The organism is Thiofaba sp. EF100 (assembly GCF_039822285.1).
In the GTDB taxonomy this organism is placed as follows: Bacteria; Pseudomonadota; Gammaproteobacteria; order Halothiobacillales; family Halothiobacillaceae; genus Thiofaba.
In genome coordinates this window covers 618886-725859 of record NZ_JBAJEY010000001.1, presented here as the reverse complement: position 1 = coordinate 725859, position 106974 = coordinate 618886, and the positions used below count along the sequence as shown (strand labels likewise).

The following is a 106974-nucleotide window of genomic DNA, read 5'->3' as shown; positions in this document are numbered from 1 at the left end:
CATCATCGCGGGTGATCCCGACCACGTCGAAACGGCAGGGGCGGGCGGCGTGCTGGGGGTGTCGGGCCAGGAAGGTCTGGGCAGTCATCAGCAGGCGCCGTCGCTTGGCAGGCGTGATGCTTTCCAGGGCGCCGACCAGGCCACGCGCCGAACGGCTGCGTACCTCGACGAACACCAGGGTGGCGCCGTCGAGCATGACCAGGTCGATCTCTCCCCCGCGGGCATGGACGTTGCGCGCCAGCAGGCGCAGGCCGCGGCGTTCGAGGTGCTCGAGGGCGAGTTGTTCGCCGGCCTCGCCCGCGGCACGCCGCTCACTCAAGGCTGGATGACCTCCAGGGGGTTGGCAAGACCGCCGCGAAACAGGGCCCAGGCGGGGGTGCGCTGGACGCGGTTGTCCGCATTCAGGCGCAGGGTTCCGGTCTGGCCGCGCAAGCCCTCGGGGCGTTTCGCCGCCTCCAGCCGGGTGGCCAGCTGGTAGGCGTCGTAACCGAGGGCGAACAGGCGCGGCTGGCCTGAAAGCGCCGCCTGTTCGAAGCGGCTCGGGCCAGTCTGCCCGGGACGGCGGGCGTAGTTGAGGATGAGCGGCATGTCGCAGAACTGCAGCCCATCCTTGTCGCGGTCATTCGCCGGGCGCGGGGCGCCGTCGTAGACATGCGAGGTGGCGAGGATGGGGAGGTTGCCGCCGCCGTTGGCACGCAGCAGAGGCACCCAGCCCTGGGCGTCCTTGGCGCGGGCGATCAGGAACAGGGCATCGGCATCCTCGCGCATGCGCTGGCTGCCGTCGATGGGGTCGGGCGCGGGGCGCAGGAGCTGGCGGGCCTGCTGTTCCCACAGTGGCGAGCGCGGGGCATAGCGCTGGCTGTCCACCACTTGCCCGCCCCCTGCGGTGTAGCGGGTGGTGAAGGCGCGGACCATCCGCTCACCCAGAGCGTCGTTCGGGGCGAGGATGAGGGCGCGCAGCTGGCCCTGGGCCAGCATGCGCTCGGCCACGGCCTGCGCCTCGTCCTCCGGCGGCAGGCCGAACTGGATCAGGTTGGGGCTGGTCGCGGTCCCGCTCTCCAGCGTGTTCAGGGCGATCACCGGCACTTTAGGCTGGAAGCGCGTCAGCTGCTGGAGGGTCTCGCGGTCGAGCGGGCCGATCACGGCAGTGGCTCCTGCGGCAACGGCCTCCTCGACGCCGCGCCGGAAGCCTTCGGGGGTAGGGGCGTCGGGGTATTCGCGTACCTCGGGGGCCTTCTCACCGGCCTCCTCGCGGGCGAGCATGACCCCGGCCGTGATGGCGCGGGCCGCTTCGGCGAGGCGCGGCTCCTGCGAGAGGATGAGGGCGATGTGCGCCACGGTCTGCGGCACGCGTGCCACCGCCTCACGCTGCAGACGCTCGTACAGGGCGGGCAGCAGTGGATGGGAGGGATGGGCCTGGCGCCAGCGCTCCAGGGCATCTTTGCCTTCGCGTTGGGCATGCACCAGCTGGAGCCAGCCGCCAAGCTGCGGCTCCACGGTCTCGATCAGGGCCCTGTCGAAGGCGGGTTTGTCGAGGGCGCCCAGCAGGCGAAGGATGGCCTCCTGGTTGGCGAGACGGCGCTCGTCACTCAGCAGGCCGTCGAGCGCGATGCGCTGGCGGGCGGCCTCAAGCCCATGCTGGTCAGCCTCCAGGGCACGGGCCAGCCATTCGAGCCGGCGGGTGGCCTCGGCCCTGCCGAGTGGGGCGGGGATGTCCTGCAGGGTGCGGATGGCCTCGGCGGTGCGGCCCTGTTGCAGGGCTTCAAAGCCCAGGATGATCTGGGTGCGGCGCGGCTCGAAGGCCAACCATCCCTGGCGCTGGGCCAGGGGGTCGCGCAGATAGGCCAGGGCATTCTGCGGCTTGTCCGCATCGATCAAGGTCTCGATGGCGCGCAGCTGCATGCTGGCCTGCTCGGCTCCGTGCAGCACGGACGCTTTGCGCCACAGCGCGCTGGACAGTTGCAGCGGGTCCTGGCCGCGTTCAGCTTCGGCCAGTGCCCGGTCGAGCGCGGTGGTATCGGAGCGCGGAGGCTGCTGCGGGGCGCAGGCACTCAGAAGGCCGGCGAGGAGGGCGAGGATGACGGCGATGGAGTACCCGCGGATCAGTCCTGTCACGGCAGTTTCCCTTGGTAAACCCTGAATAAAGACCCTCCTTGGCTTTTTTCAGCTCGGTTCGTCGCAAACGGAATTCGCGACGGCCTCCGCAATTCAGTGACTGACGTCGTTGATTGCGCGGGGGCCTCCATGCCCCCGACAGTAAGGTCTGAAGGGTTCAGACCTTACCTAAGTCTGAGACGGCGGGCTAGAGTATAGCCCAGCCCGTTTTGCGCATTAGGACCAACGTATGTCTTTCGGCACCTTGTATGTCGTCGCCACGCCCATTGGCAATCTCACGGACTGGAGCCCACGGGCGCGGGAGGTGCTGGCCAGTGTCGACCTCATCGCCGCCGAGGACACCCGCCATAGCCGCAAGCTGCTGCAGCACTTCGGTATTGCCACGCCGCTCACTGCCATGCACGCGCACAACGAGCAGCAGCGGGTGGAGGATCTGCTCGGGCGCCTGCGCGGCGGGCAGTCTCTGGCCTTGATCTCGGACGCGGGCACACCGCTCTTGAGCGACCCGGGCTTCCCGCTGGTGCGCGCCGCGCTGCGGGCGGGGGTGCGTGTCTCACCCATCCCCGGTCCGAGCGCGGCCATGGCCGCCTTGTCGGTCTGCGGCCTACCGAGCGATCGGTTCACCTTCGAGGGGTTCCTGCCGGCCAAGGGTTCGGCACGCAAGGCGCGTCTGGCCGAGCTTTTGGATGAGACACGTACCCTGATCTTCTTCGAGGCCCCGCACCGCCTGCTCGATGCCCTGCGCGACATGGTCGCGGTCCTCGGCGCGGAGCGTGAGGCGACCCTGGCGCGCGAGCTCACCAAGACCTTCGAGACCGTACGCCTGGGCACCCTTGGGGCGCTGGCAGATTGGGTGGCGGGGGATGAGGACCAGCAGCGTGGCGAGTGTGTGATTCTGGTGCGGGGGGCATCGCCCCTCGTGGCAGAGGAGACGGCCGGGATCGGTCAGGAGGCCCTCCTGCGCAGCCTGCTGGCGCATGGCGTGCCGGTGAAGGGGGCAGCGGCGATTGCGGCCGACCTTCTAGGGGGAAGCAAAAAGACGTATTACCAGATCTGTCTGGAAATGCAGAAGCCGGCATGAAAAAGGCCCCGCTCACAGGCCGTGTCAAGAGCTTTTGACACGGCCTGGAAAGGCGAGCCATGGACGGCTCGCGCGTGAATCAATCACGATAAGTGATTGATTCACAGAGCTCGTCGCGGGCGTGTACTGCGACGAGGCGAGTTTCAAAAGGGCAGGACAGCCCTTTTGAAACAGTCTGGCTGAGCGGGGCCTTGAAATATTCAGCGATCAGAGGATCAGGAAATCCTCCAGGCGTGCCCCCTGTTCCAGACGTTCGCGCAGCCAGACAGGCTTCTGACCGCGGCCGGTCCAAGTCAGTTCGGGATGGGCGGGATCGCGGTATTTCGGGGCGATCTTCGAGGTGGTCGTGCGCGCAGGTTTGCGAGAAGACTTTTCCAGACCCACCAGTTCGGCGACGGAAATACCCAGTTGTTCGGCAGTCAGTTCGACCTGGCGGCGCAGCTCGCTGGCCTTTTTGGCTTTGGCCTGGCGAATGGTGGCCTCGGCACGCTTGATCAGGGTTTCCAGCTCTTCGATGCTGAACTGGCTAAGGTCGATGGAATCAATATTCATGGTATGGGTCCTTGGGTGGTGGAGGTCGGGATAACCATGCTTGATTCTAGTGAAATGGACGCGGTTATCAAGAGGGTTTCGCGGTAAGGAAAGCCGCGCGGTCGAAAAGCCACGCTCCGGTTTCATCGTGGGCCTCGATCATTTTCATGGTCGCGGCGATGATTCCATCCTCCGAACGCATCCTTTCCTTTTCCATCCACTCTGTGACTTCAGTTTCATGGATCCCCTGTAGTCGTGCACAGCCGAGGAAGGTGGTGATGGCCATGCGATGAATCTCGGCGTGGCGGGGCAGTGAGGAGGGCAGTTTCTCGATCACGGCGATGACCGCGGCGGCGACCTGGGCTGCTTCGGGCTTGGCTTTCTGGTCCTCTCGCATGAACAGCCAGGCTTGTGCGTTGATCAGGCCCTCCATGGGGCCCTCCTGCGCCAGCATCAGCCACAGCGCCTGCCAGACGGCGTTGCGTCGCGAACGTGCGCGTCCAAGCTGGAAGAGGGCGCGGGCGAGCTCCGGCCACAGCCTGGCCCGCACGAGCGCTTCGATGGCCTCCTGGCGCAGCGATTCCTCGGCCTCGGCATGCCCCTCGTCGCGGGCGATCTCGGCCAGCTCCAGCAGGGCGCGGGCCTCGTCCTCCGCACGCCCCGCCCGACGCGCGATTTCGATCACCGTCAGCCACTTGTCGGCCGACTGGGTGTTGTCGCCCAGCTCGCGTGCCAGGCGGGCGAGGGCGATTTCGCAACGCAGCCAACCGGCATGATCGCCCAGGGATTCCAGCAGGCTGGCGGCCTGCTCCAGTGCCTGCCAGGCGCGCAGTCCCTTGCCCTGTTGCCGGCAGAGGGTGGCGAGGTGTTCGAGCATGTCCGCGCGGAGGACGCGCAGCGCGTCCTCCTGCGGTTCGCCAAGCTGCTTCAGTGCCTGCTCGAGATGGCCAATGGCTTGGGCTGAATCGCCCATGGCATGTTCGGCGAGGGCCAGGGTGTGCAGCAGGGCGAAGTCCGGCCCGGCGGCCAGGGCCCGTTCCGCCACCTCGCGCGCCTCAGAAGGCCGCCCCGCGTCGAGCAGGGCATAGGCCAGGTGATCGGCGGTCTCGCAGGCGATGGAGTGCGCCTCTTCGGCGAGGGCATCTTCGAGCAACTGGCGCTGGCCTGCCTCGTCGAGACGGCCGGTACGCAGGGCCTGCAAACGGGAGTGGAGTGTGGGGGTGGGCATGGTACGGGAACCCTTGTCGCAGCGGGGTTGGATCGGGAGAAGAAAAGGCGCATGGTATCATCCAGTCACTTTTCCTTGTCGAACCGCCGCGTCCCGCACGACCGAGAAAATCAAGACATGCATGCATCCATGAATACCCATCCCTCCTTCGCCTTCAAGCGCCGCCAGTGGATCGAGGCGCTGCAGCTGCACGTCGACGAGTATGAGCACATCGCCACCGGCGCGCGCCATTTCCATCTGGCGGCCGAGGACAATAACAATGTGTTTCTGGTCGGCCTGCGCACTGTGCCGCAGGATTCGACCGGGGTGGCGCATATTCTCGAGCACACCGCCCTGTGCGGTAGCGAGCGCTTCCCGGTGCGCGATCCCTTCTTCATGATGACGCGCCGCTCGCTCAATACGTTCATGAATGCCTTTACCTCGAGCGACTGGACGGCCTATCCCTTTGCCAGCCAGAATCGCAAGGATTTCATGAACCTGCTGGATGTATACCTCGATGCGGTGTTTTTCGCCCGCCTGGATGCGCTGGATTTCGCCCAGGAAGGCCACCGGGTCGAATTCGCCAAGGTGGACGATCCCGAAAGCGAGCTGGTCTTCAAGGGCGTGGTTTACAACGAAATGAAGGGGGCGATGAGCAACCCCGTCAGCGTGCTGTGGCAGTCGCTCACCAAACATGTTTACCCGACCGTGACCTATCACCACAACAGCGGTGGTGATCCGGAAGCGATTCCTGATTTGACCTATGAGCAGCTGGTGGCGTTTTACAAGCGCCATTACCATCCTTCCAATGCCGTCTTCCTGACCTATGGCGATATCCCCGCGGCCGATCTGCAGGCGATGTTCCAGGACAAGGCGCTGAAGCACTTCACCCGCATCGACCCGAATACCGCCGTTCCGCCGGAGCAGCGCTATGCCGAGCCGAAGGCGGTGAGCGAGCCTTATGCGGTGGAGGGCGAGACGGCGGATAAGACTCACGTCGTGGTCGGCTGGCTTTTGGGCGAGAACGCCGACCTTGAGGGGCTGCTGGAGGCCCAGCTCTTGTCTGGCGTGCTGCTCGACAACAGCGCTTCCCCGCTGATGCAGGCGCTGGAGACCACCAAGCTCGGCAGCGCGCCCTCGCCGCTGTGCGGGTTGGAGGACTCCCCCCGCGAGATGCTGTTCGCCGCCGGGGTGGAGGGCTCCAATCCGGAACACGCCGGGGCCATCGAGCGGCTGATCCTCGATGTGCTGGAGAAGGTGGCGACCGAGGGTGTGCCGCAGGAAGCGGTCGAGGCCGTGCTGCACCAGCTTGAACTCTCGCAGCGCGAGATCACCGGTGACTCCTACCCCTATGGCCTGCAGCTGATCCTGCACGCCCTCCCGGCGGCCATCCACGAAGGGGACCCGGTCGCCCTGCTCGACCTCGAGCCGGTGCTGGCGACCTTGCGCGAACGCATCAAGGATCCGGAATACATCAAGGGCCTGACGCGCCGCCTGCTGCTCGACAATCCCCACCGGGTGCGCCTCGCCCTGGTGCCGGATACCGGGCTGGCCGCGCGGAAGGTCGAGGCCGAGAAGGCCCGACTGGCCGAACTCAAGGCCAGGATGAGCGAGGAGGACAAGCAGCGGGTGATCGAGCAGGCGCAGGCCCTGCTGGCGCGCCAGGCACGGCAGGACGATCCGGAGATCCTGCCCAAGGTCACCCGCGAGGACATTCCTGGGAGGCTCGACATCCCCGTGCCCGTGCGCGTCGATGCCGCCCCGCGCCGCACCACCTGGTTCGATTCCAGCACCAACGGGCTGGTCTACAGCCAGGTCGTCATGCCCATGCCGCAGCTCGATGACGACGAGCTGGCCCTCCTGCCTTACCTCACCAGCATGCTGAGCGAGGTTGGGGCGGGGGGGCATGACTATCTCGCCATGCAGCAGCGGATGGCGGCGGTCACCGGCGGTATCCATGCCTATGCCTCGGTGCGCGCCGAACTCGACGACGAGCAGCGCACCCGCGGCTATGTGGTGCTGTCCGGCAAGGCGCTGGCACGCAATGGCGCGGCCCTGCAGGGGCTGATGAGCGAGGTGCTGGAGAGCGCGCGTTTCGACGAACTGCCGCGTCTGCGTGAGCTGGTGGCCCAGACCCGCTTCGCCCGCGAGCAGGGCGTGACCTCCGCCGGCCACAGCCACGCGATGGCCATCGCCGCCTCGCGCCTGTCGCCTTCTGCCCGCCTCGCGCACCGCTGGAGCGGCTTGGCCGGGCTGCAGGAGCTCAAGGCGCTGGATGATGGGTTGGACGAGGCCGAGCGCCTGGAAGCCTTCGCCGGACGTCTGGCCGCGCTGCACCGCAAACTGGTCGAGGCGCCGCGCGAGTGGCTGATGGTGGCCGAGGGGCGCAGCTTCGAGTTGCTCGAGAAGGCGCAGGCGAGCCATTGGGGTGAGCGCCCGGCGGGCGCGTCCGTGCTCGCCCTGCCGGGGACGCGCGCGGCCACCCGCGAGGCTTGGCTGACCAACACCCAGGTGCATTTCTGCGCCAAGGCCTACGCGGCCGTGCCGATCGACCATGCCGATGCCGGCCCGCTGGCCCTGCTTGGGGCCTATCTGCGCAACGGCTTCCTGCACCGCGCCATCCGCGAGCAGGGCGGTGCCTACGGCGGCGGGGCGAGTTACGATCCGGAATCCGCGAGCTTCCGCTTCTATTCCTACCGCGATCCCCGTCTGTCCGACACGCTGGCCGATTTCGACCGTGCCGTCGACTGGTTGCACGGTGAGGGCCACACCGCCCAGGCGTTGGAGGAGGCCCTGCTGTCGGTCATCTCCAGCATCGACAAGCCGGGCTCGCCCGCAGGCGAGGCGAAGAAGGCCTTCCACAATGCCCTGCATGGCCTGACCCCGGAGCGCCGCATGGCCTACCGCAATCGCCTTCTGGACGTCACCCTGGATGACCTGCGCCGTGTTGCCGAACGCTACCTTGCTCCTGCGCAGGCTAGCATCGGTGTGCTGACCCACAGCGGGGCACGCGCCGAGGTCGAGGGTCTGGAGCTTGCCATCGAGCAGCTCTGAGGCCGGCATGAGGGGCAGTCAAGGGGGCGGCAGGGCGTGTCAGAACCAGTCTGATGAGCCCTCGAGAAGGACCATGCCCGCAGCGAGCGATGCGGGCATGGGTTTCTTCGTCTCGTTCAGGTCAGGCAGGCGTTGTTCCAAAGCCTGAGGGGGCTTGGGGGGGCTGTACGGCAGCCCGTTAGGCTTGCACAAATTATTTGCGACGCAGGATCACATTCCATGCGACATGCTCACATTACATGCGACAAACAACGTCTCATGGAATGCGAGCACGGTAGCCGTCAGGAAGCTGTGATCCGGCCATCTCGGATTCGTAGCTCAAGCGGCAGTGGTCGCGCTCCAGCGGCGCGAAGATTGCGTCGAGCAGCGGACGCAACACGCGCCCGGCTCTCTTGCCCTGGCGCTCCATGCGGTACGCTGCCGCCGAGATCGTCTCGTCCGGGCTGCCGTTGCCCAGCGTCAGCAGTACCCACAATAGCTGATCAATAGCGATCAGGATGTTGAGCAACCGCCGTTTCATGCCGCCTCGACCTCCTCAAGCGTTGTTGCGGCGTCCACAGCGGCTTTACGCATCCACGACGTAGCGTAAGCTGCCTGCGTCTGCGCGGCGATAGCGCCGGAAATAGCGAGCAGTTCAGCAATGCCTGTAACGGGCATGTCATTGTTGTGGCAGTCGCGCCATACAGGGGGCAGCGGCGCGCCAGCTTGCGCCAATGTCACAGCCGTAGCCAACAGCTCTTGGCTGCGTTTATCCGCATCCCACGCGCGCCCAAGAGCCGACACGGGCTGCTCGCACTGCGCGTCCCGATCGGCTTCGATCTGGCGCTTCTTGGCGGCCTTGGCTTCAGCGAGCACAGCGTCAGGATGCGGTGGGAGCGTCTCGGTCATGGCCTTGGCGCACTGCGCCGGGTCGCATGCGGGCACCTCCTCCGGCTCGCCGGGCCGCTGTACGGCGATAAAAAGCCCATCCGAGCGGTACTCGGTCGGCACCGTCCAGACATGAACCGTGGCAGGAATAGACAAACGCGGCAGGTCAATTGCTGTCGTATCTGTGATCAGTTGATGGTTTTCGATTCGCATATCAAACTCCTTTAAGAACGAGGCGTTGCAGGATGGATTGCGTGGTTCGGCGCGCATTGGCCCAGCGCATGACGGCCAACATGGACATGACGGCGCTGCGGCATGCATCCATCGTCGTCATGCCAAGGCGCCACTTGGCCGAGAGCGCGCGAAACCGCGCTTTCCAGGTGCGAATGGCGCGGCGACGCGGCCGTATGTGGGTGGTGAAGATGCGGTAGCCGCAGAAATCCACGCCGCGCTTGATCGGCCAGTAGCCACTCTTGGGGTTCAAGCGCAGGCCAAGCGCTGCGAGTTCGTCGGCAATGGCATCGAGCAGCTGTGCAGCGGTCGCCTTGTCTTCGGTAATCAGCACGAAGTCATCCATGTACCGAACATACTCGCGCACGCCCCAATCGTCCTTGATGCGGTGATCGAGCGCGTCGAGCAAGATATTGGCAGCCAGTTGGCTGGTGAGGGCTCCGACTGGCAGCCAGGCACCATCAAAGCCGTAGCCGTCGAAGACGCGGCGCAGTAGCGCGAGCGTCCGTCGGCACTCGACTACGCGCTCGATCTGGCGCATCAGGATGTCGTGCTGGATACTGGCGAAATAGCTTTTGACGTCGCACTTGACCACGTAGGCACCGTCGCCCCAGCGACGCTTGGCGCGCCGCAGGAAGGCTTGCGCACGCATCACGGCGGCGTGGGTGCCACGGCCCTTGCGACAAGCGTAGCTGTCGCTGATGAACCGCCGCTCGAAAAGAGGCTCGATCACGCGCACGATGGCGTGGTGCACGATGCGATCCGTAAATGGTGGCGCAGTGATCTCGCGCCACTTTGGGTCGCGTACCCAGAACCGTCGCGGCTCTCCCGGCTGCCATGTGCCGCGCAGCAGATGCTCATGCAGGCTAACCAGGTTTGCCTCGAGGTCGAGTTCGAGGCGGCGCACCTCCTCCGATCCTCGCTTGCCTTTGCGAGCATCATGCCAAGCGGCAAGAATGTTTTCCCAGGCAGTGATGCGCTCGAATAAGGTGGGCGCGGCCAGCTTGCCGCCCGCCGCGCCCTGTTGATGTTCGCCCGGCACTGCCGAGCAGGAGAGCGACCCCGAAGGATGCAGCGCTGTCGGCGCAGCCGTGGCCGCGCCGCTTCTGGCCGCGATATCCATCGCCAGGCGGGCACCGATGTTGCTGTTCGCGTTCGACGGGTCGTTGTTCACGTTCAGGTAGAACAGCCCGGCGTTCGCGCCGTTGCTCCAGTTGCCGCCGTTCACAGGCCACTCCCCTTCGCCTTGGCCGACTCATGGCGCAGCCATGCGCCGACACGACGACCGAGTTCCGCTGCGTGCCGACTCCACACCTCCAGCCTATTGGCGTTGATGTAGCCCAGCCGGTACGCCTTGCGGATCAATGTCTTGAGCACGTGCACCTCGATGTCGAGATCGAACAGCGCGCCCGCCTTGCTGCGCCGCTTCCACGCAACAGCCGTCAGCCGGTGCAGCACGGTCATCTGCGCACGCACATCGGCGGCCAGACCGTGACGCTCGACTTTGGGCCAGTGCTGCGTGATCTGGTGCACGTACACGTCCATATCTTCCAGCAGTGTTAAAAGCTCTACATACGCCTGCGGCAGACGGTCTTCGTAAGCCTCTGACGCGACGCGCTTCGGCGCGTCGCTTGCGTCGTAACCCGTCATGCCGTGACCCATCACACCTTCGCCAGGCGGGCACCGATGACGCTGCCCGCGCCCGACGGGGCGGCGTACACGTGCAGGCAGAACAGCCCGGCGCTCGCGCCGTCGCCCCAGTCGCCGCCGTGATAAGCGATGTAGTCGCCAGAAGTGCTGTATTGCCAGGTATAGTCGCCCGCCGAGCCATTGGTCAGCGTGCCATCGCGGCTCGATGCCCAGAAGATGCCATTGGCCAGCATGCCCGCGTCGAAGTTGACGATATACCCGCCAGCGTTCGGCGCAGACAGACTAGGTATGGTCGTATAGCCCGTCGCGAAATCGGTGGTCGTGCTGTTGCCAGGCACGTTATACGTCCAGCGCTGAACCGTCGAGCCGTTGGTTTTGAGGCCATCGGTCATCTGCCAGACGTTGCCCCACAGGCCGACGATGCCGCGCCAGGTGGCCTGCGCCACGTCGCTGGCGTCCACATTGGCCGCCGAAGACTGGTTGACGCGCCCCTGACCGATGAGGGACTGCATGTCTGCGCCGCCCATCTCGATACTGGCGAGCATCTGAATGGCGGAGAGGTCATAGACCGACCACAGACGGAAGCCAGACACGCCGCCGGTGTTGCGGGCATAAGCACGCGCGCGCGCGGTTGGGAAGTCCATCGACACCATCGGCAGCACGCCTGCGATGGACTGCGCCTTGCTCGACCCGTCGTAGCTGGCCTGGTATTTTCCAACCCAGATTTGATCGACTTCGGTCGATGCGCCGGTCTTGAACGCAGGATGAACAGCAAACCCGCTGACCGGCTGGTCGGAGATTTGCCAGTAGGTCTTGCCCGCGTTCGGGCCGCTGGGCACCGTGCCTGCGCGGAAGTAGAACTTGGGGATTTTGACCATCTGCTGGCCGTCGATGGTTTGCGTGACGATGCCCGCGTAGGTCGGATGATTGTTGAACCAGGCCGCGCCGGGGTTGCTGATGGCGTTGAAGTTTTCGTCGATGCGCGTCCAGGTGCCCGCGCCGCCTCCGGGCGTCGCCAGCATCAGGCCGATGATGGAGGCGAACTGCTGCTTGGTCGTGAAGCCGACATCTGCGCTCCACTCCGACCAGCCCAGTGTCTCACCCTTGTGCCGCACGCGCGCGACGTACTGCGTCTGCCCGGCCTGAAGCACGCCAGCGGGCACCTGGTAGCTGGTCTTGGCCGTGGTGGTCTCGCCCGAGTCGTGCACTGGAGAGGCCCATGTGCCCGATGCCAGCCGGATCTGCCACCGGCTCGATGCGTGGGTGTCCGATCCACCCGTCGCGCCGAAGGCGCTGCTGTAGAGCGTCGGCGTCTGGGGGATGTCGGTTGCGCCGTTGGACGGGCTGGTGACCAGAGGCGTGTTGACGTAAGCGAAGCTCGTCTTGGTGGTGAGACTCGACGCTGCGCCGAAGGCGGACAGCAGCCCAGCCGAATCCTTGACGCGCGCGCGCACGTAGTAGGTGGTGTTGGTTGAAAGCAGCCCGGCTGGCAGGGTGTAGCTCATAGCGCTCACCCAGCCGCTGGCGTGCAGCACCGTGGCGAACGTGTTGCTGGTCGAGACCTGGAACTCGGCCTGCGCGAAGGCATTGCCGGCTGGCGACGAGAAGGCGGCGATGGCCAGGGTCGGCGTCTCGCCAACATTGGTCGCGCCATTGGCAGGGCTCGAAATCGACGGCGCAGCCGGGGCAAGCCCTGGATTCATGAGGCCGGAGAGACCCGTGACCGCGCCAAGGCCGACGATGTGCAGGATGTCGCACGGCTCGTCTTCCACGACGATGCGCAGGAAGCCTTCACCCTTCATCGGCAGCGTGTATTCGTAGTCGGCGAAGCCATCCGGGATCGGCGTATCCGGCGCGCCGACGCGCTTGTAAATCCAGGGCCGCTCCGTCCAGGCAGTGGTGTAGGCGTCCCGGAAGTAGAGCCGCACCGTCGCTGCGTTGTGGCTGCGGCGGATGACTACCGCGCGCGTCTCGTTGTCTTCGCCAAGGTTCAGCACCTTGCTGATCCAGCGGTCGCCAGGCTGCGCGCTGATGCCGCCGCCATCGCGAGCGGGCGCGGTCTGGCCGACGATGCGCGCGGTGGCGCCGTAATTGCGCGTGAGGTTGCTGGTGAGCCGCAGGCGCGTGGGCGAGAGGATGGCGGCGATGCGCACCGTCTCGATGCTGGCGCCGTCCTTGAGCAGATAGTCCCATCCGACGCGAAAGCCGCTGGCGTCGGCCACGTCGATCGAATCATCGCCCATGACGCCGTTGGTTACCGCCACCTCGCCGATGTTGCGCAGCCGATATCCATCGGCGAAGAGCTCGAAGGCGATCTTGCGATTGCGGTAGAGCCAGTCGAGGCTCACCGCCTGCTGCACGGAGGCCGGGCTGGCCAGTCCAGTGACCGTGCCGGAGAGGATGCCCAGACTCGTCATGATGTCGGAGATGGCCGCGCCGAGATTCGGACGGCCTGCGCGCGCGCCGGAGACCTCGCCCTCGAGCGCGGTCGCGCGCCCGTCGAGGTTGGCGAAATTGGCGTCGATCTCGGCGTAGCGCGTGTTCCACAGGCTGGGCACAGCCTCCGGTTCGTTGTTCGGGATGGGGGTGATGGTCGGATTGGGCAGGGTCATGTCGGGCTCCTTGTTCAGAATCGCAGGGTCAGCGTGATTTCGATGCGCTCGTCAGATTCCTTGACCTTCGGCGCGAAGGTTTTCATGGCGATGAGCTGGCCGGAGGCATCCACCAGGGCGGCCTCGGAGATGGTCTCGCCGTTGAGCTCGGCCTCGGTGATGACGCCTTTGACGCGCACCTCGGTTGGGCTGGGGCGGTCGATGCTGGCCGCGGTCTTGCGCAGCCGCTCATCGAACAATGTGGTGCGGCTGGCGGCGACTGGCCTGGCCGTGCCGTCATGGTTGTGACCGCCGCGGCCAAAGGCCATGTGCGTCACCACCGGGCAGGCGGATTCGCCTGCGACAGCAGCGGCCAGCCGGGCGCGGAAGGTGTCGAGGGTGATGGCTTCAGACATGGACGATCCTCATCTCGAAATCGGGTTGCACGGGGCCGCTTAACCGCCAGCGGCCAGAGACGGTCAGGCCGTTGCTGGCTGCAGCGAATCGGGCATGCGAGAGCGCGCGGCCATCGAGCGTAAAGCGCCCGACATGGCAGGCCGCGCCGATGCGCCAGCGACCATCGAGGCGACGCGCGCGCACGGCGGGAAGGCGCGCGCGCGACCAGGCCGGCGCCACGGCCTCTTTGTGGAGCACCGCGCCCGATGCGCAGCGCCGGGCGCGGATGCGCTCGGTCGGCGTGGTCGACGCCCCCAGCCGAAAGCCGAAAGCCCGCCCGTCGAGCACGGCGGCGCGCCCGATGCGCCAGGCCGCGCCTGGGCAGCCGTGCAGCGTCGCGCCCGGCCAGCGGTATGGCTGGCAGATGCGCTTGTCCAGCAGCAGATGATGGTCGGCGGCCAGCGGCTGGCGATAGTCCTGCGCCAGCCAGTAAAAGAGCACCGGATGGCGCGAAACCGGCGCCCACTCGCGGATGGCATCGCGCACGGCGGCCATGTCGTAGCCGCGCGCGATGTCGAGGTTGATGCGCACGAGGAAGGTGGCCCAGTGCTCGATGTAGGGCAGCCCGGTGGCGATCTCCACCGCCTTGAGCGGATGGCCGCTGCCGTCCAGTCGCCACGATCCATCGAGCAACAGCGGGTTCAGCGCGGCATAGGCGCGACGCACGTCGCGCGGCTCGATCAGTTCGGCATCGACGCCGATCTGCGCCAGCGCGCGGCGGATGCTCCACGGCGTGCCCTTCTTGCGGTGCAGCGCGATGGCATCGCGGATCAGGCGGCGGCGCTCATCGTCCGTGGCGGCGAACAGGCCGCCCTCGATGCCGCCGATGTGGAACTGGCGCACCAGCTCGGGCAGGGTGTGCGCCGGCACGGTATCGACGAGATAGGTCAACAACCCATCGAGCGGCAGCTGCTCGATGCGCCGTGTCAGGTCGGCCAAGGGGCCGAAGCGCGGATCGAGCGCGATCAGGTCGGGGGCGATCGGGTCAGCCATCGACGGCTCCGGTCACGGTCACGGCAATCGTGGTCGCATGCGTCCAGGCGGTGGGCGCGGCGAGGATGTCCGCATTCGGCGCGACGAGCTGCACGGCGTGCACGCCATCGACATGCAGCGCGGCGATGATCGCCGAGCGGGTGACGTCCGCCCCAAGACGGCGGCGGATCGTCTCGCAGCGAGCGGTGACGCTCTCCAGCGCGGACTGGCGCACGGTTTCGGCGTCATACGCTTGCAGCACGGTGATGCGCGCATCGACGGCGAATGGCGTGTCCTGCGGATCGGCGACTTCCACCGTGTCGCAGATCGGGCGCGCGTCTTCCGCCGAGCAGGCAGAGAGCACCAGCGCGCGGATTTCTGCCGACGGCAGGCCGGAATCGGTGAGCGGATAGAGCCGCACCACGCCCGGCTCGGGGCTTTCCACCGCGACATCGACGATGGTGGCATGCGCGCCCATCGCGTGGTGCCGGTAGGCCAGGCGCGGCCCGGCCACCGAGAAAGCCTCCGGCGCTTCGAGGATGCGCGCGCGCAGCCGCGCATCGTCCTCACCCGGCAGGCGGGTGACGCCCACCAGCTCGCCCAGGTAGTCGAGCATCGGCGCGCGGGCGAAGCGCACCAGGTTCTGCCGTGCCGTGTCGTTGATCGCGGCGCGCAGGAGCGTTTCGCGGTAGGCGATGATGTCGATCAGCAGCCGCTCGACCTGCGCCGGGTAGAGCGTCTTGCCGGTGGCCGTCTCGTAGGCGGCGACCATCTCGGCGGTGATGGCCTGCGGGTCGTTGGGGATGACATCAAAGATATTCACGGACGCACCTCGGCTGAGACCTCGACGCCATCGGCGGCGATGAAGTGCACGGCCACCACCAGCTGCGCCGGATTGTCCTCGGCAGGCGCGACGCGCACGCGCTTGACGGCCAGGCGCGGCTCCCACTTGCGGATGGCCGCCACCGTCTCGCGCACGATGTGCGGGCGCGCGCGGTCGATCGGCCAGTCGAGATAGTCCGGCACGCGCGAGCCGAAGTCCGGGCGCAGCGGATCAGACCCGACGCGGGTCGAGAGGATGGTGCGGATCGCCTGCCTGAGATCATCGTAAGCCACGGCGAAGCCATCGCCGCCGTAGGCCGGCTGCCAGTGCAAGCTGGTGGGGTGCGCGCTCATGCCGGGCAGTGTCGCGCGCGCGCGATCGGCGCGACAGGACGAACCGGTTCAGGGACGCACGGCATCAGTGCGTGTGGTGATTGCTGTTGCCACCGGCATCCATGATGCTGCCGGACGCCTGGATGCTGCCATCGACCGTGACGTTGCCGGAAATCACCGTCGAGGTGCCGCCGCCGGCGCCCTGCACCGCGATGGACTGCGCCACGGTAAGCTTGCCGGTGCAGGTCACATGCGGCGCGTCCAGCGTGACGGATGGCGCATGCACCGTCACCTGGCCGCCTGCCGTCACCTCCACCGGCCCGGTGGCGACGACGGTGAGCTTGCCGCTGGCGCGGTCGTACTCGGCCATGCCGCCATCGGCGAAGCGCGCATGATGCTTGTCCACTGTACTCACCGGCGGCGTATCGCGCTGGCTGAAGATCGCCCCCAGCACCACGCCAACCTCGCCGCGCGCATCGAGCAGCAGGGCCACGTGCTCGCCCACGTCGGGCAGATGCCAGTGCTGGTCGCGGTGCGTCTTGGCGACGAGCACCGGCAGCCACCAGGTCTCCAGATCGTCCATGTCTGGCACGCGGCAGCGCACCAGCCCCAGCGCCTCGTCCAGCGCGGCCACGAAGCCGAACTTGAGGGTTACGGCGGACTCCAGGAAGGTTTCAGGCAGCATCATTGATCCTCTTGAGTTGCAGCCGGGTGGTGTAGCCCGCGCCGCGGTCGATGGCGTGCTCGGCCACCACGATCACATAGCGCCCGGACACGCGGCCCAGGTCGATCACGTCCACGGCCAACCCAGCGGCCAGCATCGGATCGCCGGGCAGGTCGATGTCGAGGCTGGTCTTGTCGAGCGCGTGGCGTTCCATCTCGGCACGGGCGCGGGCTTCGGCGTCCTGCGCGTTCGCGGCGCGGCTCACCTTGACGCGGGTGTCGCTGCTCACCTTGTCCACCGGCACGGCTTGGCCTCGCGCATCGACCTCGTAGATCACCAGCGCGCCGGTCTGCTCGTCATGGCGGCGCACGGTGGTCTTGGCGGGCACGTCCGTGATCTGGTCGCGGTAGGCGAAGCGCGTCATGTCGGATGGCTTGAGCACCCGCATCGGCGGCTGGTCGTCGGCCAGTCGCGCGACCGCCAGCGTCTTGTTGTTGTCGGCGAGCTTCACCGTATAGCCGTACTCGCGGGCGAGACGCACCGCGAACTGCCAAGGCGTCTCTCCGTATTGCGTCGCGCGCTCGATGGCCGGGTCAGGATCGATCCTGCCCTTGAGCTTGGCGCCCAGGCGCTTGGCCACGTCGGCGAGGATGCCCTTGAGCGTGGTGTGCTCGTACTTGTGACCGATGCGGCTGCGCACCGCGCGCGAAACCCCCGCTGACTGGGCGCGGATACGGATAGTCATGGGCGGGCTTTCCACCTCGATCTCGTCCACGTCGAACGATCCGGCGGGCACCAGGTCTCGATGAGACCAGCCGAAGCGCGTGACGATTTCCATCCCCTTGTCCGGATACCAGTCGGAGAGCCACCGGGTCGCATCGGCCTTGACCTCGCCCAGCTCGATGTCGAGCGTGTCGGCCTCGCCCGTCATGCGGTCGGTGAAGCACCAGCGGGTGAGATAGGGCGCGAGGTCGGCGGTGATATCGCGCCCGTTATAGGTGATCTCCACCACCGGCGCGATGGCGCGGACTCTGGCCTCAGGCATCGCCACGCCTCCACGGCGGCAGCGCCTGTGTGACACTGGCGCGCGAAATCAGCGGCACCCGCAGGCGCAGACCAGATGGCAGCACCGGCGCATTCGGCGCATGCGGATTGGCGGCGATGAGCTGCGGCACCTGGCGCACGTCGCGGTAATAGCGCCATGAGATCAAGTCCCAGCGCTCGCCCTCGATGGTGGTGTGGATCAGATGTGCCATAGCTGCGGCTCCTTCAGGATCGCGGCCTGCCCGATGCGGGAGAGCGCGTCGCGCGCTCCATCGAGCGTCGTGGCGGCGGCATTGACGTTCCACAGCGCGACGGAGATGCCAGACAGCCCGGCATCGAGCGCGCCGTAGGCGCCGTCGAGCATGGCGCGTGCTGACTGCATCGCGCCAGCCACCTGCCCGGCGTCGGCGGCGATGGCGGCGAACTGCTGCAAGCCCTGCATGGCATCGACAGGCAGGCTCGATGCCGCCTGCGCCACACCGGCAGAGACGCCCGGCAGCGCCAGCAGCGCCGCCGATGGATCGGCGCTGGCGATGCGCGCGAGTGTGGCCACACTGGTCGCTGCCTGCGTCACCCGCCCGATGGCCGACACCGCGCCGCAGACGGCATCTGTGATGTCGGAAAGAATCGAGCCGCCGCCGTCGCCGGGCCAGCGCATGGCCATGTCGCCCACGTCCCAGTCCGCCGAGCCCTCGGCGGCGATGGGGATGCGGTATCCTTCGCGGATAACGCCCGGCGGCAAGGGTTCTGCCGGATCGCCGATGTATTCCTTGAGGCTGATGCGGCATTCGAAACTGATCACCGCGCCGTAGCCGTCGGTCTGGCGGGTGGTCACTTCCAGCCGCTCGATCACGAACACGCCGCGGTACTCGCCGGTGCCGAGCACGAAGGCGAGCGGCCGGGCCTCATCCATCGCCGCCTTGAGCCGCGCCACCTCGTCAGCCGGGTTGCACCATGATGCGTGCAAGAGCGCGTCGATGGTCACCTCGTCCGGCTGGTAGCCGGTGTGCTGGATCAGGCTCTTGCGCCCGATCAGACCTTGAGTGGCGTAGTCGGCGGCAAAGCGCATCTCCAGGCCATCGAGCCAGGCGATGATCTCCAGCTCGATGTCGTCGAGCACGGCGTAGAGGCTCATGCGCTCCTCCGCTTGATCTCGTGCTCATAGCGGCGCATGAGCTTTTCAAACTCGGCAAAGCTCATCTGCACCACCTGCTGCACCTGCTCGCGCGCCGCCTCGGGGCTGGCCGCGCCGGTCACTGTGATCTGCGGCGCGAAGGTGATCTGCATGGCCCCCGCGCTGCCAGCGCCGGATTTCGTCGCATGCAATGCGGGCACGGAAGGCAGCGCCACCAGCGCGGCGGCGGACATGGCCCCCGCTGCGCGCTTGACGCCATCGATCCCGGCGCCGATGCCGCCCGCGAAGCCTTGCGCGACGAAGCCGCCCAGCCCCTCGAAGACGCGCGAGGGCGAGCGAATGCCGAGCCGGTTTTTAAGGCCAGACACCACGGATGCGCCCAGGCCCTTGATTGCCTCGCCCGCAGCGGCAAGGCGGCTTTGGATGCCTCCGATCAGGCCGTTGACGATCTCTGCGCCGATTTTCAGCATCTCGCCTGGCAGCGCCAGCAGCTTGCCAGGCAGCGACAGGAACATCTTGATGGCGGAGGCGATGGCATTCCCCACGCGCACGCCGAAGGCTTGCGCTGCGCCCCCCGTGTCCTCGATTGGCTTGAGCAGCGCACCGATGAGGTCGCCGACCCACGACAGCGCGCGCCCCACCGGCGCGAGCATGGGCGCAATGGGCGCGAAGGCCGCGCGTGCAGTGCTGGCGATGGGCGCAAGCCCGTCCGTCAAGCCCTGCCACACGCCTTTGAAAAACCCAGAGATCGGACCCCAGAACTTGTAGACCAGCAGCGAGGCGGCAGAGAGGGCAAGACCGATGGGGTTGAGCAGCACCGCGCGCCCCAGCCACATGACCGCCTGACCGGCGATGCGCAGCGCGCCAGTGAGCGTGCCGCCGATGCTGGCGGCACCCGCGAGCGCCTGTGTGCCCAGGCTGCGCAGATGCCAGCCGATGGCCTTGAGTGGCGCGCCGGAGTTGGCGATCTCGCGCAGCTTGAGCAACAGGCCACCAGATGCGGCAGCTCCAGCCATCAGGTCGCCCACGGCCATGATGCGTCCAGCGGACAGCATCGACATGGCCAGCCGTGCAGACGCCAGCGCGCTGCGCAACTGCGTTGCGCGCAGGATGCCGCCTTGCAGCACGTAGCCCAGCCCGTGGAAGGCAAAGCGCGCGGCGAGGCTGCCTGCCTTGAAGAGCAGCAGCGCGCCAGCCGCCTTGCCGAGCACCTCGACCAACCCCTTGTTCTGCCGCGCCCACTCGGTCACCGACTCGACGACCGGACGCACGCTGCCGATCACGCCATTGACGGCGGGCAGCAGAACTGATCCGATCTCGATACCCAGCTCCGAAATGTTGTTTTTGAGCAGCTGCCAGTTGTTGGCCGTGGTCGCCGCCCGTGCGGCGAACTCCTTACCCATCGACCCTTCGGCGCGACGCGCGGCGTCGATCTGCGCCACGTAGACATCGAGCGATCCGGCCAGCGCGGCGATGTCATCGGCGTACTCCAGGCCGAACAGGTCTACCAGCACGCCCATGCGCTGCTCCTTGGGCAGCTTTTCCAGCGACTTGAGCAGGCCCAGGATCGCGCCCTGCGCATCCTGCTGGATGGCTTTCTTCATCACCTCGGCCGATGTGCCGATGGCCGCCAGCCCGGCCTGGAACTGCTTGCCTTGCTTGTCGGCGGTCATCAGCTTGGTGAGCATGGCATTGATGCCGGTGGCCGCCACCTCCGGCGGCTTGCCCATCGCGATCAGCGCGCCGGAAAGTGACGCCGCCTGCTCGGCAGACAGTCCGAATGTCTTGGCTACGCCGCCGACGCGTGATAGTGCGTTAACGATCTCTCTGGCCTTGGCCGGGGACTCATTGGACATCTGGTTGATGGCGTCGCCCAGCCGCCCGATTTCCTTGATCGGGATGCCATAGACGTTGGCCACCTTGGCCATTGCATCGCCAGCCTCGTCGGCGGCCATGTCGAAGGCCACCGACATCTTGGCGACGGTCTTGGTGAAGTCAGGGATGTCGCCAAGCTTGACGCCCAGCTGCCCGGCAGAAGCGGCCAGCGCCGCCAGCCCATCGGCGGACAGCGGAATCTCTCGCGTCATCCGCTTGAGGGTATCGCCAAGCTGCGCGATCTCGGCATCCGTGCCATCGACCACCTTGCGCACATCGGCCATCGCGCTCTCGAAGCCGACTGCCGCCTTGACCGGCGCGCCGAGCGTCGCACCCAATCCGATCACGCCAAGCGCATCGCCCTTGAGCTTGGCCATCGCCTGCGCGTGCGATTCCATCCTGGCCTGAGCATCGGCCATGCGACCGGCGGCGCGCGATGCGGCATCGATGGCCGCGCCCAGTCGCTGGTATTCGTCGGACAGGTCCGCCACCACGCGGCCTTTCGCGCCGATGGCCTGCATCGTCTGCCCAAGGCGGTCGTGCATGAGCTGCGCGCGGTCGGTCTGCGCGCGCAGCTTGTCCATGCTGCCGCCGATCTGCGAGATGGCGCCATAGACGGCGCCCGCGCCGACGGTCTTGAGCAGGATGCCAAGCTCTATCGTGCTGCCCGCCATGCTATAGTGACTCCATGATCGCTGTCGCCATCCTCATCCCCGCCGCGCTGGCCTGGCTCACCGGCGCAAGTCTTGCCGCCGGGCTCGTCATCGGCCTGGCGCTCTCGCCGCTGGCAGCGCTGCTGCTGGGCTGGATCACTGGCCTTGCTCGGCCTTGATCTGCCGCTCGGCTTCCGTCAGCCAGCGCAGGTAGTCGTCCATCTCCAGCGCGTCGATCTCCGACGGCTGGAAGCGAAACCAGCGCGCGAGCAGCGCATCCGCCGCCCACAGATCGTCGTCACGCATCCACCATGCCGCGAAAGGCATCGGTGAGCGCCTTGCTGTCGGTGGCGTCCAGCGCGTCGAGGTCTTCGATGGTCAACCCCGTGAGCGCGGCGAGCAGAAAATCCTCCTGGTCGATCGGGTCGGACGACGCCTTCTGCGCGCGCTTGATGTCGCCGCGCGTCGGGCGGCGCAGGGCGATATTCTCCAGCGTCTTTCCGGTCGCCAGCTTGACGGGGTATTTCAGGGTGATGACCACGGCTTAGCCCCCGATGTTGGCGTTATACTGCGCCAGCAAGTCCACCCCGCCGGCCTTGTAGATGTTTTCCAGCACGTCGATCTCGGTGACGTCCCGACCGTCCACGGTGAGCTTCATGTAATAGGCGGTGAAGTCGGTCTCCAGCTCCACGTTCTCGTGCTGCTTGAAGTTGCCGCCGGGCAGGCTCTTGAACACCACCGAGAGCAGGGCCACCACGGGCGCCTCGCGGTTGACCGAGCCGCCGACGATGATCGGCATCGAGCCGCGCACCTGCAGCTGCGCGGACTTGAAGGGGTTGGCGGCTTTCTTCAGCACGTCGGCGTAGAAACTCGCCCACTTGATCTTGCCTTCGAGCTTCTCGAACCCGGCGAACGCCTCGATGGTGCCGACCATGCCGAGCGCCTTGTGCTCGACCATCTTGGCCTTGATGCTGGGCAGCTGCACCTCCTCGGCGCGGCCCAGCAGCGACTGCCCGTCCAGATAGACGTTGGCGTTGGCGATGCGATGGATTTCGATTTTTGCCATGACTCACTCCTTACTGGCCGCCCAGGTTCTTGAGCAGGTTGATGTCGATGAAGCTCTCGAAGCTGATGCGCTCGGCAGGCGTGGGCGGCATGAAGCTGATGTCGAAGGTCAGATGCCCCAGCGCCAGTTCCGTCGGCGGGTTCTTCGCCGGGTCGTAAATACATCCGCCATCGATGAGCGCTCCGCGCCCGATGAGCGTGCGGATGAAGGCATTGACGCTGCCCTTGATGTCGTCGATCAGCGCGTCGTTGATCGGCCGGTCGATGAATTGCAGCATCGAGTACTCCACCGACTCGTGCAGCACATCCGCCGTGCGGCGCACGTTGATGAAGTTCTTCGGGTGCGTCACGCTCGGCCAGGCCGCCGAGCGGTTGCCCCAGGCGCGAATGCCGGAGCCGAAGCTGTTGAAGTAGGTGACGATGCCCGCCTCGTTCAGAAGGTTCGCCTCGGACTGTGGGTCGTTGATGCGCGCGGTGATCGCGCGCTCGGCGCCGACGACGCCCTTGAACTCCTGGTTCGATGGGCTCCACCAGTAGCCGCGCTCGGTATCGGTCGCGCACATGAGACCAGCCAGGCGCGGACTCATCGGCTCCAGGCGCTCGGCGTTCGTGCGCGGGTCGTATACCTTGAGGTGCGGGTAGCACAGGATCGCCCGCTCGGAACTGGTGTTGAAGTTGATGCTGCCCGACGAACCGCGCCCTTCGATGGCCTGCTGCACGGCGATGCCGGCAGGCGCGTCGATGATCGCCATCGCCCGGAGTTTTCCGGCGAGCGCGATCATCTCGGTGGTGACCGAGGTGAGGGTGGCATAGCCCGGCGCGATCAGCAGCTTGGCGTTGAAGCCGAACAGGTTGTAGGTGTCCTCCAGCGCCTTCATGCCGGTGCGCTTGCCCGCGCCATCGACCGTGCCGATGATGTGGCTGGCGGCGATCGGCGTCTTGCCGGATTCGCCGGTGACGGTGTGGAGGGCCGGGTCGAAGACGTTGACCACGACGACCGTGCCAGCGCCGTGATCGAAGATGGCATCCAGCGCCTGCGGGATGCTGTGGCCCGCCGTATTGGCCGCCGTGATGTCGCCGAAGGCGGCGGCATCCTTGATGCTGGTGACGATGGTCGGGGTATTGATGGGGCCGGTCGGCGCGGTGCCGATCAGGCCGACCACGGCGGTCTTGACCGCGCGGATCGGGCGCGGCCCCTTGTCGATCTCGATGGTCTCGACGCCGTGCAGAAAATTCGCTGGCATGGCTTACTCCTTATTAGATTGATCCTTGATCTTCTTGGGCGCGGGCTCGGCGGCCAGCCGACCCAGTGCGGCGAACGTCGCCACCACCGGGTTATCCTCCGGCAGATCGACGGCGCAGCCAGGCGCAAGCACCACATCTCGCCCATCGGGCAGGGTCATGGCCGTCAGCGGCCCGGTGTATCGATAGAGCATGGTCAAACCTCCTCAAAAGTGACGCGGGTCAGTAGCGGACCGCCGTCGTAGTCCAGATCAGGGGCGAGCGGGATCAGCGTCTGCCAGCGGGTGGATAGCGCCCAGTGATCGTCCGCTGGCTGCTCCAGCCGCGCCACCTTGAGCGCCAGCGGCGAGCATCCCGGTGCAGGCTTGAAGGACAGCAGCGCCCGGCGCGCGGCCTCGAACATGTCCCACACGCCCGCGCCGTCGCGCAGAGAGCGCGCGAGCAGCACGACTTCGACGGAGAGCGTCGCGCCCTGCGCGGCTGCGCCCACATCCTCGATGCCGCCTGCGGCGAGGTCGGAGGCCAGCACCAGCGCCGCGCCCCTGGCGTGGGTGAAGCGGTAGCCGCGCGCGGGCAGCGCCTCCACCGGCAAGGGAGCGAGCGCCGTCTTGAGCCGCTCGACGATGGCCGATTCGATCGCCAGGATCATCAGTACCCCACCATCTGGTCATGGCCGAACACCGACGCCGGGCCGCTCTTGGCGGCAGCCAGACTCAGCGCAGGCTGACTGGCGGGCGGCAGATCGGCCGGCAGCCCCAGGCTCACCGCCCCCTTGCCGATCGCCTCCAGCAGCCGCCGGGCATCCTCATAGCGACGACGGGCATCCTCGATGTCGCCCATCGAGCGCAGGGACAGCAGCCGGTAGATGGCGATGTCGCAGGCGATGCGCGCGAGCAGCGCCGGGACGGTCGGCAGCGGCAGGCGGTAGCGGGCGGCCAGATACCCGTCGATCTCGGCTTCGGCATCGGAGAGCGCCTGGGCGATCATCGGGTCATCCCCGATCCCGTCGCCGTCGCGGTCGGTGAGATGCACCAGCCGATCCGCGCCGTAGCGCGTGGCAAGCTCTGCCGCCGTCGCGTAGGCCATGCCTTACTCCTGCCCCACCTCGGCCACGGCCAGCGCCGGGTCGGCCTTGAGCTGCTCGGCCTGCGCGGGCGTGACTTCGACCACCTGCGGCTCGCGGGTGAAGGGGCCCAGCCCTGCGCGGTAGCGCGTCATCTGGCCGTGGCTGGCGGCGGTGCGCACCGAAAGGCGCACCGTGCCGGGCTGGGTGTCAGCGGGTTTTTTCGCCATCACGCGCACCTATCAGGCCACCCACGGCGAGACGATCAGATCGACCACGCCGAAGTTGGGGTTCGAAGCGCCGTTGGCCAGCCGCTCGTTCTTGACGATCTCGATCGCGGCGGCGCGAAGCTCAGGCGGCACCACCAGCACCGTGGGCCGGATGCCCAGCGGGCGGCCGCCGTCGGCCTTGAGGTTCATCATCGCCGCCATCGCCGCGTTGAAGCTCACCGCATCGAGCGTGGCCTTGGACTTATAGGCCATCTGCCAGAAGCCGAAGCCCGCGTTGCAGCGGTAGCGGATGCCGTAGCGGTACTCGTCGCGCACGAACACGCCTTCGTCGGTGGTGGCGGTCATCGCTTCCAGCTCGGGCGTGGTGCGCTCCTGGAAGATCAGGGGTTTGAGCGCCCGGCTGGTGTCGAGCAGATACCAGGCAGGGCCGATGCCAGCTTGCAGGTTGGAAACAGTGGTCGCCGTGCCGGTGCCGTCCACGTTGGGGTAGACCGGGTGGTCGGTGTCGAAGAAGTTCTGGCCGTCGTAGCACAGGGTCGATTCGCCCGCGGCGAGCAGCCCGAAGACAAGTTCGTCGCCGTGCGCTTTCGCCGCGCGGCCCATCTCGGCGAACAGCGGGGTGTAGATGCCCACGTTGTCGTCCTCGATGTCGGTGCGCTTCACACCCACCGTGCCCTCGTAGAGCTTGTTGGTGATGGTGTAGCCCTGCGCGGCCATGTCCTTGACCACGCGGTCGCCCACCCACTCGCGCAGCTTCGGGAACTGGTTGAGCCAGCCGTAGGTGTTGCTGGCGTTGCTGGAGGGCACGCGGGTGGCGACTTTTTCCCAGTCGGTCGGGGTCTGGGCGAGCGCGTCCTGGAAGGCTTTGGAAAAGCCCGTGCGCAGCGAGGTGATCAGTGCGGGGGTGATGATGGCCATGTCTTACTCCTTGATGAGTGTTTTCTTGTGGGCGGCGAAGTCCGCCTCACGCATGCCCAGAAGCTGGCAGGCGATGCGGTCTTCCTCGGTGAGCGTGTCCGCATTCGATGCGACGCGCTGCGCGGCGCGGTCGGTTTCGGGCGGCAGGATGGCCGGGGCTTTTTCCGCCCAGGAGGCGAAGCCCTCCGGGTCTTTGCTGGCATAGGAGATAGCCCAGTCCTTCATGGCCGGGGCGAGCTTGCCGGCGCGCATGGCGGCGGTCACGGCGGCCTCGGCCTTCTCGGCGGCAATCTGCGCCTGCATGGCGGCGAGCTGCTCGGCCACCGCGCGGTGCTGGCTCATCGGCACCCACTCGGCGGGGTCGATCTGGCGGCTTTGCGCGGCGGCTTCTGCGGTATTGAGCCGGTCGATGATCTTCTGCAGCTCGGCCACCACGTCCTCGGGCGTGCTGGCGGTGGGCAGGTTGAGCATCAGGATGAGGCGTTCGATCAGGTCTTCCACGGCATGGGTCTCCTTTCGGCTGGCGGCGGCTTTGAGATAGAGGTTGGGGTTGTGCGTGAGCCCCGCGCCTTCGAGCAACACGACGCGGCCTGAGCGGTCGTGCCGGAAGACCGGGGAGAGGTAGCGGTACTCTTTATTGGCGAGATGCTGCGCGGCAGCAGGCGTCCACTCCACCCGCGCCCAGATGCCGTCCTCGCGCGCCTGCAGCTCCTTGATCCACCCGGCGGCGGGCACCGGCCCAGCCTTCTCCTCGGCAGAGAGGCTTTGGTGCTCGTAGTCCACCGGCAAATCCGCCCCGTACGCGGCGAAGGCTTTGATCACGGCCTCGGCATCCAGCCGGAACGGCCCGCGCCCGTCGCGCCCGGAAAAGACCCCCGCCGGGATGAGGTGCACCCACTCCGGCGGGGCGAAGGCCGCGTCGGAAGCGGCTACGGCAGGCGAGAGGAGATCGATGGAAAAGGCATCGCACGCCAGGCGATGCGCATCGGCGTGCACGGAAGAAGATATGGCGGGATGGCTATGCGTCATGGCCGCCATGATGGCGGCATGCGGGCGGCGGTCATAGTAAGAACCTGTTCAGCCCTGCTGCTGATGCAGACCGACACGAGGCTGATTGCAGTATCCCCCTTTTATCCCCGAGATAAAGGCCCGCCCAATCTGCGCTACCAGCATGGGTGATACTGGGGTAGCGGGTATCGTAAAAAACCGCTCTAAACGCCTAAAAACGGCTTGGCGTCGATTTTGCCCCAGAGGATCTGGTTTGACGGTCTGTTTTACAGCGGTCGCCCCTCGATCCAGCGGGAGAGGATGTCGAGGATGGCGGCGCGGTCGTCCTCGCCCAGCGTGCGCGCCTGCGGGTCGGCCATGAGCAGCCCACGGCGCGGCATCTTGCGCGTGCCGTATTCATGAAACGCGCCATAGGGCTTGCCGAATCCCACCACGGCCTCGTCACGGCTGGCGCGGCTGGTGAGCGAATCGAGCAGGTCGCCGCTGTGGTAGAGGATGCGCCCGCGCCCCTTCTTGCGCGCCAGCGTCTTGCCAGACAGCGGCGCCCACGCGCGGCCTTGCGGGTCGCGCTGGGCGTCGAAGCGGTCGGAGATGCGCGTCTCTAGCTCCGTGGCGATCGCGCGCATGGCCGGGGTGGTGTCCTCCACCCGGCGGGCGAGGCGATCGAGCGCGTCGCGCAGCTCGCGGTCGTCGATGGTGATCGAGATCATGCTATCCTCAAAGTGCGACGACGCGGTGCGCCCTGACAGGTAACGGGACCGCGCCAGCGGAGAATGTGCGGGTTCGATTCCCGCCCCGCGTCGCCGCCTCTCATTCCAGCGATCCCCACAGCACGCGAACCTCACCGGCGGCCACGCGCCGCCTGACAGTGGCCATGTCCTGGAGGTAGGCCGACTTGACGGCATTGGTCACGCCGCGCCGGTTTTTCTTGTCCACGAAATCCACCTCCACCGCCAACTGCGGCGCGCGGCCATCCGCGCCCGGCAAAAGCCACAGTGGCTTGCCGCTCTTGAGATCGAGCAGCAGCGCCGCGGCCTTGCGCCACAGCGCGGGCAGCGCGCGCCAGGCGTCTTGCGCGATGGCGTTGCCCGCATCCTCGTGCCGATCTGCCTTGGGGCCGCGCACCAGGCCGGGCCGCACCATCACCTCGGCGGTCTGCGGCGCGATGCCAGCAGCAGCCAGATGCGCCAGATCGCGCGCGCTGATCATGCCCAGCCAGCCGAGCCGGTTGCGCTCGCGCCCAGCCAGCGCGTCGTCGATCCACCCGCCCCAGTCGCGCTCGACGAGCGCGGCCAGGTCGTCCCCCAGCCGCGCGCCGATGGCGGCGGCATAGCCTGCCACCTTGTCGCGCGCGGCATCGATCAACCCGCGCCAGCGGGATGCCGCCTCGCCCACGTTGTAGCCAAAGCCCGGATCGATGGCCCAGGGTACGCGGCGGACTTCGCCGGTCTTGGGATTCGTCCATTCCACCTCCGGCTCGTCGGGCGGCGTGGTCTTGAGGCTGCCGCCGCGCGCCTCGACCTCGGAGGCGCGCATGGAGACGGCCCGGCAGCGGCAGCGCCAGCCGTTGGGCGGGTAGTGCGTCCGCCACCAGGGATGATCGACCGGCAGCGTCACGCCATCCCAGGCGCGGTGCGACTGGCGCACGCGCTCATCATGCATGGTGACGTAGCGCAGGTACGGATGGCTTTCCTTGGCCGCCTGAATGCGCTCCCAGCGCCCCGCCGCGTGCGCCATGCGGCTGTTGACGTCATAGATGAGCTTGAGCCGCGCCGGGTTAAAGCGCGTGGTGCGCGCCTTGCCATCGGGGCCGACGACCTGCTTTTCGCCCCACCAGTTGGCCTCTTGCAGCAGCGCGCGCGCATCACTCATCCAGTCGCGCCGCGACAGGTCACCCGCTACCGAGCGGCTGAGCATCTCGTGCAGCCCTTGCAGCAGGTCGGCGCGGGCGAGACGGCTCACGGTGAAGGCGCGGGCGTGCTCGTCGTGCCAGAGCTCATGCCAGTCGTAGCTGATGCGCACCGCGTCGCGCGCGGCCATGTAGCGCGCCGCCTCCTCGGGCGGCAGGGCAAAGGCGCGGGCGAACTCCTGCGGGCTGGCCGCCGCCTGCAGCGGCGCATCGCCAGGATCAGCGGCGAGTCTGACGGGCATGCTCACCCTCCCAGTCGTCGCGGCACTCCACCGAGCACCAGCGCAGATGCCCGGCCACCGGCTCGCCGCACCACAGGCACTCACCCGTGGGCTGCGGGCCGGATGCGCGGCGCACGGCGAGCAGGCGTTCCATCTCGCGCTCCAGCCGGTCGGCAGTGATGTCGGCCTCGTCCATCACGCGCTCTCCCTGCCGTGCACGCCCGCCAGCCGCGCGGCGAACTGCGCGCGCGCCAGCCGCTCGGCCAGCGCGTCGATGGGCAGGTCGGGCAGGTGCGCGGCGAGGATGTCGAGGATTTCGGCGGCCGTCGCGCCGCGCGCGGCGGCCTCGTCGAGCAGCGTCTGCACCGCGTCCGCCGCTGGCGCGAGCTGCGCATCCCAGTCGCCTGTCGCTTCTTCCACCAGCGCGTCGAGGGCGTCCGATGCGCCCTGCGCGTGCGCCGAGCGCCCGTAGGGGCGCCCCTTGTGGGCGCCCAGGGCAGGCACAAGGCCTGCCCCCAGCACCGGCTCGCCGTCCTTGGCCTCGGGGATGCCGAACTTCTCGCGCACCCACCACTGCGGAATCGGCATGCCGACTTGCGTGAGCTTGACCACGTGGTCGGCCAGCGCCGTCAAGTCTTCCGGGTCTTCGACGATCAGCCGCAGGATGGGCAGCGGCGCGTATTCGCCCAGGTTCAGCCGCACGATGGGGGCGATGAGGTCGCGCGTGAGCGTGGCGGCCAGCGCGCGCGCGTCGGCTTCGAGCAGCTCGCGGCGCACTTCCTGATGGACTTTCGCTTGCGCGAGGCTGCCAGACGCGCCGGAATCGGTCGTCATGGTCTGCCCCAGCACCGCCTTGCTCACCTGCCGGTCGAGGTAGTCGATCAGCTGGTGATACAGGTCGGCAGACGCGCTCTTGCTGCCAGACTCGATGAGGTCGAGCACCATCTCCTGCGGGATCACCGCCGCGGCGTCCGAGCCGAGCGAGAAGGCGGCCTGCTTGAGCACGGCCACATCCTCAGGCGATGCCCCCTGGTGGTACTTGCCCACCCGGATCGGCTGGCCAAAAAGCTCACAGAACCGCGCCCAGTCGCGCATCGCGAAGCTCTTGAAGACCCACGCCCACAGGGCCGATCGCGCCACCCCGCCCAGGAGCGGAATGCCAGCGGCCACCGGCGGGGCGTGCACAATCATGCGGTAGGACGGGATTTCCGCGCCATCCATCGTGCCGTCCACCAGCCGCAGCAGCTGCCCGGTGTCGCGGTCGAAGGTGAACCAGTGCGCCTCGCGCGGCAGAATCTGGCGCGGGTACCACACGTCCCCGGACGTCTCCCACACGATCTCGGCCACGGCGTAGCCCTTGGCCACCGCGTCCATCAGATGCGTGATCAGCACCGAGAGGTCGCTTTCGCGCACGGCATCTTGCACCAGATCGGCGGCCTTTTTCGCCGCGGGCGAGTCGTCCCAGGGCTGGATGTCGATCGGCAGCCCGGCCACGGCCAGCGTGCGGGTTTGCAGCACCGCGCGATAGTGCATGTCTTTCTCGCGGATGTCATCCGCCGCGAGCAAAAAGTCGTGCGCATCGCCCTGTGCTGCCCGGCGCAGCACATCGGCCACCATCGCCGGGGTCATCGACGCCAGCGGGCGCCACTGCCACACGCTGCGCAGGCCCGTCTGCGACGGACGGGCGATCTCGGTCGTAAGGTCTTGCTTTTTCGGGGTCACCATCCTGCCCACTCCCGGGCGCGGCCGCGCCCTTCACCATCCCAGCGCGGCGCAAAGCTGCGGCGCGCGACGCTCTCGTACCCATACACCGGCACGCCTTCGCCTGCGGCCGCGCAGGAAAGCGCCAGCGCCCAGAAGCGGTCGGCGTGGCCTGATGCGTCACGGTCGGCGAGCAGCTTGGGCACGCCGCCTGCGCCAGGCTCCATGCGCACGGCTCTGAGGTCGTCGATCAGCGCCTCTTTCGGCTCGGCAAGCGCGGCCTGCGGCAGCAGCAGCCGCCGCGCCTGGAGGCGGTCTTTCAGCGCCACGGCCATCTCCAGCTTGGTTGCGGCATTGAACAGCACGCCAGAGACGCGATATTGCCCATGCCGCCGCTGCGCCTCCTGCACCGGCATTTCGCCCATGCCGGTCTGGTCGATGGCGCAGCGCGCCACCCGGTAGGTGCGAAACACCGCATCCAGCCGGGCGAGCTGCGCGGCGAAGCTCTCTCCGCGCATCACCTGCATCTCACGCAAGGCGAGCACGCCCGCGCCCACGTCTTCGAGCACGGCGATCACCGACAGGTCGCCCCGCGCGGCGATGTCCATGCCCACGTACACCGGCCGCCCGTCGTAAGGCGGCAGCGGCGCGGCCTCCAGCGCGGCCAGGATTTCCTCGAAGGTCAACCACTCGCGCCCGGCGCGATCCAGAAACGCGCACTCGAACTCCTGCGCCCAGGTGTCCGGGTCGCGCGCGGCGCGGCGCAGCTCGGCGATGTCGCGCGGCAGGCCGTCGGCCACCGCGTCGTGAATGGTGACCACGTGCCGAGACCACAATCCATCATCGGCGGTCATGATCTCGTGGAACATGTCGCCCACGCCGTTGGGGGTGGAGATCACCCGAATCTTGAGGCTTGGCTTGGACACCACCGGCACCAGCGCCCGCCACAGCGCGCGGTTGTCCTTGTGGTGGGCGAACTCGTCCAGGATCAGGTTGTCGCTCATGCCCCGCGCCGTCTCGGGCCGCGCGGCGATCGCGCGCACGTAGGAGCCGCCGGGAAAGCGCACCATCGCCGCCTGCTCATCCGCCCCCAGGCTCTCGTCCGTCAGCTCTTCGTAAGCCGCCCCGATGGCGCGGGCGTGCAGCTTGACGCCGTTGTTCATCGCGTCCAGCGCCCGGTCGCGCGAAATCGACAGGATCGTCCAGCGGGCGATGCGCCCATCGACCTCGGCATCCAGGCAGTCCAGCACCGCCTCCAGCGTGGTGGTGAAGGTCTTGCCGGTCTGGCGGCTCCACATCGCCGCCTTCCACCGGCTGCTGTCTGCAAGGTAGCGGCGCTGGTAGGGGTAGAGGATGGGGGCGGTACTCATTTCTTCCACTCGACCGGCCCACCTAACAGGCACCACGCGACCGCCGCCTGGATTGGTACTTGGCCGTTTCCGAGGGCGGCCAAAGAACGTCGGTATAACCCAGGGGCCAGCCCATCAACCACTCGACCCACTGCGGGTTCAACATCCCACCAATCGCGGAAGGATGTCGCTTTGCAATATCGCCCACGAGACTGTTCCGGTCTCGCTGACAGGCAAGTATCTTGTGGCGAGAGTCGTTGACCGTTGGCGTTGTCCACCTGGCAAACCCAAGCAAGGATGTTCCACCAGTCTGTTTTTGCGTCTTTTTCCACGCCACCTGCGCGCCGGTCGTCACGGTTGGCGTCGGCACGCCTTGCAAGGCACCACCACCTATCGCGCTGATGCGGGGCACCAACATCGGATGCGCGAAGAGTGCACCATTTCGCGTCGTACCCCATCGCGGCCAAGTCCCCGACGACAACTTCAATGCCTTTGCTAAGGATGGCTGCGACGTTTTCCAGGAAGATGTATTCCGGTCGTAGCGCATCACCGATGCGAATGACCTCTCTGTACAGCCCGCTGCGAGTGCCATAACCAACGCCGGCTCTTTTGCCAGCCGAGCTAATGTCCTGACAAGGGAAGCCCGCATGGATGCAGTCCACTCTGCCGGCGTATTCGGATGGGTCGAACATGCGGACATCGCACTCGTGCACTGACAAGCCAGGGAACCATCCTGACTCGACTCTTGCACGGAGCAGCTCGCAGCAATAGGCGTCCCACTCCACGGCCGCGATGGGCTCGTGTCCAAGAATGAGATCGGCGAGCATCCCGCCGCCACCTCCGGCGAACAAGTGCAGTGATTGCATTTATCATCCATACAGTTAAAGCACGGCGCGTCCACCGGCCAGCACCCGGCGCTCACCCGCCATACAGCCCCTCACGGATCGTCTTGAGCGTCTCGGCATCGAGCGTCTTGCCCGCATTGCGTGCGACGCGCTCCACCTCGTCGATCTTCGCTCGCACCTCATCCGCCCACTTCTTCTGCCCGATGCTGGCGCGGCTGGCTTCGGCAATGGCCCGCGCGGCCTGCGAGAGCACCTTGACCTGCTCGGCGGGGTCGGCTTCTTCCGCCGCCTCGGTCACCCGGCTCAGGGCGTCGAACAGCGCGCTCTGCACCATGCGCAGCACGGCGGCGGAATGCTCGTCGGCCTCGTCTGGAGAGGCTTGCGCGATCACCCGCGCGGCCTCGGCGCTGGCCTTGATGCGCAGCATCACCGCCTGCACCCGCTGGTCGTAGCGGTGCAGGCTGCTCTTGCTGATCTCGTAGCCCTGATCGCGCAGCCACGCGGCCAGCGCCTCATACCCGCCATGCGCGCGGTCGGCCAGCAGGCGCTCTAGCTTGGCCTTGAGCGCGGGCGGCAGGGCGTCGATCTTGCTGCGGCGGGCCATGCTCACCACCTCGGCGGGCGGGCGATGCCGTCCGGGCAGGCGGCGCGATAATCCACCACATCCTCGCCGGCGGCGGTCAGCTCGGCCCACCAGATCGGGCCGTCGCGCCCGACGCTGACCAGCCCGCGCTTTTCCAGCGCCGCCATCTCGGCGCGCACCTGGTCGGCGGTGACCCGCAGCGGGATGTCGTGCGCGGTCATGAGCAGCACGTGCTCATTGACGCCGTAGGGCCGACCATGCCAGAGCGCCGAGAGGATGATCCAGCGCAGCGTCTCGCGCTCGGCGCGCGCGATGTCGATGGCCGCGTCAATTCGCTTTTCCACGCAATTCCCCCTTGATGTCGATCAAGACCTCGGTGAGCCGGTCGATCTTGGCGTTGATGGACGTGTATTCGCGGATCGCGTCGTCGCGCCGCTGGTAGTAGAGCGGAAGCTCCGCCATCAGCCGCTCGAAACGGCTCTCCAGATCGTCGATGCGCTTCAGGCGCGATTCGATCTCCTCTAGCATCCGCCCGGCGAACCACTTGAGCAGCGCGAACACGCCGCCCATGATGGCGCCGCCAACGGCCAGCATCGCCGGCCAGTTGAAGGCGCCGATGATCACATCACCTTCCATGCGTCACCTCGTCCCACGCTCTGATGGCGTCGATGCGGGCGCGGCATGTGTCGTAGGCGCTGATGGCGCCGGCGATCCAGCCGCCGAGGTCGGCCTCATGGACGGGCTCGCCGGAATCGGCGGCAGCGCTGGCAGCGGCGCGGTCAGGCTCGCTGGCACGCGCGGGCAGGCTGTCAGCGGCGGCGAGGCGCTCGTTGAGCAGCCCGCGAGCAGCGCCAGACAGGCCGCAAGACTGGGCAGTGGGTAGCGCATACAGAGACTCCTTGAGGCGTTTTTCGGTGGCGGCGAGACGGTTTTTCGTCGCATGCAATGCGGTCACGGCCTGCCGCTCGGCATCCTGCGCAGCGGAGAGCCGGGCGGATGCTTCTTCGGCAGCGCGGCGCATCGATTCTTCGCTGGCGAGACGGCACTGTGCGGTGGCGGCTTCGGCGCGGGCGATGCTGGCGTCGTCCAGGCGGCCCTTGATGGCGTAGCCGCCTGCCGCGCCGATGGCGGCGGCGATGGCGGCGGCGATGGCGGCGGCAAGCAGCGTTGGCGGTGGCAGCGGGATCATGGCGCATCTCCCATGCACATCCGGTATTCGGCCTCGCGCCGTTTGACCAGGCCGGGCAGCACGCGCCCGCCGGCCTGGTTCCACATCTTGATCGCCTCACACGCCCCGGCGTAGTCCGGCGTCGTCTGGCGCAGCCGCTTGACGATGGTGGAGCGGCAGAAGGCGGCCGGGCCGATGTTGTAGGCAAGCGACACGTAAGCGTCGAATTCGTGTTGATGGAGCGGCGTATCGCCGATGCAGGCGGCGATCTGCCGCCCGATGCGGTCGGCGTCTTGAGCGAGCCGCAGCACCGCGCGCTCAGGACTGATGGTGTCGCCCTTTTGCACCGGGCTGCCGTCCTCGCGCTGGGTGGTGCCAAAGCCAATCGTCTGCACGCCAACGCCATCGTCGTAGGCGCGGGATCGATACCCCTCGTGCACGGCCATGCCCGCCGCGGCGACGGCGGAGACGACTATCATGGCTGGTAGGACGCGCCGCTTCATGCAGCGATGATCGGATTTCCTGCGCCGCGCCGCCAGCCTGATCGGGTTCAGGGGAGCTAGAACAGCGTGCCTTGCGCCGCTTCCGGCGCGTCCACGCGGCCCAGGATTTCGTAAACCCAGCGCTCGGTCATCCGCCATCGCCGGGCGATGGACTGCACGCTCTCGCCCGCGTCGTAGGCGGCGCGGATGGCCGCGTCGCGCGCGGCGCGCGCCGCGCCGTCGCACTTGGGCACATAGAGCGTGGTGCCGCCATAGCGCCAGGCAAGCGCCTGCTGTGCGCGCTCGGGCAAGTCCATCAGCGGCCCCCTGAGCGGCGGCCGCTTGGGGATGGGGATGGCGAGCCCGCCGCAGGTGGAGACGAGGGTGGAGAGCGCTTCGCGCCCGATCAGGCGCTCGAGCTCGGCGGTGTCAGCCAGCGCCATGCGCCTCTCCGACGTCGGCGCGGCGGTACTCAAAGCGATCTTTGCCCACCCGACGGCAGTCCACCGGGATGCCGTTGGCGCGCAGCTCGGCCACGCAGGAGTTGACGGCGCACACGCCCGCGCCGACGATGATGTCGAGCGTGGAGTACCAGCGTCCATCGGCGAGCAGTTCGGCCACGCGCTGCAGGCGCGGCGAGTTATCCATTTTTGCGGCGTGAATCGAGGCCATGCGGCCCTCCGGATTTCCGGCGCGCCCGGCCATGCACGCCTTCCGCCCTCTGGATGCAGTTATGGCATGGCGCGCGGCCATGCCATAACTGCATCATCATATAATTTTTTGACGCACCTGTTGCAGCATGTTCCGGATGCGCTCGCGCTGCTCTGGCGTTGGGTCAGGCGGCGAAAGGCGCGGCGGCTCGGGCCGCGATGGCATGTGCGTCCAGATGTCAGCCGGTGCTGGCCAGCGCACGGCATGCGCCGCGAGCGCGCGAAACGCCCGGCGGATGCGCGACGCGTCCAGCGCTTCGCTCCACCGCCCGCCGCGCAGCATCAGCGCATCGGCCCAGGCCAGCGCCACGGCTTCCACCGCGTCGGCCGGTGGACAGCCCTCCAGCCGCAACACCAGCAGCCGCTGGATGCCTTCGGCCACTTCGGCCACCAGCCATCCGGGGGCGGCCTCATCCCGCATCTCCCGCCTCCCCGCGCGCGCGGCGCTTGAGCGCCTCGAGCCGCAGCACGCCATCAACCGTGGCCGACGGCGCCCGGGCCGCGCCGCCGCGCTGCGGCTGCGGCTGCACTTGACCGACGGCGATGGCGCCGCTTGCCTGCGGCGGCGTGCCCTCGAGCACGCGCTTGAGGTAGTTGTGCCCGGTCAGGGGCCGCACGTCGCCCGCGTCGCGCTTGAGCCGCAGCTGCTCCACCGTCTGAGAGAGCGCCGCGGCCAGCCGCTGCGCGTCGGCCTCCAGCGCCAGCACCTCGCGCGCGATGCGCACCGCGCGATCCCAGGAGAGCGCCCGGCTGGCCGATCGCCACAGCCCCAGATACGCCACCAGCGGCCTGCCGAGCGTCGCATCCAATCCTGACAATATGGCCATCATCTCGCGCGCCGCGTCGTCTTCGGCCCAGGCTTCGAGCGCGGCCTCCGCATGGCACACCGGGCAGCGCAGCCGCATCAGGCCACCTCCTGACCGGCGTGGCGCTGGCGATGCGCCAGCCAGCGGCGCAGGCCGTTGATGACGGCAGTGGCCTGCCCGCGGGTGATGAAGCGCACGTCATCCGCGCCACAGGTGCGGCGGATGAAGCCGCGCAGCGCGCCATCATCCAGCCCGGCCCAGCCCATGGCGAGCGCCAGCCGCTCGATCTCGCCCAGCTGCGGCTCGGTGGGCCGCCCCCAGCCGCCGCCCCTGGGCGGCGGCGCGGGGATGCCGATCTCCGCGCCCCGGCGCTTGAGCTCCCAGCACCAGGCGATGAGCTGGCTGTCGCTGTAGTCGCGCAGGCTCTCCTTGCCGCAAAACGCCCTCTGCGCGGCGCGGCGCGTGTCCTCGTCCATGCCAAGCTGCTGCGCGGCCTTGTGCGCCAGCCCCAGCAGCACTCGGCGGCGGGTTTTGCTGTACATCGTCTGTCTCCCGTGGGATGACCCCGTGCATGCCCACGCCGCGCGGCATGGGCATGGGCTGGGTCACTCGGTCTCGTCCGCGCGCAGCGCCAGCGCGTCGGCCAGCGCCTGCTGGGCCAGTCTGTAAGAGGTCGTCTCACGCGCGCCGGAAGGCCACGCGCTCATCATCTGCGCCAGCGCCGCGATAAGCCTCTGGACGATGAGAGCATCTTCACAGTCAGCGATGCCGCGCTCGATCCGTGTCACCAGCGTCATTTCTCCGCCCTCCAGGTCACGGAGGCCGACTTGCCCACCGTCAGGCACTCGCGGATCGACGGCGCCAGCGGCTCGTCGCCGTCAGAGGCCATCTCCGCCAGCCGCGCCTCGGGCTTGTAGGCGATCTCAGTCTTCACCAAATCGGTAAACCGGAACCCAAGCACCGCCTTCAGCCGCTCGGCATCGCGGATCTTCACCGCCTCGCGCTCGGCGATGCTCGCGCGGCATACCCCATGCACGATCAGGCTCGCGCCCGCGCCGTGCGCATCGATCAGCTCGGCGTTGATCGCCTTGAGCTCAGCTTCGAGCTCTTCAATTTTTTTCTTGATCTCCCATCCATGCACCACGCGCCGGATGCTCGCCGCATCGAGCTGCGTCACCTCGCCGCCGTCGCGCTCGATCTTCTCGCCCGCAGGCAAGCGCACAGCCTTCTCAACCGCATTTACATTCGCTTTTGCCATGTCAATCTCTCCTGTTGCAGCCGCCCGGCCAGGCGGCCATGCCCTCAACCAATCAACTCCCAATCAACTCCGCAATCCTGCACCCTGCGCAGTCCTCGCGCGGGCAGGCGCGGCAGATCGCCGTCGCCTCCGAGCTTCTCGCCGCCCGCTCGACCACCAACACCAGCAGCCGGTAGCGCTCCGTCAGCTCCCCTTCCGGGTAGCTCCCGGCGCGGATGCGCCCCACCGCCGCGTCTGACACGCCCAGGATGCGCGCGGCTTCCGCGCGACTCACTAGATACGCAGCCATCAAGCCTCCACCGCGTACCGGTTGGCCATCCACTTGCCCGCCAGTTCCAGCACCGCCGGCGTGAGGCTCTGGATGCCGTTGCTCGCCATGATGCGCTGGCACTCGCCAGCCAGCTCCACCGCCTCGCGGTAGTTGCCGCGTCGGCACAGCGTCCAGAACTGCGTCACCACGTCCTTGTCGCCCACGTCGCCGAAGATCGGGCGGATCACGTGCGCATAGGTCTCGGCGCGGTCGAGATGGCGCGTGCCCACGCGCTTGGCGCCAATACGGCTGCCCAGCTGCAAGAGCAGCGGGCGGGTGCGAGCGTCACTGAACTTTTGGGAATAAAGCTCCGTTCCGATTAGGATCACCGCGATGGCGCACTCATCGGCCAGATACCGCAGCGTCTCCAGTACCCGCCAGCTGCACTTGTTGGCCTCGTCCACCACCAGCAGCAGCCGCTCGGCGTCATCACCGCGGCGCAGGAGCTTGTCCGCCGCGCCCGCGCCCTCGATGCCCGCCAGCAGCGCCACCTCGCGCAGCAGCTGATGCCGCGTCATGCCGTCCCAGGCGGCGATCCTGAGCGCCCCGTGCTTGTCCACGATGGCTCGCCCGGCCATCGTCTTGCCCGTGCCCGCCGCGCCGGTGATTTCCCCGATCGGGTTATCCTCGGTGAGCACCAGCGCCGCTAGCGCCAGCGCTTCCCGCACGACTTTTGTGTCGCGAATTTCTCGATTTTTTGCCATAATGCGATCTGCTCCTTGTCGTCAGTCGTCAAACCAGCCGCCCGGCTCCACCCAGGCGGCGCCTCTCAAAGCCCCATCGCCCGCGCCAGGCGCGTCTCTTCGTCGTCCTCGACGCCCAGGCGATTGAGCTTGTCCGCCGTCAGGCGCACTGCCATGCGCCGGTTGATCTCCTCGATCTGCCGCGCCCGCGCGGACTTGATGCCTTCGTGCAGCTGCAGCACCTCGGCAGAGGGCTGCACCCACTGCGCCGCCGCTTCCACCTCGGCGAGCGTCGCATCCAATCCGAGCAGCTCGGCGCGCGTGCCCGCAAGCTGAGCCTCGTCCAGTGGCCCGCCCGCCTGCTCGATGCGCTCGGCCAGCAGCACCTTGAGCGCCTGCCGCCGCCGCCCGGCCTCCTTCGCGCCCGCTTGGTCGGTGATGTCGTACACCCGCTCGGGCTCCACCCAGCCCAGGATGCGATGCGCCCTGGTATCCAAGATGTAGGCCCCTTCTTCCCCCAGGATGCGCGGCACCGCCACCGTCACCCGCCCTTCGAGCGCCATCAGGCAGTCGCCGCTGTAGGTCACGCCATCCACCGAGACCGTGCCCCGGTTGACGCGCCTCACTTCATAGTCGGCAAACGCCAGCGCCAGCGTGATCCGGTCGACCTTCCAGGGCCGCCAGCCCGCCTCCATCGCTTGCGTGAGCTTCTGCTGCGGCGAGAGTCCGCCCATGTGCTCGGCCCCGGCCTGCGGCGTGACGTGATAGTCCGAGAGCGTCCGGTTCAGCCAATCCTTCACCTCCCCGAACGCTGCGGGCTGCGCGCCCTTGCCCAGCGTCGCCACCTTCTTGGTGATGCGGTTGCCGCCAACATAGCCAAACCACCAGCCCAGCCAGTCGGTCAGGTTCCCGAACAGCCCCTCGATGCGCTTCCCGCGCGGGCGGAAGGGGATGGAGCGCACCACCTGCCGCTCCGCCGCCGTCGTCGCCGCCTCCTCGAAGGCGAACTGCTGGCCGGTCAGCTCAGACAGCCGCTTGCAGGCCACCAGCATCTCGTCCCACTGATATTCGCTGCCGTTGTCGAGATACAGCCTGCGCGGCGCGCCAAACGGCGCCCTCTCGCACATGCGCGCGTAGCTCGCCGCCACGTGCTCGCGCCGGATGCCCTGGCCCTTGTCCAGCAGCACCGCATCCAGCCACAACCAGTTGGTGGCCACGTCGTGCCAGCTGATCAGCCGCGCGTAGGCCGTGCTGCCGTCCTCGCGCAGCACCGGGATGTCCAGCGGCGTGATGTCCCCGCACACCAGCTCGCCCGGCATCAGCCCCGCCGCCGTGCGCTTGACCGGCGTCAGATGCCGGTCGTAGATCGCCTTGCCATCGCGCAGGCTCTTGCCTGCCACCCGGAAATGCTGCCCCTCCGCGCCCACGTACCGTCGCGGGCATGGCACCGACAAGAGCCCTGCGCACACCGCGCGCGGCGCGCCCAGCTCCATCAAGTCGCGCGCCACCTTCGCCGTCGCCTTGAGCCAGCACTGCCGGTCAGATGGCGCCCCACCCACCCAGGCCATGCGCACCGCATCGCGCATGCGCGCCGCCAGCCCCGGCAAATCCTCCCCCGGCAGGGCGGCAAGCGCCTCCTGCGCCCACGCCAGCCACGGCCCGGAAATCAACACACGCGCCTGCCCCCGGTCTCGACGCTGCCCCAGCCGCGCGAGCGCCGCGACACCGCCATCGCGGGCGATCTCGGCCAGCCGGTACACCTGCGCCACGCTCCTGTTGAGCGACTGCGCGATCTCGGTAGCCATCGCCAGCCGCCCGCGGTTCCGCTCCGGCAGGTCGATCAATGGCTTGAGCAGCGCAAACAGCACGCGCGCCCGCTCCACGCGGGAAAAATCGTCATCACGCACGCCAGCACCAACGATCTGGCCGATCAGGAGCGCGTCCGCGTCGGAATCAGCCTGTTTTGGCAAGGATTGGCATGTTTTGGCAAGGATTGGCATGTTTTGCCCACCCACACCGGCGAGCCCACCCGCGCCGGTGGCCGCCGGGCTGGAGTCAGCGGGGAGAGGGCACCGCCCCGCCGGGATGAGCTCACCGCTGGGGGCGGGCAGTGCGGCAGACGTCACGACGCCCCCCGGCACGGCACACCGAGGCTGGCGCAATGCGCCTGCATCCGATCGAGCGCCTCGCGTTTGGTCTTGTGCCACTGCGTGGCCCGAAACCAGCCCTGGCCGTCCCAGAGCATCACCATCCAGCGCCGCCCGCAGCGCGTGAGCGTCGCCACCATCAGCTCGGTGTCCGGGTGCGTGATCATGTCCATCGAGTCCTCCTGTTGATGGATCCCGCGCCATCCGCGCGTAGTAATCCCGCTGCGCCTGCACCGGCAGGCTCTCCAGCAAGATCTCGATGCCTTTGCCGCGCAACCTGTTGCGAATCGTGGCTAAATTTTTTTCGGCCCATGTGCGCACGCGACGATCCGTCGTCGGCATGCCAGCCAGCCGCATTTCGGCAATCTGCTGCGGGGTGAGCCAGACCGTAGCGCCGTGATAGACTTTCATCATGGCCGTCCATCTCCTTCAGCAGCTGAACGATCTTCATGCGCGCGCACGCGAGCTTGAAACGGCATGGCTGCGCCAGCTTCTGACGCTTGCAGCAGGCGCTCTAGCCGTGCTCGTAGGGCTTGCCCCTCCCGCAACGGGCATTGGCAAGTGGTTTCTGGCTGCGGCATGGCTGAGTCTTGGAGCAGCAATATGCTCTGGTGCTCTTGCCATAGGGCAGCAAGCTGTGCTGGAGAAAGCGCGCGCCAATGCGTTTCAGGAAGAATTAATGCGGTCACTGGACGAGGGGAGATCGCCGCGGCCAGTCGTCTCCACGCTGCCTCCGCTCTATCGCATAGCACGCTCCACCATGCTGGTCTCATTGCTCGCCTCCGTCGCGTTCCTGGTCGTCTACGCCGTCTTGCGCACGCTGTCCTGACCTTCTAGCGTCTGGCGCAGCATCTTCATCACCTCGCGCGCGATGCCGCCGTGCGGCTCACGGTCGGCGCGGTGTCCCCAGTCATAGATCACCCGCCGCGCCGTCACCGGCTTGATGCCGTGCTTGATGGCCCACTCCGCCACCGACCGGTACCCAGCCAGCGCCAGCTTGCCGCGCACCGTGGTGGCGTCGCCCAAAGGTTCGCGCTCTCGTTTCATGGTGCTATCCTCGTAACCGTTTGCGAGAGTATAGCGCGAGAGGTTGCGATGTCAACAACACGTTGCGAATTTTTCCTACGTCCCATTCGTGTCCGATTCGTGTCCGATTCGTGTCCGATTCGCGCGTCCGATGTCCGATTCGTGCGTCCGATTCGTCAGTGAGGACAGAATGGAATCGGACACGCTCGCTAAGCGCCTGCGCGAATGCATCGGAGACGAGACGGTCTCCTCGTTTGCGCGCAAGGTCGGACTGCCAGAGGCAACCATCCGCTCTTATTTAGACGGGAAAAAGCCCGTCTACGATAAGCTCGCCCGCATCGCCGACGCCGCTGGCGTATCGCTGGAGTGGCTAGCCACCGGGCGCGGCCAGAAAGAGCGTAAACCCGCGCCAGAACAAGACTTTTCCGCCGTCCCCTACGCCCGCCGCCTCGAAAAAATCGGCCTCCTGCTGGCCGACATGCCAGACCAGGAGGCCGCCGCCTTCCTCGATGATGTTTTCGCGCGCGCTCGCTCGGCGGCAGAAGCGGCCGAGCTGCGCCGGGCGCTAGCCGACCTCCGCGCCGAGGTCGAGCGCCTCAAAAACCGCGCCTGACCGCCCCATCAACCCGCGTTTTTCGTCGCACGCAATGCGTGCATGCACCACAATCTGTGGATAACACGCATAACCTATTGATTTCCCGCCATTTCCCGCTACTTCCCGCCCCTTCCCGCGACCTTTCGTCTCATCAACCTTGTCGCATCCAATCTTTTCATCCCTACCGTCGCGGACATGCGCCGCGACGAGGCGAGTTGAAAAAGGGCACGATGCCCTTTTTCAACATCCTGTCAGAGCGTTTCCGAGGCGAATTCCGCCAGGCGCGAGCGTTCGCCGCGCAGGAGGGTGATGTGGCCGCCGTGTGGCCAGCCCTTGAAGCGGTCGACCACGTAGGTGAGGCCGGAGGTGGTTTCGGTCAGGTAGGGGGTGTCGATCTGGGCGATGTTGCCCAGGCAGACGACCTTGGTGCCCGGGCCGGCGCGGGTGATGAGGGTTTTCATCTGTTTCGAGGTCAGGTTCTGCGCCTCGTCGATGATGAGGAACTTGTTCTGGAAGGTGCGCCCGCGCATGAAATTGAGCGAGCGGATCTTGATCCGCGCGCGAACCAGGTCCTGGGTGGCCTGACGCTCCCAGCTGCCGCCGCCCTCGGTGCGGGTGAGGACCTCGAGGTTGTCCATCAGGGCCCCCATCCACGGGGTCATTTTTTCCTCCTCGGTGCCGGGCAAGAAGCCGATGTCCTCGCCGACCGGGACCGTCACCCGGGTCATGATGATCTCGGAGAACAGGTTCTTCTCCAGCGTCTGCGCCAGCGCGGCGGCCAGGGTGAGCAGGGTCTTGCCCGTGCCCGCCTGCCCGAGCAGGGTGACGAAGTCGATCTCCGGGTTCATCAAGAGGTTGAGGGCAAAGCTCTGCTCGCGGTTGCGCGCGTTGATGCCCCATACCGTGTTCTTTGGCAGGGTGTAGTTGATGGCGGTCTCGACAATGGCGGCGCCATCCGGCTCGAAGCCGCGCACGATCCCCTCGAACGGCGCATTACCCTCCAGATAAAGGAACTGGTTCACCTGCCATTCGCCGGTCAGCGGGCCGTGGATGCGGTAGAAGCTGCGGCCCTCCTCCTGCCAGGCGTGCAGGTCCTTGCTGTGCGTGCCCCAGAAGTCCTCCGGCAGGGCGGCGACGCCGGTGTAGAGCAGGTCAGCATCGTCCAGCACCTGGTCGTTTTCGTAGTCCTCTGCGCGGATGCCGAGCGCAGTCGCCTTGATGCGCAGGTTGATGTCCTTGGATACCAGCACCACCTGGCGCTCGGGCATCTGCTGCATGAGGGCGAGGGTGACGGCGAGGATGGCGTTGTCCGCCTTGGCGCCGGCGAGCATCTGCGGCAGCGGCGCGTCGAGCGTGCGGGTCTGGAAGTACAGCCGCCCGGTGCAGCCGCGCAGATGGGCGTCCTGGAAAGGGGGGGTGATGGGCAGTCCGGCCTCGATCTCGGCGACATCGGCATCGGCCATCAGGTCGGCGAAAAAGCGGCTGGCCTGACGGACATTGCGCGCGATCTCGGAGGTGCCCTTCTTGATGCCATCCAGCTCTTCCAGCACGACCATGGGCAGGTAGATGTCATGCTCGTGGAAGCGGAACAGGGCGGTGGGGTCGTGGATCAGGACGTTGGTGTCGAGGACGAACAGGCAGGGACGGGGGCGTTCGTGATGGATCATGATCCGTGGTTTCCGTGGGGGTTCAACGTGCGGCCTGGAGGGCGGCCAGCACGGCTTCGGCGTGTCCGGCTACCTTCACTCCGCGCCACTCCAGGCGCACGACGCCCTGCGGGTCGATGAGGAAAGTGCTCCGGTCGATGCCCAGGTACTCCTTGCCATACAGCTTTTTCGGCTTGATGACATCGAAGGCCCGGCACAAGGCCTCGTTCTGGTCGCTGATAAGATCGAAGGGCAGGCCGTGCTTGGCACGAAAGCCCGCGTGGCTCTTGAGACCATCGCGCGAGACGCCGATGATGCGGGCCCCAAGTGCGGCAAACGCGGGGCTCAGGCGGGCGAAGTCCTGGCCCTCTGTGGTGCAGCCAGGGGTGTTGTCCTTGGGGTAGAAGTAGAGCACCAGCCACTGGCCGAGCAGATCGTGGGGGAGGTGCAGGGGGCCTGCCGTGCTTTCGACATCAAGGCGGGGCAGGGTGCGTTCGGTCATGCGGTCCTCCTTGGCGGGGGCTCAGCGTACGGGGTCGAGGGTGGCGTCCAGGTTGTATTCGTCACACAGGTCGAAAAAGGCGTCCTTGAACAGGGCAAGGCGGCGGTCGGCGGGGATGTCGACCTGCATGCGCAGGGAGAGCATGGCGGTGCGCTGGCCCGATGCCTGGTAGGGGATGGTCGAGAGGTCGCGGATGTTGACCCCTTGTGCGGCGAAGAACTGGGCCAGGACGTGGGTGATGTCCGGGTCGTTGATGCCGACGATGTCCACCACGTAGGGCAGCTGCGCGCCCTGCGCGGCGGGTGGCTCGGTGCGTGTCATCGTAAGCTCCATCTCGTACTGCGAGGCGAGCTGGCGCAGGGCGGTTTCGAGGCGGGAAAGGCGGTCCCAGCTGCCGCCGACCAGCATGGTGGCGGCAAAGCGGTCACCGAGGGTGAACATGCGGGAGTCGAGGAGCACACATTTGTGCTGGGCGATGGGGCGGGTGATCCGCTCGACCAGTCCGATGGCGTCCTTGGCGAGCAGATTGACGGCCAGATGGGTCTGCATGGTGTCCGTGGCGATGGCTTTTCGATCGAGTGTACACGCCCGCCTGGACGCGCGAAACATCGCCTGGGAAAGGCGTTCCGGCGCCTTGCAAGGCGCGCCTTGCGGCGGGTAGTATGGATCTATTTTCCTGACGTGGGTGATGCAATGTTTCACGGGAGTATGGTGGCCCTGGTGACTCCAATGCGGGCGGACGGGGCGCTGGACTTCGGGGCCCTGCGCCGATTGGTCGACTGGCACGTGGTGGAAGGCACCGATGCCATCGTTGCGGTCGGCACCACCGGGGAGTCGGCGACGCTGGATGTCGCCGAGCACATCGAGGTCGTGCGCCGCACGGTCGAGTACGCCGCGGGCAGGGTGCCGGTCATCGCCGGCACCGGCGCTAACAGCACGCGCGAGGCCATTGAGCTTTCGAAGGCCGCGGTGGAAGTCGGCGCGGATGGCTGCCTGCTGGTCACGCCCTATTACAACAAGCCGACCCAGGAAGGCCTGTACCGCCACTACATGACGATTGCCGAGGCGGTGCCCGCGCCGCTGGTCCTCTACAACGTGCCGGGCCGCACGGCCTGCGACATGCTGCCGGCCACGGTGGAGCGGCTGGCTGATGTGCCGAACATCGTCGGCATCAAGGAGGCCTCCGGCTCGCTGGAGCGTACCCGCGAACTGATTGAGCGGCTGGCCGGGCGCGTGGATGTCTTCAGTGGTGACGACGACCTGGCGCGCGAGGTCATCCTGCAGGGCGGCAGGGGCGTGATCTCGGTGACCGCCAACGTCGCCCCCCGCGCCATGCACCTGATGTGTGAGGCCGCGCTGGCTGGGGATGCCGCCCGTGCCGCAGAGCTCGATACGCCGCTGCGCGGCCTGCACAAGGCCCTGTTCCTGGAGTCCAACCCCATTCCGGTCAAGTTCGCCCTGCATGCCATGGGGCTGATCGAGGATGGGATTCGCCTGCCGCTGACCTGGCTGTCTGCGGCGCACCATGAACCGCTGCGTCAGGCCATGCGTGCCGCTGGCGTGTTGAACTAAGGAAACGCTGAAAAATTCAGCGTTTCCCGTTTGGGGCAGGACGCCCCAACGCGAACAACGACGCAAGTCTTTGATTCGCGCAGGCCGTCGCGGACATGCGCCGCGACGAGACGAGCTGAAAAAATCCATGGATGGATTTTTTCAGCATTTCCCTAAGAGAGGTTGATATGCAATTGAAGGCGCTTGCGCGGATCGCCATGCCGGCCGCCGGCCTCGTATTCCTGGCGGGGTGTTCATCCATCCCGGGGTTGGGCAAGGATGAGGCCCGCGAGGCGCGCCGCACCGGCAGCCTGCCCAGTCTCGAGGTGCCTCCTGCCTTCACTGCTCCCGATCCCGCCCTGGTCACCAGCGTGCCGCGTGCCGCCACCGCCTCCGGTGAGGCGGCGAAGAGTAGCGGTGCAGGTGGTGGCGTCCTGCTCAAGTCGGCCACCGTCAGCGTGGAGGGCTCGCCCGACACGCGCTGGCTGAAGGTCGAGGCTGCGCCGGAGGCGGTGTGGCCGCGCCTGGCCAGTTTCCTGGAGGAAGAGGGTTACAGCGTCAGCCGCCAGGATCCCAAGCTTGGCATCCTCGAATCCGACTGGACCGGCGGCAGCGCTGGCAATCCGGAGGTGGGCGGTTTGCAGGGCCTGCTCAAGGGGATCACCCGGCTGTTCTTCGTGCCGGACCACATGAACCGCGTGCGCCTGCGCATGGAGCGCGGCGAGACCGATGCCGAGACCCGCGTCTTCCTCACCAGCCAGCGTATGGAGCGGGTCGAGGATGCCTCGCTGGTGCCGGGCGGCTCATCCGATACCTTCAAGTGGCAGATGGGGCAGGCCAGCGCCGACTTCGAGGCGGAGATGCTCAAGCGCCTGGTGGTCTACCTGTCCGGCGATGATGCACAGGCTCGCGCGCAGCTTGCCGCTTCCTTGCAGCCGCGCGCGCGCATGGTGTTCGATGCCAACAAGGATGCGCGCTACCTCATCGTGCAGCAGGCCTATCCGGTGGTCCTCAACCGTACTACGGTCAGCCTCGAGCGGCTCGGCTTCGACGTGGTCAAGAAGGATGCTGACAATGGCGTGCTGCAGGTTCGCCATGCCCGTCCGCGCACCCTGTATGAGGGGGTGATCCTGCGCGGCGCCGAGCTCAAGCAGGGCAGCGGCGAGAGTCCCGTCGCCCTGACTCTCAGGCTCAAGCCTCAGAAGGATGGCACCACCCGCATCGACCTGGAGGACGTGGTGGGCGACAAGGACCTGCCGAAGTTCACCGCGGTGCTCGGGGAGCGTCTGACGCAGTCGCTGCGCTGAAGATCCTCGCGCCTTGCGAGGGCTGAACAAAGAAAAACCCGGCGTGGTGTCCCACGCCGGGTTTTTTCATATCCCCCTTGCCGCGTCAACGGCTCAGGCGGGCATACGCCGAATGGTTGTGGATGGATTCGAAGTTCTCCACCTCGACCGAGAAGCCGTGGATGCGTGGTTCCTCGCCCAGGGCGTGAGCGACGTCGCGGATCATGTCCTCGACGAACTTCGGGTTCTCGTAGGCGCGCTCGGTGATGTACTTCTCGTCGGCGCGCTTGAGCAGGCCGAACAGCTCGCACGAGGCCTGGGCCTCGAGCAGTTGGATCAGCTCGGTCAGGCCCAGGGTGGGCTCGCACTCCACCTCGGCGCGGATGTGGGAGCGCTGGTTGTGCGCGCCGTACTGCGAGATCTCCTTCGAGCAGGGGCAGAGGCTGGTGACCGGCACCTCCACGCCCATGGTGACGTGCGTGGTGCAGCGATCGCCCGTGGCGGTGAGGCGCGCGCCATAGTCCATCAGACTGGAGACCCCGGACTTGGGCGCGACCTTGCGCACGAAGTAGGGGAAGTTCATCTCGATGGTGCCGAAGTCAGCATCCAGCAGCTCGAGCATCTCGCGGTGCAGCGCGGCAAGGGCGGCGGTCGAGATGACCCGCGGTGCATCGCCCAGCAGGGCGACAAAGCGCGACATGTGGGTGCCCTTGCGGTCGTGCGGCAGGTTGACGGTGAAGGTGCAGGTGGCGATGGTGGACTGGGTGGTGCCGTCCGCCTCCTGGATCACCACCGGATGGCGCAGGCCCTTGATCCCGACCGCGTCGATGGCGATGCGGCGGGTGTCGACCAGGCCCTGGATATCCGGAATCGTTTCGCTCGTCACGGCGCTCATGCTTCGATCTCGCGATAGGTCACGCAGGCGCGGTCGGTCTCCCACAGGGTGACGGCGGACACCCGCGCGTGTTCGCCATTCAGGCGCTTGCCCACCTCCTGGTAGAACCAGGCGGCGATGTTCTCGGCGGTGGGATTGATGGTATCGAACGGCGGGATGTCGTTCAGGTAGAAGTGGTCCAGCATCTCCGCCACCTCGCGTGCGGCACGCTTCATGGTCTTGAAATCCACCACCATGCCGACCGCGTCCAGGCGGGTGCCGGTGACCTCCACCTCGACCTTCCAGTTATGCCCGTGCATGCGGGCGCAGTTGCCGGCGTAGCCGTGCAACTGGTGCGCGGCAGCGAATTCGGTATGGACCTTGAGGGTGTATTGAGCGGCCATGGCGGATCAAGAAGGGCAAAGCGGGGATGGTACGGGCGAGCCTGACGTTAGGCAAGGAAAGCCCTGATCTGTCTCAGGATACCGTCGGCATCCAGGCCGTAATGGCGGTACAGTTCGGCCTGAGTGCCCTGCACGGTAACGACGTCCGGCAGGCCAAGGCGCAGCACGGGGAGGGTGATGGCCTCGTCGGCCAGGGACTCCAGCACGGCGCTGCCCGCCCCGCCCATCAGGGCGTGGTCCTCGAGGGTGACGAGGTGGGTATGTTGGGTTGCGGCCTCGCGCAGGGCGTCGACATCGAGCGGCTTGACGAAGCGCATGTCGAGCACGCTGGCGTCGATGGTTTCGGCGGCCTTGAGCGCCTCGTGCAGCAGGGGGCCGAAGGCGAGGATGGCGACCTTCCTGCCGCGGCGGCGCCAGACGGCCTGGCCGAGGGGCAGGGGCTCGGCCTGCTGTGGCACGCTCACGCCGCAGCCTGCGCCGCGCGGGTAGCGCACCGCGCTTGGCCCCTCGAGGGTGAGGCCCAGTTCCAGCATGCGGTGGCATTCTGCCTCATCCGAAGGGGTCATGATGACCATGTTCGGCACGCAGCGCAGGAACGCAATGTCGTACAGCCCGGCATGGGTCGCCCCGTCCGCGCCGACGAGGCCCGCACGGTCGATGGCGAACAGCACCGGCAGGTTCTGCAGGGCGATGTCGTGCACCGCCTGGTCGTAGCCGCGCTGCAGGAAGGTGGAGTAGATGGCGAGCACCGGCCGCAGGCCCGCCGCGGCCAAGCCCCCGGCGAAGGTCACGGCATGCTGCTCGGCGATGCCGACATCGAAGTACCGCTCGGGGAAACGCAGGGAGAAGTCGGTGAGTCCGGAGCCTTCGCACATGGCGGGGGTGATGCCCACCACGCGTGCATCCCGCTCGGCCGCGCCGCACAGCCAGTCGCCGAACACCTGGGTGAAGGTCACCGCCGGCTTGCCGGGGGCGGGCTCGAGCTTGTAGGGGTTGAACCGGCCCACCCCGTGGAAGCGCACCGGGTCGGCCTCGGCCGGGGCGTAGCCGCGCCCCTTCTGGGTGACCACGTGCAGAAGGCGCGGGCCGCTCTGGGTGCTGAGGTTGGCGAGCACCTCGAGCAGGGTGGGAAGATCGTGGCCGTCCACCGGGCCGACGTAGCGGAAGCCCAGTTCCTCGAACAGGGCGCTGTGGGTGAGCATGCCCTTGACCTGCTCGCGCGCGCGGCGGACCAGTTCGCCACCGGGTAGGAGCTCCAACAAGTGCTTGCCGCCCTCGCGCACGCGGTTGTAGGTGCGGCTGGTGATGAGCCTTGCGAGGTGCCTGTTGAGCGCGCCCACGTTGGGCGAGATGGACATGGCGTTGTCGTTGAGCACCACCAAAAGGTTGGCCTTGCCGGCACCGGCATGGTTGAGGGCCTCGAAGGCCTGACCTGCGGTCAGCGCGCCATCGCCGATCACCGCCACCGCCTGATGCGGCAGCCCCTGGAGCTTGAAGGCCTTGGCAAAGCCCAGGGCGGCGCTGATCGAGGTGCTGGAGTGGCCGGCGCCGAAGGGATCGTAGGGGCTTTCCTCGCGCTTGGTGAAGCCCGAAAGGCCGCCGAACTGGCGCAGGCTCGCCATCGCCTCGCGTCGGCCGGTGAGGATCTTGTGCGCGTAGGCCTGGTGGCCTACATCCCACACCAGCACATCGCGCGGCAGGTCGAGCACCCGGTGCAGGGCGAGGGTCAGCTCGATGGTGCCAAGGTTGGCGGCCAGATGCCCGCCGGTGGCGGAGACGCTGTCGATGATGAAGCGGCGCAGCTCCCCGGCCAGTTGGTTGAGCTGATCGGTGGAGAAGCCCTTCAGATCGGCCGGCGAGTGGATGGTCTCAAGCAGGCTCATGCCGGGCGCTCGACGATGTAGCGGGCGAGCAGGCGCAGAGGCTCCGCACGTGGCAGGCCATCGAGGGCGGCGAGCGCCTCGTCGCGCAGCTCCCCGGCCAGCGCCTGGGCGGCATCGAGGCCGAGCAGGCTGACGTAGGTGGGTTTGTCCCTCGCCGCATCCTTGCCCTGTGTCTTGCCCAGGGTCTGGCTGTCGGCGGTCACGTCAAGAATATCGTCGCGCACCTGGAAGGCCAGGCCGATGGCGCGGGCGTAGCGGCCAAGCGCGTCCAGCATGGCCTCGTTCGCCTGCCCGGCCAGGGCGCCGAGGATGACGCTGGCCTCGATCAGTGCCCCGGTCTTCATGCGGTGCATGCGCTCCAGGGCGGCAAGCTCTGGCTGCTGGCCGATGGCCGCAAGATCGATGGCCTGTCCGCCGACCATGCCCCGGTGGCCTGCAGCGCGGGCGAGGGTGGCGATCATGGCGAGCCGGGTTTCGGCGGGGAGCCCCGGCGCCTCGGCCAGAAGCTCGAAGGCGCGGGTCTGCAGGGCATCGCCGACCAGGATGGCGGTCGCCTCGTCAAAGGCGCGGTGGCAGGTCGGCCGCCCACGGCGCAGGTCGTCGTCGTCCATCGCTGGCAGGTCGTCGTGCACCAGCGAATAGGCGTGGATCAGCTCCAGCGCGCAGGCGGGGGCATCGAGGACCGCCGCATCGGCACCGGTCAGCTCGCCCGCGGCGTAGACCAGGAAGGGGCGCACGCGCTTGCCGGGGCCGAGCACGGCATAGCGCATGGCCTCGACCAGTCGCGCCAGTGGGGAGGGGGTCGGCTCGGCGGGGAGGGCGCGCTCCAGGGCGGCCTCGACCCGGCTTGCTGCGGCCTTGAGCGCCAACAGCAGGGTGTCAGCGGGCATCGTCGTCGGGCAGGAAGGGTTCGGGCTGGTCGGTGCGGTTGCTGAGCATGTCGACCCTGGCCTTCGCACTGGCCAGCATGGTCTGACACTGGCGGGTCAACTGCACGCCGCGCTCAAAGTCGCGCATGGCCTCGATCAGCGGCTGCTCGCCCTGCTCCATGCGCTGCACCAGGGCCTCCAGCTCCTTGAGCGAGGCCTCGAAGGCGGCGATGTCGGGGGTGTCTGTTGTCTTGCTCGGTCTGGCGGCCATGCGGGGTGCCCGGTCGATGGGCTGGTGATTTTACCACGCGGGCGCGGTTCGCCGCAGGCTCACCAGATCAGTGAGAAATCGAAATGGATCGCGCAAGGACCGAGGTCGAAATCGACGGTTTCGTTGCCGACGTCCGCCAGCTTCGCGTAGCGGCCATCGAGGAGGTGAAAGACCTTCGCCGTGCGATCCTCGGGCGCGACCAGGACGTAGTACTTCACCCCCTCGCGCTGGTAGATCTCGTACTTGGCGTTCTGGTCCTTGAGCGCGGTGGATTTGGCGAGCACCTCAAAGATCAGCACGGGGGCGCGGGTGAGGTAGGCCCCTTCGGCCGGATGGCAGATGACCAGGTTGTCTGGCTGGAGGATGGTGTCCTCGGTGATGCGCCAGTCCACCGGCAACAGGGCCCGGCAGGCTGGGCATTCGCGCAATTGCTCCTTGAGCACCCAGGCAATGTTGTTGCTGACCTCCTGATGGGTGAGGGAGGGGGCGGGCGACATGGCATAGGGGATACCGTCGATCAGCTCCCAGCGTCCTTCCCACTGCACGTAGTCGTCGTAGGTGTAATGCGGCAGGTCAAAACGGTGTGCATGGCTCATGGTGGTCTTCCTGCATGGAGCGGCCGATGAACCGATTGTACGCCAAGCCCGGGATGGGGCTTACAGAAGCCCCAGCGCCTCGGTCAGGCGGGTCACCCCATGCAGTTCCATGTCCTTGGGTGGATGGCCCTGCAGATTGGCCTTGGGGACAATAGCGCGCTTGAAGCCGTGCTTGGCCGCCTCCCGCAGCCGCTCCAGGCCATGCGGCACCGGGCGCAGCTCCCCCGCGAGCCCCACCTCGCCGAAGATCACGGTGTCGGCCGGCAGGGGGCGGTTGCGCAGGCTGGAGAGGGCGGCGCAGAGCAGCGGCAGGTCGGCGGCGGTCTCGCTGATCTTCACCCCGCCCACCACGTTGATGAATACGTCCTGGTCGAACATGGCGACCCCGGCGTGGCGGTGCATCACCGCCAGCAGCATGGCCAGGCGGTTCTGCTCCAGCCCCAGGGTGACGCGCCGCGGCTGGCCGAAGGGGCTCTCCGCCACCAGGGCCTGCACCTCGACCAGCAGCGGGCGGCTGCCCTCGCGGGTGACCATGATCACGCTGCCGGGGACCGGTTCCTCGTGGCGGGAGAGGAAGATGGCAGACGGGTTGCTCACCGGCTTGAGCCCGTGCTCGGTCATGGCGAACACGCCGAGTTCGTTGGCTGCGCCGAAGCGGTTCTTGACCGCGCGGATGACCCGGTATCGGCTGCCGGCCTCGCCTTCGAAGTAGAGCACGGTATCGACGATGTGTTCGAGCAGGCGCGGTCCGGCGATCGCCCCTTCTTTGGTGACGTGGCCGATGAGAAAGACGCAGATGCCGCGCTGCTTGGCGAGGCGGGTGAGCAGGGCGGCCGCCTCGCGCACCTGCGAGACCGAGCCGGGGGCGGCGGTGAGGTTCTCGGAGAACAGGGTCTGGATCGAGTCCACCACCATCACCTTGGGCAGCAGGGCCTCCGCCTGCTGGATGATGCGCTCGACCGAGGTCTCGGCCAGCAGCTGCAGGTCGAAGGCGGCGAGGCCGAGCCGCTGGGCGCGCAGGGCGACCTGGTCGAGCGACTCCTCGCCGGTGACGTACAGACCGGGCAGGGTGGGCTGGAGGGCGACCAGGGTTTGCAACAGCAGGGTGGACTTGCCGATGCCGGGGTCGCCGCCGAGCAGGATCACCGAGCCGGGCACCAGGCCGCCGCCGAGCACGCGATCGAGTTCGTCCAGCCCGGTGGCCTGGCGTGGGGTCTTTTCCAGCTTCACCTCGCCCAGGCGGCGGGCCCCCTCGGCCCCGGCGTACTGGCCCCCACGGCGCAAGGCGGCGACCGGCAGGGCCTGCTCGGTCAGGCTGTTCCACGCCCCGCACTCGCCGCACTGGCCGGCCCATTTGGGGCTGGTGGCGCCGCATTCAGAGCAGACGTACTGGGTTTTGGGCTTCTGGGCCACGTTAAGGCTCAAGCTCGGTGGCGTGCTCGAGCGACGGCCACAGCCGGGCCTGCTCGACCACCTTGCGCGCGATGCGGGTGACTTCTACCGTGCAGCCGGCCATCTCCAGGCGCATACCTGCCTCGGGCAGGCTTTGCAGGTGCTCGAGGATCAGACCGCTGAGGGTGTTGGCGGTGTCGGTGGGCAGGTCGGTGCCGAGGCGTTTGTTGATCTCGCGCAGCGGGGTGGCGCCGTCGATCAGGAAACTGCCATCCTCCTGCGGCTGGATCTCCGGGCTCTCCGCCGCCGGCTGCGAGGTGAACTCGCCGACGATTTCCTCGAGGATGTCCTCCAGGGTGATCAGGCCGAGGATGTCCCCGTACTCGTCCACCACCAGGCCCATGCGTTTCTTCTCGCGCTGGAAGTTGAGCAGTTGGGTGTGCAGCGAGGAGCCTTCAGGCACGTAGTAGGGTTCCTCGACCGAGCGCATGAAGGTCTTGAGGGTGAGTTCGCCTTTCTGGGCAATCGGCAAAAGGTGGCGCAGGTTGACGGTGCCGACGATATGGTCGAGCGTTCCGCGGTAGACCGGCAGGCGGCTGAAGGGGGTGGAGCCGATGGTGCGCAGGATCTCGTCCCAGTCGGCCTCGAGGTCGATGCCGCCCATCTCCTGGCGCGGGACCATGATGTCCTCGACCTTGGCCTCCTCCAGGTCGAGGATGCCGATCAGCATGGTCTGGTAGCGTTCGGACACCAGTCCGCCGGTCTCACCGAGCAGGGTGCGCAGCTCGTCGCGGGAAAGATTGTGTCCGCCGGCGGCGGTGACATGCACGCCGAACAGGCGCAAAAGTCCATTCGACAGCAGGCTGACGGCCCACACCAGGGGGCCGGCGACCTTCTGCAGCCCGGTGTAGACATAGGCTGCGGGCCAGGCGATGCGTTCGGGATGCAGGGCGCCCAGGGTCTTGGGTGCAACCTCGCCGAAGATGAGCAGGGCGAGGGTGAGGGCGCCCGCCGCAATGGCGATCCCGGCCTCGCCAAACAGGCGCATGAAGATCACGGTGGCCAGGGTGGAGGCCATCACGTTGACGAAATTGTTGCCGAGCAGGATCAGGCCGATCAGCTTGTCCGGGCGTTCAAGCAGGCGCTGGGCCAGCCGCGCGCCGCGATGGCCTTCCTGCGCCAGGTGCCTCAGCCGGTAGCGGTTGAGGGTCATGAGCGCCGTCTCGGAGCCCGAGAAGAAGGCGGACAGGAGAATCAAGGTGATGAGTGTGCCGATCAGCACACTGAGGGATAGTTCGTCCAAGAAGGATGTGGTGGTTGTGGAACCAAGTCTGGATGATAAGGGAGATGCTGAAAAAATCCATCCGTGGACTTATTCAGCGTGACTTGTTGTGGCAGATCCCCCTCCGCGGATTAGAAGCGGAGGGTCAGCCCTTCTCCGGAAGCGGGTTCGATGTACACCGGCGGTCCGGCGCGGGTTTGCAGCTCGATCGAGTTCAGCGTTCCCAGGTCACAGAGGTGCGCAAGCTGGGTGGCGTTCCTGCCGATGGCGATGCCCAGGCCCGACAGGACCTCGGGGCATCCGCAGGCGGTCCCAGCCCCGTCGGTGGCCAGGCATTTTCCCATGCCGTCGATGACGAGGCTGGCTGCGGGATGGCGGTCGTTCACAATGATTCTCCCTTCAATTGTGGGTGCATCATTGTTGTAGACCATGATGACGGGGGTGTGAAGTGCGCAGGGGGCGGTAGGGCCCAAGAACCCTGATTCCGCTATTGGGGCTTATCCCACTCTCCGGATGCACTCCAGGTAAGCCCGCTCGTCGGGGCCTTGCGGGCCCGCCTCGTTGAGGGCCTGCAGCAGGCAGGCGATGATGCGGTGCTCGGCCTCGTGGGCATCCCGCAGCTTCGCCGCCAGCCGCTCAAAGGCGGCCCGGATGCCTGCCGGCCGGTCGGTGCTCACCTGCTCGCGCAGGCCGAGGTGCATGCCCATGTGCAGGAAGGGATTGCTCATCCCCTGTTCGGGCGACTCCTCCCACGCCAGGGTCTTTTCCTCATCCTCGAGCAGGGCATGGTATTCGGGGTGCAGGGCGACGACGTCGGCGATCATCAGGTCGAGCGCCTCCATCGGCAGGCCCAGGCGGCGTTTGCGCCAGGCCTCGACATACATCAGGCGCAGCTTGTTGCGGTCAGGACTGAACAACATCGGGGAGTCTCGAAGGGTCAGGGCAGGGGGCGGTCTTGGCCTTGTAGTCGCACAGATCGCACACCGGGCAGATGCCGCATTGGGGCTTACGCGCGGTGCAAATGTAGCGGCCGTGCAGGATCAGCCAGTGGTGGGCGTCCTGTATGAACTCCTTCGGAATGACCTTGACCAGCCGGTCTTCCACCGCGCGCACGGTCTTGCCGGGGGCGAGGCCCGTGCGGTTGGCGACGCGGAAGATGTGCGTGTCCACCGCCATGGTCGGCTGGCCGAAGGCGGTGTTAAGAATGACGTTGGCGGTCTTGCGCCCCACGCCGGGTAAGGCCTCGAGGGCCTCGCGGCTGGCCGGCACTTCGCCGCCGTGCCGCTCCAGCAGCAGTCGGCACAGGCCGATCACGTTCTTGGCCTTGGTCTGATACAGGCCGATGGTTTTGATGTACTCGCGCAGCCCCTCCTCACCGAGCGCGAGGATGGCCTCGGGGGTGTTGGCGACGGGGAACAGACGGTCGGTGGCGAGGTTCACGCCCTTGTCGGTAGCCTGCGCGGACAGCACCACGGCGACGAGCAGCTCGAAGGGGGTCGAGTACTTCAGTTCGGTGGTCGGGTGGGGGTTGAGCGCACGCAGGCGCTCGAAGAATTGGCGGCGGGTGTGGGCGTTCATTCGAAAAATTATAGCCCGGCCTTTATTCGCAAAAGGCACTCAAGCCTTGTGGGGTGCCTGCCGATTAACTGTTAGCATACGTCCAAGCTTCGTGGCCGGACTCCGGTCACAGATCAGAGTTCAGGGGACCAGTCAGGCATGTTCACAATCATCGGATGGGTGGTCGTCGCCGGTGTGATTCTCGGCGGCTTCCTCATGGCGGGCGGACATTTGGCGGTCCTTGTCCAGCCCGTCGAGGTGCTCATCATCTTCGGCGCTGCGATCGGGGCCCTGGTCGCCGGCAATACCGTCAAGGATCTGAAGGCCTTTGGTGGCGGGCTTGGCGCGGCCTTCAAGGGCTCCAAGTATGACAAGGACATGTACATGCAGACCCTCGGCCTGCTGTTCAATCTGTTCGCCCGGGCGCGCAAGGACGGTCTGATGTCGATCGAGGGCGATATCGAGGAGCCGCACACCAGCGAGATCTTCAACAAGGCGCCCAAGGTGGCGGCGGATCACCACGCCACCGACTTCATCGCCGACTACATGCGTCTGATGATCAGCTCGAGCCTGGACGTGCACCAGATCGACAACCTGATGGACATCGAGATCGAAACCCACCACCACGAAGCGGAAGTGCCAGGCAATATGATGGCCAAGCTGGCGGACGGTCTGCCGGCCTTCGGTATCGTGGCGGCGGTGCTTGGTGTGGTGCATACCATGGAATCGGTGGGCATCCCGCCCGCCGAACTCGGCAAGCTGATCGCCGCGGCGCTGGTGGGGACCTTCCTCGGGATTCTCGCCTCCTATGGCTTCGCGGCCCCGCTGGCGAACGTGATGGGCAAGCAGGCCGAGGCCTCGACCCAGTATTTCAACTGCCTGAAGACCACCCTGATCGCCTTTATGAACGGCTATCCGCCGCAGGTGGCGGTGGAGTTCGGGCGCAAGACCCTGCCCTCGCACGTGCGGCCGAGCTTCCGCGAGCTGGAAGAGTTCGTGAAGAACAACAAGTAAGCGAATCTCGCGGTTACCGTCGCCATGCAGACCGAACACCAGCGCCCGATCATCATCAAGAAGGTCAAGAAGGGCGGCCATGGCCACCATGGCGGGGCGTGGAAGATCGCCTACGCCGACTTCGTGACCGCGATGATGGCCTTCTTCCTCTTGATGTGGCTGCTTGGCTCCACCAGCAAGGAGGATCTGCAGGGCATCGCCCAGTATTTCCAGAACCCGCTGATGGTGTCGCTCTCGGGCGGTTCCTCGACCGGGGATCGCACCAGCATCATCCCGGGCGGAGGCCAGGACCTTACCCGTGTGGACGGGCAGGTGAAGAAGGCGGAGGTGGTCGATCCGGAAGAGGCCAAGAAGCGCCTGCGTGAGCAGGAGGCCAAGCGCATGCAGGAGACCAAGGAAAAGCTCGAGAAGATGATCGAGCAGGACAATGTGCTCAAGGAATTCAAGAACCAGCTCAAGATCGATATCACACCCGAGGGCCTGCGAATCCAGATCGTCGACCAGGACAAGCGGCCGATGTTCGATCTCGCCTCCGCGCGCATGGCGCCCTATGCCGAGGCCATCCTGCGCAAGGTGGCGCCGATCGTGAACGAGCTGCCGAACAAGATCACCGTGCTCGGACATACCGATTCGCGCCCCTTCGGCAGCGGCCGTGGGGACTACTCCAACTGGGAGCTGTCCGCCGATCGTGCCAACGCCGCGCGGCGTATGCTCAATGCCAGTGGCATTGCCGAGGGCAAGGTCATGCGCGTCTCCGGTCTGGCCGACTCCGTGCCCTTCAATCCGGGCGATCCCGCTGATCCCATCAACCGTCGCATCTCCATCATCCTGCTGAAGAAGGAGGTGGAGGAACAATACGTCGCCAATACGGGAGCCGTGGTGCCCCCGGCGGACGCCGGTGCCGCCTCGCCATCCCAGGATCACTGAACACCATGAGCCTGACCTACGATCTCGCCCGCCGGGCGCTGTTCCTGTTGCCTCCGGAGACGGCCCATGAGGTGGCGCTGGAGGGGATGCGCCTTCTCCTGCGCGGGCCGTTGGCTTCCTGGATGCGCTCGCGCGTGCCCAACAGCCCGCGCGAGGTGATGGGACTGACCTTCCCCAACCCGGTCGGGCTGGCCGCGGGGCTGGACAAGAACGCCCGTTACATCGATGCCCTCGGCAGCCTGGGCTTTGGCTTCGTCGAGGTCGGTACGGTCACCCCACGGCCCCAGCCCGGCAACCCCAAGCCGCGCCTGTTCCGCCTGCCGAAGGCGCAGGCCATCATCAACCGCATGGGGTTCAACAACCTCGGTGTCGAGCAGTTCATCGCCAACGTCGAAGAGAGCCGCTTCGCCCGCGAGGGCGGCATCCTGGGCCTGAACATCGGCAAGAACTTCGACACTCCGGTCGAGAAGGCGGCGGACGACTACCTGTTCTGCCTGCGGCGCGTCTATCCGCATGCCTCCTACGTGGCGGTCAACATCTCCTCGCCGAACACGGCCGGCCTGCGCACCCTGCAGCACGGCGATGCCTTCGACGATCTGCTGGCCCGGCTCAAGGCCGAGCAGGCCCGCCTGGCCGACCAGGACGGCCGCTACGTCCCGCTTGCGGTCAAGGTGGCGCCCGACCTGACGCCTGAGGAGGTCACCACCATCGCTGACGCCCTGCGCCGGCACCGCATCGACGGCCTGATCGCGACCAACACCACTCTCAGTCGCGAGGGCGTCGAGGGCCTGCCGCACGCCGACGAGAAAGGTGGATTGTCCGGCGCGCCCGTGTTTGCGCGTTCCACCGCCATCGTGCGCCAGTTCAGCCAGGCCCTTGCCGGGGAGCTGCCGATCATCGCTGCCGGCGGCATCCTGAGCGGCGCGGATGCCCAGGCCAAGATCGATGCGGGCGCGAGCTTGGTGCAGATCTACACCGGCTTCATCTACCGCGGGCCGGAGCTGGTGCGCGAGATTGCCGCCACCCTGGCGGCCTCGGCGCCGGCTCGCAGCGATGGCGTCGCGCTGTAGGAGGCCCGCCCCCGGGCCGATGACCGCCCCGCTTTTCCCCGCCCCGGGTTTATCGCAGCCCCGCTCCAACCTACAATACGCGCCTTCCCTTGCAGCCCCCGGAGCCTTCCCATGTCCGCCCAACTGATTGACGGCAAACGCGTTTCCGAGGAGGTCCTGGCCTCCGTGCGTGCCGGTGTCGAGCAACTTTTGGCCCAGGGCCGCCGCGTGCCGGGGCTGGCGGTGATCCAGGTGGGCGATGATCCGGCCTCCAAGGTGTATGTCGGCAACAAGCGCCGGGCCTGTGAGCGCACCGGGATTCGCTCCGTGGCCCACGACCTGCCCGCCGCGACGAGCCAGGAGGCGCTGCTCGCCCTGATTGATGCGCTCAACGCGGACCCCCTCATCGATGGCATCCTCGTTCAGCTCCCCCTGCCCAAGCACATCGATGCCGAGGCGGTGATCGAGCGCATCCACCCGGACAAGGACGTGGATGGTTTCCACCCGTACAACGTCGGCCGCCTGGCGCAGCGCATTCCGCGCCTGCGCCCCTGCACCCCCTACGGGGTGATGCGCCTGCTGCAGTCGGCGGGGGTGAATCCAAAAGGCATGGAGGCGGTTATCGTCGGCGCGTCCAACATCGTCGGCCGGCCGATGGCGCTGGAGCTGCTCCTCGCCGGCGCGACCGTCACCGTGACCCACCGCTTCACCCGCGACCTGGCCGCCCATGTCGGCCGCGCCGAGCTGCTGGTGGTGGCCGCCGGCAAACCGGGGCTGGTGAAGGGCGAGTGGATCAGGCCCGGCGCGGTGGTGATCGACGTCGGCATCAACCGCCTGGCGGACGGCCGCCTGGTGGGGGACGTCGAGTTTGACGCCGCGGCCGAACGGGCCGCTCACATCACCCCCGTGCCGGGCGGTGTGGGCCCGATGACCGTGGCCATGCTGATGCAGAACACGCTGGAAGCGCGCCTGCTGCGGGACTGATCCCGCGCATGGAAAGTCCGCCGGGCAGGGGCTACGCTCGTAAGCCCGGCTGAAAGGCGTCTCATGCTGGCAGACTTCGCCATCGTTCTCGGCGGTACCCTCGTCATTCTCCTGCTGGCGGAGGTGGTCATCCGCCAGTCGGTCCTCATCCGCCACCACTATGGCCTGTCGGGCAGTTTTCTCGGTTTGACCCTGCTGTCGATCGGAACGAGCCTGTTCGAGATCATGAACCACGTGATCGGCAGCATTCACATCCTGCGCGATCCGGGGTCGATGGTGACCCTTTCCGCCCTGCTGCTGGGCAGCAATGTCGGCTCGGACATCTTCCAGCAGAACGTCGTGCTGGCCCTGGTCGGCCTGTTTGCGACGGTGGTGGTCGTGCGCCGCAATCTGCCGATCGAGATGGGTGGACTGATTGCCGCTTCCCTCCTGCTGTGGCTGGTCTGTCTTGGCGGGATGATCAGCCGCATGGAGGGGGCGCTGCTGGTCGCTGCCTATCTGGCTTATCTCGCCTACCTGCATCGGCACGGTGAGCACGAGCCCTCTTCCCGGCAGCGCCATCCCCGCTCATCCCGTCGTCTCGTGACGGCGTTCGGAGTCATCCTGGCGGGCTTTGCCGGCATGGCCTGGCTGGCGGACCCGGTGCTGGTGGCGGCGGGGCATCTCGTGGAACGGCTGCCCGTGAGCGCCTCGCTGTTTGGGGTGGTCGTGCTCGGCATCTGTGCCGCCCTGCCCGAGCTTGCGACGGCGATGGTGTCCGCCCTCAAGGGCGAGCGGGGGATTGCGGCGGCGGTCCTCATCGGCAGCAACATCACCAACCCCCTGCTCGGGGTGGGGCTTGGGGCCATGATCTCGGGCTATGTGGTGCCGGGGGTCACGGTTGCCTACGACCTCCCGGTCAAGATCGCGACCGGCGTGTTGCTCTACTTCCTGCTCGCGCAGGGGTATCTGCGCCGCGCGGGAGCCGTGCTCCTGCTGGTCATTTACGCAGTCTACCTGGCGCTGCGCAGCCTCCTGTTCCCGTATGACCTTTATGCTTGAGGCCGATGCCTCCAGCATGGATCACAGGCGCTTGACCTCATCCACATGGCGGATGGCCTTGAGCTTGTCCAGCAGTCGGGCGATGCTCTCCACATCGGGCAGCTCCAGCGCGAGCCTGAGCCGGTTCTGGCCGGTGCGTCGGTCCAGCTGGCTTTCGCTGCTGACCAGGCGGGCCTTGAACTGGGCGAGGACGTTGCCGACGTCGCGCAAAAGTTCCGGACGATCCTCCCCCAGCACCTCGACATTCGCCCGCACCGGTACGCCGGCCAGGCGGGGCCAGGCGACCTCCATGATCCTCTCCGGGTGCTCCTCGCGCAGGTGGGCGAGGTTGCGGCAGTCCGCGCGGTGCAGGCGCAGACCCTGTCCGCGGGTGATGAAGCCGACCACCGCATCGCCGGGGGCGGGATTGCAGCAGCGGGCCGGTTCGGCCTGCAGGCCTTCGAGGGTGATGCGGCGCGCGGGCACATCCGGGGCGAGCGGACGGGGCAGGGCGGGGGTGTCTTCGACCGGAGGCGTCCCCAGCACGGCACGGGCAGCGTCGAGAAAGGCGGCGCGGGAGAGCTTGCCCTCCCCCAGGGCCTCCCAGGCCGCCTCTTCGCTCTTGAGGTGGAGGCGCTGCAACAGCTGCTCCCTCTGCTCACGCGAGAGCCCCAGGCGGCGCACCGTCTTGTCCCAGTGCTGCCGTCCTTCTTCACGTGCGGATTCGCGCTCGCGGCTGACGAACCAGGCCCGCACCTTGGCGCGGGCGCTCTTGGAGACGAGGTAGCCGGCCTTGGGGTCGGCCCATTCGCGGCTCGGGCTGCCCTGCGGGGCGCGCAGCAGCTCCACCCGGTCGGCATTGGCGAGCGGGGTGTTGAGCGGCACCAGCCGGCCGTTGACCTTGGCCCCCCGGCAGGCATGCCCAAGCTCGGTGTGGATGGCGTAGGCGAGATCCAGCGGCGTGGCGCCGCGCGGCAGCTCCATCACGTGCCCCTTGGGGGTGAAGACGTAGACGGTGCTGGCGGCCAGCGCGGTGCCTTCGCCTTCCTCCAGGGCCAGCCTTAAGCGCTCCATCTCCTCCTGGAAGGGATCGGTCGCGCCCTTGCCGCCTTCCTTGTAGCGCCAGTGCGCGGCCACCCCGAGTTCGGCCTGCTCGTGCATGGCGCGGGTGCGGATCTGCACCTCCAGGGTCTTGCCGTCCAGCGCATGCACGGCGGTGTGCAGGGACTGGTAGCCGTTCGGCTTGGGGTGGGCGATGTAGTCGTCGTATTCGCCCGGGATCGGGTCCCACAGGGTGTGCACCACGCCGAGCGCGGCATAGCAGTCGGCGATGTCCTCCACCTGCACGCGCAGGGCGCGCACGTCGAACAGCTGCTCGAAGGACAGCCGCTTGCGCTGCATCTTGCCGAAGATGCTGTAGATGTGTTTCGGGCGGCCGTAGACGCGGGCCTCGATGCCCTCGGCCGCCAGCGCCCGCTGGAGCTGCTCGCGCACGCGGACGATGTAGTCCTCCCGTTCCGCCCGGCGCTCGTCGAGGAAACGGGCGATGCGCTTGTAGGTCTCAGGCTCCAGGTGGCGGAAGGCCAGATCTTCCAGTTCCCACTTGAGCTGGCCGAGCCCCAGACGGTGGGCGAGAGGGGCGTACAGATCCAGAGTCTCGCGCGCGATTCGGCGGCGCTGTTCGAGGTCCTCAAGGAAGGGCAGGGCGCGCAGGCGCTCCAGCCGGTAGGCCAGCTTGATCAGCAGGCTACGGGCATCACTCACCATGGCCAGCAGCAGGCGGCGCAAGTTCTCGGCCTGGCCCTTGCTCTCGGTGGCGGCCCGGGGCTCGCTGAACGTGTTCAGGCGGTGCACGTCCGCCACCAGGCGCGCCACGTGCGTGCCAAAGCGGCGGCCGAGGCCCTCCTCGTCGAACGCCGGGCGCAGGCGCGGGTCGGCCAGGCAGGCGGCGAGCAGGGTGTCCGTGTCGGCCTTCATCTCGACCAGCAGCAGGGCGGCCCGGGGGCCGCGCGGCCGGGTGACATCGCCATCCCAGGCGGCACTCGCATCTTCGCAGGCCTCACGCAGCAAGGGGCTGTCGCCGGCCTGGTCACACAGGTCGGTGCAGAGTTTTTCCGGCGCTTCGTCGAGTGGGTGCTGCATGGCCCATAGGATGTCACAATGCCGGTCCTATGAGTGAGACTTCCCCCCCTCCTTCCGGGCAGCGCTGGGGCGGTGGCGCGGTGCGCGCCCTGCTCGCCCACCTGCCTGCCGTGCTGCTGACGCTGCTGCTCTGGCGCTTCCTGCCCATGCTGGTCGAGCCGCCGTATCCGGTCTGGGCCTTCTGGGCGGCCGAGGGCGTCCTCGCGGCCCTGTTCGCCATGCTCTTGCGCTGCGCGCCGTGGTGGTGGGGTATCAATGCCCTCTTTCCACCGCTTCTGGTGCTGGCCCTGGGGCTGAATGTCGCCCCGGTGTGGATGGGGGCGCTGTTTCTGGCCTTGCTTTTGGTGTTCTGGAATGCGCACGGCGAGCGGGTGCCCCTTTACCTGAGCAACTCGACGACCCACGCCGCCCTGCAGGCGATTCTTGCGCGGGAGGCGGGCGAGGCGCGGCGGGTGGCCGACCTGGGCTCGGGCCTTGGGGGGGCGCTGCGCGCCATGGCGGAGGCGCCGCGCGTGGCCGAGGCCGTGGGTTTCGAGACGGCCCCGCTGCCCTGGCTGATCAGCCGTTTGCGCCTTGGCCGCCATCCGCGCATCCGGCTCCGGCGCGCCAGCTTCTGGTCGGAACGCCTGAGCGATTTCGACGTGGTCTATGCCTTTCTCTCGCCCGCCCCCATGCCCAGGCTGTGGGCCAAGCTGGTGCGTGAGGCGCGTCGGCCCATGCTGCTGATCTCCAACAGTTTCGCCGTGCCGGGGGTCGAGCCCGATGCAGTCATCGAGCTGGACGATGCCCGGGGCACCGAACTTTTCCTCTACCGGTTGCCACTCCCATGAGCCTTCCTTATGCCTTCGGCGAACCGCCCGTGACCGGCCGCCTGCGTGCCAGCCCTGAGGACTTCGTCGTCGACGAGGTGCTCGGCCTCGTACCCGAGGGGCGGGGTGAGCACCTGTGGCTTGCCGTGCGCAAGCGCGGGGAGAACACCGCCTGGGTGGCGAAGCAGCTGGCCCGCATCGCCGGCTGTGCCGAGCGCGAGGTGGGCTACTCGGGCCTCAAGGACCGTCACGCCGTCACCACCCAGTGGTTCAGCCTGCCCGCACCGCGCCAGCCGGTGGATTGGTCGCGGCTTGCGGTACGCACGGCCGCGGAAATCCTCGTCATCACCCGCCATCCGCGCAAGCTGCGCACGGGGACGCATCGGGCCAACCGCTTTCTCTTGACCGTGCGTGAGCTGGAGGGCGATCTGGAGGGGCTCGAGGCCAGGCTGACGCGCATTGCCCGTGAAGGTGTGCCCAACTTTTTCGGCGAGCAGCGCTTCGGCCATGAGGGGGGCAACCTCACGGCGGTGCGGGCCTGGTTCGCCGGTGGCAAGCCGCCGCATCGTGGTCAGCAGGGGATGTTGCTCTCCACGGCGCGAAGCACCCTGTTCAACGCCGTGCTGGGGCGCCGCATCGAGGCCGGCAACTGGCTCACGGTCTTGCCGGGCGAGCCCCTGCTGCTGGACGGCAGACACAGCTTCTTCATCGCCGGGGAGGTGGACGAGGCGATCACCCGCCGCCTGCGCGAGGGCGATGTGCACCCCAGCGGCCCCCTGTGGGGCAAGGGTGGCACGCAGGCACAGGCGGCCTGTGCTGCGCTCGAACAGGCCGTGGTGGCCGCCGAGCCGTTGTTGGCCGAGGGGCTTGAGCGGGAGGGGCTGGAACCGGCCCGTCGCCCGCTGCGGGTCATCCCGCGCCAGATGCACTGGCGCCAGGATGCCGCGGCCAAGGTCCTGACCGTGGGCTTTGTCCTGCCCGCTGGCAGCTACGCCACGGCAGTCATGCGGGAGATCGTCCGCTCCGATTGAAGGGCGCCCGATCCAGGCATTGCGGAATCAAAGGTTGTGTACTTTGCTCGGGTACACGACCCGCGCCACGTACGCGCTGGGGCGTGACTTCTGTCTCCGCTTCATCTCCTTCCCCGATGCTGGAGACGCTTCATCCACCCTCACCTTGGGGGACTCCATCATGAGCAAGTTCGGATATGGTGCGGCGGCCATCGTGCTGGCCGTCCTGTCGCTGCAGGCGGGGGCGGACAGTAGCCCCGGCAAGGACAAGGCGAGCTACGGCAAGGCCGCAAGCATCGAGCAGGGGCGTTACCTGACCCGGATCGCCGGCTGCAACGACTGCCACACCGCAGGCTACATGGCCTCCGCGGGCAATGTGCCCGAGGCCCAGTGGCTGCTCGGTGACAGCCTGGGCTGGCAGGGCGACTGGGGGACGACCTACGCGGTCAACCTGCGTCTGTATGTGAAGGACATGAGTGAGGAGCAGTGGGTGTCCATGGCACGCACGAAGCAGTCCCGTCCGCCTATGCCGTGGTTCAGCCTGCGCGAGATGAAGGACGCGGACCTGCGGGCGATCTACCGCTTCCTGCGCTTCCTCGGCCCCGCTGGGGAGCCTGCGCCGGCCTATCTGCCCCCCGGGCAACAGGCGACCGGTCCGGTGGCCCGCTTTCCATCTCCGCCGCCGCGGTAGACGCAAAAGAAAAGGCGCCCGGGCGGGCGCCTTGTCGATCGCGAGGCGGATGGGCCTTACTTGGCCAGACGCTCGATGCCGATCGCCTTGAGCACGTACTTCTCGTAGATCGGCTCGGAAGTACCGGACTTCATCTTGCGGATGAAGTACTTCTCGAACGCGATCTTGGCCAGGTGCACCCATTTGCCTTTGGCGAACCAGTTGACGTTGCGCGGCGGGATCTGCGGCAGGGCGATGAAGGCGGCGCCACGGTCGCCCATGTCAGCGAGGCAGATGGCCTGCCAGGTGCCCTTGTGGGTGGGCTGTTCACCCTTCAGTTCCTGCTCGATGTTGTGCACGATCGCGGTCACCATGGACTCGATCATGTAGCCGGTCTTGGGCGCGCCCACCGGGACGGGGGTGGCCTCGACCGGCGGGATGGCGACACACACGCCGGCGGAGTAGATGTTCTTGTACTTCGGGTTGCGCTGATGCTGGTCGATCAGCACGAAGCCCCCGGGGTTGACGGTGCCTTCGCCCAGCGCGGCTACGGCGTCCACGCCGCGGAACGGCGGCAGCATCATCGAGTGGTTGAAGGGCAGCTCGTGGGTCTTGACCACGTTACCCTGCATGTCGAGTTCCTCGACGTGCATCTTGCCGGCCTCGACCTTGGTGGTGCGGGCGTTGCAGATCCACTTGATGTCATGCATCCGCAGCTCGGACTCAAGCATGCCCTTGGAGTCGCCCACGCCGCCCAGCCCCAGGTGGCCGATATACGGCTCGGCGGTGACGAAGGTGATGGGCACCTTGTTGCGCAGCTTCTTCTTGCGCAGGGCAGCATCGAGGATGAACACGTACTCGTAGGCCGGACCGTAGCAGCTCGCCCCCTGGAAGGCACCGATGATGACCGGGCCGGGGTTTTCGCACAGCTTCTGGAAGTCCTGATAGGCCAGCTCGGCGTGGTCCACAGTGCAGACGGAGTGGGTGTGCCCACCGTGCGGGCCGGCGCCCTCGATGGCGGCGAAGTTGAGCTTCGGGCCGGTGGTGATGATCAGGTAGTCGTACTTGACCGTGTTGCCGTTGTCGAGGTGCAGGGTGTTCTGGTCGGCGTCGATCTTGTTCACGCTGCTCGCGATGAAGTCGATACCCTTGCGCTTGAGGTACGGCTCGATCGGGAAGGTGATCTCGTCGCGGGTGCGCCAGCCTACGGCGACCCAGGGGTTGGAGGGCACGAACTGGAAGTAGTCCACCGCATTGATGACGGTGATCTGGTGTTCCTTGCCCAGCAGTTCGCGTGCCTCATAGGCTGCCGGCATGCCGCCGATGCCCGCGCCAAGGATGACGATGTGCGCCATGGATCGAAGCCTCCTGATTGTGTGCCCTTGGTCGCGCCAGGGCTGAAATGCTTGTCTTTTGTCCCTGCTTATGCAAGGTGCAGCGATCCTAGCATGGCGCTGATCGGGAGGCTCATTCTGTCATCTTATGTCTTATAAGCGTATCTATAAGTCATAAATATCCTACCTTTAAGCTCAGGAAATGGCTCGACATGCCCTCGTTCAGGCAGGAACGCGCCCCTTGAGCATCTGTTCGTACAGCGGTTTGATCGCGTACAGGTCCAGCGCCCACCAGGCCCAACTCGGGTCGGCCTGGTCGACCAGCGGAAAGGTCTGGATCAGCTTGAGGTCATAGCCGAACTCGACCAGCGCGGCCTTGCCCACTTCCGTGACCAGCGGACAGGAGGTGTAGCCGTCGTACTTGCGCTCCATCGGCTTGCCTTCGATCAGGCTGACCAGGTTCTCGGCCGCGATCGGGGCCTGGAACTTGACGCTCGCGGCAGTCTTGCCGATCGGCGTGCCGTTCACATCGCCCACGCCGAACACGTTCGGGAAGCGCAGGTGTTGCAGGGTGTGTTTGTCCACCTCCAGCCAGCCGCCGGCGGCGAAGGGACCCTCCTTCCAGGCCAGCGCGCTGTGCTTGACTACGTCCGGCGCGGTCATCGGCGGGACGATGTGCAGGAAGTCGTAGCGCATGGTCTTGTCACCGTCCGGTGTGCTGAACACCGCCTCCTTGCGGTTGGCATCGACAGCCTTCAGGCGGTGCTGATAGTTCATGGCAAAGCCGCGCTCGCGGAACAGGCGATCCGCCAGGTCGTTGATCGGCTTGACGCTGAATAGCTTGTCGATGGAGGAGTTGAAGGTCAGATTGAGGGCCTCGCGGCGCTTGGCGTTGCGTGCGTGCGACTCGGTCAGAAAGCCCATCTTCAGCGGCGCGCCCGCGCACTTGAGCGGGGTGTGTGGCAGGGTAAACAGGCCATCGCCGCCCTTCTGGATGAAGGCCTGCATCTCGGTCCACATGGCCGCCGCCTGATCGGGGCTTGCGTATACGCTGACCAGGCCGTCGCGGCCGAGCATGTCGCGGGTGAGGCCCTCAATGGCGGCATAGTCGAGCTTGAGGCCGGTGGCGACGATCAGGTAGTCGTATTCCAGGGTCTCACCGCCCAGGGTCAGGACCTTGTTCGCCTCCGGCTCGAAGCTTGCGACGCTGTCCTTCACCCAGCGCACGCCCTTGGGGATGTAGTCGGCGTTCGGGGTGGCCGTGGTCCAGGCGGCGTCGTGCACGCCGGCGGCGACGAAGACCCAGCCGGGCTGGTACCAGTGGATTTCGCGCGGCTCGACGATGGTGATCTGGGCTCCATCCAGCCATTTGTTGAGTTTGGCCGCGGCGGTGATCCCGCCCGCCCCGCCGCCGACGATGACGATGCGGGCACGGGTCTTCACCGCGGCCCGTGCATCGCGCGGATGAGCCATGGCTGTGGTGCCGACGGCCGTGGTGGCGCCGACCAGGCCGAGGGATTTGAGAAAGTCGCGACGTTCGATGTTCATCCGCTGCCCCATGATTGATTCAGTTGATTAATGGGCGCATAAATTACCAGTGAATCCATGGGGGACCAAACCGACCAACCCTTCAGGGCGCTGGGTTAACAGGCTGTTGAAAAACGCTTTCAACAGCCTGTTAAGGCAAGCCATGGACGGCTTGCACGAAGATCAGTCACGATAAGTGATTGATCTTCGGAGTCCGTCGCGGACATGTGCCGCGACGAGACGAATTGAAAAAGGGCACGATGCCCTTTTTCAACATCATCCTGTTAAGGACGCGAGTGCTGATCGAGTAGGGCAAGGAACTCGGCGCGCGGGATCGGGACAGCGCCGAGGCTTTCCAGATGGGCGGTGGAGAACTGGCAGTCGATGATGGCCGGGATGAAGCCGAGGAGGCCCTGGCAGAGGGCGACCAGAGCGACCTTGGAGGCATCTGACACCCGGCTGAACATGGATTCGCCGAAGAACACCCGGCCCAGACGCACCCCGTACAGGCCGCCGACCAGCCGTCCGTCCTGCCAGCATTCGATGCTGTGGGCGTAGCCCATCGTGTGCAGGGCAAGGTAGGCCTGTTGCATCTCCTGGCTGATCCAGGTGCCGTCCTGCCCCGGGCGCGGGGCGGCGCAGCCTTGCAGCACACCGGAGAAAGCACTGTCCACGCGCAGCTCGAAAGGCAGGCGCTTGAGGGTCTTGCGCAGGCTGCGGTGGATCTTGAGGCGCTCCGGGAACAGCACGGTGCGCGGATCGGGCGACCACCAGAGGATCGGCTCGCCCGGTGAGAACCAGGGAAAGATGCCGTGCCGGTAGCCTTCCAGCAGGCGGGCGGGGGACAGGTCGCCGCCGATCGCGAGCAGGCCGTTGGGCTCGCTCAGGGCATGCCGGGGATCGGGGAAGCGGATGTCGCTGGGGTCAAGGCCGTAGAGCGGCATGACCTCATCCGGGATCAGCGCGGCAGGCTGATCTGGGAGTCCTTGGCGCGCTTGCGGAACAGCACGGCGATGTGGCCGATGCTTTGCACCAGTTCCGCACCGGTACGCTCGCAGATCACCTCGATCACGTCCTTCTTGTCCTCGCGCTCCATGCCGGGCACGCGCACCTTGATCAGCTCGTGGTGCTCGAGCGCGAGTTCGATCTCGGCCAATACCGCCTCGGTCAGGCCATGCTGCCCGAGCAGGACGACCGGCTTCAGGTGATGGGCAAGGGCGCGCAGATGACGCACCTGGTTGGGCTTCAGAGGCATGGAGTCGGTTCCGTGCAAAACGCGCAGTCTATCACGCCCCTGCCCGCGCCTGGCCCTCCTGGCCGCTGACGCGCGAGGAGAGGGCATACTGGGCTGCGCCGAACAGAGCCATCTGCAGGCCGAACACCAAGGCGGCCAGCATCAGGTGCAGCGGCTGCAGGAAGGCCGGGAAGCCCAGCAGGGCGAGCGAGAGGCCGATCAAGAGCTCGATCAGCACCACGCCCATCATCGCCACCGCCAGCCGCTGGATCAGCGGGTTGTCGTTCCGGCGCAGCACGCGCCACCCCAGCCACAGGTTGTAACCGACCACGGCCATCGCCCCAAGGATGTGCACGGTCAGTGGGGCGCCGACCTGGGCCACCCAAGTGGCCCGCTCCGCGTAGTCGTACTGGAGGGAGAGGATGTCGATGCGCTCGCGCACCTGCACGCCGAGGGCGATCTGCACGATGGTCAGGACCATGCCGGCGATCAGCCAGGCGCGGGTGGACAGCGCCCCATTGAGGCTCATGCGCAGGGTGTCGCGCAGTGAATGGTTGATCGCAAGCACAAGGCTCGCCACCACCAGCAGCGAGGCGACCATGTGGGTGGTGATCATGGCCGGATGCAGGTTGCTGGAGACCACCACCTTGCCCAGCCAGCCGTTGAACCCCACCAGGATGAAGGCTGCCAGGGCATACCAGAACACCGGTGGCTCGTCCTTGCGGATGCGCCAGGCGGCCCACAGCGTCCAGATCGACAAAAAGCCGATGGTCACGCCGACCAGGCGGTTGAAAAACTCGGTCCAGGTCTTCGCTGCGTTGAACTCCACGTCCGCGTAGCCGCGGTCGCGGTAGATCTCCTGGTAGTTCTCCGGTAGTTGCGATACGTCGGTCGGAGGGATGAGCTGGCCAAAACAGGTCGGCCAGTCCGGGCAGCCCATCCCGGCTCCGGTGGCGCGCACCATGCTGCCGACCGCGATCAGGATGTAGACGACGGCGATGGTGATCAAGGCAATACGGCGGAAGTGGCGCTGGCGGTCATTCATGGTTTGTCTTTGCGGCAGGTGAGCCCCGGCGGGCGGAACGGCTGGCAAGGCCGCCGAGGATGAGGAAAGGGACGGCGAGGCTGGCGATCACCCACAGGATGCGCCCGGGCATGCCCAACAACTCGCCGGTGTGCAGGTCATACAGCAGTTCACCGGCGCGCGCCCCATCGGCTTGCGGCACGAGGCCCCCGTCGGCCGACCAGGTGAACCAGCGTACACCGAGTGTCCCGGCGTGGTGGGGCTCCTCGCAGGCGATGCGCAACCCTTCCTGGGGCAGGGGGACGATCCAGCGGGGAGCGCACTTGGGCTGGGTGACCTGCAAAGCGGTCAGCGCCGGGGTGGGGGCGGGCAGATCGAAACGATGTGCCGGCGTGTGCAGCGTCAAATGCTGCATGTTGCCGTAGCCCGGTTGCCAGGCGAGGAAGAGCAGGCCTGAAGCGGCGATGAGTGCCAGCACCGGGGCGCTGGTCATGCCCAGCAGGGGGTGGGTGCGGCCCGCGATGCCGCGGACCTGCGTGCGCCCGCGCAGCAGCAGGCCGCTGAGGATGGTGAGCAGCAACCCCACGGCGGCCAGGCGGGTGATCCAGCGTCCGCTCTCGCCCAGCAGCAGGGTGGTGTGGAGGTGCCAAGCCAGGCCGTACAGCCCGGCATCGGTGGGCCGGCTGCCGCGTGGCTCGCCCGTGCGCGGATGGACATGGACCTCGTGGCGCCCCCCGGCATCGTCCTCCATCAGGACGAAGGCGGTATCCACCGGCGTGAGTGGAAGCCCCAGGCCGATGATGCGCATACCCGGATGAGCCTGACGGGCCGTTTCCAGCCACTGCGTCGGCGGACGAAGGGGAGCTGTAGAGAATGGGGCAGCGAGCAAATCGACGTTGAAGATGCGATCACTCTCTCGGGCGAAACCCAGCACGGCTCCACTCAGGCTGACCAACAGCAAAGGGAGGGCGAACAGCAGGGCCAGCCAGCTATGCAGAGAACGCATCTTCAGAGCGTCAGCGCAGGTAATGGTCGGCGAGCAGGGCGCTGAACAGCAGCATCAGGTAGAGGATGGAGTAGCCGAAGGTCGGCATCGCCAACCTGTTCTCCGGGTCGCGATACAGGCGCCAGGCATACATCAGGTAAACCCCGCCCAAGATGGCGGCGGCGAAGAAATAGGGCAGGCCGCTCATGCCGACGGTGGTGGGCAGCAGGCTCACGGAAACCAGCACCATGGTGTAGAGCAGGATCTGGTACTTGGTGTGCTGGATGCCCTTGACCACCGGCAGCATGGGGATGCCCGCCCGGCGATATTCCTCCACCCGGCGGATGGCCAACGGCCAGAAATGCGGGGGGGTCCACAGGAAGATGATCAAAAACAGGATCAGTCCCTCGAGTGTGACCTCGCCGGTCATGGCCGTCCAACCCAACAGGGGGGGAGCTGCGCCGGCCGCGCCGCCCCAGACGATGTTCTGCGGCGTGCTGTGCTTTAGGTAGACGGTGTAGATCACCGCGTAACCGATCAGGGCCAGGAAGGTCAGCACGGCGGTCAGCACATTGACTTGCCACACCAAGATACCCATCGACAAGACCGCCCAAGCCAGTGCAACGGCCAGTACCTCACGGTTATTTACCCGTGCGGTCGGCAGTGGACGGTTATGGGTGCGATCCATCACTGCATCGAAGCGCTCATCCAAAAGATGGTTGATGGCCGCGCCTGCGGCGGACGCCAGGGCGATACCGAGTAGGGCAAAAAACACACGCTCCCCATCCAAGGCCCCCGGCGGGCTGGCCAGCAACATGCCGACGAAGGCCGTGAAGACGATCAGGCCCACCACCTTGGGTTTGGCCAGTTCATAGATCGAGCGGATCTTCTGCGGCAGGGGCAGGGCGGCGGCCTGGGTCATGAGGGATCTCCTGCGGATGCGTGTAAGCGCCGAAATTTTTTATGATTTTTATACACGCATAAGTTTTGGTGCAAGTGGAAGTGCGTGTCTTACGCTTAACTCTAGCTCGCAAGCCGCGAAACGTCGCCTGCTCTCGAGAGTGGTTGAGTAAAATGCTTTGTTGTATTGGTCGATAGATCAAACTTATAGTGTGTGAAATGCCACACCTCGGTCGCGGGCGTGTAGTGCATGCGGAAACTTCCACCCTTAGGGTCATTGTTGAGGAGAGTCATCGATATGACCAAGCGCGTCCTGATGATGGGGGTCGCTCTGACGGGCATGGTGGCGGCAAGTGTCGCCTTGGCCGAGCCGACGGGCGAGATGCTGGCGCAGACCTGTGCGGGCTGTCATGGCACGCGCGGGGAGCTGAGCCAGCCATCGGCGTTCATGCCGCTGGCTGGGATGGCGGAAGCCACGTTTGTGAAGGCGATGAAGGACTTTCAGAGCGGGGCGCGACCGAGCACGCTGATGGGTCCGATTGCCAAGGGCTTTACGGAGAGCGAGTTTCAGGCCATGGCGAGCTACTACGCCAAGCAGAAGAAGTGATGGGGGTAGCGATGAGTATGAACAATCTGGCGCGTCGTGAGTTTCTGAAGTGGCTGGGTGCCTCGGCGGTCGCGGGGGCGGCGGTGGGTGGCAAGAGCGCCTTTGCTGGGGCCCAGCCGCATGTGGTGGTGATTGGCGGTGGCGTGGGTGGTGCCACCTTTGCCAAATACCTCAAGCTCTATGAGCCGAACATCAAGGTCACTGTGGTTGAGAAGAACCGCCAATACCTGCGGCCCTACGGCTCCTCGGAAGTGATCTCCGGGCACATCAGCATGCAGGACATCACCGTCAGCTACGAACCTTTGCAGAAGAAGTACGGCATTGAGTTCGTGTTTGACACGGTCACTGACATTGACTTCAACGGTCGTGTTGTCAAGACGGCGGGCGGCACCAGCCTCAACTACGATCGCCTGGTGGTTTCCCCTGGGATCAGCTTCAACTTTGCGGCCATTGAGGGTCTGAGTGAAGAGGTCTCTGACACGGTCATGCCGCATGCCTGGATCCCTGGCAAGCAGACCGAACTGTTGGCCAAACAGCTCAAGGAACTGCCCAAAGGGGGCACGGTTCTGCTCTGTCCGCCGCCCAATCCCTACCGCTGCCCACCGGGGCCGTATGAGCGTGCGGGGCTGATTGCGCAATACCTCAAGGAGCACAACCCCACGGCCAAGGTCATCATCCTTGACCCGAAGAACGGCTTCACCACCGACCTGACCATGCTCCAGGCGTGGAACCGCTTGTATGGCTTCAACATCCCCGAAGCGTTCAAGGGCTACAGCGTCAAGGGCCTGACTGCGGTCGGGTTTAGCGAAGAAGAGGCCAAGCGCCAGCTTGAGGGCTTCAAGCCCATCAAGCACGACAAGCCTGGGATGATCGAATGGATCATGGGTGACATGGGCGGCCGGGTGGTCAAGGTGGATGCGGCGACCAAGACGGTCTACACCGAGAGTGGCGAATACAAGGGCGACATGATCAACCTCATTCCGCCGCTGAAGGCGGGCAAGCTGGCGCTGGACATGGGCCTTGCGGACAGCACGGGATGGTGTCCGGTGGATCGCGTCACCTTTGAGAGCACGCTACACAAGAACGTGCACGTGATTGGGGATGCCTGCATTGCCGATGAGATGCCCAAATCGGGCTACTCGGCGAACAGCCAGGCCAAGGTCTGCGCGCTGCAGGTCAAGGCGCTGCTGGCGGGTCAGGAGCCGGCGGAGCCGGTGTGGCAGAACACCTGCTACGCCCTGGCGGGGAACCAGACCTACGGCCAGTTTGTGGCGGACGTGTTCCGGATCAAGGACGGCAAGATTGCGCGGATGGCGAACCCGCGCTACCTGCCGCTGGACGCGACCCCGGTGCAGAACAGCCTGGCGGCGCTCTACACCCACGCCTGGATGAAAACCTTCACCGACGATTGCTTTGCGTAATCGGGAACCGCGACACAGGAGATAAGCATCATGACTCCGGAAGAAGAGAAGAAGATTCTCGAAAGCTCCCCGGTGGGTACTTGGACGCTGCTGGCCATCTATGGCGTGTTGTTCACGCTCGGCTGGCTGTGGATGTGGTTCCGTTTCATCGGCCATGGTCCGGTGAACTGAGGGAGGGCAAGAGATGGCAACGATTCATATCGATCCGCTTGAGAAACGCTGGATCTGGGTGGTGGGCGGCATCGTCGGCCTCACCATCGGTATCCAGGTGTTCTACGCCGCCACCGCGGCCATCCATCCCCCGAGCAACGTCGAGGTCATCGACTCCGCCAAGCTGCATCTTGGCGGCGAGTTCGCCGAGGACAAGCTGGGTGTGAAGAAAGAGGCCGATGGCTCCTACACCGTGACCATGGTGGCGGCTCGCTACGGTTTCTACCCGCAGTCCATCGAGGTGCCGGCCAATACCCCAGTGAAACTTCGCATCGCCAGCCTGGATGTGCTGCATGGCCTGCATGTGCCGTACAGCAACATGAACGTGATGGTGGTGCCGGGCTATGTCTCCGAGGTGCATACCCAGTTCACCAACGCCGGGGACTTCCCGATGATCTGTAACGAGTACTGCGGCCTGGGCCACGACTACATGTACGCCAAGGTGCATGTGACCGGCGGCAAGTCCTGATCAAGGAGTACTGAACGATGAGCATTACTGCTGAACAAGCCGCGAGCCTGGCGGCCGCCTCCCGTGGCGGTGCCTCGGCTGTCGTGGCGCATGGCAACAAACTGGGCCTGTGGGGCATGTGGGTGGCGTTCCTCGCCCTGCTGCTCGGCCTGCCGATGGGGCTGTACCAGGCCGCTGAACGAAGCGGCTTCTTCCCCGGCATCGAGAACACGGCGGTCTACTTCGCCTCCACCTCGACCCATGGTGTGCTGCTGGCCTTTGTGCTGACCACCTTCTTTGCCATGGGCTTCGGCTGGCACACCATGGCCCATACCCTGGGCAAAAAGCCGTTCTTCGGCTGGCTCGGTTTCTGGACTTCGGTGATCGGTACGGCGATGGCCGCGGCCGTGTTGCTCACCGGCCAAGCCTCCGTGCTCTACACCTTCTATCCGCCCGAAATGGCGCACCCGCTGTTCTATATCGGCGCGGTGCTGCTGGTGGTCGGCTCCTGGATGTGGGTGGCCGACATGATCATCGGCTTCACCCAGTGGAGGAAGGAAAATCCGGGCAAACCGGTCCCGCTGGTCATGTTCGGGACCACCATCAACGCCATGATGTGGGGCTGGACCAGCCTGGGCGTCGCCTCTGAGGCCCTGTTCCAGTTGGTGCCGGTGTCCCTTGGCCTGATGCCGACCCTGGATCCGGGCCTGGCGCGCACCCTGTTCTCCTGGACCCTGCACGCGATCGTGTACTTCTGGCTGATCCCGGCCTACATCGTGATGTACACCATCCTGCCGAAGGAAGCGGGTGGCAAGCTGTTCTCCGACGAGATGGCGCGCGTGGCCTTTGTCATGCTGTTCATCTTCTCCGTGCCCATCGGCTTCCACCACCTGTACATGGACCCGCAGCAGGCCGCGGGCTGGAAGCTGCTGCACATGTTCGGGACCTTCATGGTGGCCGTGCCGACCTTCATCACCGGCTTCACCGTGCTGGCCTCGCTTGAGGTTGCCGGTCGCCTGCGCGGTGGCAAGGGGCTGTTCGGCTGGATCGGGGCCCTGGACTGGGGTAACCCCATCGTCGTCGCCGGCATGCTTGCCCTGGTCATGCTGACCGCCGGTGGCTGGGGTGGCGTGATCAACGCCTCCTATTCCATGGACGCCATGGTGCACAACACCCAGTGGGTCACCGGTCACTTCCACCTGATCTTCGGTGGCACCACGGTGATCATGTATCTCGCGGGCGCCTATTGGCTGTGGCCGCGCATCACCGGCAAAGAGCTGTATTCCCGCAAGCTGGCCGTCGCGCAGATCTGGATGTATGCCGTGGGCATGATCACCCTGACCGCGCCGTGGCACATGCTGGGGATCTACTTCCAGCCGCGCCGTGTGTCCTACACCGATCAATACGCTGCCTTCCCGGAGTGGGCCCAGACCTGGGGGCCGTATGAGGCCGTGATGATCGTGGGTGCCACCATCATCGTGCTGTCCGGCATCCTGTTCGTGTACAACCTGTTCATGACCCACTTCAACAAGACCCCGGCGGCGAACACCAAGGTCGAGTATGCGGTGGCCATCCATGAGCCGATGCGTGTGCCGAACATTCTCAACAGCCTGAGCTTCTGGAACTGGGCGATGCTGGCCTACATGATCGTCAGCTACGGTTACCCCATCCTGCAGTTCGCCTTCATCGGCACGCCGGGCGTGGTTCCCTGGGGGTACTGATTCATGAAGATCAAGACCATGAAAAACAAGATCGTAATGAGCCTGGCGGCCGTGGGGGCCGCCCTGATGGTGTCCCAAGGCGTGGCCGCCGAGCATGGCGCCGGCGCTGCGGCCAAGGGGCCCTCCACCAATGTAGCCTGGACCCCTGAACAACTCCGCTTGGTGGCTTCCGGCGACAAAAACCGTGGCGGGCAGCTCAACCGCGACATGTTCTGCGCCTCCTGTCACGGCGATCAGGGGGTCGCGCCGACGGGCAACTGGCCTTCGCTGGCGGGGCAGCGTGCCGAGTACACCTTCAAGATGCTGAAGGACTACAAGGACGGCAAGCGTCACGGCAGTGCCACCGCTGAAATCATGGTGCAGGTGGCGCAGCAGCTGAGCGATCAGGACATGGCCGACCTGGCCCAGTTCTACGCCAGCTTCAAGCTGCCGTCGCTGCCGGTCGGTGTGAGCTTCGATGCGGCCAAGGCCGATCAGGCCAAGGCCGTCGTCACCCGTGGCGATGGCAAGCGACTGGTGGCCCCCTGCCAGGCCTGCCACGGCCCGAACGGTGAGGGTGCAGTGACCGATACCCCGGCCCTGGCCGGGATGCCGCCGGAGTACTTCATCAAGACCATGCACGAGTACAAGTCCGGCGCCCGTGCGAACGATGTCTACTCGCGTATGCGCTTGATCGCCAAGACCCTGTCGGATGAGGAGATCAATCAGATGGCGCACTATTACGCAGGCATGACGGCCAAGTAAATCGTCATCCGCTAGAAGACGTTGGGAGGCCCCGTGAACGAAGTTTGCGGGGCCTTTTTCTTTCTCATAAAGTGTCTTTATGGAAAAACAGGCTTGCTTCCATTGTGGTCTCGACGTGCCGCAAGGGGTTGATCTTCACTACCCCGTGTTGGGCAAGGACCGTGCGTTTTGCTGTGCAGGCTGTCATGCCGCGTGCAAGACCATCGTGGAGGCCGGCTTCGAGGACTTCTACCGCTACCGCGAGCAGCAGGGCGAGGTCAATGCGCAGGTTTTGCCGGAGGTGCTCAAGAACCTCACCCTCTATGACCGCCCCGAGATCCAGCAGGGCTTCGTGCGCAGTGAGGGCGCCGTTCGTGAGGCGGCGCTGATCCTGGAGAACATCCGCTGTGCGGCCTGTCTGTGGCTGAACGAGCAGCATCTACGCGCCCAGCCGGGGGTGCTGGATGTACACCTGGACTATGCCAGCCATCAGGCGAGGGTGAAGTGGGACCCCGCCGTCACCAAGCTGAGCGACATCCTGCAAGCGATTGCCGCGATCGGCTACGTGGCCCATCCCTACGACCCCGCGCATCGCGAACGCCTGCTGGAGGAGGAGCGGCGCCGCAGCGTGGAGCGCCTGCTGTTCGCCGGCCTGTTGGGCATGCAGGTGATGATGTTCGCCATTGCCACCTACTGGATGGGTGGTTATGACGAAACCGGCAAGCTAGCCTTGTGGGAAGTGATCGGACGTTGGACCTCCCTGCTGATCACCCTGATCATGCTGGTCTACTCCGGGGCCGATTTCTTTATCGGTGCGTGGCGCGATTTACGCCACAAGCGGCTGGGGATGGATGTGCCGGTCGTGCTGGGCCTGGTGACGGCCTGGGGTGGCAGCCTGTGGGCGACCATCGTCGGGGATGAGGACGTCTATTTCGACTCCATCGGCATGTTCATCTTCTTCGTCCTCCTGGCCCGGGTAGTGGAGCTCAAGGGGCGCATGGCGGCCGCCGATGCCTTGGATCGGCTGATGAAGGTGATCCCCCGCACCGCCTGCCGCATCGAGGAGGGTGGGCCGGTGGAGGTGCCGGTGGTGGACCTCAAGCCCGGTGACATCGTGCGGCTGCTGCCCGGGGAGAGTGTTCCGGTCGATGGGCGCCTGCTTACAGGCGCCAGCAGCTTCGATGAATCCCATCTGACCGGCGAATCCGTGCCCGTGCTGAGAAAAGAAGGGGAGTGGGTGGCGGCGGGGAGCTGCAATGTCGATCAGCCGGTCATGTTACGGGTCGAGCGGGTGAGCAGCGACTCGACCATGAACGAGCTGGCCCGGCTGATGGATCGGGGGCTGTCCGACAAACCGCGCCTCGCGGAGCTGGCAGAACGGATCTCGGTGCCTTTCGTGGCCGGGGTGCTCATTCTCTCCGCACTGACGGCCCTTGCCTGGTGGTGGTATGACCCCGCTCAAGCCCTGCCCAACACCATCGCGGTGCTGATCATCACCTGTCCCTGTGCGCTGGCCATGGCCACCCCCGTGGCCCTTGCCATTGCCGCGGGGCGTTTTGCCGGGCTCGGCATCCTACCCATGCGCATGTCCGCCATCGAGGGCCTGGCGACGGCCGATACCCTGGTGTTGGACAAGACCGGCACCCTGACCCAGGGACGGCCGCGGGTGACCGAGGTGTGTATGTTGCAGGGCATGGATGAGCACGTTGCCCGTGCCCTGGCCGCCCGCATGGAACAGGGTTCGGAGCATCCCATCGCCTATGCCCTGCGCGAGGGAATTGAGCCGCTCGCGCAGGAGCTCACGGTGCGTAACACTCCGGGGCAGGGGTTGGAAGCCCAATACGGAGGGGCTATCTGGCGTCTTGGGGCGCCCGAATATGCCTTGGGCGAGGGGGGGCTGGCGGCGGACAGGCTCGCCTGGCTCGATGCCCAGATCCTTGCCGGGGGCATGGCCGTGATCCTCAGTCGCAATGGTGAAGGGCGGGCCATCTTCATCATGCACGACGCCGTGCGGACGGGGGCCGTCGAGTTCATCCAGGCAGCGCGCGGGCTTGGTCTTGGGCGGGTGATCATCCTCAGCGGCGATCAGCCGGGCGCGGTGCGCCATCTCGCAGAACGGCTCGGCATCGAGGAACATCATGGCGGACTGCGTCCTGAGGACAAACTGGCCTGGATCCAAAAGGCCCAGGCCGAAGGGGCCCGGGTGCTGATGGTGGGAGATGGCATCAACGACGCCCCCACGCTGGCGGCGGCCCAGGTCTCGGTATCCTTCGGCGCGGCCACCACCCTCGCCCAGCTGCACAGCGACTTCGTCCTGCTGGGCACCGACCTGCGGGCACTCGCGCAGGGCATCCTTCTTGCGCGCATAACACGGCGCAATACCCGCCAGAACCTCGCCTGGGCCGCGGGCTACAATGTCGTGGCCGTGCCCTTCGCGGCCTTGGGCTTCGTCACGCCATGGATCGCAGCCATCGGCATGTCCCTCAGCTCGTTGCTGGTGGTGGGCAATGCCCTGCGCCTGAAGCGCATGGGATTGCCAGGGACAGGGGATTGACTATAGATTGTGTTTATAAACTCAGGTGGGAATGTTTATGAACAAACGCATGTCAGGCCAGGCTCCGGTCGCCATCGCCGTGTTTCTGTTTCTGATCGTGGCACTGGCCGTCTCGGTCTACCTCAAATGGCAGCGCGCCAATGTCGATCTGACCACCGTGGTGGATCAGTCCGTGCTGCGCATCGTGCCCCAGCCCATTCCGGTGCCGGACGCCAAGCTCACCCAGATGAGCGGTCAGCCCTTTGGCAAGAAGGATCTGATCGGCAAATGGACTTTCCTCTACTTTGGCTACACCCTCTGTCCGGATGTCTGTCCGACCGAGCTCTCCGCCCTGGCCGAGGTGGCCGATCTGTTGCGCAGCAAGGGTGTGCAGGCCCGCTGGCAGGAGGTCTTCGTCTCGGTGGACCCCGAGCGCGATACCCCCGAACAGCTGGGCAAGTTCGTGAGCTATTTCGACCCGAAGATCATCGCGGCGACGGGGGAGCAGACCGAGCTTAGGATCATGGCCCAACCGATCGGCGTGGGCTGGGAGAAGGCGGCCCTGCCGACCGTCGATGGCAAGCCCTCGGGCTCCTACCTGATCAACCACACGACCTCGATTTTGCTCATCAACCCCGATGGGGCTATGGTCGGCGTATTTCCGACCCCGCATAACCCCGAAGCCATGGTCAAGGCCTTCTTGACCGTCATCCACGAATGAGGTGATGCCATGCGTTCCCTGCTGATTGCCGCGGCCTTGTTCCTGCCGCTGAGTGCCTACGCCGAGGTCAAGGTCGTCGAGCCCTGGATTCCTGAGGCCCCGCCCAATGCCCAGGCCTTGGGGGCCTTCATGGTGCTTGAGAATGATGAGGACCGCGAGGTCAAGGTCGTCAGTGCCTGGGCGCCGGGGTTCGATACCATCGAGCTGCACAAGTCGGTGGAGGAGAACGGGATGCACAAGATGATCAAGCAGGACGCGCTGGTCATCCCGCCCATGGGCAGCCTGGAACTGAGGCCCGGGAGTTACCACGTCATGCTGATCGGGGTGCACAAGCCGCCGAAGGCGGGGGATGTCATTCCCCTGCGCCTGGATTTCGAGGGGCTGCCGAGCCAGACCATCCAGGTTCCGGTGAAGAAGCGGGCGGAGATGATGAAGCGCATGGCGCCCATGCAAGGTCACTGAGCCCTTGGCGGGGTTGATTCCGCGCCGGCAGCCCCTATCCTTCACGCTCCGTATGAACGAGGCCTGAGCCATGGGGCGTACCGTCAGCAGCCAGCGTTGGCTGCACGAGCACTTCACCGACCCTTACGTGCAGCGCGCGAAGCAGGAGGGCTGGCGCTCGCGCGCGGTCTACAAGCTGATCGAGATGCAGGAGCGGGACCGCATCCTGCGTCCCGGCCAGGTCGTGGTCGATCTTGGCGCGGCGCCGGGCGGCTGGTCGCAGTACGCCGCGGGCGTGATTGGCGACCAAGGCCGCCTGTTCGCCCTCGACATCCTGCCCATGGACAGCTTCGCCGGGGTGGACTTCATCCAGGGCGACTTCACCGAACAGGCCGTGTTCGAACAGCTGCTCGAACGCCTCGATGGGCGCACCGTGGATGTGGTCCTCTCCGACATGGCGCCCAATATGAGCGGCCAGGATTCGGTCGACCAGCCGCGCGCGATGTACCTTGCCGAACTTGCGGCCGACTTCGCCGCCCGTGTGCTGGGGCCGCAGGGCGTCTACCTCGTCAAGCTGTTCCAGGGCGCGGGGTTCGACGCCTACCTGCGCGAGCTGCGCAACCAGTTCGCCAGCGTGACCATGCGCAAACCCGATGCTTCCCGCTCACGTTCCAGGGAGGTTTACGCCCTGGCACGGAACCCGCGCGTGGTATAGTCCTTCAAACCCTTACGTCCTTTCGATTGATCGAGGCCATCCCTTGAACGACCTGGTCAAAAACCTCCTGCTGTGGCTCGTCATCGCCGCCGTGCTGATGACCGTCTTCAACAGTTTTCAGAATCGCGGGCCCATCAGCCAGCCGCTGTCCTATTCGCAGTTCATCGGCGACGTGAAGTCGGGCCGGGTTGAGCGCGTGATCATCGACGAAAACGTGATCCGCGGCAGGACCACCGATGGTGGTGAGTTCATCACCTACAGCCCGGAGACGGACAACAAGGCGATGATCGGCGACCTGCTCAACGCAGGTGTCAGCATCACGGCCATTCCGCCCGAGCGTCCCAGCTTGCTGATGACCATTTTCGTCCAGTGGTTCCCGTTCTTCCTGCTGATCGGCCTGTGGGTGTTTTTCATGCGCCAGATGCAGGGTGGTGGAGGTCGCGGCGCGATGAGCTTCGGCAAGAGCCGCGCGCGGCTGATGGGCGAGGACCAGATCAAGGTGACCTTCGCCGATGTGGCCGGCTGCGACGAGGCCAAGCAGGACGTGGCCGAGCTGGTCGATTTTCTGCGTGACCCGGGCAAGTTCCAGCGCCTGGGCGGCAAGATCCCGCGCGGCGTGTTGATGGTTGGCCCGCCGGGCACCGGCAAGACCCTGCTCGCCAAGGCCATCGCGGGCGAGGCCAAGGTACCGTTCTTCAGCATCTCCGGTTCCGACTTCGTCGAGATGTTCGTTGGCGTGGGCGCGGCGCGGGTGCGCGACATGTTCGAGCAGGCGAAGAAAAATGCCCCGTGCATCATCTTCATCGACGAGATCGACGCGGTCGGCCGCCAGCGCGGCGCGGGCCTTGGCGGCGGCCACGACGAGCGCGAGCAGACCCTCAACCAGATGCTGGTCGAGATGGACGGCTTCGAGGGCCATGAGGGCATCATCGTCATCGCCGCGACCAACCGTCCGGACGTGCTCGACCCGGCGCTGCTGCGTCCGGGGCGCTTCGACCGTCAGGTGGTGGTCGGCCTGCCGGACGTGCGTGGTCGCGAGCAGATCCTCAAGGTGCACCTGCGCAAGGTGCCGGCCGCCCCGGATGTCGATCCGATGACCATCGCGCGCGGCACTCCGGGTTTCTCCGGCGCCGATCTCGCCAACCTGGTCAACGAGGCGGCGCTGCACGCGGCGCGCTCCAGCAAGCATGACGTGACCATGGTCGACCTCGAGTGGGCCAAGGACAAGCTGATCATGGGGTCCGAGCGCCGCTCCATCCTCATGAGCGACGCGGAGAAGAAGCTCACGGCCTACCACGAGGCGGGTCATGCCATCGTCGGCCGCCTGGTGCCCGAACACGACCCGGTGTACAAGGTCAGCATCATTCCGCGCGGCCGTGCGCTGGGGGTGACCATGTTCCTGCCCGAGCAGGATCGCTACAGCTACAGCAAGCGCAAGCTGGAGAGCCAGATCTCCAGCCTGTTCGGCGGACGTATCGCCGAGGAGCTGATCTTCGGGCCGGAAGCGATCACCACGGGCGCCTCGAACGACATCGAGCGTGCCACCGACATCGCGCGCAACATGGTCACCAAGTGGGGCATGTCCGAGCGGCTCGGTACCCTGGCTTATTCCGAGGAGGAGGGGGAGGTCTTCCTCGGGCGCAGCGTGACCCAGCACAAGAACATCTCGGACGAGACGGCGCATATCATCGACGAGGAGATCCGCGCGGTCATCGATCGCAACTTCGAGCGCGCGAAGACCATCCTGGTCGAGAACATGGACATCCTGCATGCCATGTCCGACGCCCTGCTCAAGTACGAGACCATCGACAGCGACCAGATCGACCGCCTGATGGCGCGCCAGGATCCGGGCGAGCCGAAGGGCTGGACGGAGCATGATCGCAGCAACCCACCGCAGGATGGCGGCACTGCCGCCGCGGTTGCGGACGAGGGCGGGGTGAAGCCGCACGATGGCTCGATTGGTGGCCCGGCCGAACAGCACTGATCTCGAAGGCCGGACCCCGCTCCGCGGGGTATGGGCCTGAGAGGAGGGATTCGCATGGCGGCCTTCGACCTGCACGCCTGGACGCGCGAGCGACCGCGCGTCATGGGCATCCTCAACGTGACCCCTGACTCCTTCTCGGACGGGGGTCGTTTTTTTTCGGCCGATGCAGCGCTCGCCCAGGCCGAGACGATGATCGCGGACGGGGTCGATATGCTCGATCTGGGCGCCGAGTCGACCCGCCCGGGCGCGACCCCGGTCAGTGCGCAACAAGAGCTGGATCGCCTCGGCCCGGTGCTCGAGGGGTTGCAGGGCTGCCCGGTGCCGCTCTCGCTCGATTCCAGCAAACCTGAGGTGATGCGCGAGGCGATCCGTCTCGGGGTCGCTCTGGTCAACGACGTGCGCGCCTTGCGCCTGCCGGGCGCGCTGGAGGTCGTGTGCGAGGGTGGGGTGGCCGTCTGTCTCATGCATATGCGCGGCGATCCGCGTGCTATGCAGGATTTGGCCTGTTATGACAATGTAGTGGAGGAGGTGGAAGCCTTCCTGCTGGACCGCGCGCAGGCGTGCATGGCTGCCGGAGTGCCTGCCCATGCCATCGCCCTCGACCCCGGATTTGGTTTCGCCAAGGACTTCGGCCACAATCGCGCACTTTTCCATGCCCTGCCACGCCTTGCGGCGCGCGGCTTTCCGTTGCTGGTCGGGATGTCGCGCAAGCGCATGATCGGCCAGTTGACCGGTGCGACGTTGCCTGCGGACCGGGATGCCGGCTCGCTCGCGGCCCACGTCATGGCCTTGGACCGCGGAGCCCGCATCGTGCGCGTGCATGCCGTGCGTCCTGCGGTGGATGCGGTGCGCGTGTGGCAAGGGCTCACGCAAGGTGGGGAGTTCTGAATGAAGTATTTCGGCACGGACGGGATTCGGGGGCGGGTCGGGCAGTGGCCCATGACCCCGGATTTCGCCCTCAAGCTGGGCTGGGCTGCGGGCAAGGCGCTCGCCGACAGTGGGGCGCGCAAGGTCGTGCTTGGCAAGGACACGCGCATCTCCGGCTACATGCTGGAGTCGGCGCTCGAGGCCGGGTTGATCGCGGCCGGTGTGGAGGTGCGCCTTCTCGGTCCCATGCCTACCCCGGCCATCGCCTATCTGACCCGCACCCTGCGAGCCTCCGCCGGGATCGTCATCTCCGCCTCGCACAATCCCTTCGAGGACAACGGGGTCAAGTTCTTCAGCGCCCAGGGTACCAAGCTGCCGGATGAAATGGAGTTGGCCATTGAGGCCCTGCTGGATGCCCCGCTTGAGGTCGAGCCCTCCGAGCGGCTCGGCAAGGCGCGTCGGATCGACGACGCCGCGGGACGCTACATCGAATTCTGCAAGGCCACCCTGCCGCTCGGCACGAGCCTCTCGGGCCTGCGCGTCGTGCTCGACTGCGCGCATGGCGCCACCTATCACATTGCGCCCAAGGTTTTTGCCGAACTCGGGGCGGAGGTTGTCGCGCTCGGCGTGGCCCCTGATGGGTTCAACATCAACGCAGGGTGTGGCTCAACCCATCCCGAGGCGCTGAGGCAGGCGGTGCTGGAGCATGGCGCGCACATGGGCATCGCCTTTGACGGCGACGGCGACCGGGTGGTGATGGTCGACGAGACCGGCGCGGTGCTCGATGGCGACGAGATCCTGTATGCCATCGTACGTGAGCGCGTCGAGCAGGAGGGGTACCGCGGCGGGGTGGTCGGCACCCTGATGAGCAACCTCGGTCTGGAGCTCGCGGTGCAGGCGCTCGGCCTGCCCTTCGTGCGCGCCAAGGTGGGCGACCGGCATGTGTACGAGGCCCTGGTGAAGCGTGGCTGGATGTACGGCGGGGAAAGCTCCGGCCACATCCTCTGCCTGGATCGTGCCAATACGGGGGACGGCATTGTCTCCGCGCTGCAGGTGGTGGCCTCCATGCGCCGGCGTGCGGAGCCGCTCAGCAGTCTGCGCCGGGCCGTGGTCAAGTATCCACAGTTGATGGTCAATGTCCCGCTGGTCCGGAAGGTTGATCTGGAGGCGCTGGGCGAGGTCTGGCGCCGGGTGGCCGAGATCGAGAATGATTTCGATGGGAGGGGGCGCGTGGTCCTGCGGGCCTCTGGAACCGAGCCGCTGGTGCGGGTGATGGTCGAGAGTGACGATGATGCGCGCACCCGACAGGCGGCCGAGGAACTGGCGGAGCTGGTGCGGCGCGCGGTTGCCGAGCTCTGAGGCGATGCCCCGGCGGGCCTTGCAGGCGGCGGTGACGGCATATCAGCCACGCGTGGTGCCTTCTCCGCCCCCGCGGCGTGTCTTGGCAGACCGCGGAAAGACTTTTTCAATGACCTGTTAAACGGTTTGATTTCGGCCCCCGTTCTGAGTAATCTTGGCGGCCGTTTTTGATAACCCTTCGATACCCATGCGCAGACCGATCGTTGTAGGAAACTGGAAGATGAATGGCCGGCGTGCGAGCGTTGACCACCTCATCGCTGGTTTGCGCGCGGTGGGTGGCGTGGATGTGGCGGTCTGCCCGCCGGCCATCTTCATCCGGCAGGTCGTCGAGGGGCTGGGAGGCAAAGGCATCGGTGTCGGTGCCCAGGATGTCTCTCTGTATGAGCAGGATGGCGCCTACACCGGTGAGGTGTCGGCCTCCATGCTGAGCGATGCCGGTTGTTCCTATGTCATCGTCGGTCACTCCGAGCGCCGCGCCCTGTGTGGCGAGACGGATGAAGATGTGGCCCGTAAGTTCGCCAATGCCCTGCGCGCTGGCCTGTGTCCCATCCTGTGTGTGGGGGAGACGCTGGAGGAGCGCGAGCAGGGGGTGACCGAGTCGGTGGTTGCGCGTCAGCTGGATGCGGTGCTCGGGGTTTCCGGTGTCGCGGCCTTCGAGCGGGCGCTGATCGCCTATGAGCCGGTCTGGGCGATCGGCACCGGGCGTACCGCCACGCCTGAACAGGCGCAGCAGGTTCATGCCTTTATCCGGGCCCGCCTGGCGGCGCATGACGCGGGCGTGGCCTCGCGCGCGCGCATCCAGTATGGTGGCAGCATGAAGCCGGAAAACGCGGCCGAACTCATGGCCATGCCGGACATCGACGGCGGCCTGATCGGTGGGGCCTCGCTCAAGGCGGAAGATTTCATGGCCATTTGTGCAGCAGCTGGGGGTGCGGCATGACCGCTCTGCTGGTCGGTTTTCATGTGCTCGTCGGCATTGTGCTGATCGGGCTGGTCCTGATGCAGCAAGGCAAAGGGGCGGACGCAGGTGCGGCCTTCGGTAGCGGCGCTTCGTCGACTGTTTTTGGTGCGCGTGGCGCGGCCACCTTCCTGAGCCGCACCACGGCCTGGCTGGTTGCGATTTTTTTCGTGACAAGCCTGCTTCTTGCGTATATTGTTACGTCCGCTCCGCAGCGGAGCAGCGTCGTATCCTCGGAAGTCCCCGTCAGCACGGAGGTTGTTCCGCAGGAAAGCAAGCCGACGGATGTGCCGTCGGCCAAATGATCATCGCGGATGTGGTGGAATTGGTAGACACGCTATCTTGAGGGGGTAGTGTCGAAAGACGTGTGGGTTCGAGTCCCACCATCCGCACCATTTCAGGGTTCCGGTTCGCCGGGATTCATCGGTCGCCAGAACCGAGCATTACAATAACCACGATCAGGGCGCAAGGCTGGAATGCGGCACCTCGGTGCCCGGGTTTCTCCTGCGCCCAATTGTCCGGAGGAGTGAGGCGCGTGCTGGAGAACTACCTTCCTGTCCTGGTGTTCTTCGTGGTCGGCTTGGCGTTCAGTGTCGCCATGCTTGCCGCGGGCTTCGTATTTGCCCCCCGTCGTCCCGAGAAGGAGAAGGACTCGCCCTACGAGTGTGGCTTTGCCGCCTTCGAGGATGCGCGCATGAAGTTCGACGTGCGCTACTACCTCGTCGCCATCCTTTTCATCATCTTCGACCTCGAGATCGCATTTCTCTTTCCCTGGGCCGTCGCCCTGGATGAGATCGGCACCTTCGGCCTGCTGGCCATGGGCCTGTTCCTGCTCATCCTGGTGATCGGGTTTGTCTACGAGTGGAAGAAGGGGGCTCTGGAATGGGAATAGAAGGTGTTCTCGACAAGGGCTTTGTCACGACTTCTGCTGACAAGCTCATCAATTGGGCGCGTACCGGCTCGCTGTGGCCGATGACCTTTGGTCTGGCCTGCTGTGCGGTGGAGATGATGCACGCCGGCGCATCGCGCTATGACCTCGATCGCTTCGGGGTGGTATTCCGCCCAAGCCCGCGCCAGTCGGACGTGATGATCGTTGCCGGCACCCTGGTCAACAAGATGGCCCCGGCCCTGCGCAAGGTCTACGACCAGATGGCGGAGCCGCGCTGGGTCATCTCCATGGGGTCCTGTGCCAACGGCGGTGGCTACTATCACTATTCCTATGCCGTGGTGCGCGGCTGCGACCGCATCGTGCCGGTGGACATCTACGTGCCTGGCTGCCCGCCCACGGCGGAGGCGTTGCTCTACGGCATCATCCAGCTTCAGAACAAGATCCGGCGCACCAGCACCATCGCGCGCCAGCCCATCGAGGCATAAGCCATGGCTAAATCCCTTGAGCAACTGCGCGGTGAACTGGAGTCCCGCTTCGCGGGGCGCTTCAGCGCGCTGGTCCAGAAGCATGATGAGCTGACCCTCGAGCTTCCGGCGGAGGAGCTGCTGTACGTCTGTGAGGCGCTGTGTTCGGAGGCCGACTTTGCCTTCGAGCAGCTGGTCGATCTGTGCGGCGTCGACTACAGCGACTACGGCAAGAGCGAGTGGATGGCCGATGACACGGTCAGCAAGGGCGGCTTCAGCCGCGGTGTGCAGGAGGCCACTGCGGGGCGGCTGAAGTTCGGTGACGATCTGCCGCTGGCGGCCCCCGAGCGTCCGCGTTTTGCCGTGGTTTACCATCTGCTCTCCTATCGCCACAACGCACGCCTGCGCCTGCGCGTGTACTGCGCGGATGCCGAGATGCCGGTCCTGCCCTCGGTGTGCGACATCTGGTCCGCCGCCAACTGGTTCGAGCGCGAGGCCTTTGATCTGTTCGGCATCTTGTTCGATGGTCACCCCGACCTGCGCCGCATCCTCACCGACTACGGTTTCGTCGGTTACCCGTTCCGCAAGGACTTCCCGCTCATCGGACACGTCGAGATGCGCTACGACGAGGCCAAGGGCCGCGTGGTGTACGAACCGGTCAGTATTGAACCGCGCGTGCTGGTGCCGCGGGTGATCCGCGACGATCACCGCTACATCCTCTCCAAGCAGAAGAAGGGCTGAGTCGTGCCCGAGATTCAAAACTACACGCTGAACTTCGGCCCGCAGCACCCCTCGGCCCACGGTGTGCTGCGCCTGGTCCTCGAACTGGATGGCGAGACGGTGGTGCGCGCCGATCCCCACATCGGCCTTCTGCACCGGGCCACCGAGAAGCTGGCCGAGAGCAAGCCCTACAACCAGAGCATCGGCTACATGGATCGTCTCGACTACGTGTCCATGATGTGCAACGAGCACGCCTATGTGATGGCGATGGAGAAGCTGGCCGGCATCCAGGTGCCGGAGCGTGCGCTCTACATCCGCACGATGTTCGATGAGATCACCCGCATCCTGAACCACCTGCTGTGGCTCGGGGCGCATGCCCTCGACATCGGTGCCATGTCGGTGTTCCTGTACTGCTTCCGCGAGCGTGAGGACCTGATGGACTGCTACGAGGCAGTCTCGGGCGCCCGTCTGCACGCGACCTACTACCGTCCGGGCGGTGTCGCCCGCGACCTGCCGGACGCCATGCCGCAGTACAGCCCGTCCAAGTGGCACTCGGCCCGCGATGTGGCGCGCATGAACGAGGCCCGCCAGGGTTCGATGCTCGACTTCCTTGAGGACTTCACCCAGCGCTTCCCGGCCCTGGTGGACGAATACGAAACCCTGCTGACCGACAACCGCATCTGGAAGCAGCGCACCGTCGGCATCGGCGTGGTGTCCCCCGAGCGTGCGCTGGCCATGGGCTTCACCGGGCCGATGATCCGCGGCTCCGGCATCGAGTGGGACCTGCGCAAGAAGCAGCCCTACGCGGCCTACGACAAGGTCGACTTCGACATCCCGGTCGGTGTCAATGGTGACTGCTACGACCGCTATCTGGTGCGGGTCGAGGAGATGCGCCAGTCCAACCGCATCATCAAGCAGTGCATCGACTGGCTGCGCAAGAACCCGGGCCCGGTGTTGACCGAGGACCACAAGTTCGCCCCGCCGCGCCGCGAGGAGATGAAGGCCGACATGGAGGCCCTCATCCACCATTTCAAGCTGTTTACCGAGGGCTTCTGCCTGCCGGAAGGGGAGGTGTACTCGGCCGTGGAGCACCCGAAGGGGGAGTTTGGCATCTACCTTGTGTCCGACGGCGCCAACAAGCCGTACCGCCTGAAGATCCGTGCGCCGGGCTTCGCCCACCTCTCCGGTCTGGATGAGATGTCGCGCGGGCACATGATCGCCGACGTGGTGGCCATCATCGGCACGCAGGACATCGTCTTTGGTGAGGTTGACCGTTGATGAACGCGCAAGAACGTGAACGCAAGATCGCCGTGCTGAGCGAGGAAACCCGTGCCGAGATCGAGCACTGGCTCGCCAAGTATCCGGCGGATCGTCGCCAGTCGGCCCTGCTCGCCGCCCTGCGCGCCGTGCAGCACCAGAATCACGGCTATCTGACCACCGAGCTGATGGACGCCGTGGCGGCCTATCTTGGCATCCCGGAGATCGCCGCCTACGAGGTGGCGACCTTCTACTCGATGTTCGAGACCAAGCCGGTCGGGCGCCACAGCATCTCCGTCTGCACCAACATCTCCTGCTGGCTGATGGGCTCCGACCGCATCGTCGAGCACATCGAGAACAGGCTCGGCATCAAGACCGGCGAGAGCACCCCGGACGGCAAGTTCTTCCTCAAGTGCGAGGAGGAGTGCCTGGCCGCCTGTGATGGCGGGCCGATGATGCAGGTCGACCACGTGTACTATGAGCGCCTGACCCCGGAGAAGGTGGACGCGATCCTCGACGCCGTGGCGCAACAAGACGATGGGCACTAAACCATGACCGTTCAGGTTTGTTTCGCAACCCGCCAGTTCGACGAGCCGTGGACCCTTGAGAGCTACCTCAAGACCGGCGGCTACCAGGCCTGGCGCAAGATCCTGGCCGAGAAGACTGACCCTGCGGTCATCATCGAGGAGCTCAAGGCCTCCAATCTGCGTGGCCGTGGCGGCGCGGGTTTCCCCACCGGGCTGAAGTGGAGCTTCATGCCGCGCAATGCTCCGGGGCAGAAATACATCGTCTGCAACTCGGACGAGTCCGAGCCGGGTACGGCCAAGGATCGCCAGATCCTACTCAACAACCCGCATGCCCTGGTCGAGGGCATGGCGATCGCCGGCTACACCATCGGTGCCACCGTCGGCTACAACTACATGCGCGGCGAATTTGGCGACCTGCCGTTCCAGCGCTTCGAGCAGGCGCTGAAGGAGGCCTATGCGGCCGGCCTGCTGGGCAAGAATATCCTTGGTTCCGGCGTCGACATGGACCTCTACGGTTCGCTCGGCGCCGGCGCCTACATCTGTGGCGAGGAGACCGCGCTGCTCGAATCGCTGGAGGGCAAGAAGGGCCAGCCGCGCTTCAAACCGCCGTTCCCTGCCAACTTCGGTCTGTACGGCCGTCCGACCACGATCAACAACACCGAAACCCTGTCCTCCGTGCCGGCGATCATGCGCAACGGCGGCAAGTGGTTCGCGGATCTTGGCGTGCCGAACAGCGGCGGCACCAAGATGTTCTCCGTCTCCGGCCACGTGAACAATCCCGGGGTGTTCGAGATCCCGATGGGCACCCCGTTTGCCAAGCTGCTTGAGATGGCCGGTGGGGTGCGTCATGGGCGCAAGCTCAAGGCCGTCATTCCCGGTGGCTCGTCCGTGCCCGTCGTTCCGGGGGAGGTCATGATGCAGGTCAACATGGACTACGACTCCATCGCCAAGGCCGGGACCTTCCTCGGCTCCGGCGGCATGATCGTGATGGACGACTCCACCTGCATGGTCAAGGCCTTGCGCCGCATCTCGCGCTTCTACTATTCCGAGTCCTGCGGTCAGTGCACGCCCTGCCGCGAGGGTACGGGCTGGCTGTACCGCATGCTCAACCGCATCGTCGAGGGCAAGGGCACGCTGGAGGACCTCAAGCGCCTGGACGACGTGGCGAGCAAGATCGAGGGGCGCACCATCTGTGCCCTGGGCGATGCGGCGGCCATGCCGGTGCGCAGCTTCCTCAAGCACTTCCGTCACGAATTCGAGTACTACATCGAGCACGGCCATAGCATGGTCGATGCCATGGGCCGCTGAAGGCCGCAAGGATCCTGAGAATGAGCGACGATCTGATCACCATCGAGGTCGATGGCCAGAAGCTGCATGGGCGCCAGGGTGACATGCTGATCGAGGTCACCGACGCGGCCGGCATCCACATCCCGCGTTTCTGCTACCACCGCAAGCTGTCTGTGGCGGCCAACTGCCGCATGTGCCTGGTTGAGGTTGAGCGCGCGCCCAAGCCCCTGCCGGCCTGCGCCACGCCCATCTCCGAAGGCATGCGCGTATTCACCAAGTCGCCCAAGGCCATCGCCGCCCAGCGTGCGACCATGGAGTTCCTGCTCATCAACCACCCGCTGGACTGCCCGATCTGCGACCAGGGCGGGGAGTGCGAGCTGCAGGACGTCGCCATGGGCTATGGCGACGGCGTCGGTCAGTACTCCGAGACCAAGCGCGTGGTGAAGGACAAGGACATCGGTCCGCTGATCGCCACCGACATGACCCGCTGCATCCACTGCACCCGCTGCGTGCGTTTCGGCGAGGAGATTGCCGGCCTGCGCGAGCTGGGGGCGACCGGTCGCAGCGAGCACATGGAGATCGGCACCTACATCGCCAAGGCGGTGACTTCGGAGATCTCCGGCAACGTCATCGACCTGTGTCCGGTCGGCGCCCTGACCGCCAAGCCGTCGCGCTACACCTTCCGCCCCTGGGAGCTGGCCCAGCATGCGGCCATTGCCCCGCACGATGGCCTGGGTTCCAACATCTACGTCCACACCCGCGACGGCAACGTCATGCGCGTGGTCCCGCGCGAGAATGAGGCGGTCAACGAGGTCTGGCTGTCCGACCGCGACCGCTTCAGCTACATGGGCCTTACGGCGGGCGATCGCCTGACCAGCCCGATGGTGCGTGTCGAGGCCGGCTGGCGCGAGGCCAGCTGGGAAGAGGCGCTGGAGATCGCGGCTCGCGGCCTCAAGGCCGCGGGCAGCGCACTGCGCACCCTCGTGGCCCCACACAGCACGCTCGAAGAGATCTACCTTGCGCAGAAGCTGACCCGTGGGCTCGGCTCGGCCAACATCGACCACCGCCTGCGCCAGCGCGACTTCCGCGACCAGGACGCCCTGCCTGCCATGCCCTGGCTCGGCCATGATGTCGCCGAGCTCGACCACCAGCAGGCCGTGCTGGTAATCGGCAGCCACATCCGTCACGAGCAACCCCTGCTGGCCCAGCGTCTGCGCAAGGCCGCCCTCGCCGGCGCCAAGGTCTCCTTCGTCAACCCGGCCGTGCTGCCGCAGACCTTCGAGGTGTTCGAGCAGCTCGCCTCCGGCAACGCCGGCATGGTTGACGATCTTGCTGCCATTCTCGCCGCGCTCGGGCCGGAAGGGCTGGGCGGCGCGCTGGCGACGCTCGTGGCCCAGGCCCGGGTCGAGGCGCGCCACGAGGCTGTGGCCGCCTCCCTCAAGCAGGCCAAGCGTGCCGGCATCTACCTTGGTGCGCTCGCCCAGGCCCACCCGGACCTCGCCGTGCTGCGCCAGCTCGCCCGTGCGATCTCGGCTGCCACGGGGGCCACGCTGGGCGAATTCGCCGCCAGTGGCAACAGCGCGGGCGCCTGGCTGGCCGGGGCCGTGCCCCACCGCCTGCCGGGCGGGAAGGCCGCAGGCGTGGCCGGTCTGCACGCGGCGGCCATGCTCGCCGGCGCCGGCAAGGCCCACCTGCTGGTCGGCGTCGAGCCCGAGCATGACAGCCTGGCGGGAGAGGCCGCGCTCAAGGCTCTGGCCCAGGCCGAGTGCAATGTCGTGCTCTCGCCGTTCATGACCGCCGCCATGCAGTCTTACGCCCATGTGATCCTGCCGATCGCGGCCTTTGCCGAGACCTCCGGCACCTACGTCAACACCGAAGGGCGCTGGCAGGGGATGCGCGGCGTGGCTCGCCCGCAGGGTGAGGCCCGTCCGGGGTGGAAGGTGCTGCGCGTGCTCGGCAACCTGGCGAACCTCGAAGGGTTCGACTACCTATCCTCGGAAGAGGTGCGTGACGAACTGCGCGCCCTCTGTCAGGACGTGGCGCTTGACCAAGGCCTCGCGCCCGTCGACGTGGCCCCCTCTGCCCAGGCGGCGAGCGAGGAGGGCATGCAGCGCATCGGCGGCGTCGCCCTGTATGCCTCGGATGCCCTGGTACGTCGCTCGCCGGCCCTGCAGGCAACCTTTGAGGGGGGCAACGTGGTCGTGCGTCTGCATCCCGACGAGATCGCGCGGCTTGGGCTGACGGATGCGGCCGTGATTGCCGCGGGCGACGCGCATATCACCCTGGCCGTGCAGGCCGATGAAGGCATTCCCGCGGGATGTGCATGGATCCCCTACGGCGCGGCGCAGACCGCCGCCCTTGGCGATGCGCTCCACGTTCAGGTTCGCAAGGTGTAAACGATGGCCGAGTTCCTCTCCCCACTGTTGAACCTCTTTCCCGAGGGCATGCAGCAGGTCGTCCTGATCCTGATCCAGACCCTGCTCATCATCCTGCCCCTGACCGGCGCGGTCGCCTACCTGACCCTGGCCGAGCGCAAGGTGATCGGCTACATGCAGGTGCGCATCGGCCCGAACCGGGTCGGCCCGCGCGGCGCCCTGCAGCCGCTGGCCGACATGTTCAAGCTGGTGTTCAAGGAGATCATCGTTCCGAGCCAGGCGAACAAGTTCATCTTTTTCGCCTCGCCGATCATCATCCTGATTGCCGCGCTGGTGGCCTGGGCCGTGGTGCCCTTCGATGACGGCTGGGTGGTCGCCGATGTCAACGCCGGTCTGCTCTACGTCCTCGCGGTCGGCGCTGCGGGCGTCTATGGTGTCATCCTCGCCGGCTGGGCCTCCAACTCCAAGTACGCCCTGCTCGGTGGCATGCGTTCGGCCGCGCACAAGATCGCCTACGAACTCGCCATGGGTTTCGCCCTGGTCGGCGTGCTGATGGCGAGCAAGAGCCTCAACCTGCAGGAGATCGTGCGCGCCCAGGACGGCAGCATCCTGAACTGGTACTGGCTGCCGCTCTTGCCCATGTTCCTGGTCTACTTCATCTCCGGCGTGGCCGAGACCAACCGCGCCCCGTTCGACATCGCCGAGGGCGAATCCGAGATCGTCGCGGGTTTCCACGTCGAATATTCCGGCATGGCCTTCGCCATCTTCATGCTGGCCGAATACGCCAACATGATCCTGATCTCGGCCCTCACCGCGGTCATGTTCCTCGGCGGCTGGCTGTCGCCGTTCCAAGGGAGCTTCCTCGAGGCGGCCTTCGCCTGGGTGCCGGGCATCTTCTGGATGTTCGCCAAGGTGGCCATCCTGCTGTTCCTCTTCCTGTGGTTCCGTGCCACCTTCCCGCGCTACCGCTATGACCAGATCATGCGCCTGGGCTGGAAGGTCTTCATCCCGCTGACGATCCTGTGGATCGTGGTCGAGGGTGTGGCCGTGTACTTCAAGCTTGGCCCCTGGTTTGCGTAACGGAGCCTTGCCCATGAACGCCATCAAACAATTCATCAAGACCTGGTTCCTGTGGGAGCTGCTGCTGGGGATGAAGCTGACCGGGCGCTACCTGTTCGCCCGCAAGTTCACCGTGCAGTACCCGGAGGAAAAGACCCCGATGTCGCCGCGCTTCCGCGGCCTGCATGCGCAGCGCCGCTACGCCAGCGGCGAGGAGCGCTGCATCGCCTGCAAGCTGTGCGAGGCGGTCTGCCCGGCGCTGGCCATCACCATCGAGTCGGAGCAGCGTGAGGATGGCACCCGCCGCACCACGCGCTACGACATCGACCTGTTCAAGTGCATCTACTGCGGCTTCTGTGAGGAGGCCTGCCCGGTGGACGCGATCGTCGAGACCCGCGTGTTCGAGTACCACTTCGAGGCGCGCGGCGAGCACATCATGACCAAGGACAAGCTCCTGGCCATGGGTGACAAGTACGAGGCGCAGATCGCGGCTGATCGTCTGGCCGATGCGCGTTACCGCTGACCGGGTGGTCATGACAGGCCCGCAATGACAGGTTTCTACCCATGAGCTTCATCAAGCTGCTGTTCTTCATCTTCACCTCGGTGTCGGTGCTCTCCGCGTTCCGCATGGTGACCACGCGCAACCCCGTGCATGCCGCGCTGTACCTGATCCTGACCTTCTTCAGCACCGCGCTGGTGTGGCTGTTGCTGGAGGCCGAGTTTCTCGGCATCGTGCTGATCCTGGTCTACGTCGGGGCGGTGATGGTCATGTTCCTGTTCGTGGTGATGATGCTGGACATCAACACCGCGGTCATGCGCGAGGGCTTCGTCCGCTTCCTGCCCATCGGTGCTGCCGTGGCCGTGGTGATGATCGTCGAGATGTCGCTGGTGCTGGGGCCGAAGCTGTTCGGCCTGGACATCTATCCCGCGCCTGCGCCGAAACCGGCGGACTACAGCAATACGGCCGAACTCGGCGGCGTGCTGTACACCGTCTACGTCTATCCGTTCGAGATCGCGGCGGTGATCCTGCTGGTGGCGATGGTCGCCGCCATCATGCTCACCCTGCGTCGCCGTCCTGGTGTCAAGTACCAGGATGCCGCCGCGCAGGCCAAGGTGCGCCGCGAGGATCGTATCCGCATGGTCAAAATGCCTGCCGAGAGCCGTGTCCAGGCCACGAATGAAGGAGAAGGCGCATGATCGCCCTGTCTGATGTGCTGATCTTCGGCGCCGTCCTGTTCGGACTGTCGCTCGCCGGGATCTTCCTCAACCGCAAGAACGTGCTGATCCTGCTGATGAGCATCGAACTGATGCTGCTCGCGGTGAACATCAACTTCGTCGGCTTCTCCCACTTTCTGGGGGATACCGCCGGACAGGCCTTCGTGTTCTTCATCCTGACCGTGGCCGCTGCCGAGGCTGCGATCGGCCTCGCCATCTTGGTCGTGCTGTTCCGTAACCGCCGCAGCATCAACGTGTCCGACCTCGACAGCGTGAAGGGCTAACACGCATGGAAACCCTGTACCTCTGGATCGTCCTCTCCCCGCTGATCGGCTCGATCATCGCCGGCCTGTTCGGCCGCCAGATCGGCCGCGCGGGTGCGCATAGTGTCACCATCCTCGGTGTGGCCGTGGCCTTCGTGCTCGCCCTGGTCGCGTTCAAGTTCCACGTGCTCGACGGCGGGGCGGCCTTCAACGGCGCGGTCTACACCTGGCTGGCCAGCGACCTGTTCACCTTTGAGGTGGGTTTCTTGGTCGACAACCTGACCGCCGTGATGATGGTCATCGTCACCGGTGTGAGTCTGATGGTGCACATCTACACCATCGGCTACATGCATGACGATCCGGGCTATCAGCGCTTCTTCAGCTACATCTCGCTCTTCACCTTCTCCATGCTGATGCTGGTGATGAGCAACAACTTCATGCAGCTGTTCTTCGGCTGGGAGGCGGTGGGCCTGGTGTCCTACCTCTTGATCGGCTTCTGGTACAAGCGCGAGAGTGCGATCTTCGCCAACCTGAAGGCCTTCCTGGTCAACCGGGTGGGCGACTTTGGCTTCCTGCTCGGCATCGCCGCGGTCCTGGTCTACACCGGCACCCTGGACTACGCCAAGGTGTTCGAGCAGGCGAGCACGCTTGCCGCGATCCAGATCCAGGTGATCCCCGGCGTCGACTGGTCGCTGATCTCGGTGATCTGCATCCTGCTGTTCATCGGCGCGATGGGTAAGTCCGCGCAGATCCCGCTGCACGTCTGGCTGCCGGACTCCATGGAGGGCCCGACCCCGATCTCCGCACTCATCCACGCCGCGACCATGGTGACCGCGGGCATCTTCATGGTGGCGCGCATGTCGCCCATGTACGAGCTGTCCGAGGCTGCGCTCGCCTTCATCATGGTCATCGGTGCCATCACCGCCTTCTCCATGGGCCTGCTCGGCATCGTCGCCAACGACATCAAGCAGGTGGTGGCCTATTCCACCCTGTCCCAGCTTGGCTACATGACCGCCGCGCTCGGTGCCTCGGCTTACTCGGCGGCGATCTTCCACCTGATGACCCACGCCTTCTTCAAGGCCCTGCTGTTCCTGGCCGCAGGCTCGGTCATCATCGCCATGCACCACGAGCAGGACATCCGCAAGATGGGCGGCCTGCGCAAGTACATGCCGATCACCTTCTGGACCTTCCTGATCGGCGCCTTGGCTCTGATCGGCTTCCCCGGTTTCTCCGGCTTCTTCTCCAAGGATGCGATCATCGAGTCGATCCACCACTCGACCCTGCCGGGGGCGGGGCTGGCCTACTGGCTGGTGCTGTTCGGGGTGTTCGTCACTGCCTTCTACACCTTCCGCATGTTCTTCCTGGTGTTCTTCGGCAAGGAGCGCATGGATGAGCATACCCGCGAGCATCTGCACGAGTCGCCGTGGGTGGTCACCCTGCCGCTGATCGTGCTCGCCGTCCCGGCGGTGATGATCGGTTGGGTGGCGATCGAGCCGATGCTGTTTGGTGAGCTGTTCAAGGGCATCATCCATGTCAACGAGGCGCATGACGTGCTCGGCGTGATGGGTGCTTCCTTCCATGGTGCGGCTGCCTTCGTCCTGCACGGTCTGATGACGCCGGCCCTGTGGCTCGCGGCCGCGGGCGTCGCCCTGGCCTGGCTGATCACCCTCAAGAACCGCAACATTGCCGCTCAGGCCGAGCAGCGTTTTGCCTGGCTCAACCGCCTGCTCAAGCGCGGCTACGGCTTCGATGATTTCAACAACACGGTGTTCGCCGCCGGCAGCCGTGCCCTGGGCCGCGGTCTGTGGCAATGGTCCGACAGCAAGCTGATCGACGGCCTGCTGGTCAATGGCACAGCCAACGGCATCGGCCGTCTGGCGGCCGTAGCACGGCTGATGCAGACGGGGCTCATGTATCATTACGCCTTCGTGATGATCCTGGCCCTGCTGGTGATGCTGACCTGGGCGCTGTTCTTCTGATCCGCCCGGAACCACGCAACCACTCCTCACAACGTTAAGAACCTAGGACGCTTGGATGTTTGCTGATTGGCCCCTGCTTAGCCTGCTTGTCTGGCTCCCCATCATCACCGGCGTGCTGGTGCTGATGGTTGGCGATCGCTCACCGCAGGCCGTTCGCCGCATCAGCCTGCTGGGCAGTCTGCTGGTCTTCTTCCTCAGCCTGCCGCTCGCCTTCGGTTTTGACGCCTCGACCGCATCCATGCAGTTCGTCGAGCGCCTCCCGTGGATCCCGACCTTCCACATCGATTATTTCCTCGGGGTGGACGGCATCTCCATGCCGCTGATCCTGCTGACCACCTTCACCACCGTGCTGGTGGTGCTGGCCGGCTGGGAGGTCATCCAGGAGAAGGTGGCCCAGTACATGGCCGCCTTCCTGATCATGGAAGGCATGATGGTCGGCACCTTCGCCGCCCTCGACGCCATCCTGTTCTACTTCTTCTTCGAGGGTATGCTGATCCCGATGTATCTCGTGATCGGCATGTGGGGCGGTCCGCGCCGCGTGTACGCCACGCTGAAGTTCTTCCTCTACACCTTCCTCGGCTCGGTGTTCATGCTGGTCGCCCTGATCTACATGTACTTCAAGTCGGGCAGCTTCAGCGTGCTGGACATGCACGCCCTGCCGCTCAATGCCACTGAGCAGACCCTGATCTTCCTCGCCTTCCTGATCGCCTTCGCGGTCAAGATCCCGATGTGGCCGGTGCACACCTGGCTGCCGGATGCGCACGTCGAGGCCCCGACCGGTGGCTCGGTGATCCTGGCGGCGATCATGCTGAAGATCGGCGGCTATGGCTTCATGCGCTTCTCCCTGCCCATCACCCCGGATGCGAGCGCCGCGCTCGACTGGCTGATCATCTTCATGTCGCTGGTGGCCATCGTGTACATCGGTTTCGTCGCCCTGGTGCAGAGCGACATGAAAAAGCTGGTGGCCTATTCCTCCATCTCGCACATGGGCTTCGTCACCCTGGGGATGTTCATCGTCTTCATGATCATGCAGAACCCGGTGGGCGAGGGCGGGGCTTCGCTCGCGCTCGAGGGGGCCATGGTGCAGATGGTCTCGCACGGCTTCATCTCCGCCGCCATGTTCCTCGCCATCGGCGTGCTGTATGACCGCATGCACACCCGCGAGATTTCGGCCTACGGCGGGGTGGTCAACAGCATGCCCTGGTTTGCGACCTTCGTCGTGCTGTTCGCCATGGCCAACGTTGGCCTGCCTGGAACCTCCGGCTTCGTCGGCGAGTTCATGGTGATCCTCGCAAGCTTCAAGGCCAACTTCTGGATTGCCCTGATCGCGGCCCTGACCCTGATCATCGGCGCCGCCTACACCCTGTGGATGGTGAAGCGCGTGATCTTCGGTGAGGTGCGCCATGCCGAGGTGGCCCGCATGCCCGACGTGAATGCCCGCGAATTCTTGATCATGGCGAGCCTGGCCTTCTTCGTGATCCTGCTCGGTGTGTGGCCTGATCCGCTGGCCCATGTCATGCACGCCAGCATCGACAACCTCGTCCACCACATTGCCCAATCCAAGCTTTGAGCTTTGGTACCGACATGACCCTTGATGCGCTCAACCTGATGCCCGTACTGCCGGAGATCCTCCTCCTGGCTCTGGCCTGTGCGATCCTCCTGATCGACGTCTTCCTGCGCGATGGCCGCCGCGACGTCACCTACTGGCTCAGCCAGGCCGCCCTGGCCGCGACCTTCGTGGCCGTCTGGTTCGGCGCCAGTGCGGATCAGCGCCTGAGCTTCGAGGGGAGCGTCATCAACGATGCCATGTCGGATGTGATGAAGCTGTTCATCCTGCTGATCACCTCCATGGCCTTCGCCCTCTCGCGCGACTACCTCAAGGAGCGCGACATCCAGAAGGGCGAGTACTACATCCTCGGCCTCTTTGGCGTGCTGGGCATGATGGTCATGGTCAGCGCCTACAGCCTGCTGCTGGTGTTCCTCGGTCTTGAGCTGATGTCGCTCGCCATGTATGCCATGGTGGTGGTTCACCGCGACGACATCCGCGCCTCCGAGGCGGCGATGAAGTATTTCGTCCTTGGCGCGCTGGCCTCCGGTCTGCTGCTGTATGGCATGTCCATGCTCTACGGTGTGACCGGTTCGCTGGATCTTCCGGCCATCCGCCAGGCGGTCATGGGGGGCACCGCCTCCGACACCGCGTTGGTGTTCGCCATCGTGTTCATGGTCGCGGGCCTGGTGTTCAAGGTCGGTGCCGCGCCGTTCCACATGTGGTTGCCGGATGTCTATGACGGCGCCCCCACTGGCGTGACCCTCTATATGAGTGCCGCGCCGAAGATCGCAGCACTCGCCCTGCTGCTGCGCCTGCTCGGCGATGCCCTGGGCGCCATGCTGGACGACTGGCAGACCCTGCTCATCGTGTTCGCCGTGGCCTCGCTGTTCGTGGGCAACGTGATCGCCATCGCGCAGACCAGCTTCAAGCGCATGCTGGCCTATTCGACCGTGTCCCACGTCGGCTTCATCCTGCTGGGTGTGCTCGCGGGCACCACGGCCGGTGCCTCGGCCGCGCTGTTCTACACCCTCGCTTATGCGCTGATGACCCTCGGTGGCTTCGGCCTGATCACCTACCTCGCCTCCAAGGGCCTGGAGGCGGATCAGCTCGACGATCTCAAGGGCCTCAACGACCGCAGCCCGTGGATAGCCTTCATCCTGCTGGTGCTGATGTTCTCCATGGCCGGCATCCCGTTCACCCTCGGCTTCTGGGCCAAGCTCGCGGTGCTGCAGGCCGTGGTCGACATCGACATGGTGTGGCTGGCGGTGTATGCGGTGGTGATGTCCGTGATCGGCGCCTTCTACTACCTGCGTGCGGTGAAGATGGCCTACTTCGACAAGGCCATCGTGCAGGGCATGCCGACCCGTTCCTGGGATGCGCGGCTGGTCATGAACGTGAACGGCCTGGCCATCGTGGCCCTGGGGTTGTATCCGACCAGCCTGATTGCGCTCTGTGCGAGCGTTTTCAACGCGCTCTGAGGCGGGATACATGACCTCCCAGAGTGCCGTCTTCACCCTCCTCGTGGCCGCCCTGGTGCTGTCCAACCTGCCTTGGATCAACGAGCGCCTGTTTGCCGTCATCGGCCTGCGCGGTGAGGTCAAGCCGTTCTGGGTGCGTCTGCTGGAGTGGGGGGTGGGGTTCGGGCTTGTGGCCCTGCTGGCCTGGCGGCTGGAGCTCGGTTGCCAGCTAAGCCTTGGGGCCTTCCTTGGCCTGTCCGAGTGCCCGGGCGAGCTGCATCCCAAGCAGTGGGAGTTCTACACCGTCGCGATCGTCCTGTATGCGGTGTTCGCCCTGCCAGGCTTCATCTATCTGGCTGAGCGGAGGCGCCACCGCCGACCGCGGCAGGCCTGATCCCCGCGCCCCCATCCTTCACGGCGCTCCGCCGCATTCCTTATTCTCACGCTTCGTCCACCAGCCTGATCCCGCCCCGCAGCAGGCCATCCGCGGCCGCGAGGAAGCGCTTGCGGCGGAAGATCAGGCTCAGGCGACTCCCCCCGCATTGATGCCAGAGCACGGCCGAGCGGATCCCCGCCAGCAGGGCGGCGCGGATGCGCTGGGCGACCTCCGGCCGGTTCAGTTGCTGGGGGTTGCCGTTGACGATGACCTTCGGGCTTAAGGTGCTGATGGTCCGCTGGTAGAGTCCTGCCAGGCCCTCGATGACCTCCGGGGCGTCCGGTCCGAGCTCGCGCTGCTTGGCGTCGAGCGCCTGCAAGCCCTGCCCCAGTTGCTGCAGCATGTCCGGCAGGCGCAGCAGCTGGCCGGCCAGTTGGATCAGGGTGAGGACGTGGCGGGTGACCTCGATGTCCTGGTTGCCGGCTTGCCCGGCCAGTTGTTTGCGCAGGTGGCGCAGGCCTTCGCCGACCTGCCTGACCCCGCCGTACACGGCGGGGACGTCGCTTGCGTCGATGCGGAACAGGCTCGCGAGGCTGGCCGCCTGCGCGTGGGACGGCGCTTGGCCATGGTGCGCCAATTCGCGCACCAACAGGCAGGCCTGGACGATGCCGGCGAGGGCGAGCGTCTGGTCTTCGATCGTATGGGCCATCAGTCGTTGTCCTCCAGATTGATCCCTGCCTCGATCACCGCGCCGCCAAGGCATTCCTCTCCGGCATAGAACACCACGGACTGGCCGGGGGTGATGGCGCGCTGGGGCGTGTCGAAAACGACCCGCACACCATCGCCGTGGGGATAAACCATGCATTCCTGGTCCGCCTGCCGGTAACGCACCTTGGCTTGGCAGCGCAGTGGCAGGGTCGGAGGGGCGCCTGCAATCCAGTGCACCTGGCTCGCGAGCAGGGCGGGGCGGTAGAGCGAGGGGTGGTCGGTGCCCTGGGTGACGATCAGGCGATTGGAGGCCAGGTCCTTGTCGACCACGAACCAGGGCTCCTCGGAAAAGCCGCGCAAGCCCCCGATGCCGAGTCCCTGGCGCTGGCCGAGGGTGTAATACATCAGGCCATGGTGGCGGGCGATGACCTGGCCCTCGAGGGTGACGATGTCGCCGGGCTGGGCGGGCAGGTAGCGCTGCAGGAACTCGGTGAAGCGGCGTTCGCCAATGAAGCAGATGCCGGTGCTGTCCTTTTTCTTCGCGGTGGCAAAGCCGGCCTGCTCGGCCAGCCTGCGCACCTCGGGCTTCGGCAGGTGGCCGATGGGGAACATGGCATGACGCAACTGCTCCTGGCCGAGGGCGTGCAGGAAGTAGCTCTGGTCCTTGTTCGCATCCAGGCCCTTGAGCAGGTGGGCCCGGGAAGCATCATGGGCGACGCGCGCATAATGGCCGGTCGCGATGGCTTGGGCGCCGAGGTTGTTCAGCGCATGGTCGAGGAAGGCGCGGAACTTGATTTCGCGGTTGCACAGGATGTCCGGATTCGGCGTGCGTCCGGCGCGGTATTCCGCCAGGAAATAGGCGAACACCCGGTCCCAGTATTCCTTGGCGAAATTGACGAAATGGAACGGGATATCGAGCCGGTCGCACACCGCCATGGCGTCGATCATGTCCTGCCTGGCCGGGCAGTAGTCCTCGGTGTCGTCGCCCTCCCAGTTCTTCATGAACAGGCCCTCGACGTCGAAGCCCTGTTCCTTGAGGAGCAGGGCGGCGACCGAGGAGTCCACCCCGCCGGACATGCCGACGATGACCTTCATACCGCGGCTCATGACGGGAAGTAGCGGATCAGATCGAGGGGGTAACGGCGGTCGGCGAGGTCATCCTCGATGCAGGCCATCACCAGCGGGCTGCGGTGCTGGGCCGCGCGGGCGCGTGCCTCGTCCGGGGTGAGCCAGACGGGGCCGAGGATACCCGTATCCAGCACGGCGTCGTCGATGACGCGCTCGATCTCGCCACCGAAGGCCGCGCGCAGGTAGGTGGCGCCGCTCTCAGGGGCACGCCATTGGTACAGGCCGACCAGATGGGTGGGGCGGAACACCAGGCCCGCCTCCTCGATCGTCTCGCGCACGACCGCCTCGATGAGGCTCTCGCCCTCCTCGAGATGGCCTGCGGGCTGGTTCAGGCGGATTTCGCCGCCGATGCGCTCCTCGACCAGGAGGAAGCGTCCATCCTGTTCCAGCACGGCGGCCACGGTGGCATGGGGTTTCCAGATCATGCGCGCAAGGGTAGCAAATCGGGGACGGGCTGTCCGCCGTGGATCGGGTATAATCAGACTGTTTCAAAAGGGCTGTCCTGCCCTTTTGAAACTCGCCCCGTTGCGGTACATGCCCGCGACGGGCTCCGAGAATCAATCACTTATCGTGATTGATTCTCGCGCGAGCCCTCCATGGCTCGCATTTCCAGGCTGCGTCAAAGGCTTTTGACACAGCCTGGAATTCGACGCTTCAACTTTTCAACGCTAGGGTCGCCGATGTCCAAGATCAAGCTCCCCGCCTTTGGCGCCAAGATCACCACCAATCCAGACCATTCCCTTAACGTGCCGAACCAGCCGATCATCCCGTTCATCGAGGGCGACGGCATCGGCGTGGACATCACCCCGGTGATGATCAAGGTGGTGGATGCGGCGGTGGAGAAGGCCTACGGTGGTGAGAAGAAGATCGCCTGGATGGAGGTCTACGCTGGTGAAAAGGCCAATGCGGTCTACGGCGAGGGTACCTGGCTGCCGGCCGAGACCATGGAGGCAGTCAAGGACTACGTGGTCTCCATCAAGGGCCCGCTGACCACCCCGGTCGGCGGCGGCATCCGCTCGCTGAACGTGACCCTGCGCCAGGATCTGGACCTGTACGTCTGCCTGCGTCCCGTACGCTATTTCAAGGGCACTCCGAGCCCGGTGAAGGAGCCGGAGAAGACCGACATGGTCATCTTCCGGGAGAACTCCGAAGACATCTACGCCGGTATTGAATGGGCCGCCGGGACGCCGGAGGTCAGGAAGGTCATCGACTTCCTGCAGCAGGAGATGGGCGTCACCAAGATCCGCTTCCCTGAAACCTCCGGCATCGGCATCAAGCCGGTCTCAGCTGAGGGCAGCAAGCGCCTGGTGCGCAAGGCGATCCAGTACGCCATCGACAACAACCGCGACTCGGTGACCCTGGTGCACAAGGGCAACATCATGAAATTCACCGAGGGCAGCTTCAAGCTCTGGGGTTATGAAGTGGCCCGTGACGAGTTCGGTGCCCAGCCGCTGGGCAAGGGCGGATGGATGGTGGTCAAGAACCCCAATACGGGCAAGGATATCGTCATCAAGGACTCCATCGCCGACGCCTTCCTGCAGCAGATCCTGCTGCGTCCGGAAGATTACAGCGTCGTTGCCACCCTCAACCTCAACGGCGACTACATCTCCGACGCGCTGGCGGCCCAAGTCGGTGGCATTGGCATTGCTCCGGGCGCGAACCTCTCCGACA

General features: G+C 66.2%; 122 protein-coding genes and 2 tRNA genes (2 of these 124 cut by a window edge). 48 read left to right on the top strand and 76 right to left on the bottom strand.

Annotated elements, in window-relative coordinates; translation table 11 throughout:
• Positions 1 to 319, bottom strand: the 5' portion of a protein-coding gene (locus tag V6D91_RS03630) for a YraN family protein (protein WP_347317818.1). Its footprint begins 50 nt before the window's first position; only the first 319 of its 369 coding nucleotides appear in the window; the start codon lies at positions 317 to 319; the stop codon falls past the left edge of the window.
• A complete protein-coding gene (locus tag V6D91_RS03625; protein ID WP_347317817.1) occupies positions 316 to 2115 on the bottom strand; it encodes a penicillin-binding protein activator in 1800 nt (599 codons plus the stop codon). Before V6D91_RS03625 ends, V6D91_RS03630 begins: the two co-directional genes overlap by 4 nt.
• A 229-nt stretch (positions 2116 to 2344) precedes the next feature.
• Between V6D91_RS03625 and rsmI the strand changes: the two genes are divergently transcribed.
• Positions 2345 to 3196, top strand: a complete 852-nt coding sequence (rsmI, locus tag V6D91_RS03620; RefSeq protein ID WP_347317816.1) for a 16S rRNA (cytidine(1402)-2'-O)-methyltransferase — start codon at positions 2345 to 2347, stop codon at positions 3194 to 3196.
• 207 nt (positions 3197 to 3403) lie between these two features.
• Here the strand turns inward: rsmI and V6D91_RS03615 are convergent, their stop codons facing one another.
• A complete protein-coding gene (locus V6D91_RS03615) occupies positions 3404 to 3748 on the bottom strand; it encodes an H-NS histone family protein (protein ID WP_347317815.1) in 345 nt (114 codons plus the stop codon).
• A gap of 67 nt (positions 3749 to 3815) precedes the next feature.
• The gene (locus V6D91_RS03610) at positions 3816 to 4955 is read right to left on the bottom strand and encodes a hypothetical protein (protein ID WP_347317814.1); all 1140 of its coding nucleotides are present in this window, start codon (positions 4953 to 4955) and stop codon (positions 3816 to 3818) included.
• Between the two features lie 129 nt (positions 4956 to 5084).
• Between V6D91_RS03610 and V6D91_RS03605 the strand changes: the two genes are divergently transcribed.
• Positions 5085 to 7988 carry an insulinase family protein gene (locus V6D91_RS03605; RefSeq protein ID WP_347317813.1) on the top strand — a complete coding sequence of 968 codons (2904 nt, stop codon included), beginning with the start codon at positions 5085 to 5087 and terminating at the stop codon, positions 7986 to 7988.
• A gap of 256 nt (positions 7989 to 8244) precedes the next feature.
• On the opposite strand, the gene V6D91_RS03600 is transcribed toward V6D91_RS03605, so the two are convergent.
• The 14 genes from V6D91_RS03600 to V6D91_RS03535 form a co-directional block, all read right to left on the bottom strand.
• Complete coding sequence (locus tag V6D91_RS03600) at positions 8245 to 8508, bottom strand: hypothetical protein (RefSeq protein WP_347317812.1); 264 nt, start codon at positions 8506 to 8508, stop codon at positions 8245 to 8247.
• On the bottom strand, positions 8505 to 9068 hold the full coding sequence (locus V6D91_RS03595; RefSeq protein WP_347317811.1) for a DUF4376 domain-containing protein: 564 nt from the start codon (positions 9066 to 9068) through the stop codon (positions 8505 to 8507). Before V6D91_RS03595 ends, V6D91_RS03600 begins: the two co-directional genes overlap by 4 nt.
• A gap of 1 nt (position 9069) precedes the next feature.
• Positions 9070 to 10314 (bottom strand): reverse transcriptase/maturase family protein, encoded by a 1245-nt coding sequence (locus V6D91_RS03590; RefSeq protein ID WP_347317810.1) that lies wholly within the window; start codon positions 10312 to 10314, stop codon positions 9070 to 9072.
• Positions 10311 to 10736, bottom strand: a complete 426-nt coding sequence (locus tag V6D91_RS03585) for a four helix bundle protein (protein ID WP_347317809.1) — start codon at positions 10734 to 10736, stop codon at positions 10311 to 10313. The genes V6D91_RS03590 and V6D91_RS03585 overlap by 4 nt, the downstream gene beginning before the upstream one ends.
• Before the next feature lie 11 nt (positions 10737 to 10747).
• Positions 10748 to 13348, bottom strand: a complete 2601-nt coding sequence (locus V6D91_RS03580; protein ID WP_347317808.1) for an Ig-like domain-containing protein — start codon at positions 13346 to 13348, stop codon at positions 10748 to 10750.
• A 14-nt stretch (positions 13349 to 13362) separates the two neighbouring features.
• Positions 13363 to 13743 (bottom strand): hypothetical protein, encoded by a 381-nt coding sequence (locus V6D91_RS03575; protein WP_347317807.1) that lies wholly within the window; start codon positions 13741 to 13743, stop codon positions 13363 to 13365.
• Positions 13736 to 14776: a phage tail protein gene (locus V6D91_RS03570; RefSeq protein WP_347317806.1), complete on the bottom strand. Its 1041-nt coding sequence runs from the start codon at positions 14774 to 14776 to the stop codon at positions 13736 to 13738. The genes V6D91_RS03575 and V6D91_RS03570 overlap by 8 nt, the downstream gene beginning before the upstream one ends.
• Positions 14769 to 15578, bottom strand: a complete 810-nt coding sequence (locus V6D91_RS03565; protein WP_347317805.1) for a baseplate J/gp47 family protein — start codon at positions 15576 to 15578, stop codon at positions 14769 to 14771. Before V6D91_RS03565 ends, V6D91_RS03570 begins: the two co-directional genes overlap by 8 nt.
• Entirely contained in the window at positions 15575 to 15931 is a 357-nt protein-coding gene (locus V6D91_RS03560; RefSeq protein ID WP_347317804.1) for a GPW/gp25 family protein, read from the bottom strand. Before V6D91_RS03560 ends, V6D91_RS03565 begins: the two co-directional genes overlap by 4 nt.
• Before the next feature lie 64 nt (positions 15932 to 15995).
• Positions 15996 to 16598, bottom strand: a complete 603-nt coding sequence (locus V6D91_RS03555; RefSeq protein ID WP_347317803.1) for a phage baseplate assembly protein V — start codon at positions 16596 to 16598, stop codon at positions 15996 to 15998.
• Positions 16585 to 17619: a contractile injection system protein, VgrG/Pvc8 family gene (locus tag V6D91_RS03550; protein WP_347317802.1), complete on the bottom strand. Its 1035-nt coding sequence runs from the start codon at positions 17617 to 17619 to the stop codon at positions 16585 to 16587. Before V6D91_RS03550 ends, V6D91_RS03555 begins: the two co-directional genes overlap by 14 nt.
• The gene (locus tag V6D91_RS03545; protein WP_347317801.1) at positions 17612 to 17830 is read right to left on the bottom strand and encodes a tail protein X; all 219 of its coding nucleotides are present in this window, start codon (positions 17828 to 17830) and stop codon (positions 17612 to 17614) included. The genes V6D91_RS03550 and V6D91_RS03545 overlap by 8 nt, the downstream gene beginning before the upstream one ends.
• On the bottom strand, positions 17818 to 18753 hold the full coding sequence (locus V6D91_RS03540; RefSeq protein ID WP_347317800.1) for a phage tail protein: 936 nt from the start codon (positions 18751 to 18753) through the stop codon (positions 17818 to 17820). Before V6D91_RS03540 ends, V6D91_RS03545 begins: the two co-directional genes overlap by 13 nt.
• Positions 18750 to 21302 carry a phage tail tape measure protein gene (locus tag V6D91_RS03535; protein WP_347317799.1) on the bottom strand — a complete coding sequence of 851 codons (2553 nt, stop codon included), beginning with the start codon at positions 21300 to 21302 and terminating at the stop codon, positions 18750 to 18752. Before V6D91_RS03535 ends, V6D91_RS03540 begins: the two co-directional genes overlap by 4 nt.
• 14 nt (positions 21303 to 21316) lie before the next feature.
• Here V6D91_RS03535 and V6D91_RS03530 point away from each other — a divergent pair, with 14 nt between their 5' ends.
• A complete protein-coding gene (locus V6D91_RS03530; protein WP_347317798.1) occupies positions 21317 to 21460 on the top strand; it encodes a hypothetical protein in 144 nt (47 codons plus the stop codon).
• On the opposite strand, the gene V6D91_RS03525 is transcribed toward V6D91_RS03530, so the two are convergent.
• The 11 genes from V6D91_RS03525 to V6D91_RS03475 form a co-directional block, all read right to left on the bottom strand.
• On the bottom strand, positions 21438 to 21587 hold the full coding sequence (locus tag V6D91_RS03525) for a hypothetical protein (RefSeq protein ID WP_347317797.1): 150 nt from the start codon (positions 21585 to 21587) through the stop codon (positions 21438 to 21440). The two genes, V6D91_RS03530 and V6D91_RS03525, sit on opposite strands and share 23 nt — an antisense overlap.
• A complete protein-coding gene (locus V6D91_RS03520) occupies positions 21580 to 21822 on the bottom strand; it encodes a phage tail assembly protein (protein WP_347317796.1) in 243 nt (80 codons plus the stop codon). Before V6D91_RS03520 ends, V6D91_RS03525 begins: the two co-directional genes overlap by 8 nt.
• 3 nt (positions 21823 to 21825) lie before the next feature.
• Positions 21826 to 22347 carry a phage major tail tube protein gene (locus V6D91_RS03515; protein WP_347317795.1) on the bottom strand — a complete coding sequence of 174 codons (522 nt, stop codon included), beginning with the start codon at positions 22345 to 22347 and terminating at the stop codon, positions 21826 to 21828.
• 10 nt (positions 22348 to 22357) lie between these two features.
• Entirely contained in the window at positions 22358 to 23590 is a 1233-nt protein-coding gene (locus V6D91_RS03510; RefSeq protein ID WP_347317794.1) for a phage tail sheath subtilisin-like domain-containing protein, read from the bottom strand.
• A 3-nt stretch (positions 23591 to 23593) separates the two neighbouring features.
• Positions 23594 to 23782 (bottom strand): hypothetical protein, encoded by a 189-nt coding sequence (locus V6D91_RS03505; protein WP_347317793.1) that lies wholly within the window; start codon positions 23780 to 23782, stop codon positions 23594 to 23596.
• 2 nt (positions 23783 to 23784) lie between these two features.
• Complete coding sequence (locus V6D91_RS03500) at positions 23785 to 24237, bottom strand: Gp37 family protein (protein WP_347317792.1); 453 nt, start codon at positions 24235 to 24237, stop codon at positions 23785 to 23787.
• Positions 24237 to 24674 (bottom strand): DUF1320 domain-containing protein, encoded by a 438-nt coding sequence (locus tag V6D91_RS03495; protein ID WP_347317791.1) that lies wholly within the window; start codon positions 24672 to 24674, stop codon positions 24237 to 24239. The genes V6D91_RS03500 and V6D91_RS03495 overlap by 1 nt, the downstream gene beginning before the upstream one ends.
• 3 nt (positions 24675 to 24677) lie before the next feature.
• Complete coding sequence (locus V6D91_RS03490) at positions 24678 to 24881, bottom strand: hypothetical protein (RefSeq protein ID WP_347317790.1); 204 nt, start codon at positions 24879 to 24881, stop codon at positions 24678 to 24680.
• 12 nt (positions 24882 to 24893) lie between these two features.
• The gene (locus tag V6D91_RS03485) at positions 24894 to 25799 is read right to left on the bottom strand and encodes a Mu-like prophage major head subunit gpT family protein (RefSeq protein ID WP_347317789.1); all 906 of its coding nucleotides are present in this window, start codon (positions 25797 to 25799) and stop codon (positions 24894 to 24896) included.
• 3 nt (positions 25800 to 25802) lie between these two features.
• On the bottom strand, positions 25803 to 26828 hold the full coding sequence (locus V6D91_RS03480; protein WP_347317788.1) for a phage protease: 1026 nt from the start codon (positions 26826 to 26828) through the stop codon (positions 25803 to 25805).
• 245 nt (positions 26829 to 27073) lie between these two features.
• Entirely contained in the window at positions 27074 to 27517 is a 444-nt protein-coding gene (locus V6D91_RS03475; RefSeq protein WP_347317787.1) for a phage virion morphogenesis protein, read from the bottom strand.
• Positions 27518 to 27536: 19 nt separating this feature from the next.
• Between V6D91_RS03475 and V6D91_RS03470 the strand changes: the two genes are divergently transcribed.
• Positions 27537 to 27610, top strand: a tRNA-OTHER gene (locus tag V6D91_RS03470).
• Positions 27611 to 27617: 7 nt separating this feature from the next.
• On the opposite strand, the gene V6D91_RS03465 is transcribed toward V6D91_RS03470, so the two are convergent.
• The 21 genes from V6D91_RS03465 to V6D91_RS03365 form a co-directional block, all read right to left on the bottom strand.
• A complete protein-coding gene (locus V6D91_RS03465) occupies positions 27618 to 28958 on the bottom strand; it encodes a phage minor head protein (protein ID WP_347317786.1) in 1341 nt (446 codons plus the stop codon).
• Entirely contained in the window at positions 28936 to 29133 is a 198-nt protein-coding gene (locus V6D91_RS03460; protein WP_347317785.1) for a hypothetical protein, read from the bottom strand. The genes V6D91_RS03465 and V6D91_RS03460 overlap by 23 nt, the downstream gene beginning before the upstream one ends.
• Positions 29133 to 30662: a DUF935 domain-containing protein gene (locus V6D91_RS03455; protein WP_347317784.1), complete on the bottom strand. Its 1530-nt coding sequence runs from the start codon at positions 30660 to 30662 to the stop codon at positions 29133 to 29135. Before V6D91_RS03455 ends, V6D91_RS03460 begins: the two co-directional genes overlap by 1 nt.
• Positions 30656 to 32008 carry a terminase family protein gene (locus V6D91_RS03450; protein WP_347317783.1) on the bottom strand — a complete coding sequence of 451 codons (1353 nt, stop codon included), beginning with the start codon at positions 32006 to 32008 and terminating at the stop codon, positions 30656 to 30658. Before V6D91_RS03450 ends, V6D91_RS03455 begins: the two co-directional genes overlap by 7 nt.
• Positions 32005 to 32853: a DNA cytosine methyltransferase gene (locus V6D91_RS03445; RefSeq protein WP_347317782.1), complete on the bottom strand. Its 849-nt coding sequence runs from the start codon at positions 32851 to 32853 to the stop codon at positions 32005 to 32007. Before V6D91_RS03445 ends, V6D91_RS03450 begins: the two co-directional genes overlap by 4 nt.
• A gap of 52 nt (positions 32854 to 32905) precedes the next feature.
• A complete protein-coding gene (locus V6D91_RS03440) occupies positions 32906 to 33436 on the bottom strand; it encodes a phage protein Gp27 family protein (RefSeq protein WP_347317781.1) in 531 nt (176 codons plus the stop codon).
• 2 nt (positions 33437 to 33438) lie between these two features.
• Positions 33439 to 33759: a cytoplasmic protein gene (locus V6D91_RS03435; RefSeq protein WP_347317780.1), complete on the bottom strand. Its 321-nt coding sequence runs from the start codon at positions 33757 to 33759 to the stop codon at positions 33439 to 33441.
• Positions 33743 to 34051 (bottom strand): hypothetical protein, encoded by a 309-nt coding sequence (locus V6D91_RS03430; protein WP_347317779.1) that lies wholly within the window; start codon positions 34049 to 34051, stop codon positions 33743 to 33745. The genes V6D91_RS03435 and V6D91_RS03430 overlap by 17 nt, the downstream gene beginning before the upstream one ends.
• Positions 34041 to 34622 carry a hypothetical protein gene (locus tag V6D91_RS03425; protein WP_347317778.1) on the bottom strand — a complete coding sequence of 194 codons (582 nt, stop codon included), beginning with the start codon at positions 34620 to 34622 and terminating at the stop codon, positions 34041 to 34043. The genes V6D91_RS03430 and V6D91_RS03425 overlap by 11 nt, the downstream gene beginning before the upstream one ends.
• Positions 34601 to 35086, bottom strand: a complete 486-nt coding sequence (locus V6D91_RS03420) for a lysozyme (protein ID WP_347317777.1) — start codon at positions 35084 to 35086, stop codon at positions 34601 to 34603. Before V6D91_RS03420 ends, V6D91_RS03425 begins: the two co-directional genes overlap by 22 nt.
• A 56-nt stretch (positions 35087 to 35142) precedes the next feature.
• The gene (locus tag V6D91_RS03415; protein WP_347317776.1) at positions 35143 to 35508 is read right to left on the bottom strand and encodes a Mor transcription activator family protein; all 366 of its coding nucleotides are present in this window, start codon (positions 35506 to 35508) and stop codon (positions 35143 to 35145) included.
• Complete coding sequence (locus V6D91_RS03410) at positions 35495 to 35737, bottom strand: hypothetical protein (RefSeq protein ID WP_347317775.1); 243 nt, start codon at positions 35735 to 35737, stop codon at positions 35495 to 35497. Before V6D91_RS03410 ends, V6D91_RS03415 begins: the two co-directional genes overlap by 14 nt.
• Before the next feature lie 96 nt (positions 35738 to 35833).
• Positions 35834 to 36196 carry a hypothetical protein gene (locus V6D91_RS03405; protein WP_347317774.1) on the bottom strand — a complete coding sequence of 121 codons (363 nt, stop codon included), beginning with the start codon at positions 36194 to 36196 and terminating at the stop codon, positions 35834 to 35836.
• Positions 36186 to 36680 carry a hypothetical protein gene (locus tag V6D91_RS03400; RefSeq protein ID WP_347317773.1) on the bottom strand — a complete coding sequence of 165 codons (495 nt, stop codon included), beginning with the start codon at positions 36678 to 36680 and terminating at the stop codon, positions 36186 to 36188. The genes V6D91_RS03405 and V6D91_RS03400 overlap by 11 nt, the downstream gene beginning before the upstream one ends.
• Positions 36680 to 37123 carry a regulatory protein GemA gene (locus V6D91_RS03395; RefSeq protein WP_347317772.1) on the bottom strand — a complete coding sequence of 148 codons (444 nt, stop codon included), beginning with the start codon at positions 37121 to 37123 and terminating at the stop codon, positions 36680 to 36682. Before V6D91_RS03395 ends, V6D91_RS03400 begins: the two co-directional genes overlap by 1 nt.
• Before the next feature lie 63 nt (positions 37124 to 37186).
• Positions 37187 to 37378: a hypothetical protein gene (locus V6D91_RS03390; RefSeq protein WP_347317771.1), complete on the bottom strand. Its 192-nt coding sequence runs from the start codon at positions 37376 to 37378 to the stop codon at positions 37187 to 37189.
• Positions 37375 to 37839 (bottom strand): hypothetical protein, encoded by a 465-nt coding sequence (locus V6D91_RS03385; RefSeq protein WP_347317770.1) that lies wholly within the window; start codon positions 37837 to 37839, stop codon positions 37375 to 37377. Before V6D91_RS03385 ends, V6D91_RS03390 begins: the two co-directional genes overlap by 4 nt.
• Positions 37840 to 37891: 52 nt before the next feature.
• Positions 37892 to 38128 (bottom strand): hypothetical protein, encoded by a 237-nt coding sequence (locus tag V6D91_RS03380; RefSeq protein ID WP_347317769.1) that lies wholly within the window; start codon positions 38126 to 38128, stop codon positions 37892 to 37894.
• Positions 38128 to 38853 carry an ATP-binding protein gene (locus V6D91_RS03375; RefSeq protein ID WP_347317768.1) on the bottom strand — a complete coding sequence of 242 codons (726 nt, stop codon included), beginning with the start codon at positions 38851 to 38853 and terminating at the stop codon, positions 38128 to 38130. Before V6D91_RS03375 ends, V6D91_RS03380 begins: the two co-directional genes overlap by 1 nt.
• A 65-nt stretch (positions 38854 to 38918) precedes the next feature.
• On the bottom strand, positions 38919 to 40802 hold the full coding sequence (locus V6D91_RS03370) for a hypothetical protein (protein WP_347317767.1): 1884 nt from the start codon (positions 40800 to 40802) through the stop codon (positions 38919 to 38921).
• 152 nt (positions 40803 to 40954) lie between these two features.
• Complete coding sequence (locus V6D91_RS03365) at positions 40955 to 41152, bottom strand: hypothetical protein (RefSeq protein ID WP_347317766.1); 198 nt, start codon at positions 41150 to 41152, stop codon at positions 40955 to 40957.
• A gap of 239 nt (positions 41153 to 41391) precedes the next feature.
• On the opposite strand from V6D91_RS03365, the gene V6D91_RS03360 reads away from it, so the two are divergent.
• Positions 41392 to 41808 carry a hypothetical protein gene (locus tag V6D91_RS03360; protein WP_347317765.1) on the top strand — a complete coding sequence of 139 codons (417 nt, stop codon included), beginning with the start codon at positions 41392 to 41394 and terminating at the stop codon, positions 41806 to 41808.
• On the opposite strand, the gene V6D91_RS03355 is transcribed toward V6D91_RS03360, so the two are convergent.
• Complete coding sequence (locus tag V6D91_RS03355; protein WP_347317764.1) at positions 41781 to 42026, bottom strand: hypothetical protein; 246 nt, start codon at positions 42024 to 42026, stop codon at positions 41781 to 41783. The genes V6D91_RS03360 and V6D91_RS03355 overlap by 28 nt on opposite strands.
• A 169-nt stretch (positions 42027 to 42195) precedes the next feature.
• Between V6D91_RS03355 and V6D91_RS03350 the strand changes: the two genes are divergently transcribed.
• Positions 42196 to 42618: a helix-turn-helix domain-containing protein gene (locus V6D91_RS03350; protein ID WP_347317763.1), complete on the top strand. Its 423-nt coding sequence runs from the start codon at positions 42196 to 42198 to the stop codon at positions 42616 to 42618.
• Positions 42619 to 42851: 233 nt separating this feature from the next.
• Here the strand turns inward: V6D91_RS03350 and V6D91_RS03345 are convergent, their stop codons facing one another.
• The 3 genes from V6D91_RS03345 to V6D91_RS03335 are packed head-to-tail and all read right to left on the bottom strand — an operon-like array spanning position 42852 to position 45297.
• Positions 42852 to 44267, bottom strand: coding sequence for a PhoH family protein (locus V6D91_RS03345; RefSeq protein WP_347317762.1), 1416 nt, complete (start codon positions 44265 to 44267; stop codon positions 42852 to 42854).
• 22 nt (positions 44268 to 44289) lie between these two features.
• Positions 44290 to 44748 carry a peroxiredoxin gene (locus tag V6D91_RS03340; protein ID WP_347317761.1) on the bottom strand — a complete coding sequence of 153 codons (459 nt, stop codon included), beginning with the start codon at positions 44746 to 44748 and terminating at the stop codon, positions 44290 to 44292.
• Between the two features lie 21 nt (positions 44749 to 44769).
• Positions 44770 to 45297, bottom strand: coding sequence for an ACT domain-containing protein (locus tag V6D91_RS03335; protein WP_347317760.1), 528 nt, complete (start codon positions 45295 to 45297; stop codon positions 44770 to 44772).
• A gap of 144 nt (positions 45298 to 45441) precedes the next feature.
• Between V6D91_RS03335 and dapA the strand changes: the two genes are divergently transcribed.
• Complete coding sequence (dapA, locus tag V6D91_RS03330) at positions 45442 to 46320, top strand: 4-hydroxy-tetrahydrodipicolinate synthase (protein ID WP_347317759.1); 879 nt, start codon at positions 45442 to 45444, stop codon at positions 46318 to 46320.
• Positions 46321 to 46487: 167 nt separating this feature from the next.
• Entirely contained in the window at positions 46488 to 47606 is a 1119-nt protein-coding gene (bamC, locus tag V6D91_RS03325) for an outer membrane protein assembly factor BamC (RefSeq protein ID WP_347317758.1), read from the top strand.
• An 85-nt stretch (positions 47607 to 47691) separates the two neighbouring features.
• On the opposite strand, the gene folE2 is transcribed toward bamC, so the two are convergent.
• The 11 genes from folE2 to nth form a co-directional block, all read right to left on the bottom strand.
• Positions 47692 to 48480 carry a GTP cyclohydrolase FolE2 gene (folE2, locus tag V6D91_RS03320; RefSeq protein ID WP_347317757.1) on the bottom strand — a complete coding sequence of 263 codons (789 nt, stop codon included), beginning with the start codon at positions 48478 to 48480 and terminating at the stop codon, positions 47692 to 47694.
• Positions 48477 to 48863: a 6-carboxytetrahydropterin synthase QueD gene (gene queD / locus V6D91_RS03315; RefSeq protein ID WP_347317756.1), complete on the bottom strand. Its 387-nt coding sequence runs from the start codon at positions 48861 to 48863 to the stop codon at positions 48477 to 48479. The genes folE2 and queD overlap by 4 nt, the downstream gene beginning before the upstream one ends.
• 47 nt (positions 48864 to 48910) lie before the next feature.
• A complete protein-coding gene (gene dxs / locus V6D91_RS03310; RefSeq protein WP_347317755.1) occupies positions 48911 to 50746 on the bottom strand; it encodes a 1-deoxy-D-xylulose-5-phosphate synthase in 1836 nt (611 codons plus the stop codon).
• The gene (ispA, locus tag V6D91_RS03305) at positions 50743 to 51636 is read right to left on the bottom strand and encodes a (2E,6E)-farnesyl diphosphate synthase (RefSeq protein WP_347317754.1); all 894 of its coding nucleotides are present in this window, start codon (positions 51634 to 51636) and stop codon (positions 50743 to 50745) included. Before ispA ends, dxs begins: the two co-directional genes overlap by 4 nt.
• The gene (locus V6D91_RS03300; protein WP_347317753.1) at positions 51626 to 51886 is read right to left on the bottom strand and encodes an exodeoxyribonuclease VII small subunit; all 261 of its coding nucleotides are present in this window, start codon (positions 51884 to 51886) and stop codon (positions 51626 to 51628) included. Before V6D91_RS03300 ends, ispA begins: the two co-directional genes overlap by 11 nt.
• 59 nt (positions 51887 to 51945) lie before the next feature.
• Entirely contained in the window at positions 51946 to 52482 is a 537-nt protein-coding gene (locus V6D91_RS03295) for a Uma2 family endonuclease (protein ID WP_347317752.1), read from the bottom strand.
• Positions 52483 to 52542: 60 nt separating this feature from the next.
• Positions 52543 to 53895 (bottom strand): DNA repair protein RadA, encoded by a 1353-nt coding sequence (radA, locus tag V6D91_RS03290; RefSeq protein ID WP_347317751.1) that lies wholly within the window; start codon positions 53893 to 53895, stop codon positions 52543 to 52545.
• 1 nt (position 53896) lies between these two features.
• Positions 53897 to 55177 (bottom strand): HlyC/CorC family transporter, encoded by a 1281-nt coding sequence (locus V6D91_RS03285; RefSeq protein WP_347317750.1) that lies wholly within the window; start codon positions 55175 to 55177, stop codon positions 53897 to 53899.
• A gap of 110 nt (positions 55178 to 55287) precedes the next feature.
• The gene (locus V6D91_RS03280; RefSeq protein ID WP_347317749.1) at positions 55288 to 55542 is read right to left on the bottom strand and encodes a hypothetical protein; all 255 of its coding nucleotides are present in this window, start codon (positions 55540 to 55542) and stop codon (positions 55288 to 55290) included.
• Positions 55543 to 55653: 111 nt separating this feature from the next.
• A complete protein-coding gene (locus tag V6D91_RS03275; RefSeq protein WP_347317748.1) occupies positions 55654 to 56076 on the bottom strand; it encodes a DUF1841 family protein in 423 nt (140 codons plus the stop codon).
• Entirely contained in the window at positions 56060 to 56734 is a 675-nt protein-coding gene (gene nth, locus V6D91_RS03270; RefSeq protein WP_347317747.1) for an endonuclease III, read from the bottom strand. Before nth ends, V6D91_RS03275 begins: the two co-directional genes overlap by 17 nt.
• Positions 56735 to 56872: 138 nt before the next feature.
• On the opposite strand from nth, the gene motA reads away from it, so the two are divergent.
• From motA to V6D91_RS03245, 5 genes are all read left to right on the top strand, one after another.
• On the top strand, positions 56873 to 57727 hold the full coding sequence (motA, locus tag V6D91_RS03265) for a flagellar motor stator protein MotA (protein WP_347317746.1): 855 nt from the start codon (positions 56873 to 56875) through the stop codon (positions 57725 to 57727).
• A 24-nt stretch (positions 57728 to 57751) separates the two neighbouring features.
• Positions 57752 to 58654, top strand: coding sequence for a flagellar motor protein MotB (motB, locus tag V6D91_RS03260; RefSeq protein WP_347317745.1), 903 nt, complete (start codon positions 57752 to 57754; stop codon positions 58652 to 58654).
• Between the two features lie 11 nt (positions 58655 to 58665).
• Positions 58666 to 59724 (top strand): quinone-dependent dihydroorotate dehydrogenase, encoded by a 1059-nt coding sequence (locus V6D91_RS03255; RefSeq protein WP_347318105.1) that lies wholly within the window; start codon positions 58666 to 58668, stop codon positions 59722 to 59724.
• Positions 59725 to 59835: 111 nt separating this feature from the next.
• Positions 59836 to 60687 (top strand): bifunctional methylenetetrahydrofolate dehydrogenase/methenyltetrahydrofolate cyclohydrolase FolD, encoded by an 852-nt coding sequence (folD, locus tag V6D91_RS03250; protein ID WP_347317744.1) that lies wholly within the window; start codon positions 59836 to 59838, stop codon positions 60685 to 60687.
• A gap of 63 nt (positions 60688 to 60750) precedes the next feature.
• Positions 60751 to 61728: a hypothetical protein gene (locus V6D91_RS03245; RefSeq protein WP_347317743.1), complete on the top strand. Its 978-nt coding sequence runs from the start codon at positions 60751 to 60753 to the stop codon at positions 61726 to 61728.
• A 21-nt stretch (positions 61729 to 61749) separates the two neighbouring features.
• On the opposite strand, the gene V6D91_RS03240 is transcribed toward V6D91_RS03245, so the two are convergent.
• Positions 61750 to 63849, bottom strand: a complete 2100-nt coding sequence (locus V6D91_RS03240; RefSeq protein ID WP_347317742.1) for a bifunctional (p)ppGpp synthetase/guanosine-3',5'-bis(diphosphate) 3'-pyrophosphohydrolase — start codon at positions 63847 to 63849, stop codon at positions 61750 to 61752.
• A gap of 29 nt (positions 63850 to 63878) precedes the next feature.
• On the opposite strand from V6D91_RS03240, the gene V6D91_RS03235 reads away from it, so the two are divergent.
• The 3 genes from V6D91_RS03235 (at position 63879) to V6D91_RS03225 (ending at position 66359) form a co-directional block, all read left to right on the top strand.
• On the top strand, positions 63879 to 64679 hold the full coding sequence (locus V6D91_RS03235) for a class I SAM-dependent methyltransferase (RefSeq protein WP_347317741.1): 801 nt from the start codon (positions 63879 to 63881) through the stop codon (positions 64677 to 64679).
• Positions 64676 to 65689: a tRNA pseudouridine(13) synthase TruD gene (truD, locus tag V6D91_RS03230; RefSeq protein ID WP_347317740.1), complete on the top strand. Its 1014-nt coding sequence runs from the start codon at positions 64676 to 64678 to the stop codon at positions 65687 to 65689. The genes V6D91_RS03235 and truD overlap by 4 nt, the downstream gene beginning before the upstream one ends.
• Before the next feature lie 160 nt (positions 65690 to 65849).
• Complete coding sequence (locus V6D91_RS03225) at positions 65850 to 66359, top strand: hypothetical protein (RefSeq protein ID WP_347317739.1); 510 nt, start codon at positions 65850 to 65852, stop codon at positions 66357 to 66359.
• 56 nt (positions 66360 to 66415) lie between these two features.
• Here the strand turns inward: V6D91_RS03225 and V6D91_RS03220 are convergent, their stop codons facing one another.
• The 7 genes from V6D91_RS03220 to cyoE form a co-directional block, all read right to left on the bottom strand.
• Positions 66416 to 67693 (bottom strand): FAD/NAD(P)-binding oxidoreductase, encoded by a 1278-nt coding sequence (locus tag V6D91_RS03220; RefSeq protein WP_347317738.1) that lies wholly within the window; start codon positions 67691 to 67693, stop codon positions 66416 to 66418.
• A gap of 201 nt (positions 67694 to 67894) precedes the next feature.
• Complete coding sequence (locus V6D91_RS03215) at positions 67895 to 69220, bottom strand: FAD/NAD(P)-binding oxidoreductase (protein WP_347317737.1); 1326 nt, start codon at positions 69218 to 69220, stop codon at positions 67895 to 67897.
• A 263-nt stretch (positions 69221 to 69483) separates the two neighbouring features.
• Positions 69484 to 70143 carry a leucyl/phenylalanyl-tRNA--protein transferase gene (aat, locus tag V6D91_RS03210; protein WP_347317736.1) on the bottom strand — a complete coding sequence of 220 codons (660 nt, stop codon included), beginning with the start codon at positions 70141 to 70143 and terminating at the stop codon, positions 69484 to 69486.
• A 14-nt stretch (positions 70144 to 70157) separates the two neighbouring features.
• The gene (gene yhbY / locus V6D91_RS03205; RefSeq protein ID WP_347317735.1) at positions 70158 to 70454 is read right to left on the bottom strand and encodes a ribosome assembly RNA-binding protein YhbY; all 297 of its coding nucleotides are present in this window, start codon (positions 70452 to 70454) and stop codon (positions 70158 to 70160) included.
• A gap of 31 nt (positions 70455 to 70485) precedes the next feature.
• Positions 70486 to 71478, bottom strand: coding sequence for a COX15/CtaA family protein (locus V6D91_RS03200; protein WP_347317734.1), 993 nt, complete (start codon positions 71476 to 71478; stop codon positions 70486 to 70488).
• Positions 71471 to 72463, bottom strand: coding sequence for a PepSY-associated TM helix domain-containing protein (locus tag V6D91_RS03195; protein ID WP_347317733.1), 993 nt, complete (start codon positions 72461 to 72463; stop codon positions 71471 to 71473). The genes V6D91_RS03200 and V6D91_RS03195 overlap by 8 nt, the downstream gene beginning before the upstream one ends.
• Before the next feature lie 10 nt (positions 72464 to 72473).
• The gene (gene cyoE / locus V6D91_RS03190; RefSeq protein WP_347317732.1) at positions 72474 to 73364 is read right to left on the bottom strand and encodes a heme o synthase; all 891 of its coding nucleotides are present in this window, start codon (positions 73362 to 73364) and stop codon (positions 72474 to 72476) included.
• Between the two features lie 276 nt (positions 73365 to 73640).
• Here cyoE and V6D91_RS03185 point away from each other — a divergent pair, with 276 nt between their 5' ends.
• The 31 genes from V6D91_RS03185 to V6D91_RS03035 all read left to right on the top strand — a co-directional run bounded on the left by V6D91_RS03185 (position 73641) and on the right by V6D91_RS03035 (position 103485).
• Entirely contained in the window at positions 73641 to 73949 is a 309-nt protein-coding gene (locus V6D91_RS03185) for a cytochrome C (RefSeq protein ID WP_347317731.1), read from the top strand.
• 11 nt (positions 73950 to 73960) lie between these two features.
• Positions 73961 to 75370 (top strand): NAD(P)/FAD-dependent oxidoreductase, encoded by a 1410-nt coding sequence (locus V6D91_RS03180; RefSeq protein ID WP_347317730.1) that lies wholly within the window; start codon positions 73961 to 73963, stop codon positions 75368 to 75370.
• Positions 75371 to 75400: 30 nt separating this feature from the next.
• Positions 75401 to 75541, top strand: coding sequence for a hypothetical protein (locus V6D91_RS03175; protein WP_347317729.1), 141 nt, complete (start codon positions 75401 to 75403; stop codon positions 75539 to 75541).
• A gap of 13 nt (positions 75542 to 75554) precedes the next feature.
• Positions 75555 to 76049: a hypothetical protein gene (locus V6D91_RS03170; protein ID WP_347317728.1), complete on the top strand. Its 495-nt coding sequence runs from the start codon at positions 75555 to 75557 to the stop codon at positions 76047 to 76049.
• 17 nt (positions 76050 to 76066) lie between these two features.
• Positions 76067 to 77749: a cbb3-type cytochrome c oxidase subunit I gene (locus V6D91_RS03165; RefSeq protein ID WP_347317727.1), complete on the top strand. Its 1683-nt coding sequence runs from the start codon at positions 76067 to 76069 to the stop codon at positions 77747 to 77749.
• A gap of 18 nt (positions 77750 to 77767) precedes the next feature.
• Complete coding sequence (locus tag V6D91_RS03160) at positions 77768 to 78493, top strand: c-type cytochrome (RefSeq protein ID WP_347317726.1); 726 nt, start codon at positions 77768 to 77770, stop codon at positions 78491 to 78493.
• 79 nt (positions 78494 to 78572) lie between these two features.
• The gene (locus V6D91_RS03155; protein ID WP_347317725.1) at positions 78573 to 81026 is read left to right on the top strand and encodes a heavy metal translocating P-type ATPase; all 2454 of its coding nucleotides are present in this window, start codon (positions 78573 to 78575) and stop codon (positions 81024 to 81026) included.
• A 37-nt stretch (positions 81027 to 81063) separates the two neighbouring features.
• A complete protein-coding gene (locus V6D91_RS03150; protein WP_347317724.1) occupies positions 81064 to 81726 on the top strand; it encodes an SCO family protein in 663 nt (220 codons plus the stop codon).
• 9 nt (positions 81727 to 81735) lie between these two features.
• Positions 81736 to 82188, top strand: a complete 453-nt coding sequence (locus V6D91_RS03145) for a copper chaperone PCu(A)C (protein ID WP_347317723.1) — start codon at positions 81736 to 81738, stop codon at positions 82186 to 82188.
• Positions 82189 to 82258: 70 nt separating this feature from the next.
• Positions 82259 to 82882, top strand: coding sequence for a 23S rRNA (uridine(2552)-2'-O)-methyltransferase RlmE (gene rlmE, locus V6D91_RS03140; RefSeq protein WP_347317722.1), 624 nt, complete (start codon positions 82259 to 82261; stop codon positions 82880 to 82882).
• A gap of 43 nt (positions 82883 to 82925) precedes the next feature.
• A complete protein-coding gene (gene ftsH / locus V6D91_RS03135; RefSeq protein ID WP_347317721.1) occupies positions 82926 to 84866 on the top strand; it encodes an ATP-dependent zinc metalloprotease FtsH in 1941 nt (646 codons plus the stop codon).
• A gap of 54 nt (positions 84867 to 84920) precedes the next feature.
• Positions 84921 to 85754, top strand: a complete 834-nt coding sequence (gene folP, locus V6D91_RS03130) for a dihydropteroate synthase (RefSeq protein ID WP_347317720.1) — start codon at positions 84921 to 84923, stop codon at positions 85752 to 85754.
• Complete coding sequence (glmM, locus tag V6D91_RS03125) at positions 85755 to 87092, top strand: phosphoglucosamine mutase (protein WP_347317719.1); 1338 nt, start codon at positions 85755 to 85757, stop codon at positions 87090 to 87092.
• Positions 87093 to 87279: 187 nt separating this feature from the next.
• Positions 87280 to 88032: a triose-phosphate isomerase gene (gene tpiA / locus V6D91_RS03120; protein ID WP_347317718.1), complete on the top strand. Its 753-nt coding sequence runs from the start codon at positions 87280 to 87282 to the stop codon at positions 88030 to 88032.
• Positions 88029 to 88355, top strand: coding sequence for a preprotein translocase subunit SecG (gene secG, locus V6D91_RS03115; RefSeq protein WP_347317717.1), 327 nt, complete (start codon positions 88029 to 88031; stop codon positions 88353 to 88355). Before tpiA ends, secG begins: the two co-directional genes overlap by 4 nt.
• 5 nt (positions 88356 to 88360) lie before the next feature.
• Positions 88361 to 88445: transfer RNA gene (locus V6D91_RS03110), tRNA-Leu, on the top strand.
• Positions 88446 to 88585: 140 nt separating this feature from the next.
• Positions 88586 to 88942 (top strand): NADH-quinone oxidoreductase subunit A, encoded by a 357-nt coding sequence (locus tag V6D91_RS03105; RefSeq protein ID WP_347317716.1) that lies wholly within the window; start codon positions 88586 to 88588, stop codon positions 88940 to 88942.
• Positions 88933 to 89424 carry an NADH-quinone oxidoreductase subunit B family protein gene (locus V6D91_RS03100; protein ID WP_347317715.1) on the top strand — a complete coding sequence of 164 codons (492 nt, stop codon included), beginning with the start codon at positions 88933 to 88935 and terminating at the stop codon, positions 89422 to 89424. Before V6D91_RS03105 ends, V6D91_RS03100 begins: the two co-directional genes overlap by 10 nt.
• 3 nt (positions 89425 to 89427) lie before the next feature.
• Complete coding sequence (locus tag V6D91_RS03095; RefSeq protein WP_347317714.1) at positions 89428 to 90144, top strand: NADH-quinone oxidoreductase subunit C; 717 nt, start codon at positions 89428 to 89430, stop codon at positions 90142 to 90144.
• A 3-nt stretch (positions 90145 to 90147) separates the two neighbouring features.
• Positions 90148 to 91401 (top strand): NADH-quinone oxidoreductase subunit D, encoded by a 1254-nt coding sequence (locus V6D91_RS03090; protein WP_347317713.1) that lies wholly within the window; start codon positions 90148 to 90150, stop codon positions 91399 to 91401.
• Entirely contained in the window at positions 91401 to 91928 is a 528-nt protein-coding gene (gene nuoE, locus V6D91_RS03085) for an NADH-quinone oxidoreductase subunit NuoE (protein ID WP_347317712.1), read from the top strand. The genes V6D91_RS03090 and nuoE overlap by 1 nt, the downstream gene beginning before the upstream one ends.
• Positions 91929 to 91931: 3 nt before the next feature.
• Positions 91932 to 93215 (top strand): NADH-quinone oxidoreductase subunit NuoF, encoded by a 1284-nt coding sequence (gene nuoF, locus V6D91_RS03080; RefSeq protein ID WP_347317711.1) that lies wholly within the window; start codon positions 91932 to 91934, stop codon positions 93213 to 93215.
• A gap of 20 nt (positions 93216 to 93235) precedes the next feature.
• Positions 93236 to 95590 carry an NADH-quinone oxidoreductase subunit NuoG gene (gene nuoG / locus V6D91_RS03075; protein WP_347317710.1) on the top strand — a complete coding sequence of 785 codons (2355 nt, stop codon included), beginning with the start codon at positions 93236 to 93238 and terminating at the stop codon, positions 95588 to 95590.
• 48 nt (positions 95591 to 95638) lie between these two features.
• Positions 95639 to 96649, top strand: coding sequence for an NADH-quinone oxidoreductase subunit NuoH (gene nuoH / locus V6D91_RS03070; protein ID WP_347318103.1), 1011 nt, complete (start codon positions 95639 to 95641; stop codon positions 96647 to 96649).
• Positions 96650 to 96662: 13 nt separating this feature from the next.
• Positions 96663 to 97151, top strand: a complete 489-nt coding sequence (nuoI, locus tag V6D91_RS03065) for an NADH-quinone oxidoreductase subunit NuoI (RefSeq protein ID WP_347317709.1) — start codon at positions 96663 to 96665, stop codon at positions 97149 to 97151.
• Positions 97152 to 97192: 41 nt separating this feature from the next.
• Positions 97193 to 97825, top strand: coding sequence for an NADH-quinone oxidoreductase subunit J (locus tag V6D91_RS03060; protein WP_347317708.1), 633 nt, complete (start codon positions 97193 to 97195; stop codon positions 97823 to 97825).
• Positions 97822 to 98127, top strand: coding sequence for an NADH-quinone oxidoreductase subunit NuoK (gene nuoK / locus V6D91_RS03055; protein ID WP_347317707.1), 306 nt, complete (start codon positions 97822 to 97824; stop codon positions 98125 to 98127). Before V6D91_RS03060 ends, nuoK begins: the two co-directional genes overlap by 4 nt.
• A 5-nt stretch (positions 98128 to 98132) precedes the next feature.
• Positions 98133 to 100085 carry an NADH-quinone oxidoreductase subunit L gene (gene nuoL / locus V6D91_RS03050; protein ID WP_347317706.1) on the top strand — a complete coding sequence of 651 codons (1953 nt, stop codon included), beginning with the start codon at positions 98133 to 98135 and terminating at the stop codon, positions 100083 to 100085.
• A 55-nt stretch (positions 100086 to 100140) separates the two neighbouring features.
• A complete protein-coding gene (locus V6D91_RS03045; protein WP_347317705.1) occupies positions 100141 to 101655 on the top strand; it encodes an NADH-quinone oxidoreductase subunit M in 1515 nt (504 codons plus the stop codon).
• A 14-nt stretch (positions 101656 to 101669) separates the two neighbouring features.
• The gene (gene nuoN / locus V6D91_RS03040; RefSeq protein WP_347317704.1) at positions 101670 to 103112 is read left to right on the top strand and encodes an NADH-quinone oxidoreductase subunit NuoN; all 1443 of its coding nucleotides are present in this window, start codon (positions 101670 to 101672) and stop codon (positions 103110 to 103112) included.
• A gap of 10 nt (positions 103113 to 103122) precedes the next feature.
• The gene (locus V6D91_RS03035) at positions 103123 to 103485 is read left to right on the top strand and encodes a DUF2818 family protein (RefSeq protein WP_347317703.1); all 363 of its coding nucleotides are present in this window, start codon (positions 103123 to 103125) and stop codon (positions 103483 to 103485) included.
• Positions 103486 to 103531: 46 nt separating this feature from the next.
• On the opposite strand, the gene hflD is transcribed toward V6D91_RS03035, so the two are convergent.
• The 3 genes from hflD to V6D91_RS03020 are packed head-to-tail and all read right to left on the bottom strand — an operon-like array spanning position 103532 to position 105728.
• The gene (gene hflD, locus V6D91_RS03030; protein WP_347317702.1) at positions 103532 to 104176 is read right to left on the bottom strand and encodes a high frequency lysogenization protein HflD; all 645 of its coding nucleotides are present in this window, start codon (positions 104174 to 104176) and stop codon (positions 103532 to 103534) included.
• Positions 104176 to 105270 carry a tRNA 2-thiouridine(34) synthase MnmA gene (mnmA, locus tag V6D91_RS03025; protein WP_347317701.1) on the bottom strand — a complete coding sequence of 365 codons (1095 nt, stop codon included), beginning with the start codon at positions 105268 to 105270 and terminating at the stop codon, positions 104176 to 104178. Before mnmA ends, hflD begins: the two co-directional genes overlap by 1 nt.
• A gap of 8 nt (positions 105271 to 105278) precedes the next feature.
• Positions 105279 to 105728, bottom strand: a complete 450-nt coding sequence (locus tag V6D91_RS03020; RefSeq protein WP_347317700.1) for an NUDIX hydrolase — start codon at positions 105726 to 105728, stop codon at positions 105279 to 105281.
• 255 nt (positions 105729 to 105983) lie between these two features.
• On the opposite strand from V6D91_RS03020, the gene icd reads away from it, so the two are divergent.
• Positions 105984 to 106974, top strand: the 5' portion of a protein-coding gene (gene icd, locus V6D91_RS03015; protein WP_347317699.1) for an NADP-dependent isocitrate dehydrogenase. 260 nt of this gene lie beyond the right edge of the window; only the first 991 of its 1251 coding nucleotides appear in the window; it begins with the start codon at positions 105984 to 105986; its stop codon lies beyond the right edge, outside the window.

What these genes read in the sequence shown, in the direction of transcription:
- rsmI (WP_347317816.1), top strand. Translation starts at nt 2,345, where the DNA reads ATGTCTTTCGGCACCTTGTATGTCGTCGCCACGCCCATTGGCAATCTC.
- V6D91_RS03615 (WP_347317815.1), bottom strand. Translation starts at nt 3,748, where the DNA reads ATGAATATTGATTCCATCGACCTTAGCCAGTTCAGCATCGAAGAGCTG.
- V6D91_RS03610 (WP_347317814.1), bottom strand. Translation starts at nt 4,955, where the DNA reads ATGCCCACCCCCACACTCCACTCCCGTTTGCAGGCCCTGCGTACCGGC.
- V6D91_RS03605 (WP_347317813.1), top strand. Translation starts at nt 5,085, where the DNA reads ATGAATACCCATCCCTCCTTCGCCTTCAAGCGCCGCCAGTGGATCGAG.
- V6D91_RS03600 (WP_347317812.1), bottom strand. Translation starts at nt 8,508, where the DNA reads ATGAAACGGCGGTTGCTCAACATCCTGATCGCTATTGATCAGCTATTG.
- V6D91_RS03595 (WP_347317811.1), bottom strand. Translation starts at nt 9,068, where the DNA reads ATGCGAATCGAAAACCATCAACTGATCACAGATACGACAGCAATTGAC.
- V6D91_RS03585 (WP_347317809.1), bottom strand. Translation starts at nt 10,736, where the DNA reads ATGACGGGTTACGACGCAAGCGACGCGCCGAAGCGCGTCGCGTCAGAG.
- V6D91_RS03580 (WP_347317808.1), bottom strand. Translation starts at nt 13,348, where the DNA reads ATGACCCTGCCCAATCCGACCATCACCCCCATCCCGAACAACGAACCG.
- V6D91_RS03575 (WP_347317807.1), bottom strand. Translation starts at nt 13,743, where the DNA reads ATGTCTGAAGCCATCACCCTCGACACCTTCCGCGCCCGGCTGGCCGCT.
- V6D91_RS03570 (WP_347317806.1), bottom strand. Translation starts at nt 14,776, where the DNA reads ATGGCTGACCCGATCGCCCCCGACCTGATCGCGCTCGATCCGCGCTTC.
- V6D91_RS03560 (WP_347317804.1), bottom strand. Translation starts at nt 15,931, where the DNA reads ATGAGCGCGCACCCCACCAGCTTGCACTGGCAGCCGGCCTACGGCGGC.
- V6D91_RS03555 (WP_347317803.1), bottom strand. Translation starts at nt 16,598, where the DNA reads ATGATGCTGCCTGAAACCTTCCTGGAGTCCGCCGTAACCCTCAAGTTC.
- V6D91_RS03550 (WP_347317802.1), bottom strand. Translation starts at nt 17,619, where the DNA reads ATGCCTGAGGCCAGAGTCCGCGCCATCGCGCCGGTGGTGGAGATCACC.
- V6D91_RS03545 (WP_347317801.1), bottom strand. Translation starts at nt 17,830, where the DNA reads ATGGCACATCTGATCCACACCACCATCGAGGGCGAGCGCTGGGACTTG.
- V6D91_RS03540 (WP_347317800.1), bottom strand. Translation starts at nt 18,753, where the DNA reads ATGAGCCTCTACGCCGTGCTCGACGACATCGAGCTGGAGATCATCGCC.
- V6D91_RS03535 (WP_347317799.1), bottom strand. Translation starts at nt 21,302, where the DNA reads ATGGCGGGCAGCACGATAGAGCTTGGCATCCTGCTCAAGACCGTCGGC.
- V6D91_RS03530 (WP_347317798.1), top strand. Translation starts at nt 21,317, where the DNA reads ATGATCGCTGTCGCCATCCTCATCCCCGCCGCGCTGGCCTGGCTCACC.
- V6D91_RS03525 (WP_347317797.1), bottom strand. Translation starts at nt 21,587, where the DNA reads ATGCGTGACGACGATCTGTGGGCGGCGGATGCGCTGCTCGCGCGCTGG.
- V6D91_RS03515 (WP_347317795.1), bottom strand. Translation starts at nt 22,347, where the DNA reads ATGGCAAAAATCGAAATCCATCGCATCGCCAACGCCAACGTCTATCTG.
- V6D91_RS03510 (WP_347317794.1), bottom strand. Translation starts at nt 23,590, where the DNA reads ATGCCAGCGAATTTTCTGCACGGCGTCGAGACCATCGAGATCGACAAG.
- V6D91_RS03505 (WP_347317793.1), bottom strand. Translation starts at nt 23,782, where the DNA reads ATGCTCTATCGATACACCGGGCCGCTGACGGCCATGACCCTGCCCGAT.
- V6D91_RS03500 (WP_347317792.1), bottom strand. Translation starts at nt 24,237, where the DNA reads ATGATCCTGGCGATCGAATCGGCCATCGTCGAGCGGCTCAAGACGGCG.
- V6D91_RS03495 (WP_347317791.1), bottom strand. Translation starts at nt 24,674, where the DNA reads ATGGCCTACGCGACGGCGGCAGAGCTTGCCACGCGCTACGGCGCGGAT.
- V6D91_RS03490 (WP_347317790.1), bottom strand. Translation starts at nt 24,881, where the DNA reads ATGGCGAAAAAACCCGCTGACACCCAGCCCGGCACGGTGCGCCTTTCG.
- V6D91_RS03485 (WP_347317789.1), bottom strand. Translation starts at nt 25,799, where the DNA reads ATGGCCATCATCACCCCCGCACTGATCACCTCGCTGCGCACGGGCTTT.
- V6D91_RS03480 (WP_347317788.1), bottom strand. Translation starts at nt 26,828, where the DNA reads ATGACGCATAGCCATCCCGCCATATCTTCTTCCGTGCACGCCGATGCG.
- V6D91_RS03475 (WP_347317787.1), bottom strand. Translation starts at nt 27,517, where the DNA reads ATGATCTCGATCACCATCGACGACCGCGAGCTGCGCGACGCGCTCGAT.
- V6D91_RS03465 (WP_347317786.1), bottom strand. Translation starts at nt 28,958, where the DNA reads ATGCCCGTCAGACTCGCCGCTGATCCTGGCGATGCGCCGCTGCAGGCG.
- V6D91_RS03460 (WP_347317785.1), bottom strand. Translation starts at nt 29,133, where the DNA reads ATGGACGAGGCCGACATCACTGCCGACCGGCTGGAGCGCGAGATGGAA.
- V6D91_RS03455 (WP_347317784.1), bottom strand. Translation starts at nt 30,662, where the DNA reads ATGGTGACCCCGAAAAAGCAAGACCTTACGACCGAGATCGCCCGTCCG.
- V6D91_RS03450 (WP_347317783.1), bottom strand. Translation starts at nt 32,008, where the DNA reads ATGAGTACCGCCCCCATCCTCTACCCCTACCAGCGCCGCTACCTTGCA.
- V6D91_RS03445 (WP_347317782.1), bottom strand. Translation starts at nt 32,853, where the DNA reads ATGCAATCACTGCACTTGTTCGCCGGAGGTGGCGGCGGGATGCTCGCC.
- V6D91_RS03440 (WP_347317781.1), bottom strand. Translation starts at nt 33,436, where the DNA reads ATGGCCCGCCGCAGCAAGATCGACGCCCTGCCGCCCGCGCTCAAGGCC.
- V6D91_RS03430 (WP_347317779.1), bottom strand. Translation starts at nt 34,051, where the DNA reads ATGGAAGGTGATGTGATCATCGGCGCCTTCAACTGGCCGGCGATGCTG.
- V6D91_RS03420 (WP_347317777.1), bottom strand. Translation starts at nt 35,086, where the DNA reads ATGAAGCGGCGCGTCCTACCAGCCATGATAGTCGTCTCCGCCGTCGCC.
- V6D91_RS03415 (WP_347317776.1), bottom strand. Translation starts at nt 35,508, where the DNA reads ATGGCGCTGGCTGACACCGCCGAGCTCGAGCGCCTGATCGGGCGCGAA.
- V6D91_RS03410 (WP_347317775.1), bottom strand. Translation starts at nt 35,737, where the DNA reads ATGGCCTCGATTCACGCCGCAAAAATGGATAACTCGCCGCGCCTGCAG.
- V6D91_RS03405 (WP_347317774.1), bottom strand. Translation starts at nt 36,196, where the DNA reads ATGCGGGATGAGGCCGCCCCCGGATGGCTGGTGGCCGAAGTGGCCGAA.
- V6D91_RS03400 (WP_347317773.1), bottom strand. Translation starts at nt 36,680, where the DNA reads ATGCGGCTGCGCTGCCCGGTGTGCCATGCGGAGGCCGCGCTCGAAGCC.
- V6D91_RS03395 (WP_347317772.1), bottom strand. Translation starts at nt 37,123, where the DNA reads ATGTACAGCAAAACCCGCCGCCGAGTGCTGCTGGGGCTGGCGCACAAG.
- V6D91_RS03390 (WP_347317771.1), bottom strand. Translation starts at nt 37,378, where the DNA reads ATGACGCTGGTGACACGGATCGAGCGCGGCATCGCTGACTGTGAAGAT.
- V6D91_RS03385 (WP_347317770.1), bottom strand. Translation starts at nt 37,839, where the DNA reads ATGGCAAAAGCGAATGTAAATGCGGTTGAGAAGGCTGTGCGCTTGCCT.
- V6D91_RS03380 (WP_347317769.1), bottom strand. Translation starts at nt 38,128, where the DNA reads ATGGCTGCGTATCTAGTGAGTCGCGCGGAAGCCGCGCGCATCCTGGGC.
- V6D91_RS03375 (WP_347317768.1), bottom strand. Translation starts at nt 38,853, where the DNA reads ATGGCAAAAAATCGAGAAATTCGCGACACAAAAGTCGTGCGGGAAGCG.
- V6D91_RS03365 (WP_347317766.1), bottom strand. Translation starts at nt 41,152, where the DNA reads ATGGACATGATCACGCACCCGGACACCGAGCTGATGGTGGCGACGCTC.
- V6D91_RS03360 (WP_347317765.1), top strand. Translation starts at nt 41,392, where the DNA reads ATGGCCGTCCATCTCCTTCAGCAGCTGAACGATCTTCATGCGCGCGCA.
- V6D91_RS03355 (WP_347317764.1), bottom strand. Translation starts at nt 42,026, where the DNA reads ATGAAACGAGAGCGCGAACCTTTGGGCGACGCCACCACGGTGCGCGGC.
- V6D91_RS03350 (WP_347317763.1), top strand. Translation starts at nt 42,196, where the DNA reads ATGGAATCGGACACGCTCGCTAAGCGCCTGCGCGAATGCATCGGAGAC.
- V6D91_RS03345 (WP_347317762.1), bottom strand. Translation starts at nt 44,267, where the DNA reads ATGATCCATCACGAACGCCCCCGTCCCTGCCTGTTCGTCCTCGACACC.
- V6D91_RS03340 (WP_347317761.1), bottom strand. Translation starts at nt 44,748, where the DNA reads ATGACCGAACGCACCCTGCCCCGCCTTGATGTCGAAAGCACGGCAGGC.
- V6D91_RS03335 (WP_347317760.1), bottom strand. Translation starts at nt 45,297, where the DNA reads ATGCAGACCCATCTGGCCGTCAATCTGCTCGCCAAGGACGCCATCGGA.
- dapA (WP_347317759.1), top strand. Translation starts at nt 45,442, where the DNA reads ATGTTTCACGGGAGTATGGTGGCCCTGGTGACTCCAATGCGGGCGGAC.
- bamC (WP_347317758.1), top strand. Translation starts at nt 46,488, where the DNA reads ATGCAATTGAAGGCGCTTGCGCGGATCGCCATGCCGGCCGCCGGCCTC.
- folE2 (WP_347317757.1), bottom strand. Translation starts at nt 48,480, where the DNA reads ATGAGCGCCGTGACGAGCGAAACGATTCCGGATATCCAGGGCCTGGTC.
- queD (WP_347317756.1), bottom strand. Translation starts at nt 48,863, where the DNA reads ATGGCCGCTCAATACACCCTCAAGGTCCATACCGAATTCGCTGCCGCG.
- dxs (WP_347317755.1), bottom strand. Translation starts at nt 50,746, where the DNA reads ATGAGCCTGCTTGAGACCATCCACTCGCCGGCCGATCTGAAGGGCTTC.
- ispA (WP_347317754.1), bottom strand. Translation starts at nt 51,636, where the DNA reads ATGCCCGCTGACACCCTGCTGTTGGCGCTCAAGGCCGCAGCAAGCCGG.
- V6D91_RS03300 (WP_347317753.1), bottom strand. Translation starts at nt 51,886, where the DNA reads ATGGCCGCCAGACCGAGCAAGACAACAGACACCCCCGACATCGCCGCC.
- V6D91_RS03295 (WP_347317752.1), bottom strand. Translation starts at nt 52,482, where the DNA reads ATGAGCCATGCACACCGTTTTGACCTGCCGCATTACACCTACGACGAC.
- V6D91_RS03275 (WP_347317748.1), bottom strand. Translation starts at nt 56,076, where the DNA reads ATGTTGTTCAGTCCTGACCGCAACAAGCTGCGCCTGATGTATGTCGAG.
- nth (WP_347317747.1), bottom strand. Translation starts at nt 56,734, where the DNA reads ATGAACGCCCACACCCGCCGCCAATTCTTCGAGCGCCTGCGTGCGCTC.
- motA (WP_347317746.1), top strand. Translation starts at nt 56,873, where the DNA reads ATGTTCACAATCATCGGATGGGTGGTCGTCGCCGGTGTGATTCTCGGC.
- motB (WP_347317745.1), top strand. Translation starts at nt 57,752, where the DNA reads ATGCAGACCGAACACCAGCGCCCGATCATCATCAAGAAGGTCAAGAAG.
- folD (WP_347317744.1), top strand. Translation starts at nt 59,836, where the DNA reads ATGTCCGCCCAACTGATTGACGGCAAACGCGTTTCCGAGGAGGTCCTG.
- V6D91_RS03245 (WP_347317743.1), top strand. Translation starts at nt 60,751, where the DNA reads ATGCTGGCAGACTTCGCCATCGTTCTCGGCGGTACCCTCGTCATTCTC.
- V6D91_RS03240 (WP_347317742.1), bottom strand. Translation starts at nt 63,849, where the DNA reads ATGCAGCACCCACTCGACGAAGCGCCGGAAAAACTCTGCACCGACCTG.
- V6D91_RS03235 (WP_347317741.1), top strand. Translation starts at nt 63,879, where the DNA reads ATGAGTGAGACTTCCCCCCCTCCTTCCGGGCAGCGCTGGGGCGGTGGC.
- truD (WP_347317740.1), top strand. Translation starts at nt 64,676, where the DNA reads ATGAGCCTTCCTTATGCCTTCGGCGAACCGCCCGTGACCGGCCGCCTG.
- V6D91_RS03225 (WP_347317739.1), top strand. Translation starts at nt 65,850, where the DNA reads ATGAGCAAGTTCGGATATGGTGCGGCGGCCATCGTGCTGGCCGTCCTG.
- V6D91_RS03220 (WP_347317738.1), bottom strand. Translation starts at nt 67,693, where the DNA reads ATGGCGCACATCGTCATCCTTGGCGCGGGCATCGGCGGCATGCCGGCA.
- V6D91_RS03215 (WP_347317737.1), bottom strand. Translation starts at nt 69,220, where the DNA reads ATGAACATCGAACGTCGCGACTTTCTCAAATCCCTCGGCCTGGTCGGC.
- aat (WP_347317736.1), bottom strand. Translation starts at nt 70,143, where the DNA reads ATGCCGCTCTACGGCCTTGACCCCAGCGACATCCGCTTCCCCGATCCC.
- yhbY (WP_347317735.1), bottom strand. Translation starts at nt 70,454, where the DNA reads ATGCCTCTGAAGCCCAACCAGGTGCGTCATCTGCGCGCCCTTGCCCAT.
- V6D91_RS03200 (WP_347317734.1), bottom strand. Translation starts at nt 71,478, where the DNA reads ATGAATGACCGCCAGCGCCACTTCCGCCGTATTGCCTTGATCACCATC.
- V6D91_RS03195 (WP_347317733.1), bottom strand. Translation starts at nt 72,463, where the DNA reads ATGCGTTCTCTGCATAGCTGGCTGGCCCTGCTGTTCGCCCTCCCTTTG.
- cyoE (WP_347317732.1), bottom strand. Translation starts at nt 73,364, where the DNA reads ATGACCCAGGCCGCCGCCCTGCCCCTGCCGCAGAAGATCCGCTCGATC.
- V6D91_RS03185 (WP_347317731.1), top strand. Translation starts at nt 73,641, where the DNA reads ATGACCAAGCGCGTCCTGATGATGGGGGTCGCTCTGACGGGCATGGTG.
- V6D91_RS03180 (WP_347317730.1), top strand. Translation starts at nt 73,961, where the DNA reads ATGAGTATGAACAATCTGGCGCGTCGTGAGTTTCTGAAGTGGCTGGGT.
- V6D91_RS03175 (WP_347317729.1), top strand. Translation starts at nt 75,401, where the DNA reads ATGACTCCGGAAGAAGAGAAGAAGATTCTCGAAAGCTCCCCGGTGGGT.
- V6D91_RS03170 (WP_347317728.1), top strand. Translation starts at nt 75,555, where the DNA reads ATGGCAACGATTCATATCGATCCGCTTGAGAAACGCTGGATCTGGGTG.
- V6D91_RS03165 (WP_347317727.1), top strand. Translation starts at nt 76,067, where the DNA reads ATGAGCATTACTGCTGAACAAGCCGCGAGCCTGGCGGCCGCCTCCCGT.
- V6D91_RS03160 (WP_347317726.1), top strand. Translation starts at nt 77,768, where the DNA reads ATGAAAAACAAGATCGTAATGAGCCTGGCGGCCGTGGGGGCCGCCCTG.
- V6D91_RS03155 (WP_347317725.1), top strand. Translation starts at nt 78,573, where the DNA reads ATGGAAAAACAGGCTTGCTTCCATTGTGGTCTCGACGTGCCGCAAGGG.
- V6D91_RS03150 (WP_347317724.1), top strand. Translation starts at nt 81,064, where the DNA reads ATGAACAAACGCATGTCAGGCCAGGCTCCGGTCGCCATCGCCGTGTTT.
- V6D91_RS03145 (WP_347317723.1), top strand. Translation starts at nt 81,736, where the DNA reads ATGCGTTCCCTGCTGATTGCCGCGGCCTTGTTCCTGCCGCTGAGTGCC.
- rlmE (WP_347317722.1), top strand. Translation starts at nt 82,259, where the DNA reads ATGGGGCGTACCGTCAGCAGCCAGCGTTGGCTGCACGAGCACTTCACC.
- folP (WP_347317720.1), top strand. Translation starts at nt 84,921, where the DNA reads ATGGCGGCCTTCGACCTGCACGCCTGGACGCGCGAGCGACCGCGCGTC.
- glmM (WP_347317719.1), top strand. Translation starts at nt 85,755, where the DNA reads ATGAAGTATTTCGGCACGGACGGGATTCGGGGGCGGGTCGGGCAGTGG.
- tpiA (WP_347317718.1), top strand. Translation starts at nt 87,280, where the DNA reads ATGCGCAGACCGATCGTTGTAGGAAACTGGAAGATGAATGGCCGGCGT.
- secG (WP_347317717.1), top strand. Translation starts at nt 88,029, where the DNA reads ATGACCGCTCTGCTGGTCGGTTTTCATGTGCTCGTCGGCATTGTGCTG.
- V6D91_RS03100 (WP_347317715.1), top strand. Translation starts at nt 88,933, where the DNA reads ATGGGAATAGAAGGTGTTCTCGACAAGGGCTTTGTCACGACTTCTGCT.
- V6D91_RS03095 (WP_347317714.1), top strand. Translation starts at nt 89,428, where the DNA reads ATGGCTAAATCCCTTGAGCAACTGCGCGGTGAACTGGAGTCCCGCTTC.
- nuoE (WP_347317712.1), top strand. Translation starts at nt 91,401, where the DNA reads ATGAACGCGCAAGAACGTGAACGCAAGATCGCCGTGCTGAGCGAGGAA.
- nuoF (WP_347317711.1), top strand. Translation starts at nt 91,932, where the DNA reads ATGACCGTTCAGGTTTGTTTCGCAACCCGCCAGTTCGACGAGCCGTGG.
- nuoG (WP_347317710.1), top strand. Translation starts at nt 93,236, where the DNA reads ATGAGCGACGATCTGATCACCATCGAGGTCGATGGCCAGAAGCTGCAT.
- nuoH (WP_347318103.1), top strand. Translation starts at nt 95,639, where the DNA reads ATGCAGCAGGTCGTCCTGATCCTGATCCAGACCCTGCTCATCATCCTG.
- nuoI (WP_347317709.1), top strand. Translation starts at nt 96,663, where the DNA reads ATGAACGCCATCAAACAATTCATCAAGACCTGGTTCCTGTGGGAGCTG.
- V6D91_RS03060 (WP_347317708.1), top strand. Translation starts at nt 97,193, where the DNA reads ATGAGCTTCATCAAGCTGCTGTTCTTCATCTTCACCTCGGTGTCGGTG.
- nuoK (WP_347317707.1), top strand. Translation starts at nt 97,822, where the DNA reads ATGATCGCCCTGTCTGATGTGCTGATCTTCGGCGCCGTCCTGTTCGGA.
- nuoL (WP_347317706.1), top strand. Translation starts at nt 98,133, where the DNA reads ATGGAAACCCTGTACCTCTGGATCGTCCTCTCCCCGCTGATCGGCTCG.
- V6D91_RS03045 (WP_347317705.1), top strand. Translation starts at nt 100,141, where the DNA reads ATGTTTGCTGATTGGCCCCTGCTTAGCCTGCTTGTCTGGCTCCCCATC.
- nuoN (WP_347317704.1), top strand. Translation starts at nt 101,670, where the DNA reads ATGACCCTTGATGCGCTCAACCTGATGCCCGTACTGCCGGAGATCCTC.
- V6D91_RS03035 (WP_347317703.1), top strand. Translation starts at nt 103,123, where the DNA reads ATGACCTCCCAGAGTGCCGTCTTCACCCTCCTCGTGGCCGCCCTGGTG.
- hflD (WP_347317702.1), bottom strand. Translation starts at nt 104,176, where the DNA reads ATGGCCCATACGATCGAAGACCAGACGCTCGCCCTCGCCGGCATCGTC.
- mnmA (WP_347317701.1), bottom strand. Translation starts at nt 105,270, where the DNA reads ATGAAGGTCATCGTCGGCATGTCCGGCGGGGTGGACTCCTCGGTCGCC.
- V6D91_RS03020 (WP_347317700.1), bottom strand. Translation starts at nt 105,728, where the DNA reads ATGATCTGGAAACCCCATGCCACCGTGGCCGCCGTGCTGGAACAGGAT.